At 39.2% G+C, this 115343-nt stretch carries 100 protein-coding genes, 5 tRNA genes, 1 rRNA gene, 1 pseudogene and 1 riboswitch (1 of these 108 running past the window's edge); of the genes and pseudogenes, 77 read left to right on the plus strand and 30 right to left on the minus strand.

Features of this window, described 5'->3' with window-relative positions:
* From ACQKMR_RS08725 to dnaA, 8 genes are all read right to left on the minus strand, one after another.
* A 16S ribosomal RNA gene (locus ACQKMR_RS08725) occupies positions 1-168 on the minus strand; the annotation flags it as partial.
* A gap of 563 nt (positions 169-731) precedes the next feature.
* Complete coding sequence (gene gyrA / locus ACQKMR_RS08730; protein ID WP_427696951.1) at positions 732-3296, minus strand: DNA gyrase subunit A; 2565 nt, start codon at positions 3294-3296, stop codon at positions 732-734.
* A 94-nt stretch (positions 3297-3390) separates the two neighbouring features.
* Positions 3391-5316 (minus strand): DNA gyrase subunit B, encoded by a 1926-nt coding sequence (gene gyrB, locus ACQKMR_RS08735; RefSeq protein ID WP_427697074.1) that lies wholly within the window; start codon positions 5314-5316, stop codon positions 3391-3393.
* A 77-nt stretch (positions 5317-5393) separates the two neighbouring features.
* A complete protein-coding gene (remB, locus tag ACQKMR_RS08740) occupies positions 5394-5657 on the minus strand; it encodes an extracellular matrix regulator RemB (RefSeq protein WP_053348303.1) in 264 nt (87 codons plus the stop codon).
* A 12-nt stretch (positions 5658-5669) separates the two neighbouring features.
* On the minus strand, positions 5670-6788 hold the full coding sequence (gene recF / locus ACQKMR_RS08745; RefSeq protein WP_053348304.1) for a DNA replication/repair protein RecF: 1119 nt from the start codon (positions 6786-6788) through the stop codon (positions 5670-5672).
* A gap of 21 nt (positions 6789-6809) precedes the next feature.
* The gene (gene yaaA / locus ACQKMR_RS08750) at positions 6810-7022 is read right to left on the minus strand and encodes a S4 domain-containing protein YaaA (protein ID WP_427696952.1); all 213 of its coding nucleotides are present in this window, start codon (positions 7020-7022) and stop codon (positions 6810-6812) included.
* A gap of 220 nt (positions 7023-7242) precedes the next feature.
* On the minus strand, positions 7243-8379 hold the full coding sequence (gene dnaN, locus ACQKMR_RS08755; protein ID WP_427696953.1) for a DNA polymerase III subunit beta: 1137 nt from the start codon (positions 8377-8379) through the stop codon (positions 7243-7245).
* A 193-nt stretch (positions 8380-8572) separates the two neighbouring features.
* Entirely contained in the window at positions 8573-9922 is a 1350-nt protein-coding gene (gene dnaA / locus ACQKMR_RS08760; protein WP_427696954.1) for a chromosomal replication initiator protein DnaA, read from the minus strand.
* A 970-nt stretch (positions 9923-10892) separates the two neighbouring features.
* Between dnaA and rpmH the strand changes: the two genes are divergently transcribed.
* The 11 genes from rpmH to ACQKMR_RS08815 all read left to right on the plus strand — a co-directional run bounded on the left by rpmH (position 10893) and on the right by ACQKMR_RS08815 (position 21377).
* Positions 10893-11027 carry a 50S ribosomal protein L34 gene (rpmH, locus tag ACQKMR_RS08765; RefSeq protein WP_034316183.1) on the plus strand — a complete coding sequence of 45 codons (135 nt, stop codon included), beginning with the start codon at positions 10893-10895 and terminating at the stop codon, positions 11025-11027.
* 80 nt (positions 11028-11107) lie between these two features.
* A complete protein-coding gene (gene rnpA / locus ACQKMR_RS08770) occupies positions 11108-11464 on the plus strand; it encodes a ribonuclease P protein component (protein WP_427696955.1) in 357 nt (118 codons plus the stop codon).
* Positions 11465-11642: 178 nt separating this feature from the next.
* Positions 11643-12431 carry a YidC family membrane integrase SpoIIIJ gene (gene spoIIIJ, locus ACQKMR_RS08775; RefSeq protein WP_427696956.1) on the plus strand — a complete coding sequence of 263 codons (789 nt, stop codon included), beginning with the start codon at positions 11643-11645 and terminating at the stop codon, positions 12429-12431.
* Positions 12428-13048, plus strand: a complete 621-nt coding sequence (gene jag / locus ACQKMR_RS08780; RefSeq protein WP_427696957.1) for an RNA-binding cell elongation regulator Jag/EloR — start codon at positions 12428-12430, stop codon at positions 13046-13048. Before spoIIIJ ends, jag begins: the two co-directional genes overlap by 4 nt.
* 377 nt (positions 13049-13425) lie before the next feature.
* Positions 13426-14811, plus strand: a complete 1386-nt coding sequence (gene mnmE / locus ACQKMR_RS08785) for a tRNA uridine-5-carboxymethylaminomethyl(34) synthesis GTPase MnmE (RefSeq protein WP_427696958.1) — start codon at positions 13426-13428, stop codon at positions 14809-14811.
* Positions 14812-14831: 20 nt separating this feature from the next.
* Complete coding sequence (gene mnmG, locus ACQKMR_RS08790) at positions 14832-16718, plus strand: tRNA uridine-5-carboxymethylaminomethyl(34) synthesis enzyme MnmG (protein ID WP_427696959.1); 1887 nt, start codon at positions 14832-14834, stop codon at positions 16716-16718.
* Positions 16719-16748: 30 nt separating this feature from the next.
* The gene (gene rsmG / locus ACQKMR_RS08795; RefSeq protein WP_427696960.1) at positions 16749-17465 is read left to right on the plus strand and encodes a 16S rRNA (guanine(527)-N(7))-methyltransferase RsmG; all 717 of its coding nucleotides are present in this window, start codon (positions 16749-16751) and stop codon (positions 17463-17465) included.
* A gap of 404 nt (positions 17466-17869) precedes the next feature.
* Positions 17870-18730 carry a nucleoid occlusion protein gene (gene noc / locus ACQKMR_RS08800; protein WP_427696961.1) on the plus strand — a complete coding sequence of 287 codons (861 nt, stop codon included), beginning with the start codon at positions 17870-17872 and terminating at the stop codon, positions 18728-18730.
* Positions 18731-18984: 254 nt separating this feature from the next.
* Positions 18985-19746 carry a ParA family protein gene (locus ACQKMR_RS08805; RefSeq protein ID WP_427696962.1) on the plus strand — a complete coding sequence of 254 codons (762 nt, stop codon included), beginning with the start codon at positions 18985-18987 and terminating at the stop codon, positions 19744-19746.
* Entirely contained in the window at positions 19739-20599 is an 861-nt protein-coding gene (locus ACQKMR_RS08810) for a ParB/RepB/Spo0J family partition protein (RefSeq protein WP_427696963.1), read from the plus strand. Before ACQKMR_RS08805 ends, ACQKMR_RS08810 begins: the two co-directional genes overlap by 8 nt.
* A 136-nt stretch (positions 20600-20735) precedes the next feature.
* Positions 20736-21377, plus strand: coding sequence for a DUF554 domain-containing protein (locus ACQKMR_RS08815; protein WP_427696964.1), 642 nt, complete (start codon positions 20736-20738; stop codon positions 21375-21377).
* A gap of 69 nt (positions 21378-21446) precedes the next feature.
* Here the strand turns inward: ACQKMR_RS08815 and yyaC are convergent, their stop codons facing one another.
* The gene (gene yyaC / locus ACQKMR_RS08820; protein WP_427696965.1) at positions 21447-22088 is read right to left on the minus strand and encodes a spore protease YyaC; all 642 of its coding nucleotides are present in this window, start codon (positions 22086-22088) and stop codon (positions 21447-21449) included.
* A 382-nt stretch (positions 22089-22470) separates the two neighbouring features.
* Here yyaC and ACQKMR_RS08825 point away from each other — a divergent pair, with 382 nt between their 5' ends.
* The 25 genes from ACQKMR_RS08825 to rlmN all read left to right on the plus strand — a co-directional run bounded on the left by ACQKMR_RS08825 (position 22471) and on the right by rlmN (position 45607).
* Positions 22471-23304: a mechanosensitive ion channel family protein gene (locus tag ACQKMR_RS08825; RefSeq protein WP_427696966.1), complete on the plus strand. Its 834-nt coding sequence runs from the start codon at positions 22471-22473 to the stop codon at positions 23302-23304.
* 20 nt (positions 23305-23324) lie between these two features.
* On the plus strand, positions 23325-23522 hold the full coding sequence (locus tag ACQKMR_RS08830) for a DUF951 domain-containing protein (protein WP_397327337.1): 198 nt from the start codon (positions 23325-23327) through the stop codon (positions 23520-23522).
* Positions 23523-23688: 166 nt separating this feature from the next.
* Positions 23689-24789 carry a redox-regulated ATPase YchF gene (gene ychF / locus ACQKMR_RS08835; protein WP_427696967.1) on the plus strand — a complete coding sequence of 367 codons (1101 nt, stop codon included), beginning with the start codon at positions 23689-23691 and terminating at the stop codon, positions 24787-24789.
* Between the two features lie 214 nt (positions 24790-25003).
* Complete coding sequence (gene rpsF, locus ACQKMR_RS08840; protein WP_034316153.1) at positions 25004-25288, plus strand: 30S ribosomal protein S6; 285 nt, start codon at positions 25004-25006, stop codon at positions 25286-25288.
* A 69-nt stretch (positions 25289-25357) separates the two neighbouring features.
* Positions 25358-25888, plus strand: coding sequence for a single-stranded DNA-binding protein (ssb, locus tag ACQKMR_RS08845; RefSeq protein WP_427588975.1), 531 nt, complete (start codon positions 25358-25360; stop codon positions 25886-25888).
* Positions 25889-25935: 47 nt separating this feature from the next.
* A complete protein-coding gene (rpsR, locus tag ACQKMR_RS08850) occupies positions 25936-26175 on the plus strand; it encodes a 30S ribosomal protein S18 (RefSeq protein WP_034316147.1) in 240 nt (79 codons plus the stop codon).
* Between the two features lie 268 nt (positions 26176-26443).
* Positions 26444-27385: a YybS family protein gene (locus tag ACQKMR_RS08855; protein WP_427696968.1), complete on the plus strand. Its 942-nt coding sequence runs from the start codon at positions 26444-26446 to the stop codon at positions 27383-27385.
* Between the two features lie 35 nt (positions 27386-27420).
* A complete protein-coding gene (locus ACQKMR_RS08860) occupies positions 27421-29391 on the plus strand; it encodes a DHH family phosphoesterase (RefSeq protein ID WP_427696969.1) in 1971 nt (656 codons plus the stop codon).
* Entirely contained in the window at positions 29388-29837 is a 450-nt protein-coding gene (rplI, locus tag ACQKMR_RS08865) for a 50S ribosomal protein L9 (protein WP_427696970.1), read from the plus strand. Before ACQKMR_RS08860 ends, rplI begins: the two co-directional genes overlap by 4 nt.
* 149 nt (positions 29838-29986) lie before the next feature.
* The gene (gene dnaB / locus ACQKMR_RS08870) at positions 29987-31351 is read left to right on the plus strand and encodes a replicative DNA helicase (protein ID WP_427696971.1); all 1365 of its coding nucleotides are present in this window, start codon (positions 29987-29989) and stop codon (positions 31349-31351) included.
* Positions 31352-31855: 504 nt separating this feature from the next.
* Complete coding sequence (locus ACQKMR_RS08875; protein ID WP_427696972.1) at positions 31856-33148, plus strand: adenylosuccinate synthase; 1293 nt, start codon at positions 31856-31858, stop codon at positions 33146-33148.
* Positions 33149-33479: 331 nt separating this feature from the next.
* Positions 33480-33555, plus strand: a tRNA-Lys gene (locus tag ACQKMR_RS08880).
* 9 nt (positions 33556-33564) lie between these two features.
* Positions 33565-33636: transfer RNA gene (locus ACQKMR_RS08885), tRNA-Glu, on the plus strand.
* A gap of 23 nt (positions 33637-33659) precedes the next feature.
* A tRNA-Asp gene (locus tag ACQKMR_RS08890) sits at positions 33660-33735 on the plus strand.
* Positions 33736-33778: 43 nt separating this feature from the next.
* Positions 33779-33851: transfer RNA gene (locus ACQKMR_RS08895), tRNA-Phe, on the plus strand.
* A 404-nt stretch (positions 33852-34255) separates the two neighbouring features.
* On the plus strand, positions 34256-35677 hold the full coding sequence (locus ACQKMR_RS08900; RefSeq protein WP_427696973.1) for a peptidoglycan DD-metalloendopeptidase family protein: 1422 nt from the start codon (positions 34256-34258) through the stop codon (positions 35675-35677).
* Between the two features lie 281 nt (positions 35678-35958).
* The gene (gene yycF / locus ACQKMR_RS08905; RefSeq protein WP_034316131.1) at positions 35959-36666 is read left to right on the plus strand and encodes a response regulator YycF; all 708 of its coding nucleotides are present in this window, start codon (positions 35959-35961) and stop codon (positions 36664-36666) included.
* 5 nt (positions 36667-36671) lie between these two features.
* Positions 36672-38504: a cell wall metabolism sensor histidine kinase WalK gene (walK, locus tag ACQKMR_RS08910; RefSeq protein ID WP_427696974.1), complete on the plus strand. Its 1833-nt coding sequence runs from the start codon at positions 36672-36674 to the stop codon at positions 38502-38504.
* Positions 38501-39832, plus strand: coding sequence for a YycH family regulatory protein (locus ACQKMR_RS08915; RefSeq protein WP_427696975.1), 1332 nt, complete (start codon positions 38501-38503; stop codon positions 39830-39832). The genes walK and ACQKMR_RS08915 overlap by 4 nt, the downstream gene beginning before the upstream one ends.
* Positions 39819-40619 carry a two-component system regulatory protein YycI gene (locus tag ACQKMR_RS08920; protein WP_427696976.1) on the plus strand — a complete coding sequence of 267 codons (801 nt, stop codon included), beginning with the start codon at positions 39819-39821 and terminating at the stop codon, positions 40617-40619. The genes ACQKMR_RS08915 and ACQKMR_RS08920 overlap by 14 nt, the downstream gene beginning before the upstream one ends.
* 6 nt (positions 40620-40625) lie before the next feature.
* The gene (locus ACQKMR_RS08925; RefSeq protein WP_427696977.1) at positions 40626-41420 is read left to right on the plus strand and encodes an MBL fold metallo-hydrolase; all 795 of its coding nucleotides are present in this window, start codon (positions 40626-40628) and stop codon (positions 41418-41420) included.
* 275 nt (positions 41421-41695) lie between these two features.
* The gene (locus ACQKMR_RS08930; RefSeq protein WP_427696978.1) at positions 41696-42919 is read left to right on the plus strand and encodes a S1C family serine protease; all 1224 of its coding nucleotides are present in this window, start codon (positions 41696-41698) and stop codon (positions 42917-42919) included.
* 176 nt (positions 42920-43095) lie between these two features.
* Positions 43096-43257, plus strand: a complete 162-nt coding sequence (locus ACQKMR_RS08935; protein WP_082527454.1) for a CxxH/CxxC protein — start codon at positions 43096-43098, stop codon at positions 43255-43257.
* Positions 43258-43978: 721 nt separating this feature from the next.
* Positions 43979-44458: a 23S rRNA (pseudouridine(1915)-N(3))-methyltransferase RlmH gene (gene rlmH, locus ACQKMR_RS08940; RefSeq protein WP_427696979.1), complete on the plus strand. Its 480-nt coding sequence runs from the start codon at positions 43979-43981 to the stop codon at positions 44456-44458.
* 81 nt (positions 44459-44539) lie between these two features.
* Positions 44540-45607 (plus strand): 23S rRNA (adenine(2503)-C(2))-methyltransferase RlmN, encoded by a 1068-nt coding sequence (rlmN, locus tag ACQKMR_RS08945; RefSeq protein ID WP_427696980.1) that lies wholly within the window; start codon positions 44540-44542, stop codon positions 45605-45607.
* A gap of 215 nt (positions 45608-45822) precedes the next feature.
* Here rlmN and ACQKMR_RS08950 read toward each other — a convergent pair whose 3' ends face one another.
* Positions 45823-46155: a heme oxygenase gene (locus tag ACQKMR_RS08950; protein WP_053348337.1), complete on the minus strand. Its 333-nt coding sequence runs from the start codon at positions 46153-46155 to the stop codon at positions 45823-45825.
* Positions 46156-46530: 375 nt separating this feature from the next.
* On the opposite strand from ACQKMR_RS08950, the gene ACQKMR_RS08955 reads away from it, so the two are divergent.
* On the plus strand, positions 46531-47979 hold the full coding sequence (locus tag ACQKMR_RS08955) for a DEAD/DEAH box helicase (RefSeq protein ID WP_427696981.1): 1449 nt from the start codon (positions 46531-46533) through the stop codon (positions 47977-47979).
* Positions 47980-48337: 358 nt separating this feature from the next.
* Positions 48338-48619 carry a LysR family transcriptional regulator gene (locus ACQKMR_RS08960; RefSeq protein WP_427696982.1) on the plus strand — a complete coding sequence of 94 codons (282 nt, stop codon included), beginning with the start codon at positions 48338-48340 and terminating at the stop codon, positions 48617-48619.
* Positions 48620-49247: 628 nt separating this feature from the next.
* Here the strand turns inward: ACQKMR_RS08960 and pepT are convergent.
* Both pepT and ACQKMR_RS08970 read right to left on the minus strand, forming a co-directional pair.
* On the minus strand, positions 49248-50492 hold the full coding sequence (gene pepT, locus ACQKMR_RS08965) for a peptidase T (protein WP_427696983.1): 1245 nt from the start codon (positions 50490-50492) through the stop codon (positions 49248-49250).
* A 215-nt stretch (positions 50493-50707) separates the two neighbouring features.
* On the minus strand, positions 50708-52165 hold the full coding sequence (locus ACQKMR_RS08970) for an alpha-amylase (RefSeq protein WP_427696984.1): 1458 nt from the start codon (positions 52163-52165) through the stop codon (positions 50708-50710).
* A gap of 920 nt (positions 52166-53085) precedes the next feature.
* Between ACQKMR_RS08970 and ACQKMR_RS08975 the strand changes: the two genes are divergently transcribed.
* The 12 genes from ACQKMR_RS08975 (at position 53086) to rbsB (ending at position 67350) form a co-directional block, all read left to right on the plus strand.
* Positions 53086-54438: an aspartate aminotransferase family protein gene (locus tag ACQKMR_RS08975; RefSeq protein ID WP_427696985.1), complete on the plus strand. Its 1353-nt coding sequence runs from the start codon at positions 53086-53088 to the stop codon at positions 54436-54438.
* Between the two features lie 7 nt (positions 54439-54445).
* Positions 54446-55954 (plus strand): pyridoxal phosphate-dependent decarboxylase family protein, encoded by a 1509-nt coding sequence (locus tag ACQKMR_RS08980; protein WP_427696986.1) that lies wholly within the window; start codon positions 54446-54448, stop codon positions 55952-55954.
* On the plus strand, positions 55954-57759 hold the full coding sequence (locus tag ACQKMR_RS08985) for an IucA/IucC family protein (RefSeq protein ID WP_427696987.1): 1806 nt from the start codon (positions 55954-55956) through the stop codon (positions 57757-57759). Before ACQKMR_RS08980 ends, ACQKMR_RS08985 begins: the two co-directional genes overlap by 1 nt.
* Positions 57749-58333 (plus strand): GNAT family N-acetyltransferase, encoded by a 585-nt coding sequence (locus ACQKMR_RS08990; protein WP_427696988.1) that lies wholly within the window; start codon positions 57749-57751, stop codon positions 58331-58333. Before ACQKMR_RS08985 ends, ACQKMR_RS08990 begins: the two co-directional genes overlap by 11 nt.
* Positions 58308-59636 (plus strand): lysine N(6)-hydroxylase/L-ornithine N(5)-oxygenase family protein, encoded by a 1329-nt coding sequence (locus tag ACQKMR_RS08995; RefSeq protein ID WP_427696989.1) that lies wholly within the window; start codon positions 58308-58310, stop codon positions 59634-59636. The genes ACQKMR_RS08990 and ACQKMR_RS08995 overlap by 26 nt, the downstream gene beginning before the upstream one ends.
* 22 nt (positions 59637-59658) lie before the next feature.
* Positions 59659-61470 (plus strand): IucA/IucC family protein, encoded by a 1812-nt coding sequence (locus ACQKMR_RS09000; protein WP_427696990.1) that lies wholly within the window; start codon positions 59659-59661, stop codon positions 61468-61470.
* Positions 61471-61711: 241 nt separating this feature from the next.
* Positions 61712-62698 (plus strand): LacI family DNA-binding transcriptional regulator, encoded by a 987-nt coding sequence (locus tag ACQKMR_RS09005; protein ID WP_427696991.1) that lies wholly within the window; start codon positions 61712-61714, stop codon positions 62696-62698.
* Complete coding sequence (rbsK, locus tag ACQKMR_RS09010; protein WP_427696992.1) at positions 62695-63579, plus strand: ribokinase; 885 nt, start codon at positions 62695-62697, stop codon at positions 63577-63579. Before ACQKMR_RS09005 ends, rbsK begins: the two co-directional genes overlap by 4 nt.
* Positions 63576-63968 carry a D-ribose pyranase gene (gene rbsD / locus ACQKMR_RS09015; RefSeq protein ID WP_427696993.1) on the plus strand — a complete coding sequence of 131 codons (393 nt, stop codon included), beginning with the start codon at positions 63576-63578 and terminating at the stop codon, positions 63966-63968. Before rbsK ends, rbsD begins: the two co-directional genes overlap by 4 nt.
* An 18-nt stretch (positions 63969-63986) precedes the next feature.
* A complete protein-coding gene (locus tag ACQKMR_RS09020) occupies positions 63987-65468 on the plus strand; it encodes a sugar ABC transporter ATP-binding protein (RefSeq protein WP_427696994.1) in 1482 nt (493 codons plus the stop codon).
* Between the two features lies 1 nt (position 65469).
* The gene (locus ACQKMR_RS09025) at positions 65470-66414 is read left to right on the plus strand and encodes an ABC transporter permease (protein WP_427696995.1); all 945 of its coding nucleotides are present in this window, start codon (positions 65470-65472) and stop codon (positions 66412-66414) included.
* Between the two features lie 15 nt (positions 66415-66429).
* Positions 66430-67350 (plus strand): ribose ABC transporter substrate-binding protein RbsB, encoded by a 921-nt coding sequence (gene rbsB, locus ACQKMR_RS09030; RefSeq protein ID WP_427696996.1) that lies wholly within the window; start codon positions 66430-66432, stop codon positions 67348-67350.
* Positions 67351-67703: 353 nt separating this feature from the next.
* On the opposite strand, the gene gdhA is transcribed toward rbsB, so the two are convergent.
* On the minus strand, positions 67704-69086 hold the full coding sequence (gdhA, locus tag ACQKMR_RS09035) for an NADP-specific glutamate dehydrogenase (protein WP_427696997.1): 1383 nt from the start codon (positions 69084-69086) through the stop codon (positions 67704-67706).
* A 161-nt stretch (positions 69087-69247) separates the two neighbouring features.
* Between gdhA and ACQKMR_RS09040 the strand changes: the two genes are divergently transcribed.
* From ACQKMR_RS09040 to ACQKMR_RS09050, 3 genes are all read left to right on the plus strand, one after another.
* A complete protein-coding gene (locus ACQKMR_RS09040; RefSeq protein ID WP_427696998.1) occupies positions 69248-70150 on the plus strand; it encodes a LysR family transcriptional regulator in 903 nt (300 codons plus the stop codon).
* Between the two features lie 608 nt (positions 70151-70758).
* Positions 70759-71751, plus strand: a complete 993-nt coding sequence (locus tag ACQKMR_RS09045; protein ID WP_053348846.1) for a PTS transporter subunit IIC — start codon at positions 70759-70761, stop codon at positions 71749-71751.
* A gap of 110 nt (positions 71752-71861) precedes the next feature.
* Positions 71862-73061, plus strand: a complete 1200-nt coding sequence (locus ACQKMR_RS09050; protein WP_427696999.1) for a class I SAM-dependent rRNA methyltransferase — start codon at positions 71862-71864, stop codon at positions 73059-73061.
* Positions 73062-73139: 78 nt separating this feature from the next.
* Here the strand turns inward: ACQKMR_RS09050 and ACQKMR_RS09055 are convergent, their stop codons facing one another.
* Both ACQKMR_RS09055 and ACQKMR_RS09060 read right to left on the minus strand, forming a co-directional pair.
* A complete protein-coding gene (locus tag ACQKMR_RS09055) occupies positions 73140-73820 on the minus strand; it encodes a lysoplasmalogenase (protein WP_427697000.1) in 681 nt (226 codons plus the stop codon).
* Positions 73821-73959: 139 nt separating this feature from the next.
* Positions 73960-75228, minus strand: a complete 1269-nt coding sequence (locus tag ACQKMR_RS09060) for a dicarboxylate/amino acid:cation symporter (protein ID WP_427697001.1) — start codon at positions 75226-75228, stop codon at positions 73960-73962.
* A 168-nt stretch (positions 75229-75396) separates the two neighbouring features.
* Between ACQKMR_RS09060 and ACQKMR_RS09065 the strand changes: the two genes are divergently transcribed.
* The 3 genes from ACQKMR_RS09065 to ACQKMR_RS09075 all read left to right on the plus strand — a co-directional run bounded on the left by ACQKMR_RS09065 (position 75397) and on the right by ACQKMR_RS09075 (position 77874).
* On the plus strand, positions 75397-76203 hold the full coding sequence (locus tag ACQKMR_RS09065) for an alpha/beta fold hydrolase (protein WP_427697002.1): 807 nt from the start codon (positions 75397-75399) through the stop codon (positions 76201-76203).
* A gap of 449 nt (positions 76204-76652) precedes the next feature.
* Positions 76653-77408 (plus strand): threonine/serine exporter family protein, encoded by a 756-nt coding sequence (locus tag ACQKMR_RS09070; RefSeq protein ID WP_427697003.1) that lies wholly within the window; start codon positions 76653-76655, stop codon positions 77406-77408.
* Positions 77409-77424: 16 nt separating this feature from the next.
* Positions 77425-77874 carry a threonine/serine exporter family protein gene (locus tag ACQKMR_RS09075; RefSeq protein ID WP_427697004.1) on the plus strand — a complete coding sequence of 150 codons (450 nt, stop codon included), beginning with the start codon at positions 77425-77427 and terminating at the stop codon, positions 77872-77874.
* A 224-nt stretch (positions 77875-78098) separates the two neighbouring features.
* On the opposite strand, the gene ACQKMR_RS09080 is transcribed toward ACQKMR_RS09075, so the two are convergent.
* Both ACQKMR_RS09080 and ACQKMR_RS09085 read right to left on the minus strand, forming a co-directional pair.
* On the minus strand, positions 78099-79637 hold the full coding sequence (locus ACQKMR_RS09080; protein WP_427697005.1) for a solute symporter family protein: 1539 nt from the start codon (positions 79635-79637) through the stop codon (positions 78099-78101).
* Positions 79638-79650: 13 nt separating this feature from the next.
* Entirely contained in the window at positions 79651-79926 is a 276-nt protein-coding gene (locus tag ACQKMR_RS09085) for a DUF485 domain-containing protein (RefSeq protein WP_427697075.1), read from the minus strand.
* A 332-nt stretch (positions 79927-80258) separates the two neighbouring features.
* Here ACQKMR_RS09085 and ACQKMR_RS09090 point away from each other — a divergent pair, with 332 nt between their 5' ends.
* The 8 genes from ACQKMR_RS09090 (at position 80259) to msrB (ending at position 88653) form a co-directional block, all read left to right on the plus strand.
* Complete coding sequence (locus ACQKMR_RS09090; RefSeq protein ID WP_427697006.1) at positions 80259-81230, plus strand: efflux RND transporter periplasmic adaptor subunit; 972 nt, start codon at positions 80259-80261, stop codon at positions 81228-81230.
* Between the two features lies 1 nt (position 81231).
* The gene (locus ACQKMR_RS09095) at positions 81232-81972 is read left to right on the plus strand and encodes an ABC transporter ATP-binding protein (protein ID WP_427697007.1); all 741 of its coding nucleotides are present in this window, start codon (positions 81232-81234) and stop codon (positions 81970-81972) included.
* Positions 81911-83089, plus strand: coding sequence for an ABC transporter permease (locus tag ACQKMR_RS09100; protein WP_427697076.1), 1179 nt, complete (start codon positions 81911-81913; stop codon positions 83087-83089). The genes ACQKMR_RS09095 and ACQKMR_RS09100 overlap by 62 nt, the downstream gene beginning before the upstream one ends.
* A 111-nt stretch (positions 83090-83200) precedes the next feature.
* On the plus strand, positions 83201-83872 hold the full coding sequence (locus ACQKMR_RS09105) for a response regulator transcription factor (protein ID WP_427697008.1): 672 nt from the start codon (positions 83201-83203) through the stop codon (positions 83870-83872).
* Between the two features lie 10 nt (positions 83873-83882).
* On the plus strand, positions 83883-85106 hold the full coding sequence (locus tag ACQKMR_RS09110; protein ID WP_427697009.1) for a sensor histidine kinase: 1224 nt from the start codon (positions 83883-83885) through the stop codon (positions 85104-85106).
* Between the two features lie 162 nt (positions 85107-85268).
* A complete protein-coding gene (locus ACQKMR_RS09115; RefSeq protein ID WP_427697010.1) occupies positions 85269-85682 on the plus strand; it encodes a hypothetical protein in 414 nt (137 codons plus the stop codon).
* 634 nt (positions 85683-86316) lie between these two features.
* Complete coding sequence (locus ACQKMR_RS09120) at positions 86317-87501, plus strand: NupC/NupG family nucleoside CNT transporter (RefSeq protein WP_427697011.1); 1185 nt, start codon at positions 86317-86319, stop codon at positions 87499-87501.
* 192 nt (positions 87502-87693) lie between these two features.
* Positions 87694-88653, plus strand: coding sequence for a peptide-methionine (R)-S-oxide reductase MsrB (gene msrB, locus ACQKMR_RS09125; RefSeq protein ID WP_427697012.1), 960 nt, complete (start codon positions 87694-87696; stop codon positions 88651-88653).
* A 457-nt stretch (positions 88654-89110) separates the two neighbouring features.
* On the opposite strand, the gene ACQKMR_RS09130 is transcribed toward msrB, so the two are convergent.
* From ACQKMR_RS09130 to ACQKMR_RS09145, 4 genes are all read right to left on the minus strand, one after another.
* Positions 89111-90766, minus strand: coding sequence for a glutamine--tRNA ligase/YqeY domain fusion protein (locus ACQKMR_RS09130; RefSeq protein ID WP_427697013.1), 1656 nt, complete (start codon positions 90764-90766; stop codon positions 89111-89113).
* A 310-nt stretch (positions 90767-91076) separates the two neighbouring features.
* Complete coding sequence (locus ACQKMR_RS09135; protein WP_427697014.1) at positions 91077-91817, minus strand: amino acid ABC transporter ATP-binding protein; 741 nt, start codon at positions 91815-91817, stop codon at positions 91077-91079.
* Between the two features lie 11 nt (positions 91818-91828).
* Positions 91829-92494 (minus strand): amino acid ABC transporter permease, encoded by a 666-nt coding sequence (locus tag ACQKMR_RS09140; RefSeq protein ID WP_427697015.1) that lies wholly within the window; start codon positions 92492-92494, stop codon positions 91829-91831.
* 26 nt (positions 92495-92520) lie between these two features.
* The gene (locus ACQKMR_RS09145) at positions 92521-93300 is read right to left on the minus strand and encodes a transporter substrate-binding domain-containing protein (protein WP_427697016.1); all 780 of its coding nucleotides are present in this window, start codon (positions 93298-93300) and stop codon (positions 92521-92523) included.
* A gap of 476 nt (positions 93301-93776) precedes the next feature.
* On the opposite strand from ACQKMR_RS09145, the gene purU reads away from it, so the two are divergent.
* Positions 93777-94676 (plus strand): formyltetrahydrofolate deformylase, encoded by a 900-nt coding sequence (gene purU, locus ACQKMR_RS09150; RefSeq protein WP_427697017.1) that lies wholly within the window; start codon positions 93777-93779, stop codon positions 94674-94676.
* A 65-nt stretch (positions 94677-94741) separates the two neighbouring features.
* On the opposite strand, the gene ACQKMR_RS09155 is transcribed toward purU, so the two are convergent.
* From ACQKMR_RS09155 to ACQKMR_RS09165, 3 genes are all read right to left on the minus strand, one after another.
* Positions 94742-95401, minus strand: coding sequence for an SIMPL domain-containing protein (locus ACQKMR_RS09155; RefSeq protein WP_427697018.1), 660 nt, complete (start codon positions 95399-95401; stop codon positions 94742-94744).
* A gap of 208 nt (positions 95402-95609) precedes the next feature.
* Positions 95610-95804: a YwbE family protein gene (locus ACQKMR_RS09160; protein WP_053348380.1), complete on the minus strand. Its 195-nt coding sequence runs from the start codon at positions 95802-95804 to the stop codon at positions 95610-95612.
* Between the two features lie 110 nt (positions 95805-95914).
* Complete coding sequence (locus ACQKMR_RS09165; protein ID WP_427697077.1) at positions 95915-97435, minus strand: FAD-dependent oxidoreductase; 1521 nt, start codon at positions 97433-97435, stop codon at positions 95915-95917.
* A 378-nt stretch (positions 97436-97813) separates the two neighbouring features.
* On the opposite strand from ACQKMR_RS09165, the pseudogene ACQKMR_RS09170 reads away from it, so the two are divergent.
* Positions 97814-98083: pseudogene (locus ACQKMR_RS09170) on the plus strand (ParM/StbA family protein); the annotation flags it as partial.
* Positions 98084-98220: 137 nt separating this feature from the next.
* Here the strand turns inward: ACQKMR_RS09170 and ACQKMR_RS09175 are convergent.
* Complete coding sequence (locus tag ACQKMR_RS09175) at positions 98221-98373, minus strand: FAD-dependent oxidoreductase (protein WP_427697078.1); 153 nt, start codon at positions 98371-98373, stop codon at positions 98221-98223.
* Positions 98374-98795: 422 nt separating this feature from the next.
* On the opposite strand from ACQKMR_RS09175, the gene ACQKMR_RS09180 reads away from it, so the two are divergent.
* Together ACQKMR_RS09180 and ACQKMR_RS09185 are read left to right on the plus strand one after the other, a co-directional pair.
* Positions 98796-99989: a ParM/StbA family protein gene (locus ACQKMR_RS09180; protein WP_427697019.1), complete on the plus strand. Its 1194-nt coding sequence runs from the start codon at positions 98796-98798 to the stop codon at positions 99987-99989.
* An 8-nt stretch (positions 99990-99997) separates the two neighbouring features.
* Complete coding sequence (locus ACQKMR_RS09185) at positions 99998-100540, plus strand: hypothetical protein (RefSeq protein WP_427697020.1); 543 nt, start codon at positions 99998-100000, stop codon at positions 100538-100540.
* A gap of 97 nt (positions 100541-100637) precedes the next feature.
* On the opposite strand, the gene ACQKMR_RS09190 is transcribed toward ACQKMR_RS09185, so the two are convergent.
* Positions 100638-101930, minus strand: coding sequence for an NCS2 family permease (locus ACQKMR_RS09190; protein WP_427697021.1), 1293 nt, complete (start codon positions 101928-101930; stop codon positions 100638-100640).
* 319 nt (positions 101931-102249) lie between these two features.
* Between ACQKMR_RS09190 and ACQKMR_RS09195 the strand changes: the two genes are divergently transcribed.
* The 3 genes from ACQKMR_RS09195 to ACQKMR_RS09205 are packed head-to-tail and all read left to right on the plus strand — an operon-like array spanning position 102250 to position 105951.
* The gene (locus ACQKMR_RS09195) at positions 102250-103800 is read left to right on the plus strand and encodes a DEAD/DEAH box helicase (protein WP_427697022.1); all 1551 of its coding nucleotides are present in this window, start codon (positions 102250-102252) and stop codon (positions 103798-103800) included.
* Between the two features lie 15 nt (positions 103801-103815).
* Positions 103816-104724: a phosphotransferase gene (locus ACQKMR_RS09200; RefSeq protein ID WP_427697023.1), complete on the plus strand. Its 909-nt coding sequence runs from the start codon at positions 103816-103818 to the stop codon at positions 104722-104724.
* A 33-nt stretch (positions 104725-104757) separates the two neighbouring features.
* Positions 104758-105951, plus strand: a complete 1194-nt coding sequence (locus tag ACQKMR_RS09205; protein WP_427697024.1) for a class I SAM-dependent methyltransferase — start codon at positions 104758-104760, stop codon at positions 105949-105951.
* 149 nt (positions 105952-106100) lie between these two features.
* Here the strand turns inward: ACQKMR_RS09205 and ACQKMR_RS09210 are convergent, their stop codons facing one another.
* Positions 106101-107651, minus strand: coding sequence for an ABC-F family ATP-binding cassette domain-containing protein (locus ACQKMR_RS09210; RefSeq protein ID WP_427697025.1), 1551 nt, complete (start codon positions 107649-107651; stop codon positions 106101-106103).
* A 359-nt stretch (positions 107652-108010) separates the two neighbouring features.
* Here ACQKMR_RS09210 and ACQKMR_RS09215 point away from each other — a divergent pair, with 359 nt between their 5' ends.
* Both ACQKMR_RS09215 and ACQKMR_RS09220 read left to right on the plus strand, forming a co-directional pair.
* Positions 108011-110203, plus strand: coding sequence for a DNA topoisomerase III (locus tag ACQKMR_RS09215; RefSeq protein ID WP_427697026.1), 2193 nt, complete (start codon positions 108011-108013; stop codon positions 110201-110203).
* A gap of 172 nt (positions 110204-110375) precedes the next feature.
* On the plus strand, positions 110376-111005 hold the full coding sequence (locus ACQKMR_RS09220) for a nitroreductase family protein (protein WP_427697027.1): 630 nt from the start codon (positions 110376-110378) through the stop codon (positions 111003-111005).
* 67 nt (positions 111006-111072) lie between these two features.
* Here ACQKMR_RS09220 and ACQKMR_RS09225 read toward each other — a convergent pair whose 3' ends face one another.
* The 3 genes from ACQKMR_RS09225 to ACQKMR_RS09235 form a co-directional block, all read right to left on the minus strand.
* Positions 111073-111234, minus strand: coding sequence for a hypothetical protein (locus tag ACQKMR_RS09225; protein ID WP_427697028.1), 162 nt, complete (start codon positions 111232-111234; stop codon positions 111073-111075).
* A gap of 338 nt (positions 111235-111572) precedes the next feature.
* Complete coding sequence (locus tag ACQKMR_RS09230; protein WP_427697029.1) at positions 111573-112049, minus strand: GNAT family N-acetyltransferase; 477 nt, start codon at positions 112047-112049, stop codon at positions 111573-111575.
* A 214-nt stretch (positions 112050-112263) separates the two neighbouring features.
* Positions 112264-112337, minus strand: a tRNA-Arg gene (locus ACQKMR_RS09235).
* Between the two features lie 71 nt (positions 112338-112408).
* On the opposite strand from ACQKMR_RS09235, the gene ACQKMR_RS09240 reads away from it, so the two are divergent.
* The 4 genes from ACQKMR_RS09240 to ACQKMR_RS09255 all read left to right on the plus strand — a co-directional run.
* Complete coding sequence (locus ACQKMR_RS09240) at positions 112409-112588, plus strand: hypothetical protein (protein WP_427697030.1); 180 nt, start codon at positions 112409-112411, stop codon at positions 112586-112588.
* Positions 112589-112693: 105 nt separating this feature from the next.
* Positions 112694-113584 carry a polysaccharide deacetylase family protein gene (locus ACQKMR_RS09245; RefSeq protein WP_427697031.1) on the plus strand — a complete coding sequence of 297 codons (891 nt, stop codon included), beginning with the start codon at positions 112694-112696 and terminating at the stop codon, positions 113582-113584.
* 86 nt (positions 113585-113670) lie between these two features.
* Positions 113671-113845: riboswitch (cobalamin riboswitch) on the plus strand.
* Positions 113846-114003: 158 nt separating this feature from the next.
* Positions 114004-114975, plus strand: a complete 972-nt coding sequence (locus tag ACQKMR_RS09250; RefSeq protein WP_427697079.1) for an ABC transporter substrate-binding protein — start codon at positions 114004-114006, stop codon at positions 114973-114975.
* Positions 114938-115343: the start of a FecCD family ABC transporter permease gene (locus ACQKMR_RS09255; RefSeq protein WP_427697032.1), read on the plus strand. It continues 650 nt past the right edge of the window; the window shows 406 of its 1056 coding nt (coding positions 1-406); the start codon lies at positions 114938-114940; its stop codon lies off the right edge, out of view. Before ACQKMR_RS09250 ends, ACQKMR_RS09255 begins: the two co-directional genes overlap by 38 nt.

A 115343-nucleotide genomic window follows, 5' to 3' on the forward strand; every position in this document is an offset into this window, starting at 1 on the left:
TAGCTCCGGTTTCCCGAAGTTATCCCAGTCTTATAGGCAGGTTGCCCACGTGTTACTCACCCGTCCGCCGCTAATCTCAGGGAGCAAGCTCCCATCGATTCGCTCGACTTGCATGTATTAGGCACGCCGCCAGCGTTCGTCCTGAGCCAGGATCAAACTCTCCGAAGAAATGTTTGACTTGCTCATTTTGCTTTTTTAATAGTGTGTGCTCACTTAAAAATTAACGTTGGCGCTTTGTTTTGTTCAGTTTTCAAAGAGCAATTTCGTTGTCGTTTATCTTAGAAACGACTTTAATAATATATCAATTATATCATTTCCTGTCAACAACTTTTTTTCTCTCGATGTCGACTTAGTTATTATATCTAGTATCACAAGTAATTGCAAGAGTTATTTTAAAATAAATAAAATACTTCGTTTGTAGTTACCCAATTCTTTGGTTGTCTCCTTTAATGATAGAAGTAGCTTACCTGATTAAATTAGTAAACTTCTTCTATGATTATAAGATTTCCTATATATATAACTCCCGATTTATCCCTAAATTAATGTTTGATTATTATCTACTATCTTAACCAGTAGCCTAATTTGAGAACTTGCATCAATAAAAACAATTTCAGCAGTAGCCCCCTTGTTACTTCCAATATAAAAATTAAAAAACTGCACCTCCAATTGTTAGATGTTGTCTAACAATTGGGGTGCAGTTCATAATTGGCTGGGTCTCTTTTATTAAACGATTATTCTTCCGTATCTTTTTCAGGTTCTTCGTTTTCGGCTACTTCGTTAGAATCTGGATCTGAATCTATATTTGTTGGATTCTGTTCTATTCCTTCTTCTTTTTCAACGAATTCTTCTTTTTCTTCTTCTTCTCTTCCAACGATGGCCACCGTTGAAACATATTCATTGTCTGCAGATTCGAGACGAATGAGCTTAACACCCTGTGTATTACGACCCGTTTTAGAAATACCTTCGACTTCCATTCGGATTAACACACCAGCTGCTGTAATCAGCATCAAGTCCTCATCTTCTCCTGTCACTGTTTTCACGGCAATAAGTTCACCATTTTTCTCTGTGACATTACATGTTTTTATTCCTTTACCACCACGGCTTTGAATACGGTATTCCTCAGCAGATGTCCGTTTTCCATATCCATTTTTCGTAACAATCAGGACTTCTTCATTTTCTTCAAGAATTTCCATACCGACTACTTCGTCATCATCCCTTAAGGAAATCCCTTTTACTCCAGCTGCGGTACGTCCCATTGTACGTACATCCGTTTCAGGGAAACGAATCATCATTCCAGCTTTTGTTCCGATAATAATCTGTTTCTCTCCATTCGTAAGACGTACAGAGATCAATTCATCATCTTCTCGCAGCCCTAAAGCAATTAAACCGTTATTGCGGATATTTGCAAAGGATGACAGTGGTGTACGCTTTGATATACCATGTCTGGTTGTGAAGAATAAATACCAATCATCGACAAATTCCTTCACCGGTATGATTGCATTGACCCACTCACCTTTATCAACTTCTAACAAATTGATAAGTGGCAGTCCTTTTGCAGTCCGGCCATATTCAGGAATTTCGTATCCTTTGGACCGATAGACTTTACCTTTATTAGTAAAGAATAATAGTGTGTCATGAGTCGAAGTTGTTAACAAATGACCTACAAAGTCATCTGCATTCGTACCCATTCCCTGTATACCTCGACCTCCGCGTTTTTGGCTGCGGTACGTGGTTGCAGGCAAACGTTTAATATAACCGTTATGAGTCAGTGTCACGATTATATTTTCCTCTGGAATCAAATCTTCATCTTCTAAGTTCTCAAAACCGACTAATGTAATTTCAGTTCTTCTTTTATCATTAAAGCGTTCTTTAATTTCAAGAAGCTCTTCACGAATAATTTCAAGAACCTTTTCCTCATCAGCAAGGATAGCTTTATATTCTGCGATTAATGCCATTAACGCTTGATATTCATCTTCAATTTTTTCCCGTTCCAAACCGGTCAAGCGTTGTAAACGCATATCTAAAATTGCTTGCGCCTGTTTTTCAGAAAGTGAAAATTGTGTCATTAACCCTTCTCGGGCAATTTCTGTAGTTTGGGAACCACGGATTAATGTAATGACTGCATCCAAATTATCAAGGGCAATTCGCAAACCTTCTAAAATATGAGCACGCGCTTCCGCTTTACGTAGTTCAAATTCAGTTCTGCGTCGTATAACTACCTGTTGATGCTCTAAGTAATAGTGCAGACATTGCTTTAAGTTCAATACTTTAGGCTGTCCATCCACCAGTGCAAGCAAGTTGATTCCGAAGGTCGTTTGCATTGCAGTATGCTTATACAAGTTGTTTAAAAGGACATTTGCATTTGCGTCCTTTCGTAGCTCCATAACTATACGCATGCCGGTACGATCTGATTCATCCCTTAAATCGGTAATGCCTTCAATTTTCTTATCACGAGCAAGTTCTGCAATTTTTTCAATCAACCTTGCTTTATTCACTTGATAAGGGATTTCTTTAACTAGAATAACCTGTTTTCCATTGGGCTTCTCTTCAATTTCAACTTTCGCCCTCTGAATGATTGACCCTTTTCCAGTTTCATAGGCTTTTCTAATTCCACTGCGCCCTAAAATTAACCCCGCAGTTGGAAAATCCGGGCCAGGGATAAATTCCATCAATTCTTGAATTGTTATATCAGGATTCTTACTTAAAGCCAATACACCGTCAATTACCTCACCTAATTGATGGGGCGGAATATTGGTAGCCATTCCGACTGCTATCCCTGACGAACCATTCACTAATAAGTTTGGGAAACGGGCTGGCATAACAGCTGGTTCTCTTTCTGAGCCATCATAGTTATCCTGAAAGTTAACCGTATCCTTATTCAAATCACGAATCAATTCCATCGAAATCTTTGACATTCTCGCTTCTGTGTACCTCATGGCGGCCGCTTGGTCACCATCGACCGAACCGAAATTTCCGTGTCCATCAACGAGCATATAGCGATAGTTAAATGGCTGAGCCATCCTGACCATCGTTTCATAAACAGCAGAGTCACCATGCGGGTGATATTTACCGATTACTTCTCCGACAATACGGGCTGATTTTTTAAATGGTTTATCCGACGTCATACCAAGATCATTCATCGCATATAGAATTCTTCTGTGTACCGGTTTCAAGCCGTCCCTTACATCAGGTAACGCCCGGGATACGATAACGCTCATCGCGTAATCCAAAAAAGATGTACGCATCTCGGTACTTATATTTATTTCTTTTACACCTGATCTTTCATTTTCTGACATGGAGCCAACCTCCTTTATAAAGCTTTTACTCTCATTTTTTAAACTGATCTTGCACTATGTAAAGAACAGGATGTAAATTCATCCTGTCAAAAAATCAGATGTCGAGGTTTTTAACATAAATCGCATTTTCCTCAATAAAGTTACGACGCGGCTCTACTTTATCTCCCATCAACATTTCGAAAGTTTCATCTGCTTCAATAGCATCTTTCAAACTAACTTGAAGTAACGTTCTCGTATCAGGGTTCATTGTTGTTTCCCATAGTTGCTCTGGGTTCATTTCCCCCAGCCCTTTATAACGCTGTAAGTTAGGCTTAGGAGTGCTTGGCAGACTTGCCATGATTTGTTCTAGTTCGCGGTCATTATAGGCATATTCCACTCTTTTACCCTGCTGAATTTTGAAAAGAGGTGGCTGGGCAATATAAATATAACCATACTCTATAATTTTCCGCATATAGCGATAGAAGAATGTCAACATTAAAGTTCTAATGTGAGCACCGTCTACATCCGCATCGGTCATGATAACAATTTTATGGTATCTAGCTTTTTCAATATTGAATTCATCACCAATACCTGTTCCTAGTGCAGTAATAATTGTACCAATTTCTATATTATGAAGGATTCTATCCAATCGCGCCTTTTCCACATTTAGGATTTTACCTCTTAGCGGCAGAATAGCTTGGAAATGGCGGTCGCGTCCTTGTTTAGCTGAGCCACCGGCCGAGTTTCCTTCTACAATGTACAATTCGCTGATAGAAGGGTCCTTAGACGAACAATCTGCTAGTTTCCCAGGTAGATTGGAGACTTCCAAAGCACTTTTTCTTCGAGTTAACTCACGTGCTTTCTTGGCCGCCAAACGAGCTCTTGCCGCCATTTGCCCTTTATCAACGATTTTTCTAGCCACTGAAGGATTTTCGTATAAAAAGGAATCCAACCTTTCCGAAAGAATGGAATCAGTAACCGTTCTTACTTCTGAGTTTCCAAGCTTTGTTTTGGTTTGCCCTTCAAACTGCGGTTCAGGATGCTTAATGGAAATAATTGCTGTTAGCCCTTCACGAACATCTTCACCAGAGAAATTGGAGTCTGCCTCTTTTAAGAGCCCGTTTTTCCGCGCATAATCATTGATAACCCTAGTCAACGCAGTCTTGAATCCTGATTCATGTGTACCGCCTTCATAGGTATGAATATTATTGGCAAAAGAAAAGACATTACTGATGTAGCTGTCATTATATTGCAGAGCTAATTCGACAGATATACCTTCTTTCTCGCCTTCCATGAAAATCGGTTCCTCATGAAGGACTTCTTTTGAACGGTTCAAATGCTCTACATAAGATTTGATACCGCCCTCATAGTGGTATTCCCTGATTTTCTCTTCTTCTCCGCGTTTATCTTCAATGATTAGCTTCAAGCCTTTATTCAAGAATGCAAGCTCACGGATACGTGTGGCTAATGTATCGAAATCATATTCTAAAGATTCCGTGAAGATTTCACCATCAGGAATGAAGTGTACCGTCGTACCGGTATGATCGGTTTCCCCGATAATTTTTAAATCTTCTTTTGGGACACCACGGTTAAATTGTTGATAGTGAATTTTCCCTTCACGATGAACAAAAACTTCTAAAACCGTGGATAAGGCATTAACTACTGAAGCTCCCACACCATGCAGACCACCGGAGACCTTATAACCCCCGCCACCAAATTTACCGCCCGCATGTAGGACCGTCATGATTACTTCTACTGCTGGCCGTCCCATTTTTTCATGGATACCTACTGGAATTCCCCGACCATTATCGACTACGGTTATGCTATTGTCTTCTTCTATCGTCACTTTGATTTCAGTACAGAAACCTGCTAGTGCCTCATCAATACTATTATCGACAATTTCCCAAACAAGATGGTGAAGTCCTTTTGCAGAGGTAGTACCGATATACATCCCTGGACGTTTACGAACTGCTTCTAAGCCTTCTAAAACCTGTATCTGATTCTCATCGTATGCCTGAGCTTGTACTTCTTTTTGTTCCATTGTCATACGTATCACCTACACTTTTCTTTTGGCATTTATCATTTTTTTAGGAGTAATTAAAACTTTATCGCTTAAATTCAAAGAGAGTCTATATCATCGATTAATAACGATGGCTGCAGTGAACGCTTTTTCAAAGTGGACGACGCAAGCGGTGAATAATAGACCTGTTTATCCGTCACTACAATCGATTTAACCGAGTTTTTTGCTAAATGGTAAGTAACATCAGACTTTTTCTCCAAAAACTCACTCATGATTGGAGAGGCCTGGAGCAACTTCTTATCTAAAATGGCAATGACATCGTCCGTTTTCACAAGAATGTCTTCACCAATATGGAGATACATACATTCACCTCATCATTTAACCTTTTTTATACTTCCTTGACTAACATAAAAGGTGGACGCTTCTCTTAGGGTTTGATGATCGATTCCATCAACGGAGGGTGTCGTCACAAATGTTTGCACTTTCCCTTGTATCGTATTCAGTAAATGAGATTGACGGAAATCGTCAAGTTCCGATAACACATCATCCAATAATAAAATGGGATACTCGCCGATTTCTTCATGGATCAGCTCAATTTCGGCAAGTTTCAAAGATAGGGCAGTTGTACGTTGTTGTCCTTGTGAACCATATGTCTGGACATCACGGTCATTCACAAAAAAAACCAGGTCGTCACGATGAGGACCTACCAGTGTTACACCCCGTTCAATTTCCCTTGTTTTTATTTTATCAAATTTTTCTGTGTATACTTCTATCATTTTCGTCAAATCCATAGATTCTGATACATCAAGCGACGGTTTATATTGGATTTTCAATACTTCTAGATTTCTGGAGATCCCCGAGTGAATCGGCTCTGCCCATTGCTGGAGCTTTAAAAGAAACTCGTATCTTCTTTCGACAATTTTCGCTGCATACTGAATAAATTGATCAGTTAGCACGTCAAGCATCGTCGTATCCGTTTGTTTCCGGGTCTGCAGAAGCTTTAAGTAATGATTTCTTTGTTGAAGTATTTTATGATATTGGCTCATATCATGAAGGTATACGGGAGAAACCTGGCCAATTTCCATATCTATAAAACGGCGTCTGACTAGAGGACTTCCTTTTACAAGGTTAAGATCCTCAGGCGCAAACATGACCACATTCATATTTCCGACATATTGACTTAATTTTCTTTGTTCAATATGGTTGCATTTCGCCTTTTTCCCTTTTTTTGAAATGGTCAGCTCAAGTGGTATTGAGGTATTTCTCTTTCTAACTCTTCCTTCTATTTTAGCATACTCTTCATCCCAGCGAATAAGTTCTTTATCATTTGAGGTCCGGTGAGATTTTGCCATTGCTAAAACAAAAATAGATTCCATGACATTTGTTTTTCCTTGAGCATTTTCCCCAAGGATTACATTGACCTTATTTTCAAAAGTCAGGTTCAATTCGGTATAGTTGCGGTAATTTCTCAAACTTATATTTTCAATATACATATTCCGCTCTTCCCTTATGTTTTAGCTTGTAATTGTGAAGACGCCAAATCCAGGAATCTCTATTTTATCACCTGATCTTAATTTTCTGCCTCTTCTCACGTCTAATTCACCGTTAATGAAAACTTCGTATTCACTTAAGAACCATTTCGACATTCCTCCGCTTTGGATCAAATCGGCTACTTTTAAGAATTGTCCTAGCGTAATATATTCTGTGCTTATTTTTATGGAGTCCATTTCATGCCTCACTCATTTCTAAGTAGTCTTTAATATTTCATTTTACTAAAAAAAACCCATTAAGACAAAGTATAGCTTTTTTAGCTCCTGTTTTTTATAGTTCTAGGTTTTATTCAGAATTAAAAACGCTGTAAAAAACCTTATGGGGCCTATATTTAAGTATAAAAAAATTAAAGGCCTGCTGAACAAGCCTTTAATTTTTTTAAAATATTATTTTAGCTTAGTAAGTTCTAACAGGCAGAATTAATTGAAGCATAGAATCATCATGAAGCGGACGAATTACAAATGGACGCATCGCACCTGTAAAGTTGATTTTAATTTCCGTTCCTTCTAAAACTTTTAAGGCATCCATAACAAATTTAGCACTGAAGGAGATTTTCAAATCCTCACCTTCAATGGCCTCTGCTTGAACTTCCTCAATTACTTTACCAATTTCAGGTGTATTAGAAGAGACTTCGATAATGCGGCCTTCTAAAGTTGTCAGTTTGACCACATTATTTCTGCCTTCTCTGGCCAATAAAGATGCTCGGTCAATTGCTTGCAGAAAATCTTTTGTGTGAACAGTCACATCCGTTTTGCTATCTGAAGGAATTAAGCGGGACGTATCCGGATAATTCCCCTCAAGTAGCCGTGAGAAGAATAATAAATTTTCTGCTTTGAATAAGACTTGATTATCTGTAATGACGATTTCTATTAGTTCGTTTGTATCATCAAGGATTTTACTTAATTCATTTAGACTTTTACCTGGAATCACAACGCTATAGGTCCCAGTAATTTTATTTTCGATTTTTGCTGTTCTCATTGCCAGCCTGTGACTATCTGTTGCAATACAGGTCAATTCGTCATCTTGAACCTTTAAGTTTACACCTGTTAAGATAGGGCGTGTTTCTGAGGTGGACACTGCAAAGCCAGTTTGACGAATAAGAGTTTTTAATAGGTCTGTTGGAAGCTTGAAAATATTTTCTTCCTCAATGACTGGAAGATGGGGGTATTCTTCAGGATCCAGTCCATTTAAGTTAAATTCAGCTTTACCTGAGCGAATAATTGTTTGAAAGTTGTTTTCGACTTCAATTTCTACAGTATCCATCGGTAATTTTTTGACAATTTCACTGAAAAAACGAGCATTAAGTACAATTCCACCGCTATTTTTCACTTCAACAATTTCATCACCGTCTACTTCAGCTGGAATAAATGATTGAATGGAAATATCTGAATCACTTCCTGTTAAAGTAACACCTTCAGTTGTAACACTTATTTTTATCCCCGTTAAAATTGGAATCGTTGTTCTTGATGTGACTGCTTTCATTACTTCTTGGACACTATGAACTAATCGATCTCTTTGAATTATAAATCTCATGTTTCATCCTCCAAATTTTTAATTGCCGAATAGGCATATTTATTAATATTTTTTATTAAAAAAGATAGTAGTAATAGTAGTAGGGCCTGTTGATATGTGGATAAGTCGACTCAACCTAAGGAAAAACAGTCTATCCACATGTGGACAGACTGTGTGTAAGTAGTCATCAGTTATACACATTATCCAGAATCATCTATACCTTCAACTGATCCTGGATTTCTTTGACCTGACGTTGAAGCTGGGTATCTGTTTGCATAAGTTTTGAAATTTTTTCATGCGCATGAATAACGGTCGTATGATCGCGACCACCAAATTCATCTCCTATCTTAGGCAGAGATGAATCCGTTAACTCTCTGGAAAGATACATGGCAATCTGCCTTGGAAAGGCCACGGATTTAGTCCGTTTTTTCGCTTTGAAATCCTCCAATTTCACACTATAATGCTCACCAACTGTTTTTTGGATTTCTAAGATGGTGATTATTTTAGGTTTCGAGCTTGGAATAATGTCTCTTAATGCTTCGGCTGCTAAATCAGCATTAATATCCTTATTAATTAACGAAGAATAAGCAACAACACGAATAAGTGCACCTTCAAGTTCACGAATATTCGAGTCAATTTGATTGGCAATATAAAGCATAACTTCATTTGGGATATCAAGACCTTCTGCTTTTGCCTTTTTACGTAAAATAGCAATTCGCGTTTCTAAATCAGGCGGTGTGATATCCGTAATTAAACCCCATTCAAAGCGGGAACGGAGGCGGTCTTCGAGTGTAGGGATCTCTTTTGGAGGACGGTCACTCGAGATGACAATCTGTTTGCTTTCTTCATGTAGTGCATTGAATGTATGGAAAAACTCTTCTTGAGTTTGTTCTTTTCCTGCTAGAAATTGAATATCATCAATTAATAAAACATCTACACTTCGGTATCTATCACGGAATTCCCCTGCTTTATTGTCTCGGATAGAATTGATAAATTCGTTCGTAAATTTTTCAGAAGATAAATAAACGACCTTTGCCTTCGGATTATGCTCAAGTACGTAATGCCCAATTGCGTGCATTAAATGGGTTTTACCTAGTCCTACGCCTCCATATATAAATAATGGGTTATAGGCTTTTGCAGGAGCTTCTGCGACAGCGAGAGACGCGGCATGGGCAAAACGATTGCCGGAGCCGATGACAAACGTATCAAAGGTATTTTTCGCATTTAACATATGCTGAGGAAATGCATTGTGTTCTTTATCCTGTTTTTTAATCTTTTTAGGCTGAACAGGAACAGTAAAATCACCATCTTCTTGATTGGGAGGAATGATGAATTTTGCTTCCAATTCCTCACCGGTAAGTTCAAACAATACATCAGAAATAAGATGTGAATAGCGTTCTTCAAGCCAGTCCCTGGCAAATTCATTGGGAGCGGTGACTGTTAACGTATCACCTTGTAGTAAATAAGCCTTGGTTGATTTAAGCCAAGTTTCAAAGCTTGGTTTACTGATCTTTTTTTCAATTTTTCCGAGCGCCTGGTTCCAGAGGCTATCGATGTTATCCAAACTTATCCCTCCTTTGCAAAATATTTTTAATAATATCTAAATGTATAGGCACAAATAAACTCATCGATTGCCGTCTTAATATAAATTTTGACAGCAAAGGTTCGGTGAGCTGTATAAGGGAGTGTTCTGTAATGTGATGTCCCTATTACTATATCTTGCGCTGTACAACCTTTGTACAGACTACATCTTGTAAGGTGATGTAGGTTTGGATGATTATTCATCAACAGGTATTTGGAGAAATATATAATAAAGAAGAAAAAAGGGTTTTCGACAATATCCACCGTTTGTGGACAGAGTAATATACACAGGTCGAATAAGCTATCCACATGTTATGCACAGTCTGTGGATAAACCTTACCTGTTGATAAAGTTATTCAGAGTGAAAACACAAATATAATATCAGAAATTCAGGCGTCTTGCAATGGGTTAGAAAACTTTATCCACAACTTTACGAGCCTGTGGGAAAAACTTTTCCACAGGCTATTGTTATGTGTAAAAGTCTATAAAACAGGTTGTGGATAGAAAAAATCATGTCGAATTTTATCCACAGACTGAAGTTTTGGCACGAAGTATTTAAATTTATTTCCCTGCTTCTTAAACGAATAGGACAGAAAAACATGTTGTAATAGCTTTCAATAAAACGTAAATATTAAAACCTTTTCCTGACAAACCCAATGGTTCACTTAAAAACAACCAGGCCTCCCTATGTTTTTGCTCAGTGGATCGTGTAAACTAAGGGATCTGCTTAAATGTGTTTAAGGGAAAATTCATGGAAATTTCCCTCTCACCAAAAATTTCTATATCAGTTCGAGGCAAAATCATTTACAATAGGCTAGGTAGTAAAAAAAGACCAACTGGACATTGAGCATAAAAAGAAATATTTTTTAGGATGAGGTTGACAAGTAGAAACCATCATCTATATAATTGTAAAGACTGTCTTTAACTGTTATTCCTCAGGGAGGTGTCATATAATGAAAAGAACTTATCAACCGAATAATCGTAAGCATAGTAAAGTTCACGGTTTCCGTGCACGTATGAGCACGAAAAACGGACGTAGAGTAATTGCTGCACGTCGCCGTAAGGGCAGAAAAGTATTATCTGCATAGACCACTGAAAAGTCTCAGTGGTCTTTTTTCGCAAAATAAGGGATTTACTGAGACTCAATTCATTTAATGAAGGTGTAAAGATGAAAAAAAAGTTAAGGATTAAGAAAGAGGACGAGTTTCAGCTTGTGTTTAAAAAGGGCGAATCCTCTGCTAATCGGCAATTCGTTGTCTATGTCCTTGAAAAGCCCGAGCAGGATTATTTTCGGATAGGCCTTTCTGTCAGTAAAAAAATCGGGAATGCTGTTGTTCGGAATCAGATTAAAAGATACATACGGCAAGCATTTTTGGAATTGAAAGATGATATAGAAGACGGTAAGGATTATATTGTGATTGCTCGAAAGCCAGCGGCGGAAATGGACTTTTTCCAAGTGAAAAGCAGCTTGATCCATGTCCTAAAACGTTCTAAATCACTAAACTTTAAAATGAAAAAACAATAACGTTCTCCTTTATATCGAAAACTAAGTACTCCTCAGTTAATGTCTTAAACATTGAGAAAAATAACATAGAAAATTCCTTATTGAGCTGTAAAAAAAGTGGATTACTTTTCCTTGAAGTCTGCTTGTAAACAGTTCATTGTTTCAAAAAAGATTGATTGCAGTTAGGAGGAAATTACGGTTGAAAAAACGAATATTACTCATTATTGGACTAGCTTCTATAATGATGTTGTTAGCAGGGTGTACGGAAATTAAAGAACCTATAACTGCAGAAAGTGAAGGGTTCTGGAATTCATACATTGTCTATCCATTATCATGGCTGATCATTCGGTTTTCTGAGGCATTTGGCGAGAACTATGGTTTGGGAATCATCGGTGTTACACTAATCATTCGCTTAGCATTACTTCCATTAATGATCAAGCAGGTGAAAAGCTCGAAAGCAATGCAGGCTATTCAGCCTGAGATGAAAGAACTTCAAGCAAAATACAGCTCAAAAGATGCTGCCACACAACAAAAACTACAGCAAGAAACGATGGCTTTATTTTCAAAATATAATGTGAATCCATTGGCGGGATGTTTACCGATATTGGTGCAAATGCCAATTTTGATCGGTTTTTACCATGCTATCAGCCGTACGGAAGAAATTGCTTTACATAGCTTTCTTTGGTTTGATTTAGGTTCTCCGGATCCGTATTATATTTTACCGGTTGTTGCTGGTATTACTACTTTTATTCAGCAAAAACTATCCATGATGGGAATGAACTCTAATCCACAAATGGCAGCACAAATGACGATGATGCTTTACATCATGCCAGTTATGATTGTTATTTTTGCAATTAAATTTCCCGCTGCTCTTTCACTTTACTGGGTAGTAGGTAACATTTTCGGTATCGTTCAAACGTATTTCATTAAAGGTCCAGATCTTAGAAAAGCAGCTGCGGAAAACGCGGGAGGAGCAAAGAAAAAGTGAAAAAAGTAACTGCTGCAGGACAATCTGTCGAAGAAGCAGTAAATTTAGCTTTAGCTCAACTTAACAGCACTAGGGATCGCGTGGAGATTGAAATTGAAGATGAAGGCAAAAAAGGATTTTTTGGTTTATTTGGTGCAAGGAAGGCAATTGTCCATGTGACATTGCCAGCTGACCCTATTGAAGAATCACTGAAATTTTTGAAGAATGTCAGTGGAAAAATGGGAGTTAATGCAGAAATTGATGTCCGTCGTCAAGGTAAGAATGTAACGTTTCTTTTATCAGGTGAAAAGATCGCTTTATTAATTGGAAAAAGGGGCCAAACACTAAATTCCCTTCAGTATTTAACGCAGCTGGTTGCAAATCGCTATTCGAAGCAGTTTTTGAATATAACTGTGGATGCAGAAGATTATCGAAATCGCCGCAATGATACTTTAATCCAATTGGCTGAAAGAATGGCAAATAAAGCAATAAAAACTGGTAAATCTGTTTCACTGGAGCCAATGCCATCCTTTGAACGGAAGGTCATTCATAATGCTCTCCTGCATTACCCAAAAATCAAAACAATTTCCAATGGTACAGAACCATATCGCCATTTGGTCATTACACCAATCAGATGAACCTTCTGCTATTAGCGGAGGTTCTTTTTTTGTTTTTAATAGGAATGGTTCGGCCCATGAGTGATTAAAGTATTGTAGTCTGTCGAATTCTTTAAAAAAAGAAAAATTCAGCAAAAATCGACATGTATCTATTTTGTCCTTTCGTAATTAGTAAAGAGTTAAGAAAAGAAGGAAAGCAGGCTATATTTGTTATTCACATGTGGATAAGTTAAAATAAGTGATACAGAATATGGGTTTTAATGCATGTGGATAACTCTGGAAAGGAAGGAGTATCTACTTTTTTTCATGAATATACTGTGGTATTGTAGTTATTTAGGGAATTCGACGATTTTATTATGGAAAAAATAAAGAAACATCAATATATAAGAGGTGAAAGCATGGAATTCGATACAATCACCGCTATCTCTACTCCCTTAGGGGAAGGGGCAATTGCCATCGTAAGAATCAGCGGTGATGAGGCCATAGAAATAGCCGATAAGATCTTTAAAGGACCAGGTGGGAAAAGTTTGCTTGAAGTGAAATCACATACGATTCATTACGGACACTTAACTCAACCGAAAACTGGTGAAATCATAGAAGAAGTTATGGTTTCTGTTATGAAAGGTCCAAAGACATTTACAAGAGAAGATGTAATCGAAATAAATTGTCATGGCGGGATCGTTTCGGTCAATCGGGTATTACAGCTTATCCTCTCACAGGGGGCACGTTTAGCAGAACCTGGTGAATTTACGAAACGAGCTTTTTTGAATGGAAGGATTGATCTTTCCCAAGCAGAAGCTGTTATGGATTTAATTCGGGCAAAAACGGATAAAGCGATGAATGTAGCCTTAGGGCAAATGGAAGGGCGGCTTTCGAAATTAATTCAAAAGTTGCGTCAGGAAATTTTACAGACCCTCGCACAAGTCGAGGTGAACATAGATTACCCGGAATATGATGATGTCGAAGAAATGACACATCGTTTATTTTTGGAAAAAGGCAGCTATGTGAAGACGGAAATAGAAAAACTCCTGCATACTGCCCAGCAAGGGAAAATTCTGCGGGATGGGCTGGCGACGGTTATCATTGGACGCCCGAATGTCGGAAAATCTTCTTTGCTTAACAGCTTAGTTCATGAAAATAAGGCCATTGTTACTGATATTCCAGGCACAACACGTGATGTAATCGAGGAATATGTCAATGTTCGCGGAGTCCCCCTTAAACTTGTCGATACAGCAGGGATTCGGGAAACAGAGGACATTGTTGAACGAATTGGGGTTGAACGTTCTCGTGCAGTATTAAAAGAGGCAGATTTAATTTTACTTGTCTTAAACTATTCCGATGACTTTACACCTGAAGATGAAAAACTATTCCAAGCTGTTAAAGGTATGGATGTTATCGTTATTATCAATAAAACTGATCTTCCACAAAAAATCAATTTGGATCAGGTTAAGGAAAAGTCGGCATCGCATAAAATTGTTTCTACGTCTTTACTTGAGGATCAAGGAGTCAATGAGTTGGAAGATGCGATTGCTTCTTTATTCTTTGAGGGTTCTTTAGAGTCAGGAGACTTAACCTATGTTTCAAATGCTCGTCATATAGCCTTGCTTGGTCAAGCATTACAGTCAATTGAGGATGCAATTGAAGCGATTGACATGGGGACGCCGATTGATTTAGTCCAAATTGATTTCACAAAGGCTTGGGAGCTCCTCGGCGAAATCATTGGTGAAAGTGTTCAGGATAATTTAATCAACCAATTGTTCTCGCAATTTTGTTTAGGAAAATAACAGTAAAAGGAGGAGAAAATATGCAATACGAAGCAGGAAGTTATGATGTCATTGTTATTGGAGCTGGACATGCTGGTAGTGAAGCAGGCCTTGCAGCTGCAAGAGTCGGAGCTAAAACGTTGATGGTTACCATTAATTTAGATATGGTCGCCTTTATGCCATGTAATCCGTCTGTTGGCGGACCAGCAAAAGGGATTGTTGTCAGGGAAATTGACGCTTTAGGCGGTGAAATGGGAAAAAATATTGATAAAACCCATATTCAAATGAGGATGTTGAATACAGCTAAAGGTCCGGCTGTACGTGCGTTGAGGGCACAGGCGGATAAATTTCTCTATCAGCAGGAAATGAAAAAGACGATAGAAGACCAAGAAAATTTGACATTAATTCAAGGAATGGTTGAGGAATTAATTGTTGAAAATGGTGTTTGTACGGGTGTCATTACTAAAACAGGTGCAGTGTATCGTGCGAAAACTGTCGTAATCACGACAGGAACATATTTACGTGGAGAAATTATTTTAGGGGAACTAAAATATTCAAGCGGTCCTAACAATCAGCAGCCTTCCATCAGACTTTCTGAACATTTGGAGCAATTAGGATTTGATTTAGTTCGTTTTAAAACAGGAACACCTCCGCGCGTCAATAGTTCATCCATTGATTACAGCAAAACGGAAATACAGCCTGGTGATGAAGTCCCACGCGCTTTTTCATATGAAACAACGAAATTCATCACTGAACAGTTGCCATGCTGGTTGACATACACGAATGAGGGAACCCACCAGCTCATCGATGAGAATTTACATCGTTCACCGATGTATTCTGGGATGATTAAGGGAACGGGACCACGCTATTGCCCATCAATAGAAGATAAGGTCGTACGTTTTAATGATAAACCGCGCCATCAAATTTTCCTTGAACCTGAAGGTCGTAATACAAAGGAAGTCTATGTGCAAGGGCTGTCAACCAGTCTACCTGAAGATGTACAAGTAAAAATCCTTCAAACGATTCCAGGGCTCGAGAAGGCGGAAATGATGCGTGCTGGATATGCAATTGAATATGATGCAATCGTTCCTACTCAGCTTTGGCCTACACTAGAAACGAAAAAAGTTAAAAACTTGTATACTGCAGGCCAAATTAATGGAACTTCCGGCTACGAAGAAGCGGCGGGGCAAGGGCTTATGGCTGGTATTAATGCAGGTTTGAAAGCAATAGGAAAAGAAGAACTGATCTTAAGCCGCTCGGATGCCTACATTGGCGTTTTAATTGATGATCTCGTTACGAAAGGCACGAATGAACCATACCGCTTGCTGACTTCACGTGCAGAATATCGTTTACTGCTGCGTCATGACAATGCTGATTTACGTTTAACGGAAATTGGGTCCAATATTGGAATGATCAAAGAAGACCGTTACAAACGTTTTCTTTTGAAAAAGGAAGCAGTTGAAGTGGAAAAAGAACGGCTAAAATCAACCTTCATTAAACCAACACAAGAAGTGCAAGACGTTATTATAACAAGTGGTGGCAGTGAATTGAAGGATGGAATTCGTGCCTCTGACTTATTGAAACGTCCTGAAATGGATTATTCTCATATTCAGAAGCTAGCTCCAAGTGACGTCGAACTAAGCAACGAAGTGACGGAACAAGTCGAAATTCAAATTAAATATGAAGGATATATTGAAAAATCCTTGCAACAGGTCGATCGCCTGAAAAAAATGGAGAATAAGAAAATTCCAGAGAATATCGACTATGATGCCATCTCCGGTCTTGCAACAGAAGCACGCCAAAAATTAAAACAGGTTCACCCGCTATCAGTAGCTCAGGCTTCACGAATTTCCGGTGTAAATCCTGCTGATGTCTCCATTTTGCTTGTTTATTTGGAACAAGGTAAGATTGCCAGAGTTTCTCAGTAACGGAAATACCCGAAAAGGATTGAAGAATTCATGAATATTGAACAATTTCAACAGGCACTACAGGAGAAGGGGATCGAGCTTTCTCCTCGTCAGCTTGAACAGTTTGACACCTATTATCGATTATTGGTGGAATGGAACGAAAAGATGAACCTAACCGCCATCACGAATAAAGAAGAAGTTTATTTAAAGCATTTTTATGATTCAATTAGTGCAGCATTCTATTTCGATTTTAACAAGCCTTATCAGATTTGCGATGTTGGAGCAGGAGCTGGGTTCCCGAGCATTCCTTTAAAAATTTGTTTCCCAAATATCCACGTATCTATCGTGGATTCTTTGAATAAGCGGATCTCCTTTTTGAATCATCTTGCTGATGAGTTACAATTAAAGGGCGTTTCCTTTTACCATGACCGGGCGGAAACCTTCGCTCAAAAACCAGAGCATCGTGAATCCTATGATATTGTTATGGCAAGAGCGGTAGCGAGGATGTCTGTCTTAAGTGAGCTTTGTTTGCCGTTAGTCAAACCGGATGGGACGTTCATTGCCATGAAAGCGGCAAGTGCACAAGATGAAATGGATACCGGTAAGAAGGCGATTTTTATGTTAGGCGGAAAAATTGAAGAAATTTATCCCTTCACATTGCCCGAAGAAAATAGTGAAAGAAACATCATTACGGTAAAAAAAGTAAAGAAGACTCCTAAAAAATACCCAAGAAAACCTGGTACACCAAATAAACAGCCCATTAAATAATCCTTTTACTATGAGGCTTACTATTCATTTTTGTGAAAGATAGATTTGGGCTAGCACTTGTTCTAATTTTCTTTTACTATAAATGTAGGGTTTTTTTATCCATTAAAAATGTATAAGTAAACATACCCGACACAGTGTTCTTTATAATCAGATGCATCGTTTTCCTAGAGAGCGAGAAAGTCGGCGTTTTATCTTTTTGAAAAATCAGGGAAATAATCTCGGGTAAGCTGGCAGATATCCATAATATCTGGACGTCTATGCCTCATTATTGCTTTAATGACGACAGTCGACATGTTTTTTACAACGCTGGACCATATGTATAACCATGTCGGGAAATGTATGCAGGACTTGTCCTTTCAATAGAGAATATGTTATTTGGGAGTTTTAAAAGGTGGTGTAGGAAGATGAAGCATCCTTTTTCGCGGTTCTTTGGGTTTGGCGAAAAAGAAGAACAGCAACTAGAGATGGAGACACCTAGCAATAATAACGAAGAAATAAGAAAAATTTCCATTTCTGATATTGTGCCTAATCGATTTCAACCAAGGACCGTTTTTAATGACGATAAAATTGCAGAATTGGCTCAAACGATTCATACACATGGGATCATTCAACCGATTGTAGTAAGGGCGTATGGACAGGGGAAATACGAAATCATTGCAGGCGAGCGTCGTTTTCGTGCTATGCAAAAGCTTGGTTGGGAATTGGCACCGGCTATTGTCAAGGATTTTACGGATACAGAAACGGCTTCAGTTGCGCTGATAGAAAACCTTCAGCGTGAAGAGCTAACACCGATTGAAGAAGCATTAGCTTATGGGAAACTATTAGAGCTTCATAGTTTAACTCAAGAGGCTCTGGCACAAAGACTCGGAATTGGCCAATCTACTGTGGCGAATAAGCTTCGGCTGCTTAAGCTACCGACGGAGGTCCAAGATGCACTTCTTCAAAAGCAAATTACGGAACGTCATGCCCGCTCGTTAATTCCATTAAAAAGTCCGGAAAAGCAGATCAAACTACTTTTGGAAATCATCGAAAAAGGCTTAAACGTTAAGCAGACAGAAGAGCGTGTCGTCAAGCTCCTCACCGGTACGGTACTTAAGCCGAAGCCAAAGCGAAAGGCGTTTAGTAAAGACATGAGGATTGCGGTCAATACCATCCGTCAATCCGTGAATATGGTAACAGACAATGGAATAAATTTGGATGCAGAGGAAGAGGAATTCGAGGAATATTATCAGTTTACGATTAAGATTCCTAAGAAGAAAACTTGATTCCCTTTTCCATAGCCCCGCTTGGTAGTCTTCGATTACCAAGCTTTTTTTATCCTCTAGTAATAATCGACCTGATACTTAATGGTTCCTTTTCAACAGTATCTTTTGGTCATTTTTAGGTAAATGCCAAATTTTAAGAGGAATTTCAGAAAACGATTTCTTCCAGGATTATTCATGATAAAATAGAAAGAAAGAAAATTACGGTAATTGCATTTCGATATAGAGTATAAAGATAGTTGAAAGCAGGTGAATTCGTGGGTAAGATTCTCGCCATTGCCAATCAAAAAGGCGGTGTTGGAAAAACGACAACTTCTGTCAGCCTTAGTGCTTGTCTTGCATACATAGGACAGAAAGTCTTATTGGTCGATATCGATCCGCAGGGAAATGCGACAAGCGGTGCAGGTATTGATAAATCAGAAGTAGAACAATGTATTTATGATGTATTGGTTGATGATGTCGAAGCCAGTACCGTTATCTTGGAAACAAAGGTCGAAAACTTATATGCTATACCTGCGACAATTCAACTTGCAGGTGCTGAAATAGAACTTGTTCCAACCATCTCTAGAGAAGTCCGTTTAAAAAGGGCGTTAGAAGAGGTGCAGAGTCAGTATGACTACATTGTAATTGATTGTCCACCGTCATTAGGACTGCTTACCCTAAATGCATTAACAGCGGCTGATGCTGTTTTAATCCCTGTACAATGTGAATATTATGCATTGGAGGGCTTAAGTCAGCTCTTAAATACGGTCCGTCTCGTGCAAAAGCATTTAAACCATGATTTGAAAATCGAAGGTGTCCTATTGACAATGTTGGATGCTAGAACAAATTTGGGTCTTCAAGTTATTGAGGAAGTCAAAAAATACTTTCAGGATAAAGTTTATCAAACCATCATTCCGCGGAATGTCCGATTGAGTGAAGCGCCGAGCCATGGAGAACCGATAATTATTTATGATCCAAAGTCACGAGGAGCGGAGGTCTATTTAGAACTGGCAAAGGAAGTGGTGTCAAATGGCTAAGGGACTTGGCAAAGGACTAAACGCACTATTCAACAATGGGGAAATCAGTAAAGATGAAATCGTGCGGGAAATCAAATTGAGGGAATTAAGGCCAAATCCTTATCAGCCCCGGAAAAGCTTTCGATCTGAAGCGATAGAAGAACTTAAGCAATCAATCATAGAGCATGGGATATTACAGCCGATTATTGCCCGGAAAAGTATTAAAGGCTATGAAATTGTGGCTGGTGAGAGACGTTATCGTGCCGCAAAAGAAGCTGGCTTAAAGACAGTTCCAGTTGTTGTGAGGGAATTGAATGAACAACAGATGATGGAACTGGCGATTTTGGAAAACCTTCAACGGGAAGATTTAAACCCGATTGAGGAAGCGGCGGCTTATCAAACCTTGCTTGAAAAATTAGAAATTACTCAGGAACAGTTGGCTATTCGCTTGGGGAAAAGTCGGCCGCATATTGCTAACTATGTTCGATTACTATCTTTGCCTGAAAAGATAAGGAGTTATATCTCTGAAGGTGAAATTTCTATGGGACATGGGCGTGCATTACTAGGATTGAAGAAAAAAGAGTTACTTCAGCCAGTTATAGACAAAATTCTCAAAGAAGGAATGAATGTCCGAAAGCTAGAGCAATATATTCATCAATTAAATGATACGGTTTCACGTGAAACTAAACCTGCGAAACAAGTGAAAAAAGATATATTTATAAAGCAGCGGGAGTCAAGTCTTCGTGAAAGACTAGGAACAAGCGTGACTATTAAACAAAGCAAGAAAAAAGGGAAGATAGAAATCGAATTCTTTTCAAAAGAAGATTTAGAGAGAATATTAGACTTGATTGATCAAGAAAACCTTTCCTCTTAGTCCCTTCTTTGTGAGACGATTTTTGAATGCAGACTTGCGACATGGGATCTTTACTGTAGAGAATTAGGTGAATAAGATGGTTTTATTGGGGACTTTGGTGAATGGGGCTTGTATTTTAATCGGGTCGATTTTGTGAATGTTTTTACAGCATATACCTGAGAAGATAAAAGAAACGGTCATGAGTGGTATCGGTTTGACCGTTATTGTCTTAGGATTGCAGATGGGGTTTAAAAGTGACAATTTTATTCTGGTCATAATATGTATTGTGGGAGGCGCTGTGCTTGGAGAATGGATGAATCTTGAAGCTAGGCTTAACTCTTTAGGCAATTGGATAGAACGTCGGATGAAAGCGAAAAAGGGAACTTCGATATCTCAGGGCTTCGTAACAGCCACGCTCATATTTTGCATTGGAGCGATGGCCATTATCGGTGCCCTGGATAGTGGGATCCGTAATGATCATGATGTTTTAATAACAAAATCGATTATCGATGGGTTTACTGCTCTAGTTCTGTCCAGTACCCTTGGCATTGGTGTACTTTTTTCAGCGTTCCCTATCATTCTTTATGAAGGTTTCATTGCCATTTTTTCAAGGCAAATTAATACTTTGATTCCAACTGCTTTAATGGATTCCTTCATTCTTGAAATGACAGCAACTGGAGGAGTCATGATTTTAGCGATTGGCTTGAATATTATCGGTGTCACCAAAATCAGGGTGGCTAACCTGCTTCCAGGAATAATGATTACAGCAATTCTAGTTACAATCATGTATTATGTATAAAAATAAAGGAAGGGGTTCGCCCCCTTCCTTTATTTTTATACTCGGCCAAATTTTTCAGGAACATAAGAATCAAAGTGTTTTTTCTTGCTTGAATGACCAGGTGAATGGAGTGGATGGAGTGAAAGATGGTTTTACTGGATATTGATTTTGTGCTTCATAAATGCCCTCTGCAATGGTTTTGGCCATTTTTAAGACTAGATTGAGACGAGTGTTTTGTAGGACCATAAACTCCATGAATCCACTGACATTCACGATTCCTGTAATATGGGCATTGCCAACAGAAGGTAGATCTTTATTGACTCCAGCGCCAGGTTTCACCGGCCCTTGACCAATTTGAACAATGCCGACGCTTTTCAATTTTCCTAAGCAAGCATCGATTCCGACGATAAAGGGATTGGTATGGATTTTGCTAATTTCATTTAGTTTTTCCTGTAAATTCATTGCATGTATAGGATTATCGAGAGTACCATAAATATGGAAGGAAGAGGTACCGTCTTCTGTTTTTTCATTAAGCAGGGTGCCGACAAGTGGACCGAGGGAATCACCAGTTGAACGGTCTGTGCCAATACAGACAATTACGATAGGTTGAAGCTTTCCAGTTGGAAGAAGGTTGATTAATTCTTGGGAAATTTGTTTAGATGCGTCCGTATCTTCATGTAGGATGCGACTCAATCTATTTTTATTATTAAATAGACTAGAATTCAGATTCATCGGCTCAACTCCTTTACTTAGTTTGGTATTACAGTATACGGATAAAAAAGGAAAAATATACGGTATTTAATGTAAAATTGGTGGGGATTTATTTGGTAAGAACCTTCAAACGGGGGAAGGGAAATAGTAGGATGCTTCTTCCTCTACCAATTCCCGTTATATATAAAAAATGATTCATTGAAATAGAAAAAACTTCTAATGATATTACCTATATACCCAGATTTTTTTTGTACAGAAACCCTTATTTATTGATAAAATAGAGAAAACTTTTCTTATTTAGGGTTATCTTTTGGCTTGAGAGGTAGAGGGGATACGTCCAAAATAGGGAAAGTCATAGGGAATATAAAAGTTTTGCAGATTTTGCAATAGGCAGGAGGAAAAGATGGATAGCATTGATAACGTTACAAAAGAAATATTGGATGAAAAAGTATGGCTACTGATGGGAGAGGGAATTATTAAAATCTTCCTTGTTCTGTTGTTATCGCGTATTGTTATTAGAATAGGAAAGACCGTTTTAAATAAGTTTTTCAAAGCTCGTTTAAGAAGTCCTATTCGAGTTTCAGAGCGTAGGGAAGCGACACTCATTAAGTTGCTGGAAAATATCATTACCTATGTTATTAATTTCATTGCCTTGATGATGATTCTTGAAATTTTTGGACTTGAAGTAATGCCATTACTCGCGGGTGCTGGTGTACTCGGTTTGGCGATTGGGTTTGGTGCCCAAAGTTTGGTCAAAGATATTATCACAGGGTTCTTTGTGATTTTTGAAGATCACTTCTCGGTTGGGGACTATATTAAAATTAATACATTTGAGGGTGAAGTTCTTGAAATTGGGCTTCGTACAACAAAAATTAAAAGCAGTGCAGGGGAATTGCACTTCATACCTAACGGCAGTATTATCCAAGTTACAAATTATTCTATCTTAAACAGTATGGCTGTTGTTGATGTGACCATACCTAATGATGGATCAGTCGAGCTTGCTGAAAAAGTACTGATCGATCTTTTAAGTAGTATGGAAGGTAAATATGAAGCCTTAATTAAAGCCCCTGAATTTGTGGGAATTGAAACAATAGGTCCTGATGAAATCGTCCTTCGAGTTACAGCTGAAACAAAGCCGATGTATCATGTCGAAATTAGTAGAATGTTAAGAAAAGAAATAAGTGCTGCTCTTGATTTAAGTGGAATTAAATCTACATATAGCGGCAGCGAGTCGTAGGAACTAGGGGGCTCATGGTTATGGATGAAAAAGAATTTGCATTGAAGGATATTGTCGAAATGAAAAAACCACATCCATGTGGGGTCAATAAGTGGAAAATTATCCGGCTAGGTATGGATATCCGGATAAAATGTGAAGGCTGCGGTCATAGCGTGATGTTGCCTCGACGTGAATTTGCAAAGAAAATGAAAAAAGTTCTACAAAAGCATGAGGAATGATCATGCTTTTTTCATGGAGAGAAAGCGGTCCTACTATCTCAATGATTTACTTGTCTTTTTAGGGAGTGAAATCTATAATTGGGAAAGGTTTAGGTAATTAGATTGTCTTTATAGAAGATTTATCTTTTTCCATATGTACGAATTATCTTGAAGGAGTGAAATATAAATGGCTTTAACAGCTGGTATAGTTGGTTTGCCTAACGTAGGTAAATCCACTTTATTTAATGCAATAACTCAGGCAGGTGCGGAATCTGCCAACTATCCTTTTTGTACAATTGATCCAAACGTTGGGATTGTAGAAGTGCCCGATCATCGTTTACAAAAATTGACTGAATTGGTGAAGCCGAAAAAGACAGTGCCGACAGCATTTGAATTCACGGATATTGCCGGTATAGTTAAAGGAGCAAGTAAAGGGGAAGGTCTTGGGAATAAATTCCTTTCCCATGTTCGTCAAGTTGATGCAATTTGTCAAGTCGTTCGTTGTTTCGCTGACGATAATATTACTCACGTTTCTGGAAAAGTAAATCCAATTGATGATATTGAAGTCATCAATCTTGAATTGATTCTAGCTGATTTGGAATCTGTTGATAAACGAATCGACCGCGTTGGAAAAATGGCCAAGCAAAAAGATAAAGGCGCAGTGGCTGAGCATGAAATCCTTGTCGCTTTGAAAGAGGCATTGGAAGAAGAAAAACCAGCTCGTTCGGTTGATTTTACTGAAGAACAGCAAAAAATCGTTAAGGGCATGCACTTGCTTACAGCGAAGCCGACTCTTTATGTGGCTAATGTAAGTGAGGATGAAGTGGCTAATGCTGATGATAATGAATATGTACAACAAGTTCGTGAATATGCTGCGAAAGAAAATGCAGAAGTTATCGTAATTTGTGCAAAAATTGAAGAGGAAATTGCGGAGCTTGAAGGTGAAGAAAAGGAAATGTTCTTATCTGAACTCGGCATCGAGGAGTCCGGTCTTGATCAATTAATCCGTGCTTCATACAACCTGCTAGGGTTGGCAACATACTTTACAGCTGGAGTTCAGGAAGTACGTGCTTGGACGTTCCGTAAAGGTATGAAAGCACCTCAATGTGCAGGTGTCATTCACACAGACTTCGAACGCGGTTTCATCCGTGCCGAAATCGTTTCGTATAATGACCTACTTGAAGCAGGAAGCCATAGTGCTGCAAAGGACGCGGGCAAAGTACGATTAGAAGGCAAAGAATATATCGTTAACGACGGCGATGTAATCCATTTCCGTTTTAACGTATAAGTCATAGAGAGACTCTACAGATCCAATCTGTAGAGTCTTTTTTTTCTCGGTATAGTTTATTTAAGTCTATAACATTTGATTTCAATAAATTGTAATAAGTTTAACCGTTCGTTGCAAAGTCCCTTTAACTATGCTATAATTTCTTCTTGTGAGTAATTATAAATAATTGCTCCTTGCCCAATTGGGCCGCTTAGACCAAAAGGAGGTGACAGTGATGAGAAAATACGAAATTATGTATATCATCCGTCCAAACATTGAGGAAGAAGCTAAAAAAGCTTTAGTTGAACGTTTCAACACAATCCTTTCTGATAATGGTGCGGAAGTAGAAGCAAAAGAATGGGGTAAACGCCGTCTTGCATACGAAATCAATGATTTCCGTGATGGTTACTACATGCTTCTTAAAGTTAACGCTGAAAGTGCTGCGATCCAAGAATTCGATCGTCTTGCTAAAATCAGTGAAGACATTATTCGCCACATGGCTACTAGAGAAGAAGTCTAATCCAATATTTAATATAAATTCTAATCTTGTTTCACGTGAAACAAGTTTGAAACTTAGGGGTTGATTCTGATGATGAATCGCGTAGTTTTGGTAGGACGCTTAACTAAAGATCCTGAATTACGATATACACCTAATGGAGTTCCTGTGGCTACCTTTACTTTGGCTGTGAACCGTGGTTTTACGAATCAGCAGGGTGAACGTGAAGCGGATTTCATTAACTGTGTAGTTTGGCGTAAACCGGCAGAAAATGTAGCTAACTTCTTGAAAAAAGGCAGTTTAGCTGGCGTGGATGGACGTGTCCAAACACGTAATTATGAAGGACAAGACGGCAAACGCGTATATGTGACGGAGATTCTGGCTGAGAGCGTTCAATTCCTTGAACCACGAAGCAGTTCAGCGGGTGAAAGAAATGAAGGCGGTTCTTACGGTGGAGGTCAAAGAAGTTATAACAACAATAATAACGGAAATGACAACAATTCGTATGGACAAAATCCTAATCAGAATCAACGGAGCAACAACAACTACACTCGTGTAGATGATGATCCATTTGCAAATGACGGTAAAACAATCGACATTTCAGATGACGATCTTCCGTTTTAAACATCCGTTTAAAATGAAATTTCAAAAAGCAGGGAGGGAAATTTATTATGGCAATGGGTGGACGTAAAGGACGCGGTAAGCGTAAAAAGGTTTGTTATTTCACATCTAACGGAATCACTAAAATTGATTACAAAGATGTAGATCTTCTTAAAAAATTCGTCTCAGAACGCGGTAAAATTTTACCACGTCGTGTAACTGGCACAAGCGCTAAATATCAACGTAAATTAACGATTGCTATTAAACGCTCACGTACTATGGCATTACTACCATACGTATCTGGTGAATAATAAATAGGCACATTGAGGAGCAGTCCTTAATGTGCTTTTTTTATTCTGATAGGAGTGACGTATAAAGCCCTTTTATTAAAAATCCGCTAAAATGCGGTTTTTTTTGTTTTTTGAAGAAATTTTTATAAACGAAAATAGTCTCTTTCCAAAGGAAAAATTCTATTTCATGAAAAAAGATTGTGATGTTTGAAATATCCTATGCTTAACGGATACAATATAAAGATGGAGACTGAGACATTATTTTTAGACAACTGGGGGTGAAAAATAAATGAATAGCGGCAGAAGAATTGCAGAGGGCGGAGCCCTCTTAGCACTATATTGTATATTATTGTTCATCACAGTTTATATCCCAATAGTGGGCATCATCACTCTTTTCTTTTTGCCCATTCCTTTCATTCTGGTGACAAATAAACAAAAGATATCATGGGCTTTGGGGTATTTATTTGTTGCTTCGCTATTGTCGATACTTATCGCGACGATATTATCCGTGCCGATGACCTTGCTTATGGGGGCAACGGGTATTACCATTGGTTATTTTTTGAAAAAAGATAAACCAATGGCACCTATGTTTATAAGCACTGTCCTTGTATTTCTAGGGGGGACGTTATTAATATATGCGGCATCGGTATTAGTATTCGATGTAAACTACATAGAAAAATCGATGGACATGTTTGAGGAGTCCATTGATTCATCTGTTGGGATCATGGAATCCTTTGATCAGGCATCGACAGAGCAAATCAAAAAGAGAATGTATGAAACAATAGATTTGCTGAACACGCTTATGCCAAGTTTGTTCGTTATCACTTCCGTCATCATGGTGTTACTGATTTTCTTTGCGGCCCATCCTATCTTGAAGAGGTTCAGCGATAAAAAGCTAAAGTGGCCCCATTTTCGAGATCTGCGACTTCCGAAAAGTCTTTTATGGTATTATTTAATTACGATGCTTCTGGCTCTTTTTGTGAATACGGACAAGGATAGTTTTGTATATATGGCCATAACAAACCTATTTTTTATCCTGCAGTTTTTCATTTTGATACAAGGATATTCACTGGTATTTTATATCGGTCATGTGAAGTCTTGGACTAAAGTTATACCTATTTTGATCGTGGTTATTTCGTTTTTACATCCAATTTTCTCAACCATCATTCGATTTTTAGGTATAATAGATTTAGGATTTCCTTTCAGGGAGACAATCAAGAAAAAGGAATAGTCCTTGTAAAACAGATGCTTTTAGGAGCTGAAACTATGCCATCTTATTTGAAAGAGTACTCGATTAAGTCCCCGTTATATGGGGTGCTGGCTGCAGGCTTGTTACTTTTGGGCGTACTGGCGTATTATAATTGGGTTGTTGCACTTGTTGGATTATTGATTCTTGCTGGTTTATTTTATTTAACTTTAAAAGTGGAAGAAAAAAAACAGCGTAAGACAGAAGAATATATAACAACGTTATCCTACCGTCTAAAGAAGGTCGGTGAGGAAGCGTTACTGGAAATGCCAATAGGGATTATGCTCTTTAATGACGATTTTTATATTGAATGGACCAATCCATTTCTTGCTTCATGTTTTAGTGAAGATTCATTAGCGGGAAGATCACTCTACGATGTCGCTGATTCAATTGTACCGTTAATTAAGCAAGAGATTGAGACAGAGACGCTTACACTCCATGACCGGAAATTCAAAGTGGTCCATAAGCGTGAGGAACGACTTCTTTACTTTTTTGATGTAACAGAGCAAGTTGAAATTGAAAAATTATATGAAGATGAGCGGACAGCAATCGCCATTATTCTGCTTGATAATTATGATGATTTGACACAGGGAATGGATGATCAGCGTAAAAGTAGCATAAACAGTTTGGTTACCTCACTTCTTGATAAATGGGCAAGGGATAATGGCGTTTTCTTTAAACGGGTTTCCTCGGAACGGTTTATCGCTGTTTTTAATGAACATATCCTTCATCAACTTGAAAAGGGTAAATTCACGATTTTAGATGAAATTAGGGAAACGACCGCCAAGCAAAATGTACCACTGACCTTGAGCATTGGGGTCGGCTCGGCTGTATCTTCCCTACCGGAACTAGGATCGCTTGCCCAGTCCAGCTTAGACCTAGCCTTGGGGCGGGGCGGAGATCAAGTTGCCATTAAGCAGGCAAACGGAAAAGTGAAATTTTATGGTGGTAAAACCAATCCAATGGAAAAACGCACGAGGGTCCGTGCACGCGTCATTTCTCATGCATTAAAGGATATAGTCTTGGATAGCGATAAAGTCATTGTCATGGGCCATAAAAATCCGGATATGGACGCAATAGGTTCAGCCATCGGTATTTTAAAAGTGGCTCAAATGAATGAACGTGACGGATATATTGTCATAAACACACAGCAACTTGATAGCAGTGTCCTTCGTTTAATGGAAGAAATTAAAAATAAAGAGGAGTTGTATGCACGGTTTATAACTCCCGAAGAAGCATTTGAAATGATTACAGATGAAACGTTGCTCGTTGTAGTTGATACACATAAACCTTCAATGGTGATTGAAGAGCGATTATTAAATAGGATTGATAAGGTAGTTGTCATTGACCACCATCGCCGAGGTGAGGAGTTTATCAAAAACTCATTGCTCGTTTATATGGAGCCATATGCATCCTCAACAGCTGAACTTGTGACTGAACTGCTTGAATATCAGCCAAAACGCAGCAAAATTGATATGCTTGAGTCTACGGCACTGCTTGCTGGGATTATTGTCGATACGAAAAGTTTTACTTTAAGAACCGGTTCACGAACATTCGATGCAGCCTCTTATTTAAGAGCTCATGGAGCAGACACGGTACTTGTTCAGAAATTCTTAAAGGAAGACGTGGACACCTATATTAAACGGTCGAAGCTGATTGAAGAGGTTATCTTCTATAAAAAGGGTATTGCAATTGCATCGGCAAAAACTGATCAGGTCCACAATCAGGTGCTCATTGCTCAGGCAGCAGACACGCTTTTGACCATGGACGGCGTTGTTGCGTCCTTTGTAATGGCTAGGCGATCTGATGATACAGTTGGCATAAGTGCACGTTCTCTCGGAGATATCAATGTCCAGGTGATCATGGAAATGTTGAATGGAGGCGGACATTTAACAAATGCCGCTACTCAACAGGCATGTTCTATTGAAGAAGCCGAAAGTCGATTAAAAGCAGCAATTGATGATTATTTAGAAGGGGGACAAAAAGAATGAGAGTTATATTTCTAAAAGATGTTAAAGGTAAAGGAAAAAAAGGGGAAGTCAAAAATGTGGCAGATGGTTATGCACATAATTTCCTGATTAAACAAGGATTAGCTGTTGAAGCAAATAATACAAATGTGAAAACTTTGGAAGCGCAGAAGAATAAAGAAGAGTCGCTTGCTGCCGAAGAACTACAACATGCTGAAGAACTGAAACAACAATTGGAGAAATTAACTGTTGAATTATCTGCTAAAGCCGGAGAAGGCGGGCGTTTATTCGGTTCTATCACGACTAAACAAATTGCATCAGAGCTTCAGAAAAAACATGGCATCAAGATTGATAAACGTAAAATGGAGCTTGGTGACGGAATTCGTTCTTTAGGACATACGAAGCTTCCTGTAAAGCTTCATCCTGAGGTTACCGCAACACTCACAGTGCAAGTGAAAGAAATTAACTAATTTTAGCTGTTTCATATCTGTGAAAAATTGATAAAATAGAGATAGACGAAAAAATGTGATTGGGCATGTTGTCCTTTCACTTTTTTCTTTTTAACTAGAAACATATAAATAAGCAAAAAGTATCCTCTTAGATTGGGAGGTTTTAAGATTTGATAGAACAATTTCAAGATAGAATTCCCCCTCAAAATATAGAAGCAGAACAAGCTGTGCTAGGGGCCATTTTTTTAGAGCCTTCTTCACTAACTGTTACATCGGAAGTTTTGATTCCAGAAGATTTCTATAGAAGCTCGCATCAAAAAATCTTTAATGTGATGATTAAGCTGAATGACGAAGGAAAAGCTGTCGATTTGATTACGGTGACCGAAGAACTAGCCGCTGCAAAGAACCTTGAAGAAGTGGGTGGGGTTTCATATTTAAGTGAATTGGCCGGGTCGGTACCTACCGCAGCTAATATTGAATATTATGCCCGCATTGTTGAAGAGAAGTCGTTACTACGTCGATTGATAAGGACGGCAACGAATATTGCTCAGGAAGGATACAGCCGCGAGGACGAGGTCGAGGAGCTGCTTGGGGAAGCAGAAAAAACGATCATGGAAGTAGCCCAGCGGAAAAATTCCGGGTCTTTTCAAAATATTAAGGATGTATTAGTACGGACTTACGATAACATCGAGGTATTGACCACCCGTAAAGGTGATGTCACAGGAATTCCGACCGGATTTGCTGAACTGGATCGAATGACAGCAGGTTTTCAACGCAATGACCTCATTATTGTGGGTGCTCGTCCCTCTGTCGGTAAGACCGCTTTTGCTTTGAACATCGCTCAAAATGTTGCTACGAAAACAGAGGAGAACGTTGCGATTTTTAGTCTTGAGATGGGTTCCGAACAGCTTGTTATGCGTATGCTTTGCGCGGAAGGAAATATTAACGCTCAGAATTTGCGGACAGGCTCCTTAACAGATGAGGACTGGCGCAAGCTAACAATGGCGATGGGAAGCTTGTCGAATGCCGGTATTTATATTGATGATACGCCAGGAGTCCGGATTGGGGAAATTCGTTCAAAATGCCGTCGTTTGAAGCAGGAACATGGACTTGGCATGATATTGATTGATTACCTGCAATTGATTCAAGGGGACGGCCGTTCAGGCGACAATCGTCAGCAAGAAGTATCGGAGATTTCTCGTTCACTCAAAGCGCTTGCTCGTGAACTAGAAGTGCCCGTTATTGCCCTTTCCCAGCTCTCCCGTGGAGTGGAGCAGCGCCAAGACAAGCGCCCTATGATGTCAGATATCCGGGAATCAGGGAGTATTGAGCAAGATGCTGATATCGTGGCATTCTTATATCGTGATGATTACTATGATAAAGAATCTGAGAATAAGAATATTATCGAAATCATTATTGCTAAACAGCGTAATGGTCCTGTTGGGACGGTTTCTCTTGCATTCGTTAAAGAATACAATAAATTCGTTAACCTAGAACGGCGCTTCGATGATGACTCGATGTCTCCTGGGGCTTAAATAGATTTAATGTTATTCATAGAAAACAGCCCGCCACTTTTGAAGTGACGGGCTGTTTTTATGAAGTAAATGATAAAAAAGAAAAATCCACAGTAAATAATAAAGGATTTCCATGGGTAAAATACATGATATTGAAATATTGAAGAGAAAATACAAATGAGAAATAAAAAGCCGCCATAAATGCTTAAAAGCGCTATTTTCATCTTAGGTGCTTCCTTCCCTTTCAATAAAAAGATAAGAAAAAACCCAATCGTTTTCATGTGATAATCTGTTTTGTTTTTCAAAATTAACCAGTATGCAAAAACGCTATAGAAGGTTAATACCTTATATTAACACTTTAAGAAAGTAGGTGAAATGCATATTTACGAACGAATTATTTTTTAAATTATATAATGTTCGGATTTTGTATTGACTTCCACTTTGAATTATTGATAAAATAGTTTTGTTTGATAAGAACCGGTTAATAACCGGTATTACGTGATCCTTTGGAGGTGCTTTATTCAGATGTCATCAGTTGTAGTAGTCGGTACACAATGGGGAGACGAAGGTAAAGGTAAAATAACAGATTTTCTATCCCAGAATGCGGAAGCCATTGCTCGTTATCAAGGTGGGAATAATGCAGGACATACGATTAAATTTAACGGTGTTACTTATAAACTGCATTTAATTCCGTCGGGGATTTTTTATAGTGATAAAATTTGTGTTATTGGAAATGGAATGGTAGTTGATCCGAAAGCGCTTGTAGAAGAGCTTGCATATTTACATAGTCACGGAGTGAGCACGGATAATCTTCGTATCTCTAATCGTGCACATGTCATTCTTCCTTACCATATCAAATTGGATGAAGTTGAAGAAGATCGTAAAGGTGCTAATAAAATCGGTACGACGAAAAAAGGAATCGGCCCTGCTTATATGGACAAAGCTGCTCGTAACGGCATCCGTATGGCAGATCTTTTGGACCGTGAAATTTTTGAAGAAAAATTGTCTCAAAACCTTGTCGAAAAAAACCGCATGTTTGAACGTTTTTATGAAACAGAAGGTTTTAAAATCGAAGATATCTTAGAAGAATACTATGAGTACGGACAACAAGTGCAGAAATATGTTTGTGATACATCCGTTGTATTGAATGACGCACTTGATGAAGGAAAACGCGTATTATTTGAAGGCGCTCAAGGGGTTATGCTTGATATAGATCAAGGAACATACCCATTTGTTACCTCATCTAACCCAGTTGCAGGCGGCGTAACGATTGGTTCAGGTGTTGGACCTACGAAAATTAACCATGTGGTTGGAGTATGTAAAGCATATACAAGCCGTGTGGGTGATGGTCCTTTCCCTACAGAATTACATGATGAAGTCGGTAATCAAATCCGTGAAGTAGGCCGTGAATATGGTACCACTACAGGCAGACCGCGCCGTGTCGGCTGGTTTGACGCTGTTGTCGTTCGCCATGCACGCCGTGTCAGTGGCATTACCGATTTATCTTTAAACTCCATTGACGTGTTATCAGGTCTTGATACGGTCAAAATTTGTGTGGCTTATGAATACAAAGGCGAAATCATTCATGAGGTTCCAGCGACTTTGAAAGCGATTGGCGAATGTACACCAGTCTATGAAGAGCTGCCAGGCTGGTCAGAAGACATCACGGGATGCAAATCATTGGATGAACTACCAGAGAACGCTCGTCACTATGTAGAGCGCGTATCTCAATTAGTAGGCATTCCTTTGACTACTTTCTCTGTCGGTCCTGACCGTAACCAAACAAACATCGTGAGAAGCCCTTGGCGTCTAGCGTAATTCATGAAAAAAGAGCCGGCTTTTTTGCCGGCTTTTTTTATTTAAATTAAACTCCTTGTTGGTGTAAGGTTTGCAATTGGTTAGCATGTTACTTTTGTTTAAAACAGTAGTGAAAAGGAAAAAAAATAAAAAAAATTTTTTTATTTTAAAAAACTATTGCATAAACAATAAAAACTATGATATTATCAAAAGCGTCGTCACAATAGAACAAGCCATTAACACGGTAGAGCAACAAGTGAAGCTTCCAAGAGTAGCGTCGAGTTACGGAGTTTACATATTGCAAGATGTAAACAGAACATCCGAAAATTATATGGCAAAAATTTATTAGAACGAGCCATTAGCTCAGTTGGTAGAGCATCTGACTTTTAATCAGAGGGTCGAAGGTTCGAATCCTTCATGGCTCACCATTTTTTTTCGGCCCATTGGTCAAGCGGTTAAGACACCGCCCTTTCACGGCGGTAACACGGGTTCGAATCCCGTATGGGTCACTTCTTTATATTATTTATTTGCTGGTCCCGTGGTGTAGCGGTTAACATGCCTGCCTGTCACGCAGGAGATCGCGGGTTCGATTCCCGTCGGGACCGCCATTTTATTTTTTATATGAATTTTTCATTTTGAAATAGAATATTTGGCTCAGTAGCTCAGTCGGTAGAGCAAAGGACTGAAAATCCTTGTGTCGGCGGTTCGATTCCGTCCTGAGCCATCCTTTTGAAAAGCGCCTTTCATGGCGCTTTTTTTGTTATATATTAATTTACAAACGGGTTAAATCCTGTTAATAGATTGTTATCAATTTGTAACAATCCAATTTTGACCATTTATATAAATGGTTCGCTATTCCTTATCAGGCTTACGTCTACCTCCATTTTTATTTAGAAAGATATCTTTTCTGAAAAAATATTTATTGGTACTTGTTGTCACCATTTATACAGTTCTATTACATTATGAAGTCTATTTCTTGATTTTTTTATTATTATGATAGAGTTATGAGTGGAAAAATGGTTATAGAAATTAGTCATGTACGCGTGAATATTGAAATTGAACTAATATATCTCATATAAATTGATTAGTTTCTTAATTGGTGACTGGGCCGTTTAAGGAGGACAATATATGTTTATCTCAAAAAATAAAGGAATCTTGCTGTTTATGATATCCATAATATTATTGCTTTCAGGAAATCGAGCAACAGCTGCAGGGGTTTCGGAAACTACAACCATTCAGCATGTTTATCTTAACAATGAATTCGTGGGAAGTGTAACGGATGAAGCGGAAATAGAAAAGATTGTAGCGGATAAAGTTGCAGAAGCAGAGGCGGATTATCCTGACTATACATTTGATAGTGATACGCAGTTAGCATTTGTGGGGGAAGAAGTATTTAGTGAAGAAGTAAAAGAGGACCAAGTCTTAAAGGAAATTGACGATCAGTTGGATGTAAAGGCAGACGCGTATGAGATTAACATTGATAATCAGGTGGTCGCTTATGTTCCTTCTAAGGAAGATGCTGAGGAAGTTGTGGAAAAAATCACCTTATTATATGTAGATGAGGAAGAATACGCTGAATATGAATCCAGCAAGAAAGAAAGTGAATCGGATACGGTTGAAACGTTAAAAGAACCAGGAAGCAGAATTCTAAATATCGAATTTTCGCTTCCAATTACGTTTAATGAAACTGCAGTTGATCCTGATGAGATTATGACGGTTAACAAGACCCTTTCCATGATAGAAGAAGGAAAAGAAGAACAGGCTATCTATGAGGTTAAGGAAGATGAGGAACTTGAAGAGGTTGCTAATAAGCATGATATGGACCTAATTCAACTGTTGAAGCTAAACCCGGGCCTTGATAAGGATATTGGGCTTAAAGCAGGAGAGAGCGTCTATGTGACCCAAACTACACCCTATGTGAACGTAATGGTAGAAAGAGAAGTTTTGAAAGAAGAGGGGATTCCTTTTGAAAAGAAAGTAAAAAAGGATGATGATCTTCTGAAGGATGAGCTCGTTATTGAACAAGAGGGTAACGATGGCATTCAGGCTTTCACCTATACAGTTGAAGAAACAAATGGTAAAAAAATCAGTGAAACTATCGTAAAAAAAGAAGTTACGGAAAAAGCGATCACAGAGATCACTAGAAAAGGAACAAAGGTCATTCCATCAAACGGAAGCGGCACCTATGCGTGGCCTGCAGATGGGGGCTATATTTCTAGTAAGCAGGGTCAGCGCTGGGGGAAACTACATAAAGGAATAGATATAGCCCGACCAACAACTAGGACCATCACGGCAGCCGATCATGGAATAGTCGAATTCGCAGGAGACTCCGGAGGTTATGGTAATAAGGTAATAATCAATCATAATAATGGGTTTAAAACGTTGTATGCCCATTTAGATTCAATAGATATAAAAGCAGGACAAAAGGTTGGAAAAGGAATGAAAATTGGGATGATGGGCTCAACAGGCCATTCCACTGGTGTCCACCTTCATTTTGAAGTATATAAAAACGGGTCTCTTGCAAATCCGCTAAATTATATAAGTCAGTAATTGATGGAAGTCTTCGAAAAATATTCGAAGACTTCTTCTGCTACATACAAAGATGAGAATAATAGGAAAAAGGTGATTTAATGCCTGTAAAATGATAAAGTATAATAGATACAATTTGCTTACGTTTAGGTGTTTAGACCTTTTTATAGGGTATATATAGAGAACTTTGTTGGACTAAGATGATAGGTCGGTGTAATCAGTAGGAGAATATGAAAAAAGGTCCCGGATAAGGACAAGGTTTTTAATAGATTTAGTTTAGTTATTAAAAAGGAGATAAGTACATGGATAAGAAAATTTTGGTAGTGGATGATGAAAAGCCAATCGCGGATATTTTACAATTCAATTTAAAAAAAGAAGGTTATGAGGTTTTTTGTGCTTATGATGGCAACGAAGCTCTTAAAATGGTAGAAGAACGGCAGCCAGATTTGATTTTGCTTGATATCATGCTACCACAGCGTGATGGGATGGAAGTTTGTAGAGAAGTAAGAAAGAAATATGAAACGCCAATCATCATGTTAACGGCTAAGGATTCTGAGATAGATAAAGTATTAGGGTTAGAGCTTGGTGCAGATGACTATGTGACAAAGCCATTTAGTACCCGGGAAATAATCGCCCGTGTTAAGGCGAATTTAAGACGCCAGCAAGCTGTCCCGGTTCCGGATCAAGAAAATGAACCGAAGGAAATTACAATAGGCACTCTTACTATCCATCCTGATGCCTATGTGGTTTCTAAGCGTGGCGACACGATTGAATTGACTCATCGCGAATTTGAATTGCTTCATTATTTAGCAAAGCATATCGGCCAGGTTATGACAAGGGAGCACTTATTACAAACCGTTTGGGGATATGATTACTTTGGAGATGTACGGACAGTCGATGTAACGGTTAGACGTCTTCGTGAGAAGATTGAAGATAATCCAAGTCATCCGGGTTGGATTGTAACTAGAAGAGGGGTCGGTTATTACTTGCGTAACCCTGAACAGGAGTAGTTCTTATGAAAAAGGTTGGTTTTTTTCGTTCAATTCATTTTAAATTTGTTCTGATTTATGTGTTGCTTATTTTCGTAGCTATGCAAATAATCGGGGTTTATTTTGTTGGGGAATTGGAAGAAAATCTTGTCGGGAACTTTACGAAATCGATAAAAGGCCACGTTAACTTGCTTACCTACAGTATTGGTGAAGAAATGGAAAAAGAGAGGGGTGAGGAAGACCCAACCCTCGAAGAAGCGATTAATACGATACTGAAGGATCGCGATAATTCATCGAATGATATTTCGGAAGTACGTGTTATCGACACCCGCAGCAGACGCGTGATCGGAACTTCAGCCCCAAGTAACCAGGATATTGTAGGGAAGAAGACAACAGAGGTCCTTATTAAGAATACGCTCATTTATGGAAAAGAAGATAGTGATGTATTTCGGGATCAGAAAACAGGCAGACGGGTCTGGGTTCTTTCGACACCTATTGAAGCAAATGATGAGGTCATTGGTGCTGTCTATGTCATAGCTGAGATGGAGAACGTCTTTGAACAGATGGATGAAATCAATAGTATCTTTATGACGGGTACGGCTATTGCACTGGTCATTACGGCTATCTTAGGAATCCTGCTGGCACGGACTATCACTCGGCCCATGTCGGATATGAGAAAACAGGCATTGGTGATGGCGAAAGGGAATTTCTCTAGAAAAGTTAGAGTATATGGCGATGACGAAATAGGTCAACTTGCTGTCACTTTCAATAATTTGACTAAAAAACTTCAAGAGTCGCAATCTAGCACAGAGGGAGAACGACGTAAACTTTCATCTGTCCTCACCAATATGACAGACGGTGTTATTTCAACTGATAGACGCGGTAGAGTGAACTTGATTAATGAACCGGCTGCACGATTACTGAATGTCTCACATGAAACCGTCATGAACCAACCTATCATTGAGGTTTTGGGCCTTGAAGAAGAATATAAATTTGAGGATTTACTAGAAGAACGAGAGTCCGTAATCCTTGATTACAGCAAAAAGGATCGGCCGTTCATTTTGAGAGGTAACTTTTCAGTTATTCAAAAGGAAACGGGATTCGTTAATGGATTGATCACTGTTTTGCATGATATCACAGAACAAGAGAAAATTGAGGGTGAACGTAGGGAATTTGTTGCCAACGTGTCGCATGAGCTAAGAACACCGCTTACAACAATGAGGAGCTACCTGGAGGCATTGGCGGATGGGGCTTGGAAGGAAGAGGAGATCGCTCCTGCCTTTTTAAGTGTCACGCAAAATGAAACAGAGCGAATGATCAGGCTTGTAAATGACCTGTTACAGCTTTCAAAAATGGACAGTAAAGACTATCGGCTTAAAACGGGCTGGGTGAATTTCAATAAATTCTATGACCATATTATCGATCGATTTGAAATGACGAAAAATGATGATATCACGTTTAAGCGTGATCTGCTTAAGGATGCTTATTTTGTAGATATTGATGAAGATAAAATCACCCAGGTTCTCTATAATGTAATCTCCAACTCATTAAAGTACTCTCCTGAAGGTGGTCAAGTGACCTTCCGTGTCAGGGCAGCTGAAAGTTTTATCGTTGTCAGTATTACTGATCAAGGAGTGGGAATTCCGAAAAATGTCATTGATAAAATATTTGACCGATTTTACCGTGTGGATAAAGCAAGGTCACGAAACCTTGGTGGGACTGGACTTGGTTTAGCGATTGCGAAAGAAATGGTCGTGGCGCATGGCGGGAAAATTTGGGCGGAAAGTGTGGATGGAAAAGGAACTACGGTGTTCTTTACACTTCCTTACGAACAGGAAGAAGAGGATGATTGGTCATGAATTTGGAACGTGCGAAAAGTATAATACTGATTATTTTAGTTGGGACTAGTATTTTTTTGACTTGGAGTATTTGGACGTACGAGCCTGAATATGATCAGTTTGACCAATCAGGGGATGATCTTATAAGGATTAAAAGTGATGTGCAGATTGTCAGTGATGTCATTAAACCGGTTAGTATCATTTTTCACAGCAATGGTCAACATTTCCAGACATCCGATCCTGTAGAAATAGATAAAATGGAGAAAGAATTTTCTCAATGGCGTTTTACCGGCGTAAAAGAGTTATCCATGAAAAGGCTTCAAAGGAAATTTGATGATTTTGTTCATGAAGAGGGATCGGTGGAAATCGAATTTTCCGATGATGTTCCAATCTCCCTCTATAAAACGGTATTGGATATTGCGGATAAGGAATTGCCTGGCTTTTCTTTTGATCGCATCATCATTAAACAAAAAGATATCAGTGGTAATAAATCTGCGGTTTATTTTGTCTCTTACGAACAAGAGAAAATCTACCAAAGTATGGTTGATACTAAAAGACTTAAAGATTTCATGGATGATTTCTATAATGATTCACATATAAAATATCCTGAATACACAGCTCAAACTATAAACGGTAAAAGGACACTGTTTGTTCCGGAAAATTCTATGAAGATTAACAGATTTCAATATTATATTGACACCTTTGATATTGGAAACCTGAAAGATGCGTTATTTAGTTATCCTAAGTATGTACGCCAGGAATCAGTTTCTGCCGGTGAGGAATACACGGATGGTACAAGACTGATGACGATCAATAAAGAGAATTATATAATTTCTTATATTAATCCGGCACAAAAGAGCAAGAGTTCTAGTGACCTTCTGGGAAAAAGCATTGATTTTATTAATGATCATGCCGGCTGGGAAGATAGCAATTACCGCTATGCTTATATGTCGGAGAATGAGCAACGTGTGGTATTCCGCTTATTCGTAAATGGATATCCGGCCTTCAATGAATATGGAATGACTGAAATCGAACAAATTTGGGGAAAAGAAGAAATTTATAGCTACGAGCGTCCCTACTTTTCACTTGCTTCTGTCCTTCCTTCAGAAGAATCGGTAGCCACTTTACCAAGTGGCAGGGAAGTTCTGAATCAGTTGAAATCTAAGGAAAATATTGATTTCAAGAGTGTGGAGGACATCTCGGTTGGTTATAAGCTAAATAAGTCGTTAGATTCCAAGCTTGTCACTCTTGTTACACTTGAGCCCACTTGGTATTATCGTATCGGCGATAAATGGTTTATTGTGCCTTTTGATGAAGACTCGGGAGGCGATCAAAGTGGATTGGAATAATACAAAGTCAATTTTCATTATGGTTTTCTTCATTTTGAACATTTTCTTGCTTTATCAACTTTTGGAAAAAATAAATGATTACACATACGAAAATATTATCACGGAGTCCTCAACGGAAGACCTTTTAAAAGAAGATGAGATTACAATAGACGTTCCACTTCCGAAACAAAAGGTGAAGGATCAATTCTTGATTGCTAAAAGTAAAAATTTCGAGAAGAAAGACTTACAGTACCTGAAAAATCAAAAAGCGAAAATTATAGATGATATGAACCTTGTCGGTACATTTAAAACGCCGGTTAGTATGAATGAAGAAATTCATGCTGCAGATGTTGAGATATTCTTGAAGGAGTATATCTTGAATGGTAATGATTATCGTTTTTGGAGTTATGACCAGATCAACCAGACCATTATCTGCTATCAAGTATCAGACAAAAAGATGTTTTATAATAATAGTAAGGGTAAGGTCACTTTATATCTGAACAAGAAGGGGGAAGTTGTCTCCTATGAACAGATGTATTTGGAGGGAATAGAGAAGTTCAACAAACCCAAAGAGTTGGAATCTGCCCTAAATGCTATTGGAGCTTTATATAAACATGGTGATATTGCTCCTAAAAGCAAAGTGACTAATGTACAACTAGGTTTTTATAATTCCCTGCAGACGACATCTGTGTCACATTTACTTGTGCCAACATGGTGGGTGGTCTTGGATGACGAAACAGATCTATTTGTAAATGCTTTCGATGGAGAGGTCATTGAATTAAATACAGAAGAAAAAATACTGGAGTGAGTAAAGATGACTATGCATTTTAGTGTTCTCGCAAGCGGGAGTACAGGAAATGCCTTTTTCGTGGAAACGGAGGATCAATCTTTTCTTGTCGACGCTGGTTTAAGTGGTAAGGCCTTGGAAGCGTTGTTTCAAGATATAGGCCGTGATATGTCGAAGCTATCCGGTATCCTTGTTACCCATGAACACAGCGACCATATAAAAGGTCTTGGCGTGGTTGCTAGGAAGCATAAACTCCCGATATACGCGAATGCAAAGACATGGAATGCCATGGAGCGTACAATCGGTGAAATTTCTGTCGAACAAAAATTCACATTTGAAATGGAACAAGTCAAAACGTTCGGCAGTCTTAATATAGAATCCTTTGGTGTATCGCATGATGCTGCAGAACCGATGTTTTACGTGTTTCATCATGAAGGTAAGAAGCTTGTGGTTATTACTGATACAGGATACGTAAGTGATCGGATGAAAGGTATTATCTCGAATGCTGATGCCTATGTATTTGAAAGTAATCATGATGTATCTATGTTGAGAATGGGGAAATATCCGTGGAGCATTAAGCGCAGAATTTTAAGTGATGTTGGTCATGTTTGTAATGAAGACGCCGCTCTTGCAATGAGTGAAGTGGCCGGAGATAAGACAAAGCGGATTTACCTGGCCCACTTGAGTCTAGATAACAATATGAAAGACCTAGCAAGAATGTCAGTAGAACAAACTTTAAAGACAAAGGGTATCATCGTCGGTGAACAATTTTCTCTTTATGATACGGATCCGAAAAAACCTACAGAGCTTGTTACGTTATAAATAAAAGGAATGGATGAGGGAAACCTTGTTCATTCCTTTTTATTTATAAAATATAAGCTTAGATAGTTAATAACCGGATTAAAAGGGGTACCGTTTGGTTAGAACTGTATAGGAAAATAGAAAAGTTGCTACATATTATTCAATTTTAAGCTTACCCAGTAAATAATGGCGTACATTTTTTTAGAAAAACTCAGTTAAATGAGTATAATTAAGGGAGGATACCAAACAATAGTAATTGCTATAATTCATTCCTAAAATGAGAGGGTGGAGCTGTCTTGGGTTATTATGATCAGAATGATGAGAACCAAAACAAAAAGAGAAAAGGGAGCCATACGAGCTATTTTCTTTCAGGCTTAGGAGGCGCCATCATTGGGGCATTACTTATTTTATTAGCTTTTCCGGGAAGTGGACTGTTGAATAACGAAAGCAACGGAAATACAACGGAAAAATCAACTGGTAGTGAATCGATGAAGCAGACGCAACAAAGCCTGTCTGTAGATGTGACAAGTGCCGTTACTAATGCTGTTGATAAGGCTAGCGACGCGGTAGTCGGCATCACAAATATTCAGGAAACGACCTTCTGGGGCCAGCAGGGAAGAAACGAGAGCAGTTCTACTGAAGCGGGTACTGGTTCTGGTGTCGTTTATAAGAAAGATGGCGGTAAAGCCTATATTGTTACAAACAATCACGTCATTGAAGACGCAAATGAATTGGAAGTCACGTTAAGTGATGGAACTAAATTGCCAGCTGAACTACAAGGTAGCGACCCATGGACAGACCTTGCCGTCATTGTAGTAGATGGAGATAAAATTAAGACCATTGCCGAGTTCGGGAAATCTGGAAAATTGAAACCTGGGGAGCCTGTCATTGCAATTGGTAACCCGCTAGGTCTTCAATTCTCTGGATCCATTACACAAGGGATCATTTCCGGTTTGGAACGTACAATTGAAGTGGATATCAATGAAGACGGACAGGTGGATTGGAATGCAGAGGTTATTCAAACCGATGCGGCGATTAACCCAGGAAACAGTGGAGGGGCACTTGTTAATATGGCCGGGCAGGTCATCGGAATCAATTCGATGAAGATAGCAGAAAATGCAGTGGAAGGAATCGGACTTTCCATTCCAATTGATTCGGTTATTCCAATTATTAATGATATCGAGGAATTTGGTGAAGTTAAACGTGCTTTCTTAGGTGTGAATTTAGCATCTGTAGAAGAAATTTCGCAATATCATCAACAAAATACATTGAAATTGCCTAAGAAAGTTACTGCAGGTGTGGCAATAACGGGTGTTCAAAGTAACTCTCCAGCAGATAAAGCAGGTCTAGCAGAATTTGACGTCATCGTTGGAATGGATAATGAAGAAATCCATGACGTAGTAGAATTAAGAAAGTATCTTTACAATGATAAGAAAATCGGTGATAAGGTTAAAATTACCTATTACCGTGATGGAAAGAAAAAAACCACGGAAGTCACGCTTTCCAACAGCGAAATCTAGAGTAGTAAAAGGACAGGGAGCCGATACTTCCTGTCTTTTACTTTTGCTTGCGATTTTCTTATTTTTTGATACGATTACTTGTGGATATTTGATAAAAGATAAAGATACCAATCAAATTGTGGATAAATAGGTGCAGCATTATTAGTAACAATGAATAAGGAAGAGGAGGATGTATGATGGAATTATATTGCTGTCAGGAACACGTGGATATGGCGTTGGATGAAGTGGTATATGAGTGTGAAACGTACCCTGTTTTAACATTCATTTCTGAAGAAAAACAGTTATCAACAACCTGTGAATATTGTCGAAACGTGGCAATATATCTAGTAGGGAACTAATATTCTCATACAAGATGTGGATAGAAATTGTGGATATGTGGATAACTTTTGTGGATAACGTGTTTGTAACCTGTTCTTAACATGTTCTTAACATTTTACAAATTAGAAACTAGAGCATTGAATTGTCGTACATTTAAGCCGTTGATTCTCTATATGAGATAAAAGGACACTAGAACAAAAAAAGAGTATTAAGGCCGCAGAATAAAGACAGGGAAGCGAATTCCTATAAAAATAATCAGCTCTGCCTATCGAAGGCAACTTTAGTTTCATCCGAAATTTGTCGATAAAATGTATATCCAAAGGAATTTTATAGTTTATCAGTTACAAATATAAAGCGTCAATAATAATCATTATTGAAATAATGATTACTGGATTATTGTTATATTTGCGTTCTAGTTCAATAGGTTTGGGTTTTTATTTTCATTTCTTGTTGGTTCTACTTTTGGTTACATTACTCTTGAGTTATCCTTGGAAAGAAACAAATGTACATTATTCACTTATGAATGAAGCCGTTGCCACTTTTTTTAAGGAGGAAGCGGCTTTTTAATATAAAGATGATAGTTGAATCATTATTTATAGTGGTTTTAAATGTAATAGACTTATCACTAAGCAAAACTGGAAAGGATATGCTTGTTTTGTTTATAGGCCCCTCTAAGGTATGATAATAGGTAGGCAAATCCAACAACTGATACTAAAACATAATGAAAGTTAGAGGATATATATGAAAATAACGATTATTACTGTTGGCAAGCTAAAAGAAAAATACTTAAAGCAAGGAATTGCTGAATATACAAAACGTTTAAGTGCCTATGCTAATATAGAACTTATTGAAGTACCAGATGAAAAAGCCCCGGAAAACCTGAGTGCAGCGGATATGGACATTGTAAAACAAAAGGAAGGTGAGCGAATCTTAGCTAAAATCAGCCAAGACACCTACGTTATTACGCTTGAAATCAATGGCAAACAGCTAACCTCAGAGCAGCTAGCATCTCATATTGACCATCTAGCTACTTATGGAAAAAGCAAAATTGCCTTTATTATTGGCGGTTCACTGGGGCTTAGCTCAGAAGTGATTTCAAGAAGTGATTATGCACTTTCCTTTTCTAAAATGACCTTTCCACATCAGCTAATGAAGTTGGTTCTGTTGGAGCAAATATATCGAGCGTTTCGGATAAATAGAAATGAACCGTATCATAAATAAATTTGCCAATTCAGAGGAATTGCTTGTTAGGTTTTTTGAGTTGTAGAATTAAATTTTAATGTTATGAAAAGAGGGTAACGTATGAATAAAGAGTCCATTTATGGTTTAACATTCGATCAATTGACAGCGTGGCTTTTGGAACATGGTCATAAAAAGTTTAGAGCTTCACAAGTCTGGGAGTGGCTTTATAGGACGCGTGTAACAGATTTCTCTGAAATGACAGATGTAAATAAAGAGTGCATTCAATTACTGAAAGATAACTTTTTCATCCAAACTTTAACTGAGCATGTTAAGCAAGAGTCAGCGGATGGAACGATTAAGTTCTTGTTTAGATTACAGGATGGGAACCTAATCGAAACGGTTATGATGAGGCATAAATATGGGATTTCAGTTTGTGTCACCACACAGGTAGGCTGTAATATTGGCTGCAGTTTCTGTGCAAGTGGTCTTTTAGCCAAAAGTCGCGATTTATCTAGTGGGGAAATTGTAGAACAGATTATGAACGTTCAACTGCATCTAGACAAATTGGAACAAGAAGACATTGTTAGTCATGTAGTTGTAATGGGGATTGGCGAGCCGTTTGACAACTTTGAAAATATGATAGATTTCTTAAAGGTAATTATGGACCATAAAGGGCTTGCTATCGCTGCAAGGCGTATCACTGTATCGACTAGTGGACTAGCCAATAAGATTTATGAATTCACAGATACTCAATTACAGGTAAACCTGGCAATATCATTGCATGCACCGAATAATGATCTTAGAACCCGGATTATGAAAATAAACCGAGGTATTCCAATAGAAAAATTAATGAAATCGCTTGATTATTATTTAGAAAAAACAAACAGAAGAATTACTATTGAGTATATCCTATTGAAAGATGTAAATGATCATAAAGAAGAAGCCGAGCAACTTGCCAATCTTCTTGATGACAAAAAACATCGGCTTTATGTTAACTTAATTCCATATAACCCTGTAGATGAACATAGTCAATACCAAAGAAGTGAGAAAGAGTCTGTTCTCACGTTTTATGATACGTTAAAAAAGAGAGGCGTAAATTGTAAAATCCGCCAAGAACATGGAACGGATATTGATGCGGCATGCGGACAGTTAAGAAGTAAACAAATAAAAAAGGCTGAAGTTCAATGATTTTGAGAGGTAACTTATAGAATTGTATAAAGTATCCAACAGAAAAAACAGTATGTTATTGAATACATACTGTTTTTTCTGATTTATGAAATGGTGAAGGTCGATTTAATTGTAACGAAGGACGAATAATCTCTCTGAAGGTCGGATTGCTCCTGGCTACGGTCGAAATAATACCTCCAACGGACGAATTTCGTTTAAAACTCTTTTGAAGTTTCTTATTTAGCTATTTCTTTTACGGAGGCAACTTCATAAGTAGTAAGTTCACTGCCTAGAATAGGTGATTCTTTTTTTGCTTCATCGGAACTAGGTTCAGGTCGTTTATGTGCAGCTTTAAACGCATCACTATTTCTCCAAGCAGTAAAGTTATCAAGGTTTTCCCAGTACATATTTACGTTTAGTTCATCATGATCTGTTAAGTTTTGTGTTAATAATACTTCTACTTTTACGAAGCCTTCTGTTGTATCAAGTGGGCCTGGTGCAGTAAATCCAGGGGCCATAACTGCACCCATCCCTTTTTTAACTCTAATTCTATTCGTTACGATTATCATAAATCAACGCTCCTTTTAGAAAGAATTTAATGGGTTTTCCCTTTTTTTAACTCTCTTGTATCATACATATTTTAGCATATTAGCAGGAATATAATCTATTTTGAATAATCAAAGCAAGGTTAAAGAAGTTTGAAAGACATAAATTTTTCGGAAAGCAACCTTTCACTAAAAAATAGGTAAAGGTGCCACATTTTATTAATTTTTTTAAGACATGTTTTACACAAATCAAAGAATAGATCACATGAAAAAAGGGTCTAGTAGTTTGGTTATTACGAGGTTTATCGCTTCATATCGCGTATAATAGAAATCAGTATAAGGAAATAACGATTATGGAAACAATAAAGTAAGATACTAAACAACAAAAGAGGCTATTATATGACTGAATTACGTTTTACTGATTATACATTAAGTGATGAAATTGTAAGGGCATTGGAGAGTCTGGGGTATCAGCAACCAACGGAAGTTCAACGTGAAGTGATTCCTGTGGCATTGAAAAGAAAGGATCTTGTCGTGAAGTCGCAAACAGGGAGTGGTAAGACGGCTGCATTTGGCATACCGATCTGCGATATGGTTGATTGGCAGGAGAATAAGCCACAGGCACTTATTTTAACACCTACGCGCGAGCTTGCTGTGCAGGTGAAAGAGGATATTACGAATATAGGTAGATTTAAACGAATTAAAGCAACAGCGGTTTATGGAAAATCTCCATTTGCTCTACAAAAAGCAGAACTTAAACAAAAAAGTCATGTAGTTGTGGGAACGCCAGGACGTGTACTCGATCATATTGAAAAAGGTACGTTTGCTTTGGAGCGTTTAACACATTTGGTTATTGATGAAGCGGATGAAATGTTAAATATGGGGTTCATCGAACAAGTGGAAGCCATCATTAAAGAGCTTCCAAAAAACCGAGTGACCATGTTGTTTTCTGCTACTTTACCAGAGAGCATAAAGAAACTTTGTCAAAAATATATGAACGATCCTTTAGATATTGAGATTAAGGCAACGGGCATAACGACTGAGAAAATTGAACATGCCCTTATCGAAGTGAAGGAAGATGATAAGTTTTCCCTGCTTAAAGACGTTACAATCACTGAGAATCCTGATAGCTGCATCATTTTCTGTCGGACGAAAGACCGGGTGGACGAAGTATGTGAAAAGTTAATGGATTTAGATTATCCTTGCGATATGATTCATGGAGGTATGCTTCAAGAAGATCGTCTTGCTGTGATGAACGAGTACAGAAGAGGCGAATTCCGCTATTTAGTTGCTACAGATGTAGCAGCAAGGGGAATAGACATTGATAATATTACTCATGTTATTAATTATGATTTTCCTCTAGAAAAAGAAAGCTATGTACATCGAACTGGAAGAACAGGTCGAGCTGGTAAAAAAGGGAAAGCCATTACTTTCGTGACACCGTACGAAGACAAGTTCCTTACAGAGATTCAAAGCTATATCGGATTTGACATCCCTAAAATCTCCGCTCCATCAGAAGAAGATGTCTCGAATAAGATGAATGATTTTGAAGCGAAACTAGAGGCTCGTCCCAAAATAAAAAAAGATAAAAGTGAACAATTGAATAAACAAATCATGAAGCTATATTTTAATGGCGGTAAGAAAAAGAAAATCAGGGCCGTTGATTTCGTGGGTACAATTGCGAAGATTGATGGTGTTAAAGCCGAAGATATCGGAATTATTACCATTCAGGACAATGTTTCCTATGTGGAAATATTGAATGAAAAGGGACCTCTTGTCTTGAAAGTGATGAAAAATACAAAAATCAAGGGCAAGCTTTTGAAGGTTTCAGAGGCCTTTAAGAAATAAGGGAAGCCATTTATACAAAGAAGCGGCAGAGACGTTCATTGTCTTTGCCGCTTCTTTATTTTTGTTATTAATTATTTATGAGAAATTTTTACTCCGTTATATAGCGGTGTTAGAGCAATCATATGCTAGAAAAGTAACTTCAAAGAAGAGATGTCTAACATCTTTTCATTATACAAAGGCTATAGTGGCAGGGGTATAAAGAACTACATAGAAAATTTAAGTTGAATTTTAAGGAACAGCCTATGAAAGAGATAGTATTGATGCATTTTTGACATGGACAGGATGAGCATGTCCTGTTAATATATAAATGATAATGATTATCATTTTCACAAAAAAGTCTTGGGGGAACTAACCACACATGAATACACTGGAGAAAATGGAGACGTTTATCGTACTTGCTGAGTGTCGCTCTTTCACAGAGGCTGCCCGCCGACTTTATTGCTCACAACCTACTATTAGTCATCATATTAATTACTTAGAACAAGACTTTGATTCAAGACTTTTTCATCGTTCTGGTAGGAAAGTAGAGTTAACGAAGCAAGGGGAAGTTCTCTTGACTTACGCAAAACAGATTCTGAGTCTTGTGGATGAGGCTTCAGAAACGATAAAAAAAGTAGACTACTTTGAACAGACGCTCTAGGTATTAGTCAGCAATTATATCGCGGATTACTTTTTTGCGGATCTTCTCCATCAATACAAGGAGATTTCACCAAAGAAATGCATTGAAATCAATAGTTTTTGTTACGATGATCTAAAGAGAAGCCTTCAAGATAAACTGACCAATTTTGCAATCATGCCAATCTATCCGGAAGACTACTATATAATGGACCACTATGACACGTCAGTATTATTTGAGGATGAACTATCCCTGATTTTCCCATACAATTATTTATGGGATACAAGAAAAACGCTTTACTGCCGTGATTTACATAACCAAACCGTACTTTTGCCAAAGAGTCATTTACGTAGTCAGCAAGTTAAGGAGAGGTATTTACAAAATTAAGAAAATGAATAGTGCCATTCGTAAATATTACAAAGGGTAACGGAGATCAACATGTCCTCCGTTACCTTTTCTCATTAGGGACAGTTCGATGGAGTCCTATTCGGGAAAGAGCATGTTTCTATAGTTTTATACCAAGAAGTAGGTGGATCTACAAGAATGATTAAATGGACTGCACTCCGATTGTGTAGCAAGTACTGCGCTTGCTACTGTAAAGTTTCCCCACACCATTTTGTCCCAAAAATTTATAGTAATCGTCCTTTGAATTCTACTTGGGTATTCTCGCTTTTTTTTCAAAAAGCGAGGCAATTCCAACAATAACGTTAGCTGCTTTCACCATATTATCGACGGAAATGAATTCGTATTTGCCATGAAAGTTCTCGCCGCCTGTAAAAATATTTGGTGTTGGTAGTCCCATATACGATAGTTGAGAACCGTCCGTACCACCGCGGATTGGTGAGATTTTTGGTTTGATTCCAAGTTTCTCCATTGCTTCATAGGCAATGTCAACGATTTCTTTGACAGGCTCGATTTTTTCCTTCATATTGTAGTATTGATCATTCAATTCAAGAAGGATTTGATTTTGACCATATTTTTCTCTTAATTCTTCGACGATTTTCGCTATATAGTTCTTACGGTTGTTAAATTGTTGGCGGTCAAAATCCCGAATGATGTAGGAAAGCTTGGTTTCCTCAACATCTCCATGAAATGAAAGGAGATGATAAAATCCTTCGTAGCCTTCAGTAAATTCCGGTGCTTCTTCCAGAGGGAGCTTGATGTGGAGCTCCATGGCAATCTTAGCTGAGTTAATCATTTTCCCTTTTGCAGTACCAGGGTGTATATTGGTCCCTTTGACAGTGATCTTGGCTGATGCCGCATTAAAGCTCTCATATTCAAGTTCACCAAGTGGACCGCCATCTACTGTATAGGCAAATTGAGCATCAAAAGCAGCCACATCAAACTTATGTGGTCCTCTGCCGATTTCTTCATCGGGAGTAAAGGCCACGCGGACTTTTCCATGCTTAATTTCTGGATGATGAATTAAATAATCCATAGCTGTCATAATTTCGGCAATGCCAGCCTTATTATCTGCGCCGAGTAGGGTTGTTCCATCCGTCGTTATTAAGGTATGCCCTTTATAGTCGTTGAGCGAAGGAAAATCATTAGGTGATAGTATGACATTCAATTTTTCATGTAAAGTAAGATCACTACCATCATAATTTTCAACAATTTGCGGTTTTACATCTTTCCCAGTAAAATCCGTAGCCGTATCAATATGAGCCAAAAATCCGATAGTCGGTACATTCTTTTCTGAATTGGCAGGCAAAGTCGCCATAACATAGCCATTTTTATCAATTGTCACTTCTGTCATCCCGATTGCTTGTAATTCCTCTACCAATGTATTTGCCAGAGTTAACTGTCCGGTTGTAGAAGGACATGTGGGATTTTCCTCATTGGATTGCGTATCCACCTTTACATACGAAGTAAATCTTTTAATGATTTCATTTTTCATTTTTCCCTCAGCTCCTTTTTCCCTTATCTTACCATGTTTGATTAAGATGAAAAAATCATCTTTGTTCTAGTGGAGGAACATTTCGTCCTTCTATCGTTTTTAGGGTGTGAACTTTAAAATATGATTTTGTAAAACAGCAAAGAACAGCATGTTATTACCCCACATGCTCTTCTTGCTATTGTTTTTTGAAAGGGTGGCTCTAAGAGCATGTATTTTTACTCATTCAACGCCCAAACAGATACACTTTTACCATGAACAGGAAAGGTTGCGAAACCATCTTTTTCAATGGTGATATGATCATCTCTATGAAAGGTCAGGTCAATCCAGATTTCACCAGATCGATGTTCACCGACGTACATCCTTTTTTCACTGTTGTGATCTCCATTGGATACAATGACGGCACATCCAGATCCTTCTAGTTCTTCTACTCCAAGCCGGACCCAGCCTATCGTGTTTGGATCATCGAAATAGTCTTCTTGATCCCCATAGGCTTTTTCATACCGAGCATATAAGAGGCGATCTAGAATATCCTTTTTCCCAGGAACTGGAGAAGGCCCGCCGATTCCGTAATAGTCTCCGTAAAAGACACAGGGGTAACCGCAAAGTCTCAGCAAGATAAGAGCATATGCCGATGGTTTAAACCAGTCCTTTACCCAGGATTCTAGTGATTCATGTGGCTGGGAGTCATGGTTGTCGACAAAAGTAACGGCCTGTGCCGGATTGGTTTTAACGAGGGTATGATCAAAGATGGTTGAGAGATCGAAGTTAGAGCCTTCTTTTGAGGCCTCATGAAATTTATAATGAAGGGAAACATCGAACAGGCTGAGGTCATGATTTGTTTGTTCTAAGTAAGTTTGACAGGCTTTCACATCAGCTTTCCAAAATTCTCCGACCATAAAGAAATGTTCCTTTGTATAAGGGAGGAGTTCCTGTAAAAAATCATTGATGAAGTCGTAATCAATATGTTTTACAGCATCTAATCGAAAACCATCGCATTTTAACGTGTCGACCATCCATTTTCCCCAGCTAATCATCTCCTGGCGAATTTCTGGCTGACTGTAATCGATGTTGGCAAACATTAAGTAATCGTAGTTACCAAATTCATCAATAACATGCTTATTCCAATGTTTATTTTCCCCTGTTATCCGGTACACACCCATTTTGTCGTTTCCGGCATCATAGTCCGTTCCATTAAAATGAGTATGGTTCCACTTAAAATCAGAGTATTGATTATTACGGCTTGGAAAATCGAATGTTGTCCAACCTTCAATTTCAAATGGTTTTGAGATGTCTTCCATCCGGTTGTTCGGGTTGACTTCAATGACTTCAAAGTTTTCAGTTCCATCAGCTCCAGCCTTATGGTTCATAACTAGATCGATATACACGCAAAGTCCATAGTTATGACATGTATCTATGGCTTGAAGCAGTTCCTCTTTTGTTCCGTATTTGGTTCGAACGGATCCTTTTTGGTCGAATTCACCCAAATCGTATCCGTCATAAATCCCATAGCCGTTATCCCCTACGGATTGCCCTTTTGTAACTGGCGGAAGCCAAACACAGTCAATTCCTATATCTTTCAACTTGGAAGCCGCATACTTCAGTCTGTCCCAATGAGAGCCATCTGCTTCAAGATGCCACTCGAAAAATTGCATCATCGTATGATTTCTTTTCATTCGTTCCCCCCCTGACACCGACACGTTTTGACAAGATTGATAATGGATAATCGGAAAATTAATGATTGAAATCTTTACCCTGTATTTAAAAATAATAAACAAGTAAACAGTCTCTCTGAATAGAGGTTCAGCTCTTTCTCTATTTTACTATTTTATACCAAATAAGGGTAATTATAAGTTTGAAAATAATCGATGTGAGCAGTTTGTTAAGTCAGGAAGAGGGGGGAATAAGCACAAGAAAGTGTTATGAAAAGGCTTGGAACGAGGTTAATCATATTAGTAGGAAAACAAGGTATTTATTTTTTATGAACCTCTTAATTAAATTATTTTTTGGTATCACATAATTCCCTATATGAATTCGTTCATATTCATCAGGAGAGAGTTTACATTTCTGTTTATAGGCTAGATTATCCCGCTTCCTCTTTTTTTCGAGGTTAATAAAGTTGGAATTATAATCATAGAGTCTAGATCTGAATTTATCTCTATGATAGAAGCCCTATGTTTTTTGCCTTAGAAGTTATCGAAATAGACACTGCGAATTAAATACTTTCCTTCATGAAGTTCTGTAATTATTTCTTAATAGATAACAATCTGCTTTGGTAATTGCATGTTTGAGTTCACGCCTGCCTTTCAAACCATTCATTTTTGTTCCTCCCTTTCTGTGTTTTTATCCAGGGCAAGCTTATTAATATAATCTTAATTAAACCTTAAGAAAAATTTTCGGGTCATAAAATGAACAGAACATCCTAGTTACAAGTATGTAAATACCAATTTTAACCTTTGTTTAATATTATTGGAATTTATTAGAAGAAAAATGAGCGGATTTACTCATTGAGAATAATTATCATTATCATTAGAATGAATTGTGTGATAATGATAATTATTCTCAATTAATTAATTAATATATAGGGAGGCTCATTATGGGAACTACCACACTTACCAAAAATGATCAATTACTGGAACAACAAAACACAAGGGAATCAAATGCTCGATCTTATCCTAGAAGATTACCTATGGCCATCGATCAAGCGGAGGGAATTTACCTAACAGACATGGATGGAAAGAAATATATTGATTTTCTTGCTGGTGCTGGAACATTAGCGCTCGGACACAATCACCCGGCTGTGCTAGAAGTAATGGAAAATGTTCTAAAAGCTAAACGACCTTTACATACATTGGACTTTACTACGCCGATCAAAGAGCAGTTCGTTGATGAAATTTTTGAATGTCTGCCTGAAGAATTCAGAAAAAATGCAAAAATTCAATTCTGTGGTCCTACTGGCGGAGATGCTATTGAGGCAGCGCTTAAATTAGTTAAAACAGCTACAGGCAACCGTAGCATTTTATCTTTCCAAGGTGCTTATCATGGGGCAACACATGCGACAATGTCAATCAGCGGTAATACAAAACCAAAGGAAAAAATTCAAGGATTAATGCCAGACGTACATTTCCTACCATATCCATACCAGTATCGCTGCCCATTTGGAATTGGCGGAGAGGAAAGTCACAAAATTAGTAGCCAGTATATCGAAAACCTGTTGAACGATCCTGAGTCTGGATTATTAGCACCTGCAGGAATGATTTTAGAGGCAGTACAGGGTGAGGGGGGTTCCATTCCAGCACCAATTCCGTGGCTTAAGGAGATTAGGAGAATTACAAAAGAGAGAGGCATTCCATTAATTATCGACGAAGTTCAATCGGGTATCGGCCGAACAGGTAAAATGTTTGCCTTTGAGCATGCAGGAATCATTCCAGATGTTCTTGTACTATCAAAAGCAATAGGTGGTAGCCTTCCATTATCCGTCGTGATCTATAACAAAGATCTGGATCTATGGTCTCCGGGTGCTCATATTGGTACGTTCCGCGGAAATCAATTGGCAATGGCAGCAGGAACAGCAACTTTAAAGTTCATGAAAGAAACAAATCTTGTGGAGCATGCAGCTAAAATGGGAGAAATCTTAAAGAATATTCTTAAAGATTTGCAAAAGGATATCCAACAAATTGGGGATGTTAGAGGCCGGGGATTGATGGTCGGTGTTGAACTGGTTAACCATTTAGAACCACAAAACTCGAATGGAAGCTATCCGGCTAATTCTGAACTTGCCAGCACCATTCAACAGGAATGTTTCCAAAGAGGATTAATCTTAGAAGTTGGTGGCAGACATGGTAGCGTAGTGAGGTTTTTGCCTCCATTAATCGTAATGGAATCACAGCTTCGAGAAGCTACTGCAATTTTTGAAGAAGCTGTTCGTGCAGCTGTTGCAAGAGGGTGAAGAATAAATGATTGAAATGATAAATAAAACTAATTTTGCTTATTCTCCATTTTTCTTAAATAACGAGGCCGGTTTCAATAATTACACCGCTTCTTTAAAAATCATCGAAAAAAGACTTACCGACTTTTTAAAAGGGAATAATCAGCCGTATTCCGGAAAAAAACCGCATGAAATTGAAGCGAGATTAAATGGGCTATCCCTTGGTTCGATAAAAGGGGAGACATTGGAAGGTGTCGCTACTGAACTAGCTGAGTTTGTTATTAATGACAGCATCAATGTACACAGCCCTACTTGTATCGGACATTTGCATTGCCCGACACTCATACCTGCAGTGGCTGCCGAAATGATTATCAGTACTCTAAATCAATCCATGGATTCCTGGGATCAAAGCTCGACCGCAACCTTTATTGAAGAGCGTTTAATAGATTGGTTGTGCACTCAGGTAGGGTTTTCTGATAAAGCGGACGGGATCTTCACAAGCGGTGGAACCCAATCTAATTATATGGGACTGTTATTGGCGAGAGACGCCTATTGTAAGCGTGTTTGGGATATAGATGTACAGCAACATGGTCTGCCAACCGAAGCAAAAAAACTGCGGATTTTATGCTCGGAGGCTGCCCACTTTACGGTTCGTAAATCCGCGGCACAGCTGGGGCTTGGTGAACAGGCGGTAGTAACGGTTAAAACGGATTCTAATCACCGTCTTTCTATAGATGAACTGAATCGTCAGCTTATGATTTTAGAGGAGCAGGATTTACTTCCATTTGCGATTGTTGCTACATGTGGAACAACGGATTTTGGTTCTATAGATCCATTACATGAATTGTCTGCAGCTGCAACGGAAAACGGGTTATGGCTGCATGTGGATGCCGCTTATGGCGGAGCGATGATTTTAAGTAGGGATTTCAAAGAATTAATCAATGGAATTGAACTGGCTGACTCGATTACGGTTGATTTTCACAAATTATTCTATCAACCAATCAGTTGCGGTGCCTTTCTTGTCTCCGACCGCAATTCGTTTCAATTTATCCAGCATCACGCAGATTACTTGAATCCACAGGAAGATGAAGAGGAGGGTATGGTCCACTTAGTCAATAAATCGATTCAAACGACGAGAAGATTCGACGCGCTAAAACTTTGGATGTCATTAAAGGTTGTTGGACTCGATACATTTGCTGAAATGATTGACTATACTTGTCATCTTGCACGCGAAGTGGCTGCGGAGATCAATAAAGCAGAAGGATTCAGCGTATTAAATAAAAATCCCGAATTGAATGCAGTTGTATTTCGTTATAATCCCGAAGGAAAAAGTGATCAATTAGTAAATCTTCTAAATAAACAGATTCAGCAAGAATTACTAAAGAGCGGACGTGCATTTTTGGCAAAAACTCGTTTTGATGGACAGGTTTATTTAAAGATGACTCTATTGAATCCAATGACAAAGCTTGAACACATAGAGGAAATCATAGATGAGATTCGGGTATTAGGTGAAATGTTCAAGATGATGGAGGAATGATGATGAATAGTAAGCAAATAGCTGAACGGGCGACGATGCAAAGCTTTCTGAATTGTTATTTCCGAGAAACTGGGAATTGCAGTCTAGAAGAAACAAAGAACTGGCCTGAACTGGAGGGTACTGTACCGACTTCTTTATTAGTCAGTAATCTTGCATCCCAAGATATTGCATTGCTTGTTCCACTTAAGTATTGGTCGGAAACGGGGCGTCATATTATATCCTTCCCGGTTTACTACCAAACGGCGTCCAAACAAGTGCGTGAATTAGACTACGTGACAATGGTTTCAGTCGTGTCTAAAGAATTATTAAATGAACAGGGCCGAACAGATAGTGAAGATGAATTGATGTTGCGTGTCATCCTAAGTAGCCAAAATATTCAACGCTATGTGGAAGCCCGGAGAGAAGACTTTGATGCACTTCAAAGTCCTGACTTTACATACATCGAAGCAGAACAGTCCCTTCTATTTGGTCACTTGTTCCATCCAACACCGAAAAGTAAGCAGGGAATATCAGATAGGGATGAATGGAACTATTCGCCAGAATTAAAAGGGGAGTTCCAGCTTCATTACTTCCTAGCCGATTCATCGATTGTCATCCAAGACTCTAGTGAAGTCACATCTGCAAGTGAGATCATTAAACAGGAATTAGCCGGCGATTTGGAGATTTCCAGTGGGTTCCGTGACACGTATTGCAAAAAAGAAAGCCCATATATCATTATTCCAGGGCACCCGCTTCAGGCAAAAGAACTAGTCGAAAAAGAAGAAGTCAAGAAGTTAATTGAGCTAGGACTACTAATCTATGCAGGCCCGCTTGGGAAAAAATTCACGGCCACTTCTTCATTCAGAACAGTCTATAGTGCTACATCGAAATATATGTATAAGTTTTCCGTTCCGGTTAAAATCACAAACTCGTTACGTGCAAATCTGCAAAAAGAACTCGATCGTGGTGTTGAAATCGCAAAATTAATAGATTCCAAAGTGGGCGATGATTTAAGAAAGCAGCACCCGTCCTTCCGCGTCATAAAGGACCCTGCTTATCTAACAATCAAAACAACTGAACAAGATTCAGGTTTTGATGTTGATATTCGGGAAAATCCTTTCTATGAAAACAATAAACAAGCAAGCCTGATTGCAGGTCTATGTCAGGACAATGCCTATGGTGCACCATCAAGGCTTGGAGCGATCATCCGAAAATTAGCAGAAGAAGAAAACCGTAGTACTGAAGAAGTAAGTAAGGATTGGTTTAATACGTATCTTTCAATGACACTAAAACCGATGCTTTGGCTGTTTGAAGAGTATGGAATTGTTCTAGAAGCCCATCAACAAAATTCAATTATCCAGCTTCAAAATGGGTACCCATCCACTTTTTATTATCGAGATAATCAAGGGTATTACTATTGTGAATCAAAAGTAGACCGGCTGTTGAGCATCCTGCCTGAACTAAGTGAAAAAAGTTTCACAATTTGTTCGGATGAAGTTGCTGAAGAAAGACTTCAATACTATTTCTTCTTTAATCATTTATTAGGCATAATCAACAATTTTGGTACGGATGGATTAGCATCAGAGCAGAAATTATTACAGCTCGTTCAGGAACAACTAGAATCTAGTGGTAAGGAAAGCAAAGATGAAGGATTGAACCGGGTTGTCTCGAGGTTGCTTTATGAACAAGAACTACCTTGTAAAGCCAATTTACTGACGCGTTTTCATGATATGGACGAGCTTGTTGGTTCACTTGAGACACAGTCTGTTTATACGACCATTGAAAATCCGTTTGCGCAGGGGGTTTTAGTCACCCATGAAAAATAGTTATGAAGAAAAGCTGAAAGACAGTAATCAGCAGCTTTCTTTTGTCAAAGTGGAATTTGAGCGGGATTTTGATACTCTGCATAGTTGGATGCACGAAGATCATGTGATACCCTACTGGAACTTGAATTTTACAAAAGAAAAATTTGCTGTTCATTTGCAGAAAGCGATGGCAGATACACACCAAACACTATACTTGGGTTGCCTGGACGAGATCCCAATGAGCTATTGGGAGTCGTATTGGGTAAAAGGCGATATCATTGAAAAATATTATGATGCTGAGGAGGGCGACCAGGGTATTCATTTACTCATTGGTGATCCCGAGTATCTTGGAAAAGGACTGGCTTTGCCATTTTTACGTGCAATGGTGAAATTCCAATTACTGACTTCTACTACAAACAAAGTGATGGCAGAACCGGATATCCGGAATGCAAAGATGATTCATTTATTTGAAAAATGCGGCTTTACCCCAATTAAAGAGATTGAACTCCCTGACAAAACAGGATTACTTATGTCATGTACGCGGGAGAATTTCGAGAGGAAGTGGAAGTATGGAGAAGCAACAATCTATCTATGATGTGGTTGGAATCGGGATAGGTCCCTTTAACCTTGGACTTGCAGCCCTTTTAGAGAAAACCCCGGAGTTAAATGCCATCTTTTTTGAGAAAAAGCAGGAATTTAATTGGCATGAAGGGATGTTGCTTGAAGGGACGACACTGCAGGTACCATTCTTTGCTGATCTAGTTAGCATGGCAGATGTGACAAGCCCATATAGTTACTTGAATTATTTACAGCAACATGACCGGCTTTATCATTTCTACTTCCTTGAAAAATTCTTGATTCCGCGAAAAGAATATAACGAATATTGCCGCTGGACTGCGAATCAACTTGATAGCTGCTGTTTTGGAAAAGCGGTTGAGGCGCTGGAGTATATTAAGGATCAAGAGGAACCTTTCTATCAGATCAGTGTGAGAGATGAAAAAACTCAACAGATCGAAGTCTATTATAGCCGTCATATAGTCATGGGAATTGGCAGTGCTCCAGCTGTACCGTCTGCATTTAATCCATATATGGGAGAGAGCATCCTGCATTCGGCCGATTATTTACGGAATAAAGAAAATGTCCTAAAGAAAAAATCCATAACAGTTGTTGGATCCGGACAGAGTGCGGCCGAGGTATTTGAAGACCTACTGAATGAGCAGGAGAAGTATGGTTACCAGCTAAACTGGTACACAAGATCCAAAGGTTTTTTTCCTATGGAATATTCAAAACTGGGGTTGGAATACTTCACTCCAGATTACCTGGATTTCTTTTATCGGCTGCCTCAGGAAAAGAAAGATGACATTCTGCCAAAACAGGATCTGTTGTATAAAGGAATCAGTGCGAAGACAATTGCTGCGATCTTTGACAAAATGTATGAAAAGTCTATTGGAAATGCAGAACTTGCCATTGAACTTAGGGCTATGACAGAAGTTGCAGCCGTAAAGCCAACTGAAAATGGCTGGACCTTGAAATGTCGACAGTGGTTGGAAGATAGCGAATTTGATGTGAACACAGAGGCGGTCGTTTTTGGTACCGGCTATAAATCAACCGTGCCGGCATTCCTTGACAGTATGGAAGACCTCATAGTCCGCGATGAGTTTGGCCGACTTGAAATTACGAAAGACTATCGGGTTGGTACTACCGTATCTACCCCAAATCATCTTTATATTCAGAATGGCGAGTTACATACGCACGGCGTGGGCGCTCCTGATTTAGGATTAGGGGCATTCCGGAACTCCATTATTATTAATCAATTAGCAGGAAAAGAGATTTATCCATCCGAACCAAAAGGAGCTTTTCAATCATTCCGTGTAAAATCACCAGTCATGGCCTATTAATAGAAAGAAAGGGAGTCAATGTATGCAGTTCATAAATGAAGTGGAAAAGGCGGTTACAGAAAAAAATTGGTCGATAGTAAACCAAAACCTGCTCGCTAAAATGATTTCCGAGTATATGTATGAAGATATAATCCATCCAGCTGTCTTGAACGAAGATGTAGCAGGATACTTATATGAGTTAAAGATAAATGAGGAAAAATCTTATCAATTTTTAGCCTTGCCTCGTCTTTTTGACAGTTATGATGTACAGGCTGGATCGATTAAAGTAGTTGAAGCAGAACAAACCAGACAAGCAAATGATGCCATTCAATTCATTTTGGATCTTCAGCCATTAATCGGGATGACTGCAGAAACAACGGGCCATTTAATCAAAGAGTTCCATCATACGTTGCTTGCCGACCTGCAATTACTATCTAAACCGGAACAAAAGGCGGATGATTTAGTCGAACTGGACTATGCGCTACTTGAAGGTGAAATGAGCGGTCACCCCTGGATTGCCTATAACAAGGGAAGAATTGGATTCGGTTATGATGATTACTTGAAATTCGCTCCAGAAAATCAAGAGAAAATTCAGCTATCGTGGATTGCTGTTCATAAAACAAGGGGTGCGTTCAATTCCATACAAACGTTATCTTATAAGCAATTGATGGAAAATGAACTAGATGATGAAACCCGAAAAGTATTTGCAAACAGATTGGCAGAGAAAGGGTTAAAGGTAGAAGACTATTTTTACCTCCCAATACATGAATGGCAATGGAAGAATGTCATCATTCAGAATTTTACCGATGATTTGGCTAAAGGTCTGATTGTAGCTTTAGGAAACGGCCCTGATGAGTATCTTCCACAGCAATCGATTCGGACGTTTGTTAATGTTTCGAATAAGAACAAACATCACGTCAAGTTACCAATGAGCATTTTAAATACGCTGGTCTACCGTGGATTACCAGCAGAGCGTACAGTCATTGCACCAAAAATCACAGAGTATATTAAGAACATTTATAATAATGATTCGTTCTTAAAGGAGGTATGTAGAGTAGTACTTCCTGGTGAGGTGGCCAGTTTAAATGTGGATCACCCATATTTTTCTAAGCTAAAGAACGTACCATATCAATATTTAGAGATGCTAGGCGGTATTTGGAGAGAGAGTATATACAGTTATATGGAAGAAGGCGAGAAGCCTATTACACTTGCATCCCTTTTGCATGTGGACCACGAAGGTAAGCCGTATGTGGAAAGCCTGATTGAAAAATCTGGATTAACTACGGAGGCATGGACAGACCAATTATTCGACGTCATTCTTTCACCATTGTTACATTTTATCTATCAGTATGGGGTTGTCTTCTCACCGCATGGCCAAAATACAATTTTAGTATTGAAAGATTATAAACCGCACCGGTTGGCAATCAAGGATTTTGTAGATGATGTAAATATCAGTGATCAACCGCTTCCTGAATTAAGTATGCTTCCTGATAATCTAAAAAAGGTACTAAGAAGCGAAGCGCCGGAGGGCCTGGTTCAATTCATTTTCACGGGACTATTTATCTGTCATTTCCGTTACTTGTCCACACTTCTTATGAGAATGAACCTATTGAATGAGAATGTCTTTTGGGAAGGTGTCGCTCGAGCAATCCTTACACATCAGCAAAAATTCCCACAATTGCAGGACCGCTTCGAGACATTCAATTTCTTTGCACCTAAATTAACCAAACTCTGTCTTAACAGAAACCGTATGCTTCAATACGGATATAGTGATGGCGAAGATCGTCCACATGCATCTGAGTTTGGGCATGTAAATAATGCTCTTTACGAAAAGTTACCTGCAAATACACTTTAATTTTAAAGCTGGCTCAGATCTTTGAGCCAGTTTTTTCGAATTTCAAGCTTTTCATAACTAGAGATGTGAAGGGAACCTTTGTGTTCATTATTCATCAAATGTATACCTAAGATAGGATTGTGTTATGCTTTTTGGTCTAAATTACCTAATAAATATCGACGGAATAGGACTTGCCGTCCATATGAATTGGTGATAAGCTAAATGTGTAAACGGTTACACATATTATATTGGGGTGGATATATTGGCAACTATTCGGGATGTTGCAAAGGAAGCGGGGGTTTCCGTAGCAACTGTTTCAAGAGTGATAAATGACAGCGGATATGCACATGAAGACACAAAAAAGGTGGTCATGGCTGCTGTTGAAAAGTTAAATTATAAACCGAATGAAGTGGCAAGATCCCTCTATAAACGTAAATCTAAATTGATTGGCTTGATTTTACCTGACATTACTAATCCCTTCTTTCCAGAAATGGCAAGGGGCGTTGAGGACTATCTGCAGAAATTTGGATATCGATTAATATTTGGGAATAGCGATGAAAAGCGAGATAAGGAAATAGAATATATTGACACCTTTCTACAGAATAATGTAGTAGGCATGATTGCATCAACAAGTGAAGAAGCAAATGAAAATTTTGATAATCTGGAAATTCCTGTTGTCCTTCTTGATCGTACAGCAGAGGAGTTACCAGCCGTCTATTCGGACCAAAAAACAGGCGGTAAATTGGCTGCTCGTGTATTGCTCGATCGAGGTAGCACAAACATCGTCCTTATCAGGGGACCAGTTGAAATAAAACCTGTATATGAACGGTACATTGCAGCATTGGAAGAATTGGAGCAAGCGGAAGTGAATGTTCAAGTCATGGATTCATCTCTTACCCTTCAAGGTGGACAAATTTGTGCGAGACAGTTGTTTGAACAGTATCCGGAGACAGATGGAATCATTGCCTGTAATGATATTGTTGCAGCAGCCGCCCTACAAGAAATCTTGAAAAGGGGAATAAGAATTCCTGACGATATTCAATTGATCGGCTATGATGATATCGCATTCACAGCGTTATTACATCCTCCGCTATCGACAATTCGCCAGCCCGCCTATGAGATGGGGGCACAAGCAGCAAAATTGTTAATTAAAAAGATCAATCAGGAAAAGATGGAAGAAACGCACAAAAAGCTCCCAGTTTCTTTTGTGGAAAGACAAACAACGAGAAGGAAGGCGGAGAAGCCATGATAAAAATTGCAGTAGTAGGAAGTTCTTCAATGGACTTAGTGGTAACATCAGCAAAGCGTCCTATAGCAGGGGAAACGGTTCTAGGAGATTCTTTTATAACAGTTCCTGGAGGAAAAGGGGCCAATCAGGCCGTGGCTGCAGCTCGCCTTGGTGCGGAGGTAACAATGATTGGATGTGTAGGAGATGATATTTATGGAGAAATCATCTTAGAAAACCTGAAAAAAAATCATATAAACACGAGCTATGTGGAACCGGTTACAGGTGCTATGTCCGGTACAGCTCACATTATCCTTTCTGAAGGTGATAACAGTATTATTGTCGTAAAAGGGGCTAATGATTCCATCACCCCTGAATATGTACAAAAAGCGAAAAAAATCATCGAGGAATCAGATATCGTCATGGTTCAGCAGGAGATACCAGAGGAAACTGTTTTATACCTTGCTGAATTATGTGAAAAACTCCAAAAGAGATTACTTTTAAACCCAGCACCTGCACGTAAGATAAGCGAGTCTGTTATTAAACATTCATCATTCATTACACCAAATGAACATGAATTCGAAATACTATTCGATGGAAGAGACCGGACAGAAGTTTTAACTGAGTATCCAAATAAATTATTTATTACAGAAGGCAAAAATGGCGTCCGTTATTTTGACGGGCACGAAGAGAAGGTTGTCCCAAGCTTTGTGGTTGAAGCTGTAGATACAACAGGTGCAGGAGATACATTTAATGCAGCACTCGCGGTTGCTGTTGCAGAAGGAAAAAGTTTTGACGACTGTCTGTTATTCGCAAACCGGGCTGCCTCTATTTCTGTGACGAAGTTAGGAGCTCAAGGAGGCATGCCGACAAGGGAAGAAGTCGAAAGGAGCTTTGAAGAATGAAACGTCATGGAATCATCAATAGTTCAATAGCCAAAGTTCTTGTTGACCTTGGGCATACGGATTATATTGTCATAGGTGATTGCGGCCTCCCGGTCCCTTCAGGAGTGCTTAAAATAGATTTAGCCTTAACGCCTGGAACGCCTTCATTTCAAGAGGTTGTTCGTGCCGTTCATGAAGATATGGTAGTCGAGAAAGCGATTGCTGCCACTGAGGTGAAAGAGAACAATTCAAAGCAGCATCAATATATGGAACAGCAATTTGGAAATGCGATTGAATATGTTTCCCATGAGGATTTTAAAAGGCTGACAAGTAAAGCAAAGGCAGTAATCCGTACAGGAGAAACGACACCGTATTCAAACTGTATTTTGCAGTCTGGAGTATTTTTTTAAAGAAAAGAGGTGAAGAGCATGCAAATTGAAATGAACAATATTTATAAAGCATTTGGTCAAAACAAGGTATTGGAAGGCGTTCAGTTTTCTTTAGAGGCTGGAGAAGTCCACGCACTTATGGGGGAAAATGGAGCCGGGAAATCCACCTTGATGAACATTTTGACGGGGCTGCATAAGCATGATCAAGGGACTATTGAGATTAATGGTAAAGAAACCTCATTTAAGGATTCAAAGGAAGCGGAAGAAGCGGGAATGGCCTTTATCCGTCAGGAATTGAACATTTGGCCGGAAATGACGGTGTTAGAGAATTTATTTATCGGCAAGGAAATGGTAAATGCCTTCGGTGTCCTAAGAAACAAACAAATGAAAGCGCGAGCAAATGAGATCTTTAAAACGCTTAATATTTCCCTTCCTTTTGATAAGGAAGCAGGGCTTTGTTCCGTTGGGGAACAGCAGATGATTGAAATTGCTAAAGCGCTTATGACGGATGCCGAGGTCATCATCATGGACGAACCAACAGCAGCCTTAACCGATAGAGAAATCGAGAAGCTCTTTGAAGTAATGAAGGACCTTACCAAAAAAGGCGTGTCTCTTGTTTACATCTCTCACCGAATGGAAGAAATATTTGCCATTTGTGACAGAATCACCGTGATGCGTGATGGAAAAACTGTCGATACGAAAAGAATTGAAGATACAAATTTCGATGAAGTTGTTCAAAAGATGGTTGGCCGGGAGCTAGAGGATCGTTTCCCTCATCGTGAAGCCCATCTCGGCGAAGTAGTCATTGATGTAAAAGGACTAACTAAAAAGGGGCTTTTTGAAGATATCCACTTCGCTGTCCGAAAAGGTGAGATTGTGGGCGTGGCCGGATTAATGGGAGCGGGTAGAACAGAAATAATGCGTGCCCTTTTCGGGGTTGATCAAATAGACAGCGGTGAGATTACTGTTGAAGGTAAGAAAGTTTCTATACGAAAACCAACGGATGCAGTTCGCTATGGTTTAGCTTTCATCACGGAAAACCGTAAAGAAGAGGGCTTGATCCTGGACTTTTCAGTACGGGAAAATATCGGCCTGCCGAATTTAAAAAGCTTTGCCCCTAGTGGACTCGTAAAAACGGAAGATGAGAAAAAATTTACAGAGATGATGATCAAGCGTCTTCATGTGAAAACATCTTCTACAGAAACGATCATCGGTAATTTATCCGGTGGGAATCAACAAAAGGTGGTTATTGCCAAATGGATTGGCACGTCACCTAAAGTATTGATTATGGATGAGCCAACTCGAGGAATTGATGTTGGAGCTAAACGTGAAATTTATGAATTGATGAATGAATTAACAGAGCGCGGTATCGCTATTATTATGGTTTCGTCAGAGCTTCCCGAAATCGTTGGGATGAGTGATCGAATCCTTGTTGTTCATGAAGGTAAAATTGCCGGGGAACTGAAAAAGCAGGAAGCAACACAAGAAAAAATTATGTCATTGGCGACAGGAGGGAACTAGGATGAAACTTGAGGCTACAGGGAAAAGCGGGATTTGGCAGAAATTTGGTCCGTTACTCGCCTTGATTTTATTATTTATCGTAATAACTGTGTTAAATCCATCATTTATGGAACCAAATAATATTTTGAATTTATTGCGTCAAACCTCTATTAATGCGCTTATTGCATTTGGGATGACCTTTATCATTTTAACAGGCGGAATTGATTTGTCCGTTGGTTCCATACTGGCTCTATCCAGCGCACTTATGGCTGGAATGATGGTCTCAGGATTAGATCCAATTTTAGCAATATTAGTAGGAGTTCTACTAGGTACAATAATGGGTGTAATCAATGGAATTCTTGTTTCAAAAGGGAAAATGGCACCTTTCATTGTAACGCTGGCTACGATGACAATTTTCCGTGGATTAACGCTCGTTTATACAGATGGAAAGCCAATTACAGGAATTGGTGATTCAGAATTGTTCCAAATGCTCGGGAGAGGATACTTCCTTGGGCTACCGGTTCCAGCGGTTGTGATGATTATTGCTTTCTTTATCCTATGGTTCCTACTTCATAAAACATCATTTGGACGTAAAACGTATGCAATTGGTGGAAATGAAAAGGCTTCCCGTATATCAGGGATTAAAGTAGATCGAGTAAAAGTAGCCATTTACGGGCTGGCGGGTACCATGGCAGCGATTGCTGGTGCCATTTTAACATCCCGTTTGAATTCTGCACAACCAACGGCTGGTCAATCCTATGAGATGGATGCCATTGCTGCGGTAGTGCTTGGCGGAACAAGCCTTTCAGGCGGTAAGGGCCGGTTGTTCGGTACGCTAGTCGGTGTCCTGATTATCGGTACTTTGAATAACGGTATGAATTTACTGGGTGTATCTTCTTTCTACCAGCAAGTGGTAAAAGGTGCAGTTATATTAATTGCGGTGTTACTTGACCGTAAAAAATCATAAGTAGAGGTGTAATAAATGAAAAAAATAGTATCGTTGTTTATGGTTCTTTCTTTAATGGTATTAGCTGCCTGTTCAATGGATTCGGGTCAAAAAGATGATAAAAAAGAAACCAAAGACTCTATGGAAGACGTGAAAGTCGGAGTCAGTATTTCAACGTTAAACAATCCATTCTTCGTTTCTTTAAAAGATGGTATTGAAAAAGAGGCAAAAGAAAAAGGCATGAAAGTTACAGTTGTTGATGCACAGGACGATACAGCTAAACAAATTAGCGGGATTGAAGATTTAATTCTTCAAAAAGTAGATATCCTTCTTGTTAATCCAACAGATTCAGCGGCAATTTCTTCTGCTGTTCAATCAGCAAACGAAGCGGGCATACCTGTTATTACAATTGATCGCTCTTCTGACGAAGGGGATATCGAAACATTCATCGCTTCCGATAACGTGGCAGGTGGAGAATTAGCTGCGGAATACCTAGTTAAAGAGCTTGGCGAAAAAGCAAAAGTAGTGGAGCTAGAAGGTGTTTCAGGTGCATCTGCAACTCGGGAACGTGGGAAAGGGTTCCACAATATTGCTGACAAGCAATTAGAAGTCCTGACAAGTCAGACGGCAGAATTTGACCGCACAAAAGGTCTTAACGTTATGGAAAATATCCTACAAGGTAAAAAGGACATTCAAGCGGTATTCGCTCATAATGACGAAATGGCTCTAGGAGCTATTGAAGCAATCAAAGCAGCAGGTAAAGACATCATTGTTGTTGGTTTTGATGGAAACGATGATGCTTTAAAGGCTGTTGAAAACGGTGACCTAAAAGCAACAATCGCTCAACAACCGGCTCTTATTGGTAAAGAAGCGGTTAATGCCTCAGAAAAAGTATTAAAAGGTGAAAAGATAGACGAAAAAATATCTGTTCCATTGAAATTAGTTACTAAAGAATAACAGTTTTGCAACCAGTGAGAGTGTCGGAATTTTTCCGACACTCCTCTTTTTGTTTGGTTTGATGCCAATGTGGCGGCTAACTATGCAAAAATCCTATTAACCAGTTGAATAAGCAGAATATCAATCTAACCTATGAAATCAGGCTATAGGTGGATAATAATAATATATTGAACGGTTATAATTTAACGTTCACTCCTATAAAGATGTGAACTTTTTACGTGTAGGGACTTAAGTAGGTGTAAAGAGGATTTTTCGGATTGATATGAATAATTACCTGTAAAAAGATGTGATCACTCTTTTACCAAAAATAAGGCGGCCCATGTTGGGACCGCCTCCTGATATTTAACTTATTATTAGAGTATGCCTTGAGTCAGCATAGCATCTGCTACTTTAAGGAATCCGGCAATGTTGGCTCCGATAACTAAGTTGCCAGGTTCACCGTATGCTTCGGCTGCTTCTACACTGTTTTTATAAATATTTTTCATGATACCGTGTAGTTTCGTATCGACTTCTTCAAATGTCCAAGGCATTCTTGCACTGTTTTGGGCCATTTCAAGTGCAGAAACGGCAACACCACCTGCGTTAGCGGCTTTGGCTGGTCCGAAAAGGATACCATTATTAAGGAATACGTCAATGGCCTCAAGAGTTGATGGCATGTTAGCACCTTCGCCGATTGCTTTCACGTTGTTTTTAACAAGCAATTTTGCTGCTTCTTCATCAATTTCATTTTGTGTTGCACAAGGAAGGGCGATATCGCATGGTACAGACCAAATTCCATAGCTTCCTTCATTGTATTCAGCTTCGGGATGAGCATCGACATACTCGCTCAAACGTTTTCTTTCTATTTCTTTTAAACGTTTAACTGTATCTAGGTTCAGACCATTTTTGTCATATATATAGCCATTAGAGTCGCTGCATGCAACAACTTTAGCACCCAGCTGTGTAGCTTTTTCAATGGCATAAATGGATACATTACCTGATCCGGAAATAACAACTGTGCTACCATGGAATTGTAATCCTTTGTCTTTTAGCATTTCTTCGACAAAGTAAACCGTCCCGTATCCAGTCGCTTCTGTACGGGCTAAGCTTCCGCCGTAACTTATGCCTTTACCAGTTAAAACACCCGCATGGTAGCTGCCTTGAATTTTTTTATACTGACCGAATAGATAACCGATTTCTCTAGCTCCTACTCCGATATCCCCAGCCGGTACGTCTGTATCTGGACCGATATAGCGAGCTAGTTCTGACATGAAGCTTTGGCAAAAACGCATGATTTCAGCGTCTGATTTTCCTTTTGGATCGAAGTCAGATCCACCTTTTCCTCCGCCAATTGGCTGTCCTGTAAGAGAATTTTTAAAGATTTGCTCGAAACCAAGGAATTTGATGATACTTGAGTTTACTGTCGGGTGAAAACGTAGACCGCCTTTAAATGGTCCAATAGCACTGTTGAATTGCACGCGGAAACCACGGTTAACTTGCACATTTCCTAGGTCATCAACCCAAGAGACACGGAAGGTAATCATTCTTTCTGGCTCAACCATTCTTTCTAAAATCCCACTATTCATATAAATAGGGTGTTTTGAAAATACTGGTACTAATGAAAGGAATATTTCTTTTACAGCTTGATGGAATTCACTTTCGTGAGGGTTACGCTCCTTTACCTGTACGTATAATTGACTTACAAACTCTTTTGCAATTTGTAATTCCTCTTGCTCAACTTCATGTGACGTTGTCATTAATTTTTCTCCCCTTTTTTGGTAATAAAGTCATGAAAATATTTTTGAATATATATATACGTTTTTATGTGATACTTTCATGATATAATTTAAATTTGAAAGAAACAATCTGAATATTAGATAAATAACATGCTGTTTTGATATGAAAGAAGGAGCTTACATTGGAATTAAGACAAATCGAATATTTCATTGAAGTGGCAAAGCGTGAACATATGACGGAAGCAGCAGTGGCTTTGCATGTTGCCCAGTCTGCAGTCAGTCGTCAAATTTATAATTTAGAAGAAGAATTAGGTGTGCCTTTATTTATCCGCGAAGGCCGGAAAATTAAGCTGACACCTATAGGACATACATTTTTAGCGAATATGGAACAAGCTATGGATATAATTGATCGTTCAAAGCGTGAGCTGGCTGAGAGCTTAAATCCGGAAAAAGGGACAATTCGTATTGGCTTTCCAAGTAGTTTAGCTTCCTATATATTGCCAAAGGTTATTTCTGATTTCAGAGAGATTTACCCGCAAGCGAAGTTCACCTTGAAACAAGGCTCATATCGCTACTTGATCGATTCTGTTATAAAAGGAAATATTAACATGGCCTTAATTGGACCTCTACCGGCGAACGAAAAGAAAATTCACGGAGAAACTCTATTTATTGAGAACTTAGTTGCTCTTTTGTCAGAAAGTCATCCTTTGGCCTTGAAGAAGTCATTAAACTTAAATGAACTTCAAGGAAATCCGTTCATCGTATATCCTAAGGGGTATGTTTTACGTGATATTGTTATGAAGGCATGTAAACTGCACGGTTTCGAGCCAGAAGTTGCATTTGAAGGAAAAGATACTGATGCTATTAAAGGTCTAGTGGCAGCAGGACTTGGCGTAACCTTAATACCAGAAATCTCTCTGATTGACAGCTTGCCTCGTTTTACAGTTAGACTGCCGTTGGATGAACCATCTGTAACTAGGGCTGTAGGTGTTATTATTCCAACTGAAAGGGAGTTAATGCCAACGGAGAAACTATTTTATCAATTCCTTAGAGACACTTTTGCAACTTTGGAAGGTTTTCAATAGAAGAAAAGTTAAAAGCTTGGTGTAAGGGAATTCTAATTAGCCTTTATGAAAGATCACATTTATATCATAAATATAGAAGAGAATCCAATTTAAATGGGTTCTCTTTTTTTTATAAAAAGAGGAATGATTATAGTGTAAATACCGGAAAGTTATATTGAAATAATGTATTGGATATTCCGGCTTAAAACCAGATATTTTAGAGGTTTTTGGTAATAAAAGGATTAATTTATATTAAAATAATACAAGATTAGATTTAATTGTATAAAAAGTAATATATACTCCGTTTTTGTAAGCGTTTTTATTTTACTAGAATAAAAATATCGCTTACATTATCAGAAAATTCATGTTATTATACGAACAGATATTATCGGAGGCGGAGAAATAGATGAGTAGTTATTCAAATGGTTACTTCGTATTATTATTCTCTTATTATGTTAGTGGAATTGTTTGAGCCTTGCTTGTGAACTTAATAACAAGACGCGTAAGTAAAAACAACTGGTGTACCCTTCCAAATAACAGGGATTTTTTTTCGTTTATAAAATTGAATATTCTGATAATTAATAAGGAGTGGAAATAAAGTGAGCAGGAAAGAATACATCAATGATCGAATGTACAAGGCATCAACAGGGATAGCTAATGCAGTTTTGGTTACGTTAGGGATCGGGTTATTGTTTGAATCCATAGGGGGATATTTAGATTGGGAGGTCCTCCTGGCAATAGGTGGAGCCGCAAAGGTCTTACTAGCCCCAGCTTTAGGAGCAGGTATCGCCTATCAGCTAGGAGGAAATTCATTAATTATTTTTAGTGCTATGGCTTCAAGTGCAGTAGGAGGCGCAGCCATTAACAGAACTGCTGAGGGTGTCTTCACGATTGTTACGGGTCAGCCACTAAGTGCTGTTTTGGCAGCATTAATCGCAACTTATGTAGGTAAGCGTCTGATCGGTAAAACGAAATTGGATATTATGGCCATTCCATTGGCTGCAGTACTTGTCGGTGGGGTTTCTGGATATGGTCTAGCACTTGTTACGACACCGTTCCTGACATGGTTAAGCAGTCAAATTACAGCGCAGGTTGAAGGTTCTCCATTAATTGGTTCCATGGTCATTGCATTAGTATGGAGCATATTATTGATGACACCAGCTTCTTCCGCTGCTCTAGCGATAGCCCTACAGTTAGATCCTGTTTCTAGTGCGGCAGCTTTAATCGGATGTACCGTTCAATTTGTTGGATTCACTGTCATGTCTTATAAAGATAATGATATGGGTGGGTTCCTTGCACAGATGGTTGTTACGCCGAAAGTTCAATTTCCTAACTTAATCAAAAAACCATTATATGTCGTCCCGCCATTTGTAGCGGCAATCATTTGTGCTCCTATCGCTACGTTGGCATTCGATTTCCAAGTACCGTATGAGCTTGGAGGAATGGGCTTAAGTTCATTGATTGCCCCGATTGCTATCATTACGGGTCAAGGGTTGTACACGTTCCTGGTTTATGTGGCGGTGGGTATGGTCTTGCCAGCTGTGATCACCCTTGCCTTACATCGAGTATTGAAGATGATGGGAAAAGTAAAACCGGGAGATCTTCATTTAGAAGTATCATAATCAAAGATTTTGGAGAAACCAGCTTGGTGAAGGAACCAGGCTGGTTTTTATTTATAAAGGGATTAGGGTAAAATGGGGAGGAAAGCAATTGCATAGATAGGATGATATATATGGGAAAAGAAATAGATATAAAAGTGAAAGCTAAGTTTGTAAATAAAATCGCCAAAGGATTTCCCTTGATTGCCAAAGAGTCAATAGGCAATCTCAATGACCTTCAAGATGAGGGATCTTTAGTGCGTTTGGTTGACGAGAACAATCGTTTTTTAGCGAAGGGGTATTATGGGAAACAGAATAAAGGTTATGGCTGGATATTGACTCAAAAGGAGAATGATAAAATTGATCAATCATTTTTCGATGAAAAAATCAGTAATGCGTATAATTACCGAAAGCCATTTTTTGAAGATACTGAGACTACTGCTTTCCGCTTTTTCAATGGAGAAGGAGATGGGATTGGCGGATTAATTATTGATCATTACGATGGTCACTATGTTATCAGCTGGTACAGCAAAGGGATTTATTCGTTTAAAGACTATATCATTAAGGCACTGCAGAATACGGTCGAGGTCAAGTCGATTTATCAGAAGAAACGATTTGATACGAAGGGGCAATATGTAGAAGAAGACGATTTTGTCATGGGGGAACAGCCGGAATTTCCGCTTCTTGTCAAGGAGAATGGGGTCCATTTCGCTGTCTATTTGAATGATGGGGCCATGGTAGGTGTCTTCCTTGATCAGCGTGAAGTAAGAAGGACGATTCGAGATAAATATGCAAAAGGGAAGTCCGTGCTGAATATGTTCTCTTACACTGGAGCATTTTCTGTATTTGCCGCTTTAGGCGGTTCCGTTAAAACGACTAGTGTGGACCTGGCGAATCGCAGCCTACCAAAAACGATTGAACAGTTCAATGTGAACGGAATAGATCCTGAAATGCAGAATATCGTTGTGATGGACGTATTTAAGTATTTTAAATATGCAGTTAAGAAGGCTCTGAAATTTGATATGGTCATTCTTGATCCACCCAGCTTTGCCAAGTCAAAGAAGTTCACCTTCAGTGCCGGAAAAGACTATACGAATCTATTGAAGGATGCTATTTCCATTACAGAAGACAATGGGGTCATTATAGCGTCAACCAACTGCAGTACTTTTGACATGAAAAAATTTAAAAGCTTTATTGAGGCAGCCTTTAGAGAAATGAATGGAAAATATGAACTCATGGAAGAGTTTTCATTGCCGGCAGATTTTAAAACAAGTTCGGATTATAAGGAAGGTAACTATTTAAAAGTAGTTTTCATTAAGAAAATTAATGGATAAAAAAAGGCATTCACAGTTTAACTAGAACTGTGAATGCCTTTTATTCGTGGGAAATTGTTTCATGTGGAACGGCTTAGCTCAGAATTTTCTGGAGATAGCTCGCCCATTTTTCCAGTTGCTCGATGAAGAGTAAGCAGGTTTCGAGCTGATGCTGTTTGCGATGAAAAACTGAGCTGTATAGTAGGTTAACATAATCAGTGGGCCAGCAAAGGTAATATCTTCAACGAATTTGTTCCAGGATAAAATGGAGTCAGAAATGACGAACAGCAGTCCCCCGATAATCGCGGCTACATTTCCGGTCATAAATGCTGCCCATCCCATGAGAGAAATTACCGTGACATAGCAGATGACAGGAATGATTAGGGTGTTTTCACCTTTTTCAATCAAAGAAAGTACAATTTCATGGCCGATCCAAGTGGAATAACCAGCAATAGGAAGAATGGTTGCAAATCGGAGCCATGAAAAGCTCCATGTGTTGAGGAATGCGGCAATATAAAAAAGATGACCGATTAAGAAGGCGGAAAGACCAATGACAAACCAGATCAACAAGCCGTCACCAAGCATGCAAAAGAGTAAACCAAGAAGAATTAAAGATTGATATCGAGTTTGTTTCCCCTCATTTTTCGTGTAGGCATAAAGCAAAATCAATAACATAGGAATAATCTTGAAAAGAATTTTTAGTGCTAAAGGCTCTTCAGGTATAAAGAAAATATATAGTAGTCCCGTGAAAAGGATTACAGCAGGTAACCATTTTAACATTAAATCCCTCCTTACTATTTAATTCTATGTAAGGGTACAGAACTCCTTGCAGATTAAAAAACTGCTAGAAAGACATTCATTGAAAAAGTAAAAAAAACTGACTCAAGAATGTCTTGGAGTCAGTTTCGATATCATATAATCACACCACAGAATCTTCTTTAACAAATGCTTGTTTTAACCAGTTTTTCCCCTCAACCAGTCGTGTGACAAGCATGGTGCAAACGGTGTTTCCTGTTGAGTTAAGTAGTGTAGCAGGTGCATCGATAATCGTGGAGATAACAGCAATAATTGGCAGAACTTCAATAGGAAAGCCGAATACACTTAGAATCAACATTTCCCCTATCATGCCACCTCCAGGAATGGCTCCCATAACAGCGCCGACCAAAAAGGCAACAGCCAGTATACTTAAAATACTGGAGATGCTTGTCATATCTTTGCCAAATAAGCTGAATAGGAAAACAATTTTCAACACCCCGCCGAATACAGAACCATCTTTGTGAGTGTTGGCTCCAAGCGGGATGACCGTCTCTGCGATATCTTTTGGCACACCCATTTTTCTGACGGCTTCCAAATTGACCGGAATGCACGCGGCACTTGAACAGGTAGCGATGGCTGTAATAGATGGTGTGAAGGCATTTTTCCAAAATAGTTTAACTCCCTCTTTCCCACCGGCAATAAAGGCATAGAGGGTGAAAAAGCCGAAGTAATAAATTAAAGCTAAAACTAGATAAAGAATGAAGGTACGTGCATAGCCTTCTAAAATCTGCGGTCCAAGCTGTCCGATAATAGCCGCAAAATAAGCTCCAAGTCCGATTGGTGCATAGTACATAACAATTTTTACGACTTTCATCATCACAGCTGTACCCGCTGTTAAAAACTCAGTAATCGGTTTCGCTTTCTCGCCGACCAGTGCGGTGGATAATCCAATTAATACAGAGAAAACGATAAGTTGAAGCATATTGCTTCTAGAAAACAGTTCTGGAAAATCGGACACGGTTACAGTATTAACCAGTTGACTAAGGAAAGAAACTTCTTCAATGGTTTCTTCAGAGGAACTGCTTTCCATCAGTTCTTTAATAGCTGTCGTATCGGTGCCTTCCAATGGATTGATAATAGTTGTCCCAATAAAACCAATTACGGCAGCTAAAGCGGCTGTAGTCAGGAAAACGAAAACAATACTGCCCATGATTTTCCCGAGACGTTTCATCCCGCTCATATTAGCAATAGCAGAAGCAATGCTGAAAAATACCAATGGAACGATAATTGTGAACATTAGATTTAGAAATAAGTCCCCTAGCGGCTGTATGACTGAGGTTTTCTCACCGAAAACAACGCCTGCTATCCCACCAATAATAATCGCAGTGAGTAATACTAAAGAGGATCGATAGTTTTTAAAAAAGCCCTTCATGAAAAATTCCGTCCTTTCAGGATGAAGATGTATATAAATACAAACTTCATTATCAGCTTTAGAATGAAGTTTTACAATATTTTTTTAAATGAAGGAATGTTAAAAGATGAAACACAATAAATAATAAGAAGCAATTTAATTGTGAAAATATTGTGAAGGAGGGATACGATGGCATTTATAGAGGTTGAAAAGGACGTTCAGCTATTCTATGAAGAAAAGGGGCAAGGGAGGCCGATTATTTTTATCCATGGAGTGTGGATGAGTAGTCGTTTCTTTACAAGACAGCTTCCGTACTTTTCAGAGAAGTACAGAACTTTCTTACTTGATTTAAGAAGCCATGGTCAATCAACCCACGTTCATCACGGAAATACGGTCTCCGTTTACGCAAAAGATCTTCATATGTTCATTGATAAACAGGGGTTAAAGGATGTCATACTTGTAGGCTGGTCCATGGGGGCTTTCGTCGTATGGGATTATCTCAAGCAATTTGGCGAGGATAATGTCCATTCAACTGTGATTGTAGATGAATTGGCATCTGATTTTAAATGGCCCGATTTTGATATTGGGGCTTTTGATATCGGCACATTGATTGCGTTCATGACTGAGATTCAAACGAATCGTTCCCCCTTTTTACAAGGCTTTCTTACTTCTATGTTTAAAGATGAATTATCTGCAGAGGATGCAAACTGGATGCTTGAGGAAGTAACGAAAATGCCGGCATCCATTGCCAGTGCCATCCTGTTTGATCAATCAATTGTTGACTATCGTGAATTCTTGCCTGAAATTACCGTTCCTACGCTTCTCTGCTTTGGTAGACATGAAAAGGTCATTCCTGTTGCTGCAGGGGAGCATTTGCAGAAGAACATTCCGAATTCTGAACTTGTTATTTTTGAAGATAGTTGTCATTGCCCATTTATAGAAGAAAGTGATTTGTTTAATAAAACAGTAGATGCGTTTATTCATAAAGTAATATAGAGGTACAGAGGATTCTGGGGTCTTAAATTCAGTGCAACTACCTATATTGTAGTGCATGGCACTAAGTTCAAAGGAGAAACTAAAAGGACACTCAAACTCGGTGAAATTAACAAAATATAAAAGGGTGAGCAATAACTAACAATAAACAGGGATGCAGGTTTTATGCCGCATTCCTTTTTTATTGTAGTAATTGTTGTTGATCTATTCCTCTCCTAGTGAACAATAGAGAACTACCGAATAATTCAATATATAAGCGGTTTTAGCATTGAATAAAGGGAATACTGGAACTATTAAAGTCAGAACTACATAAGTGGAAATAATTAATTAAATAAGGAAATATTTTTATATCCTTTTCATGAAAATTGGGCTATTATGAGGTGGATTTAAACTGGTAAGATCGTTATCTGTTAATGAGAGAAACTCACGCAGAAAGTGATGGAGAGGATAAAATGGATGATCAGTTACGATACAATGAAATTATAGATGTATGCTTACTTGCGGGAAAAATCATGCTACAGAACGGAGCCGAAACTTCGCGGGTTGAAGATACGATGGTTAGAATTGCTGCAGCGTTTGGATGCGGGGACTCACACAGCTTTTCAACGCCGACAGGGATTATTTTTTCTCTGGATGGTATGCACCCAGCCTCAAAATTAATTCGAGTCTCCCAACGATCTACTGATTTACACAAAGTAACGCTTGTTAACAGTATATCCCGAAGCATTTCCAGCAAGGAAATGACACTAGAGGAGGCTTTTTTACGGTTAAAACAAATCGAAAAGGCTGGGATGGGGTATCCCATGTGGGGTCAGGTCTTTGCTGCATTTATAGCGAGCGGCTGTTTTTTAATCATGTTTCAAGGACAGTGGAATGATTTCATCTGGTCCTGTATAGCTGGAGGAATGGGATTCTCTTGCCTGCTTTATTTGCACTGGTTACTGGAAGTTCGTTTTTTTGCTGAATTTATAGCTTCTTTAGTTGTAGGATTAGTGGCTATGTTCTTTGTCCATATTGGGGTTGGAAGTCATTTGGACACGATAATCATTGGAGCGGTGATGCCGCTTGTGCCAGGGCTGTTAATTACTAATGCAGCCAGGGATTTAATTGCAGGGCATTTAGTTTCGGGTCTATCCAAGGGTGCGGATGCAGGTTTGACTGCTTTAGCCATTGGGGCAGGAATATCGGCTGCGTTTGTTTTCTTATGATGTTAGAGGAGGAAGAATGATGTTTGCACAGCTTATTACAAGTTTCATTGCCTCAGCCGCCTTTGGAGTGATCTTCAATGTACCGAAAAAGTCATTGTTTCAATGTGGTTTAGTAGGGATGCTAGGGTGGGTCTTATACTTCTTTTTGGTTAAAAATGAGATAAACAGCATCATGGCAACATTAGCGGCTGCATTTATCGTTGCGGTTATCAGCCAATATTTTGCTAAAAGGTATAAAACGCCGATCACGATTTTCAATGTATCGGGAATCATCCCCCTCGTGCCAGGAGGTTTGTCATATGATGCGATGAAGCATTTTGTCGTAAATGATTTTAATGTCGCCGTTCAATTGGCCGCCAAGGCCTTCATGCTGGCTGGTGCGATAGCAATGGGGCTGATCTTTGCAGAAGTTATAAATCAGTTGATAACTAAATATAATAGAAGAAAATTGAGAATGAGAAACTAGAGGGAATGAAGAGATATATCTTTATTCCTCTTTTTTTGCTTTAAGAATTAAAACTGAAGGTTTTTCAATCTTCGAGAAACAGGTAAAGAACATATTTTTTTATTTGAGATGCAAAAAAAAGAGAGGCAGATAGGAATAGCTGCCTCTCCTTTTTAAATATTAGGAAGATAAAAGGATTATACTTCTTATAATTACACTATAAAATTTTAATAGGTCAGAATACTTTAAATAGGATCTTTCATTCCGGTGTTAGCTGTAACCACGATTTCGTCATATTTTTTGGCATCAGCTTTTTTGCTGGATAACAATGTACCGGCAATTGCTGCGATAAAACCAATTGGGATGGAGACAATGCCAGGGTTAGCAAGTGGGAATAGTGGTTCCCCAACAAATATTGCCACTCCCTCTACCGGAGACCAGACATTAGGGCTTAGAAACACAAGTACTAAAGAACTAATCAGCCCCACGAGCATACCTGTGACAGCTCCGGCTGTGTTAAAGCGCTTCCAAAATACCGTGAAGATAATAATTGGTAGATTGGCGCTGGCAGCGACGGCAAAGGCAAGTGACACAAGGAAGGCTACATTCATGTTTTGAGCAAATAAAGCAAGGATGATGGAGAGAATGGATACTCCAATCGATGCCCAACGAGCAGCAACCACTTGTTCTTTATCAGTGGCTTTACCTTTACGAATAATATGGCCATAAAAGTCATGGGCAAAAGCAGAGGCTGCAGATAGAACGAGACCTGCTACAACCGCTAAAATGGTAGCGAAAGCAACGGCTGACACAAAGGCGAATAAGAAGTCACCGCCTATAGCTTCGGCAAGCAGTGGAGCGGCCATATTTCCAGCAGCATTAGCAGCAATGATTTTGTCGTATCCAACGAAAGCTGCTGCTCCAAAGCCAAGGAAAATGGTCATGATATAAAAGATCCCAATGATCCAAGTTGCATATACAACAGACTTTCGAGCTGTGATAGCGTCTTTTACAGTAAAGAAACGAATGAGGATATGAGGTAATCCAGCTGTCCCGAGTACAAGTGCTAAATTGAGTGATAAGGTATCCAATGGATCCTTAAATTTGTTACCAGGGTTGAGGAAATCGCCGGCTAGAGGGGTTGCTGTTTTCATCTGCCTGAACATTTCCATCACGCTAAAGTCGAATTTCGCCAGTACAATAACCGAGATAATGAATGTCCCAGCCATCAATAAAACAGCTTTTACGATTTGTACCCAACTGGTAGCAGTCATACCTCCAAAGACGACGTAGACGGTCATTAAAATACCTACAATGATAACGGAGTATAAATAATCGATTCCAAGCAATAGCTTTATAAGGGCACCTGCACCGACAAGCTGTGCAATCATATAAAAGGTTGAAATGGAAATGGTATTCAGGGCAGCGACACCGCGCACCTTCTTTTCATTAAAACGTGCAGCAATCATGTCTGCTAGTGTGTACTTACCAAGGTTACGAAGCGGCTCAGCCACGATATAAAGAACGACCAGGTAAGCGACTAGGAAACCGATGCTGTAGAAAAAACCATCAAATCCAGCGAGTGCAACCATTCCAGCTATTCCTAAAAATGAAGCGGCGGACATATAATCACCGGCAATAGCCCAGCCATTTTGCCATCCAGTAAGGCTGCTGTCTGCCGTATAAAAGTCAGCCGTTGTTTTAGTGCGACGTGAAGCAAAGTAGGTAATGACTAATGTTAAACCAACAATGATTAAAAATAAAATAAAAGCAAGTGTATTCATTGTATATTCACCTTTACCCTTTCGCTTCTTTCACGATTTTTTCAACTAATTGGTCAAAAGTCGCAGCCTTCTTGGAGTAGAGAATGCATAGGGTCCATGTCATGATAAATTGCGCGAAGGCAAAAACCCAAGCCCAGCTGATTGCTCCAAAGGCATAAGAGTTAAGAACTTTAGAATAGGAAGTTAAGATAGGTAAGGTGAAATAAAAGACCATGAAAAAGATGGAAAGTGGGACGATGAAATTGCGTTTTTTTCTAAGGAGTTCTTGAAATGATGGTGATTGGACAATCTGGGTGTAATCCGTGGAGGCGCTTACTTGAGATTCCGTTGCTCCTGAATCGTTTAATGCCAATGTGGTTCCCCCTTTGAATATGAATGTGGTTTTCATTAACCGGTGTATCTGATAACAGTTTTAGTATATATTTTTTAGAATATATTGTAAATTTAAAATTTTCAAATAAATGTTTTTTCATTCGACGTAGTGTTAATTATTTAAGAGGTAATGAAAAGGGAAGCGATAGCTTAACACAATCTATCATGAAAATTAACAATCCTTAAGGGAAAATTAAGCTTCTTTCGCGATACTGATTTCAATGAAGGAAATCTGAAAGGAGCAAAATGATGAAAAAGTGGTTAACGATTGGGGCAATTTTAGTGCTAGCTATAGGGGGATGCATTTGGTTCTTTATGAAGGACAATGGTCAGCCCGTTATTGCTAAGGATATGACAACTACAGTTGAAAAAGGGGACCTTGAAGTTCAAATCAGTGGTTCCGGTTCGGTTGCTGCGATAAATAGCGAGGACATCACATCCTCCGTAACGGATGAAATCGACGAAGTCCTTGTAGAGAAAAATGAAATAGTTGAAAAAGGCGATGAACTTATTACCTTCACGAATGGAAGTGACCCAATAACTGCCCCATTTGATGGAACAGTAACTACATTGGATGTAGAAGAAGGAGATCGTGTTTCAAGCAGTGAAGTGGTTGCCCATGTAACGGATTATAAAAAATTAAAAACAACAATCAGTGTTGATGAATTAGATGTTTCAAGTGTTAAAAAAGGACAAACAGTTGAAATTACTGCTAGTGCTTTTGAAAATGAAACATTTACAGGGAAAGTAACGAGTGTAGCAAAGGAAGGTACATATGAGAACGGTGTTTCTTCTTTCGATGTAACGATAAAAATTGACAAACCAGGCGATATAAAAATTGGGATGTCGACAGAAGTGAGTATTTTGACGAATAGTGTAAAAGATGTTCTATATGTTCCTATTGAAGCAGTCCAAATCAACGGCGATGAGAAATATGTCAATATCCAACAATCTGCTTCAACAAAAGATGCAACAACTAATACTACAAAGACAGTGGTTGAGACGGGTATTAGTAATGATAAGTATATCGAAATAACATCTGGACTTGAAGAGGGCCAGTATGTTTCCTTACCTATTACCATTTCCAATGAAAGCACTACAGGCGGAGGTAGAATGGGAGGAGGCCAAGGCGGTGGAATGCCGAGCGATGGCGGAATGCCGGGTGGCTTTGAAATGCCAAGCGGTGGTGGAATGCCAAGTGGCGGCAGGGGAGGTCAGTAACATGACGACACCCATCATTGAAATTAAAAACATGTCCAAATCGTATGAATTGGGCGGTGAAACCGTCAAGGTGCTGCAGGAAATATGTCTAACAATCAATAAAGGGGATTTCGTTTCTATCATCGGACCCTCTGGCTCAGGAAAATCTACGTTTATGAATATGATTGGCTGTCTCGACAAGCCTGACACAGGCGAATATCTCTTGGATGGAAAAGAAGTAGAAAAGATGAAAGATAATGAGCTAGCCGCCATTCGTAACATAAAAATTGGCTTTATCTTTCAAAATTTTAACCTGCTAGCGAAATTGACTGCGCTGGAAAATGTTGAACTTCCCCTTGTTTACCGGGGGGTAAGTGTAAAGGAAAGAAAAGAAGTTGCCAACGCTTGTCTGGAAATGGTCGGCCTCAATGACCGGATGAAGCACTTACCAACCCAACTTTCAGGCGGACAGCAGCAAAGGGTTGCGATTGCCCGTGCCCTTGCAGGCAACCCTCCTGTTTTATTGGCAGATGAGCCTACAGGAGCTCTTGATAGTAAAACAAGTAAGGAAGTACTGCAAATGCTGAAAAATCTTAATCAAAAGGGACAAACAATCATTTTGATTACCCATGACTTGGAAGTTGCAAAAGAGGCAACACGAGTCGTTCGGATAAATGATGGTCAGTTGTTTGAAAACGGAGGTGATTGGATTGAATCTGAGCGAATCAATGAAGATGGCTATACGCAGTATCAAGACCAATAAAGTCCGTGCATTTTTAACCATGCTTGGGATTATTATTGGAGTGGCCTCCGTGATTGTGCTTGTTTCGATCGGACAGGGATCTTCACAGTCCGTTCAGGACGAGATCAATAGCTTAGGGACTAATCTGTTAACGGTCAGTGTCACAGATACAGATTCTGTAGAGCTGACGGATGACACAATTGAACAGTTTAAAGACCTGAGCGGAATATCAGAAGTTGCACCCGTGGTCACAGGTCGTGTTTATGCTAAAAACGGTGAAACTTCAACACAGGTTTCAATGACCGGTACGACTTCCTCCTATATATCAGTGAGGGATTTAGAGCTTAGCCAAGGACGTTTTTTAACGGATATGGAAACAGAGTTACGCTCTAAGGTGGTTGTCTTAGGATCAGATACAGCAAACACACTTTTTGAAAATCAAACAGCGGTGAATCAAAACGTTCTTATCGGAGGTGTTTCCTATCGAGTAATCGGCGTTTTGAAATCGGTAGGTACCTCTATGGGATCGAATGGTGATGATGTAATCATTGCACCGATCACAACTGCAAAGCGGGCTACGAGTAGTACGACCATTGGAACGGTGTATTTAAAAGCAGAGAATGAGAATATTATTGAGCGGGCGATGTATCAAGTACAAGGTACGATGACGACATTATTCCCGGGTCAAAGTGATAACTATTCCGTGACCAATCAAGAGGATTTAATGGATACAATGAGCTCGGTGTCGGATACGTTTACGCTCATGCTTGGTGGTATTGCAAGTATTTCCTTACTTGTAGGCGGAATTGGAATTATGAATATAATGCTGGTATCCGTTTCAGAGCGGACGAAAGAAATTGGAATCAGAAAGGCTATTGGGGCGAACCGGAAATCCATTCTACTTCAGTTTTTAATTGAAGCGGTTGTCTTGAGTTGTTTAGGTGGATTATTAGGAGTAGGAATTGGGCTTGGAATCGCTAAATTGGTTTCTGTTGTTTCAAGCTTAACAATCAGTTATTCCTGGTCGGTGACAATGATGGCCTTCCTATTCTCTATATTTATCGGTGTTGTCTTTGGTGTATTTCCTGCCAATAAGGCATCTAAATTAAACCCAATCCAGGCACTACGCCATGAATAAGAATAAACAGTTTGGAGAAAGCAGGCTATGGTTAGCTGCTTTCTTTTGTAAATAAAAAAAGATAAGATTAAAATATATCGCAATGGATGCGTGTTCAGGAGGGAACCTCGGATGAAGGTTTTAGTGGTAGAAGATAATGTTTCATTATTAGAATCGATTCGGCAGATCCTAACGGATGAATATGAAGTGGATACAGCTGATAATGGAGAAGATGGGCTATTTATGGCACTGCAAAGCATATACGATATTATCTTATTGGATGTTATGCTCCCGGGGATGGATGGATTTGAAATCGTTCGGAAAATCAGGGAAGCAAAAATAGATACAAGCGTATTATTTTTAACGGCAAAAGATGCTCTTGAGGATCGTGTTAAGGGCTTGGAAATGGGTGGCGACGATTATTTAGTCAAACCATTTCAAGCACCTGAACTAAAGGCAAGGATTCGCGCCCTTCTTCGCAGGAGCGGTATTTTGTCGCTGGAACACAATGCGAAATACCGTGGAATTGAATTATTGGAGAAAGAAAAAGATATATTGATTGGTGGAAAGGCCATTAAATTGACCTTGAAACAATATGAATTACTTGAATATTTAATCCAAAACACTGGGAAAATTTTAACTCGTGAACAGATTTTTGACCGTATTTGGGGATTTGATTCCGATACAACGATTGCTATAGTTGAAGTGTTTATTCATCATCTAAGGAAAAAGCTAGAACCCTTTCATTACCATAAGGATATTCAAACCGTTCGTGGTATTGGCTATATGCTAAAACAACCATAAGGGGATTATTATGTTTCAAAAAACGAGGCTTCAACTAACATTATTGAATTCTATCGTCTTTATTGTGTTAATAGCCATTTTAAGCAGAACAATTTATTTCTATACCGAAAATCAAATCTATAAGGAAGTTAATGAGTCTCTGGAGCAAAGGAATGTAGGCATGCCAGGCGGGCGCCCGCAAGGTGAATTTCTCTTAGGACCGGGACCGAGTGTTATCGTTTGGGGACCAGATGATACCATCATTGAACCAAGATTGAGAGAGGACAGTTTCTTTAAGGTCAACGAATCGAAATTTTTTCCAAAAACTTTTGATAAGATTGAAGAAATATCAGTAAATGGGGCGACGTATCGGGCTCTTTCCACCCAGGGCTATACGGATTATGGAGAGATGACCGTTCAATTCATTCGTAATGTAGATTCAGAAAAAGATATGCTCAATCGTTTGTTGCTCATATTAATTGTTGGTGGAGGAATTGGAAGTCTAGTGGCGGTAGGCGCAGGCTATCTTCTGGCAGGACGGGCCCTGATCCCGGTCAAGAAATCCTGGGATCAGCAGCAACAGTTTGTCTCGGATGCCTCACATGAAATTCGAACTCCGCTTGCAGTCATACAATCGAGAGCCGATTTGCTGTTTCAATCGCCATCTTCGACAATTGAGGAAAAAGCGGTTGATATATCGATTATTTCTAAAGAAGTCAGGAGGTTGAATAAGCTGGTAAATGGTCTTTTAACCTTGACTCGGACGGATTCGAATCAAATGGAGGTCAAAAAGGCAAATTTTTTCCTGGATGACTTACTTATGGATATAGTGGAACAGTATACTGATATAGCTTCTTTTCAAGAAAAATCAATCATTAGCCATGCTCCCGAACAGGTGGTGTTTCATGGGGATAAAGAGAGAATTCATCAGTTACTGGTGATATTAGTGGATAATGCCATGAAGTTCACGGAGGAAGGCGGGGAGATTTCCCTTTCCTGCATCAAGAATGCTTCATCCATCAATCTTTCTGTAGAGGATAATGGAAAAGGCATCCCACAGGAAGAACTTCCCTTGATTTTTAACCGTTTTTATCAAGTGGAGCAATCCCGTTCAGCAAATGAAGGCTCCGGTTTAGGTCTATCCATTGCCAAATGGATTGTCAACACTCACCAAGGGACCATCAAAGTGACTAGTGAACCGAATACTAGCACTCGTTTTGAAATAATTTTTCCGAGAAACCAAAGAAATAAATAATGGTCTTATAAGAATTTGTAACAGAAATTGATTTTAAATACTTTTAAATAAAGAAATAAAAAAGACTCTTATTTTTCCCAGTTAATTAAGGGAAAATTAAGGGTCTTTTTAGATAATCTCCTCATAAGAAATAATACATTTTGTTACGGAGGAGAATTGCATATGGTGAAATTCGGTAAGTTACACTTTTTGATTGGGATAGCAGCTTCAGTCCTTTTAGTTGTTCAAGCAGTTGTCGGCATAATGATGTATGTGAATGGCGGTGACACACAGGAGGAGATGGCCGGACAAAGGATGATGGGCCAGCCTACTAACTCGACAACAGAAGATTCAACTACCTCTACAACACCTAATGGAGGACAGGGTAGTATGGGGACACCTCCTCAGGGGGGGCCTAACGGATCTGGCACAGGTGAGATGTCGAGCGGTGGAGGCTTCCAAGGCGGAGACTCTTTAGCGGGTAAGGTGATCAACTTTTATCAAGGGGTGGGAGGCTTGGCCACTTCTATTATCGTCCTTGTCATAGGAGGAGCTGGATTAGTCACGTCAGTGATGTCCAGAAAATTTGCAGCTTAAAAGAATTTTATTATATTTACATATAGATTAGAGTAAAATGCATGTTTTATGAATAGATGATGGGTGATCGCTGTTGCCTGATTGTTTGCAGCAAGTAGAAGTTTTTATAAGAATATTTCTGCAAAAACTATATGCTTTAGTTTTTGATTGATAGGATTCAAAGCATGTGAAGAGAGGGTTCCTTTTATAAGGAGTCTACAGTTTTTTTATGGCTTGTACAATTTGAACGTTGATTGGAACGTAGGGCACTCGCTTTCCGCGGGCGGTCCGGGAGCCTCCTCGGCTTTCGCCTGCGGAGTCTCCTCTAGACGCGCTTTTCCCGCAGGAGTCTCGCACCTTCCGCTCCAATCATCTTTGTTATAAAATTTAGATAGAACCTCTTTTGTCTACAAACTGAGGGTTTCTTTTATAAAGGAGTCTTTTCTTTATGTTTGGAGAGTTAACATCCCCTTAAATTTCCATTTCAAAAAGAGAGAAAATAATTGCACTTGAAATAATATTAGTATAATATATAAAATTGGAGATGTCCGTACAAGTAATATGGATTAAATAGAAAACGTTTGCATAAAATTTTTGAGGGTATCCTACTATTAATGCATAATCATTAAAATTCACCTTAGTGGAGGCAGAATACATGAAATTTCTGATAGCAATTTTAGGGTTGCTTGTTGTTTTTGGACTAGCTATTTTAGTGAGTAGTGACCGGAAGAAAGTTAAGATTAAACCGATCATACTGATGGTGATCATTCAGCTTATTTTAACTTATTTATTATTAAATACGAAGTTCGGTTTAGTGATCATCAATTCGATTGCCGATGGTTTCGGAAAACTTTTGGAATGGGCAAATGAAGGGATCACCTTTGTATTTGGCGGGATTGTAAACGAAGGAGCATCGCCCTTCTTTTTAAATGTCCTTCTACCTATCGTATTCATCTCAGCATTAATCGGGATTTTACAGCACTTCAAGATCCTTCCCTTCATCATGAAGTGGATTGGATTCCTGCTGAGTAAGGTGAATGGAATGGGTAAATTGGAATCTTATAATGCCGTTGCTTCAGCAATAGTCGGCCAATCCGAGGTTTTCATCACCTTGAAAAAACAACTCGGTGCCATTCCTCCATCACGCATGTATACGCTTTGTGCGTCAGCCATGTCAACCGTATCGATGTCGATAGTCGGTGCTTATATGACCATGATTGAACCAAAGTATGTTGTGACGGCTATTGTTATTAACATGTTTGGTGGATTTATCATTGCATCCATTATTAACCCTTATACGGTAACGGATGAAGATGATATTCTCCCAGTTGAAGAAGGCGCAGAGAAGCAGTCTTTCTTCGAAATGCTTGGGGAATATATCATGGATGGATTTAAGGTTGCTATCACTGTTGCAGCGATGTTAATTGGTTTCGTTGCATTAATTGCAGGAATCAACAGCTTATTCGATATGATCCTCGGCATCAGTTTCCAAGGCATCCTGGGCTATATCTTTGCACCATTTGCCTTTATCATGGGTGTACCGCTTTCAGAAACCGTGACTGCAGGCGGAATCATGGCGACGAAGCTAGTGACGAATGAATTCGTTGCCATGCTGAGCTTAGGGGAAGCATCATCGGCATTGAGCGATAGGACGATAGGGATCGTTTCGGTTTTCTTGGTTTCATTCGCTAATTTTTCATCTATTGGAATCATTGCTGGTGCGGTCAAAGGCCTGCATGAAAAACAAGGGAATGTTGTGGCGCGTTTTGGGTTGAAGTTGCTATATGGTGCGACTCTTGTCAGCATTCTATCAGCAATCATCGTCAGCGTGATTCTTTAAATCACAGGATTAGACAGCTCATCAATTTACTGACTAACATAAAAGGCACTTGGATATATCCTTATATCCCAAGTGCCTTTTACTATTCGGCGTATGGGGAAGCTCCTATTTCTTGATGGGAATTGAAGGGGATTATCGTGCTGGTATATAATACATAAACAGCATAGCTAACCATAAAAAAGGGAGTGGAGGATGACAATGAATAAGAGTGAAACGGCTATCTTTGCAGGAGGTTGTTTTTGGTGCATGGTTGCTCCCTTTGATAATATGGATGGGGTTATTAAAGTAACATCGGGTTATACAGGTGGTAAGATAGTCAAACCTAGTTACAAACAAGTGATTTCAGGTACGACTGATCATGTAGAAGCGGTTCAAGTGGTATTTGATCCATCAATCATTTCCTATAAAGAACTATTAGAGATATTTTGGCAGCAAATTGATCCGACAGATGATGGTGGACAGTTCTCGGATAGAGGTAAGCAATACAAGGCAATAATTTACTATCTAAATGATCAGCAAAAAATGGAGGCGGAGCAATCAAAGGAAAATTTAGTGGTGAGCGAGCGGTTTAAAAAGCCCATTATTACGGGTATTTTACCCTCAGGGGAATTTTATGAGGCCGAGGAATACCATCAGGAATTCTATCGAAAAAATCAATTTCGTTATGCATTGTATCGTAAAAGTTCAGGACGCCAAGCTTTCATAAAAGAAAATTGGCCTAAGGATAATGCTCATCTCAGAAAAACTTTAACCGAGAGTCAGTTTCATGTCACCCAAGAAAATGGGACAGAGCCACCTTTCGATAATGTATATTGGAATCACTTTGAAGAAGGCATTTATGTGGATGTCGTTTCAGGGGAGCCCCTTTTCAGTTCACGGAATAAGTATGATAGCGGATGTGGGTGGCCAAGCTTTACGAAGCCAATTATGTCGGCAAGCGTCAATGAAAAAATGGATCTCAGCCATCGGATGACCCGGACGGAGGTACGCAGCAGGGAAGCTGACTCACATCTTGGTCACGTTTTTCCGGATGGTCCTGGTCCTAAGGGCACGCGCTATTGCATCAATTCTTCCGCCCTTCGATTCATTCCTAGAAATGAAATGGAGCGGGAAGGTTATGGAGATTTATTGTTGCTTTTTCGAATGAAATAATTAGTTGAGATAGGGGAACACAAATGGATATAAAAGATGAATTGTTATATTGATACATCCTTGATCACTCTTCATAATTACGGAAAACTGGCTGGCCTGACGAGAAAAACAGGATGGATCCATTTATTCAGTTGATACCCATGAAGTAGTTGAGGAGCTTATTAGGAAACAGAATACGTTGACCATCAGGAAAGTGACAAGTATCTTACTTGAGGATCTACCAATTGATAAGCACCCTAAATTTATTAGGCATTCAATCTACAATTTCCGGAATTCGTCCTGAAGTAGCGCAGACGTCCATTTTGCTAGGACTGGATTTTAGTCACGTTTCGACTCATAGTACTCTTAAGCAGGCACTTTCCAAGCAAGGGATCAAACTAGAGAGAAAATGACACAAAGGTGTATAGAGTGAAAAAGAACCAGATCCCAATAAGGGATTTGGTTCTTTTTAGTGATTTTATAACTTGAATGAACTTTTCAATCCAACAATTTGGTTGAAGACCAAGTGATCTACTGCAGTGAGTTTTGAATCAACATTGTAATAGCCATGTCTGAAGAATTGGAATTTATCCTGAGGCTTAACATCTTTCATGTTGGGCTCAACAAACCCTTGTAAAATTTCTATTGATTCAGGGTTTACCCGCTCCAAGAATGATTTTTCTTCTTCTTCTTCTTCACTTTCCTTATCCAAAATTAAAGGCTGGTAGTTACGGAATTCTGCCGAAACAGCTTGTGTAGCCTCAACCCAGTGCAGTGTGCCTTTCACTTTACGACCAGTGAAACCAGATCCGCTTTTTGTTTCAATATCGTAAGTGCAGCGAAGTTCAATGACGTTTCCGGCTTCGTCTTTTATCACTTCTTCACATTTAATGAAATAAGCGTGTTTTAAACGGACTTCATTGCCCGGGAAAAGACGGAAATACTTTTTCGGGGGATTTTCCATGAAATCGTCTTGCTCAATATATATTTCACGTGAGAATGGAATTTGTCGCGTACCCATCTCAGGAACTTCTGGATTGACCTCAGCATCCAGCCATTCAACTTCATCTTCTGGATAGTTAGTGATGACGACTTTAAGAGGCTTTAGAATAGCCATGGTCCGTGGTGCCTTCAGTTTTAGATCTTCTCTAACGAAATGATCGAGCATTTGAGAGTCTACGACACCGCTAGTTTTCGCAACCCCTATTTCAAGGCAGAATGCACGAATAGCTTCGGGTGTATAACCGCGTCTTCGTAATCCGGATACCGTAGGCATACGTGGGTCGTCCCAGCCGTCCACAAAGGCTTCATCGACAAGTTGCTTCAGTTTCCGCTTACTCATTACGGTATTTGTCAGGTTAAGACGGCCAAATTCATATTGCTGCGGCTTACTTTCCATTTCGCAGTTTTCAACAATCCAGTCATAAAGCGGGCGTTGATCTTCAAACTCTAGCGTACAAATGGAGTGTGTGACTCCTTCAATTGCATCTTCAATAGGGTGGGCAAAGGCGTACATTGGGTAGATGCACCATTTGTCGCCGGTATTATGGTGTTCTGTATGGGAGATTCGGTAAATAACGGGATCGCGCAGATTAATGTTAGGTGAGCTCATATCGATTTTTGCTCGCAGTACTTTTGTACCGTTCTCGAATTCCCCGCTACGCATCTTTTCAAATAACTCAAGGTTTTCCTCGACTGTTCTATTGCGGTAGGGGCTATCTTTTCCCGGCTCTGTTAACGTTCCACGATATTCGCGGATTTGGTCGGCATTCAGGTCATCGACGTATGCCATCCCTTTATTAATGAGCAGTACAGCTCTTTTGTACATTTCATCAAAATAATCAGACGCGAAGAAAAGGTTATCCCAATCGTAACCGAGCCATTTCACATCTTCCTTGATAGAATTGACATACTCAATATCTTCTTTCAAAGGATTGGTATCATCAAATCGAAGGTTGGTTTTACCATTAAATTCATCAGCCACTCCAAAATTCAATATAATTGATTTGGCGTGCCCAATATGTAAATATCCGTTTGGCTCAGGAGGGAAGCGGGTGATAATATGATCATGTTTTCCGGACTCTAGATCATCTTTTATAATATTTTTAATAAAATTCGAAGAGTTATTTTCCAACTGAATTCGACCTCTTTCATTTATATACTTCTTTTAATTTTACCTGTATATATACCATAAATACAGATATTTTTCCATGTTCGAGCCGGAATCAGGGTTTTAGAATACGTTCTTAAACAATTCATCTATTATTTAGTTTGCACAATTAGATCGGAAATATCCCTAAACTTTAATCATTTAAGTGAGGAAACTATCTAACTAGTATTTAATAAACGAAAAACAAAACCTATTGTCGGGTTTTATCAAATCACTTTTATAAAAAATAAGCAATACAGGAATCAAGCCTGCATTGCTTATTAATGGATTATAGTTAAAACACCGTTGTTTGTAAAAATTCCTTCGTCCGCTCTTCTTTTGGATTGGAGAAAAATTCTTTTGGTGGGCCACTTTCTACAACCCGTCCATTATGCATGAAGACAATCCAATCCCCAACTTCACGGGCAAAGCTCATTTCATGTGTAACGACTACCATTGTCATCCCCTCTAAGGCAAGTTCCTTCATCGTAGCTAGTACCTCACCGACAAGTTCAGGGTCGAGAGCAGATGTAGGCTCATCAAAGAGTAGGATATCGGGCTTCATGGCGAGAGCCCGAGCGATCGCAACTCGTTGTTTTTGGCCACCGGAGAGCTTGCTTGGATAGACATCTGCTTTATCTGATAACCCAACTTTAGCAAGTAGCGCTTTTGCTTCTTTGATGGCTTGGGCTTTAGGAATTTTTTTGACGTGAGTAGGTGCTTCAATAACATTTTCGAGTACGGTCATGTGCGGGAAGAGATAGAAATGCTGAAAAACCATTCCAACTTTCTCACGAATTTTATTAATATCATGGGTACCCGGCTTGACTTCTGTTCCTTCGATAAGGATTTGTCCGCTGTCTTTCTTCTCCAAGTAATTCAAGCAACGGAGCAGGGTACTTTTTCCGGAACCGCTTGGCCCAATCAGACAGACAACGTCGCTATCTAATACCTTCATATCAATATCTTTAAGCACGTGAAGGTCCCCATAAGATTTATTTAAATTTCTAATGCGAATCATTTCCTTTTGTTCCATTTCAATTCCCCCTATCGATCACTAATGGACAGTTTCTTTTCAAATGTATTGACGATAATGGTCAGGAATGCCACAAGAATTAAATAGTAGACCGCTACAATCAATAAATATGTCATTTCATCAAAATTATTTGAACCTAACGTAGTGGCTACGTTAAACAACTCATTCATGGATATGAAGGCGGCTAGTGATGAATCCTTCAGTCCAATGATGAATTGGTTGCCTAGTGGCGGCAATGCGCGTCGGAAGGCTTGTGGTAGGATGATTCTTCTTAATGCGAGTGAATTGCTCATACCAAGGGAACGTCCAGCTTCCATTTGGCCTTTGTCAATAGATTGAATTGTACCGCGTAATATTTCAGAGATATAAGCCCCGTTATGGAAGGCTAGGGCAAGTGACGCTGCCCAGAAGTCTGGTAGTAGAAAGAGATTGCTGATTCCAAAATAGAGAATGAATATCTGTACGATAAGCGGCGTTCCTCGTACCAGGAATACGTATGTATCTGAAATCCATGTAAGAATTTTAATATTAGAAATTTTTAAAAGTGCGAAAAGCAACCCGATGATAATCCCTACTAATATGGAAACCACCGTAAGCTCCAATGTGAGGAGCATGGCACGGATAAACACATCCGATGAGCTAAATAATGTATCAAAAAAATGAGAAAAGCTTGGCAATGTAATAACTCCCTTTCTATCAATCTTTATTCAGGTTGAGTAGTGATATCTTCCCCAAAGTACTTTTTGCTGATTTCTGCAAGTGTTCCATCTTCTCGGAGGTTTTCAAGTGCTTCATTGATGCGTACCAGCAGCTGGGGGTTATCGTTCGGCAGAACTATGGCCTGCTCACTGCGTTCTATCAATTGACGACCTATGATGTCGAATCCTTCTTTGGCCGCTTCTTTACCAGTAACAAAGTCGGTAATAACGGCATCATGACGACCTCCGCTCAATGCTTTAAGGGCGGTGATATCACTGTCATAGGTTTTTACATTGGTTGTATACTTTTCTGCTGTGGTTGCGTAAGTGGAGCCTTTAGAAGCGGCAACTTCTTTTCCCTTTAAATCTTCGGCCGTTTTGATATCACTATCAGATCGGACGAAAATTTGTGGACCTGAGTAGTAATAAGGGGTGGAAAAAGCAACATGTTTACTTCGTTGTTCATTAATTGTATGGCTGGCAACCGCGGCATCTGCCCGACCGGTTTTGACACCCTCAACGATACCCTTAAATTTAATCCGCTTAGGGACCGGTTCTAGACCAAGTTCCTTGGCGATTGCTTCCCCGACTTCAATATCAAAGCCTGTTACGGTCATGTCATCATTGACGTAACTGAATGGCTTGAATTCACCCGAGGCAGCGAATACAAACTGGTCCTTATTGATTAGCTTACTACCATCCTCTAGCTGGTCTTTTTCAGCACAGCCGGACAGAAGACCAAGAATAATCAGTAAAGATAGAATGAATGTAACTGATGATTTCATGATAATTTCATTTCCCCCTTTGAAAAAAACTAATAGAATGGTCTATACCCTAATGAGTTCGTGAATAACCTCATTCACTAGGGAAAATAACCTGAAATAAAAAGATGTGGCCATGAACAGGCAGACTTTTCCTTCATGAGTCCCCTTTACTGTGCACTCCATAAAGGTTCTCGTCCTTTGTATTCATTTCCTTCAAATTTCTAGTAATTTCTTGAAAGGTGATATTTAAATAGAGGGAGAAATTTAAGGATATATTTTCATACCTAGGTCACTTTATTTGGAAAATTTGGGGATGCTTTAGCTTGGAAAAGATATATGGGAATAGTATCTAGTAAAATAGAAGATAAAACTGTGAGGGATTTCATTCATGGTTCATTTTGACTGTCAGCAAATCCATAATTAATTGACTGACTTTAACTTTGCCTATGTATTGAAGTATAATATAGCAAAATAGAAGAAGGGCAGTTGGAAAAATAGTGAGCAATTTTGTGCAGGAACAGTTACAGGAATTTCGTGAAAAAAATGAAGATAGAGGCCGTTTAATTATTAAATGTCCGGACCAACCAGGAATTGTTGCGACGGTTACGGCATTCCTTAAAGAACATGGAGCTAATATTGTTGAATTGAGCCAGTATTCCATGAACCCAGAGGGCGGCACCTTTTTTACCAGGATTGAATTCGATTGCCCTGGCTTAAAGGAAAAGGCATTGGATATGGAAGTAGCCTTTCAAGAAATTTCAACAAAATTTTCGATGCAATGGACATTTAACTATGTGAGTGATTTAAAGAGAACGGCAATCTTCGTTTCTAAGGAGCCACATTGCCTTCTGGAATTGCTATGGGAGTGGCAAAGCGGGGATTTATTGGCTGATATTGCGCTTGTCATCAGTAATCATGAAGATACGAGGCAAATCGTCGAATCCATGAATATTCCTTTTTATTATATTCCTGCAAATAGGGATATACGTAGGGAAGTGGAAGCACAACAGCTTAAACTTCTGGAAGAATTCAATGTCGACCTAATTGTACTAGCTAGATATATGCAGATATTGACGCCTGATTTTGTGGCTGCACATCCGAATAGAATCATCAATATCCACCATTCATTTTTACCTGCATTCATCGGGGCCCGGCCTTATGAAAGAGCTTATAATCGAGGTGTTAAGCTGATTGGGGCGACTTCCCATTATGTAACAAACGATTTGGATGAGGGTCCAATAATCGAGCAAGATATTGAACGTGTCGATCACCGTGATTCTGCAGAAGATATGAAGAAAGTCGGTCGTTCAGCTGAACGCAGAGTGCTTGCCCGTGCTGTTAAATGGCATTTGGAAGACCGTGTACTTGTTCATGAAAATAAAACAGTAGTCTTTTAAAAAGGAATCCCCCATTTGGCATTGAAATTTGCCAAATGGGGGATTTTGTTTGGAATAAGTAATGATTAATACGTATATTCTACCCTTACTGAGGCCGTGATGTTTAGTTCTCCAGGCTGAATAGGGGTTGAGGCCATTTTTGTATAGGAACTCGTTTGGAAAAGGATAGGTGGTGAAGTTTCTGAGAGTTCCTCAACCTGATTAGGAACTGGGTTCAATGAGATTCCTAACGTTCGAGCCATGGATAGGGCCTTTTCATATGCATTTTTTAAAGCGAGCGAAAGTGCCTGGTTATAGTAAGCTTCTGGATTGGATAAGGAAAAGCGAATGCTTGTAATTGAATTGGCACCATTTCTGACTGCTGTGTCGATTATGCTGCCTATTTTTTCAATGTCAGTCGTTTTGGCTTGGATAATGTGCTGGACCTTATAGTTTTTAAATAATTCTTTTCCTTCAATATAATCATATTGTGGATCAATTCTGTAATCACTCGTTTTTAATTGCTCTTCTGGAATGCCAATGGATCTAAGAGATGCAATGACTTTCGCTATGGCTTGGGAATTGGCCTGCTGAGCTACCTGTGGGTCCACATCCTCGGATATAACTCCAAGGGTGATTACGGCTTGGTCAGGAGCAGCCTGAAGCGTTCCTGAGCCGGAAACTTTCAAAGTATGATTCCTACTATGTTGATAATCCCGGTCGGGAACAATTAATTCTTGATTCATTTTGACACCAACCTTTTTAAAGAGATAATCTCAACCCTATTGTACGAAGTATGAAAGGGAAAAATGATTGAAATATGAAATATCCCGGTTGTTATTAATCCCTTCGGCCAGATTTATAGAAAAAAGGAATGTCTAACAGAGTCTCTTTTAACCTGTTTTAGCTTAAAAAAAGATACAAAAAAACACTCGGCCTAGAACCGAGTGCGTATTATTTGTGAATGACTTGAACCCTTCCAACCTGGCCATCTGTCAATCTTACTTTAATTCCATGCGGGTGGCTACTGGAGTTGGTTAAAATATCTTTTACAGTTCCACGTGTTAGTTTTCCGCTGCGTTGATCTGCTTTAAGCACGATGTCCACGGAGGTACCTGGAGTAATATCTTTTCGATTTTGCCCGTTCATGTTTAATTCAATCCTTTTTAGAGTTATTTGCAACCATTGATAGTGCAGTAACTTCAGTATAAGGAAAACAGCAGTCCTAGTCGACTTTTAGATAACAATCACGCAAGACTCTATTGAATCTTTTTAAGTGGCTCGACAGCAGGGCCATTTAATACCTCACCAGTGATAGAGTAACGTGAAGCATGACATGGACAGTCCCAGGTACGATCGCCGCTGTTCCACGCCACCTCACAACCCATATGAGTGCATGTAGAATCTACAATATGAAGCTGGCCATCATGATCACGGTAACACCCAGCCTTGTCGCCATTAACCTTCACGATTGCTCCTTCATCAATGCCTAAGTCTTCTGGCGTTTTATAAATGGTGGCTAATTTGCCTTTTATCAAATGTTTCGCTACATCAGCATTAACTTGGACCATATTCTTCAAGCCCTTTAAACGGGAAGGGTCATACAATTCCGCATACCGGTTATCCCTTTGCAAAATATGGTCAGTCAAGATTTTAGCGGCAATCGATCCGTTCGTCATACCCCATTTTGCATAACCGGTTGCAATTAGAACGTTTTGATGATTGGATGTCACTGGACCGACGAAGGGGATATTATCCGGTGACATAATATCTTGTGCCGACCAGCGATACGGAATATCCTTCACATCGAAGTATTGGGAACTGAAGTCCTGTAAGGCTTCATAATGTTCGATAGTTGAGATTCCCTGGCCAGTTTTATGGCCTTCCCCGCCGACAAGTATAAGCTTTTCCCCATTGTCCAATTCCGTATAGCGAAGGGAACGGGTAGGGGTGTCTGCACTGTAATACATCCCACCTGGATATTCCTGTTCAGTCTTAATTCCAAGTACATAGGACCTTTTTACATGAACACGGGCAAAGTATACGCCCGTTTCATCATTGAAAGGGAAGTGGGAGGCAACAATTACCTGATTGCTTTTGATTGTATGTCCAGTATCGGTTAGAACAGTCGGTGGGTCGCCGTCTTCAATCTTCATGGCCGTTGTCCGTTCATATATTGTGCCTCCAGCTTCAAGAATCGTGGAGATGAGGGCAGTTAAATATTTTAACGGATGAAACTGAGCTTGATCTTTCATTATCACAGTAGCTTTACATGGAATAGAGAAAGGAATTTTTTCTGCATAATCCCCCCGAATGCCAAGTTTTTGATAGGCCTTTAGTTCATTTTGGATTTTACTTTTATATTCATCGGTATTTGCGTATACATAAGCATCTTGTACATTCAAATTACATTCAATAGAATGTTCTTCTATCAATCCTTTGATAAGCTCCATTCCTTCAGTATTGGCTTCATAGTATAGTCTGGCCTTTTCCTCACCGTGATCAGTAATCAACTGGTCGTAAATCAAGCCGTGCTGGGCCGTGATTTTTGCGGTTGTATGTCCAGTTGTTCCATTAAGTATCTCGCCTGCATCAATGAGTGTGACTTTCACACCTTGCTTTGCTAATAGATAAGCTGAAGTGATGCCCGTAATTCCGCCACCAACAATTAAGACATCAGTTGTTATATCTGTTTCTAGCTTAGAAAACGAAGGAAAGGATAAAGTACTGCGCCAATATGGCTCCGGATATTGAGGGAGTTCTGTATTTTTTTCGGTCATTCGAATACCTCCATACGTTTCATTAGTGGTTTGTCCATTTATTACCATGCCCAAATTCTCCTTTTTTACGCTTGCTTTTATAAGAAGGAGACTATTAAAAAGTTAGTTTTTTTGTTTGTTTACAATATTGTATACATGCAAACAAAAATAGGTGGTTTGTACACAAAAAAGTAAACATGTTTACAAATGAGTACACATGGCTACATATATGGTGTGTACATATTTGTTCCTAATGTAAACAAAAATGAATACAATTCGACAAATAAAGCGATAACTTATGAAGCATTAACTATTATAGAAACCATTTCTAATAGAAGTGCTCCAACTAAATTTTTTATGAAAAAGAATTTGTGATGAGTCCACGTAGGAAATGATGCAATTAAAGCCATTTTTGGAAAACTAGAGTATGAACTATATATACCAAATGTCATTGCAAAAGACAGTGAAGACCGTCCGGTCATAGGAATCGAAGAACTCGATGAAAAAACCATTGGAAGGGATACATATTAGAGTCCATTCACCAGCCCTGAAAGACAATAATGCCATTTATCGTGGGGGAAATTTAGCGACAAAAAGTGATAACCCAACAGAACTAATATGGGGAGCAGTAAATCAGAGGAAGACCAAACATTAGTATTTGCGTATACATAAGCATCTTGTACATTCAAATTACATTCAATAGAATGTTCTTCTATCAATCCTTTGATAAGCTCCATTCCTTCAGCATTAAGCTTCATATAGTCTGGCCTTTTCTTCACCGTGATCAGTAATCAACTGGTCGTAAATCAAGCCGTGATTTTTGCGGTTGTATGGCCAGTTGTTCCATTAAGTATCTCGCCTGCCTGAATGAGTGTGGCTAGCACAACTTGCTTGGCTAATAGATAAGCTGAAGTAATGCCCGTAATTCCGCCACCAACAATTAAGACATCAGATGTTATATCTGTTTCTAGCTTAGAAAACGAAGGAAAGGATAAAGTACTGTGCCAATATGGCTCCGGTTATTTGATTACCTCCATACGTTAGTAATTAGTCCATTTATTAACATGCCCAAAATCTCCTTTTATACGCTTGCTTTTATAAGAAAAAGATTTTTAAAAGTTAGTTTTTCTATTTGATTACACTTTTGTATACAAGTAGACAAAAGTAGACGGTTTGTACACAAAGAAGTAAACGTGTTTACAAATGAGTACACATGGCTATATATAATGTGTGTACATATTTGTTCCTAATGTACACGAAAATGAATACAATTCGACAAATAAAGCTACAACTTATGATGGATTGACTATTATAGAAACCTTTTCTATGCTTAATAGAGTGTTCCACCTAAATTTTTTTTAAAAAGGGGATGTTTTTTTAGATGAGTTCTAGAATCGCAGCAGTAGACGTAGGAAATGATGCAATTAAAGCTATTTTTGGAAAGCTAGAGTCTGAATTATATATACCAAATGTCATTGCAAAAGACATTGAAGATCGGCCGGTCATAGGAATCGAAGAACTCGATGAAAAAAACCCATTGGAAGGGATACATATTAGAGTCCATTCACCAGCCCTGCAAGACAATAATGCCATTTATCGTGTCGGAAATTTAGCGACAAAAAGTGATAACCCAACAGAATTAGATTTGGGGAGCAGTAAATCAGAGGAAGACCAAACATTAGTAATGCTTTTTGCGGCTCTTGCATTGGATGCTGCCAAGCAAGGGAACAATGATAAGTTCAAAAAAGTAAATAACGTTGTCGAAGCGAATTATACGCTGGGCACGGGTCTTCCTCTTCGGGAAGTTAAGGAAGGGAAAGATGTTGGATACCGTTCGAAGTTACTGGGTTCCGTTCACCAAGTAGAATTTTTAATTACACCCAAATACCAAGGTATGAAGGTTAATCTTAAATTTGATGAAGTGAAAGTCTATCCAGAGGGCTTCGCCGCATATATTAATTTAGTCATGGATAATGATTTGAATATCATTAACCGTGAATTAATAGATAGAAGAATTCTCATTCAAGATATTGGAGGACTATCGACAGATATCGCGGTCATTAAAAACCGTAAAGTTGACGATGATAAGGCGCAAGGATTCAATCTTGGAGTAGCTGAGGCTCTTGAATCTATTCGTGAAGAAATCAGAAAAAAACACGGTGTCGAGTTGGATAGCAGACGTGATGTCGTTGAAATCATCACGAAGAAAAACGACCGTAATCATATTATGGTTCGTGGGAGCCGGACAAGCGTCCATGATATCATCGACCGGATTTTAGGAGAACTAGCGAAAAAGCAATACCGTCACCTACGTAACGTATGGCAGAAAAACTCGCAAACGGAAATCTGCTATTTTGTCGGCGGAGGATCGATTGTCTTGAAAGATTATCTGAAAACGCTAAATCAAAATTTTGATGGCTACAATATAGACTTTTTTGAAGATGAACGGGAAAGCGTTTGGATGATGGCCAACGCCTATTATAAATTGATTTCGGATTTTAATCGCCGGAATTCAAAGGAACAACATCAATCCCAGCAAAAGAAGAAAGAACAAAGATCAGGTGCTGTTAAATAGGTGAGAGAATGAAAAAAACAGCTTCTTCTGAAATCAAAAGAGGACAAGCCATCACTTTTCGTATCCCTTCAGATGTATCAGATTATACGTTAAGACAGCTGCAGAAATTGAAGGAAACAGAAAGAAGGAATTTTTCCAGTAAAATTGCCGAGTATGTTCTCGATGGAATCGGACAATCCACTCATCAGGAACGGGAAATGATTGCTCTACCCATGCCGAACAAGCTTAGCAAATCTCAGCGTGACTGGCTCAAGCATTCCCACTCAGAAGCTATGCTTGGAACGATTATGTACCATCTTTTATCCGATCCTTTACGCGCGACAGCCTTGCTAGCCTCATTGAACAGTAATGTAATTAATGAGGAGATTTATTTGCAGGATGAGCCCAAAGAACAGGATACTGAAGTGGTGCAGGAGGAAATATCTAAGAAAGATTTGGATGACTTTGATTGGAGTTTGAATGAAACCACACAACAAGTGGAGGAACCAGAACCTGAAGAGGAAAACCTTGATGATCTTCTTGGTGATTTTCTTGATCAAATGAATCAATAAATATGTAGAAGGGTATCTGACAACAAGTTGGATACCCTTCTTTTTTATTAACGGGGAATTTCAAAAAAGAGTGACCTTAGGGCCCCTCTTGAATGAATTAAGCTAGGAAAATTAATTGATAGAGGAATAGAATTGCAAACATGTACACTAACGGGTGCACTTCCCGGAACTTTCCTCTAGCAATTTTTAAAATTGGATAAGCGATGAATCCAAGTGCTATCCCATTGGCGATACTTGATGTTAACGGCATTGCGACAATGACCAAAAAAGCTGGGAAAGATTCATCAAAATGCGTCCAGTCAATTTCGTTAATGCTTTTAATCATCATGCTTCCTACAATAATTAGGCTTGGTGCCGTGATTGCCGCTACATTTGAGACAGCTCCGATAAGGGGGCTGAAAAAAGCGGTTATTAAGAAAAGAATGGCAACGACAAGAGCTGTTAATCCTGTTTTACCGCCAGCACCTACGCCAGCAGAAGACTCAACTGAGGCCGCGGTAGGGCTTGTACCGAACATGGCACCAACAGTTGTACCAATGGAGTCTGCAAAGAAGGCACTCCCGGATTTCTCAAGCTTCCCATTTTTCAGCAATCCAGCTTGACGTACAATACCAAGTAACGCTCCGGTTGTATCAAATAGCATGACAAGTAAGATTGAGAAGACAACTCCATATAGCCCGTAGTTAATGACATCTGCAATGGATGTGATTGGATTGGCGACGATTATTCCCTCAGGTAATGACGGTGTCGAAACAAAGCCATCAATTTTTAACTGTCCGGTAAAGAAGGCGATAATGGCTGTGACGATCATTCCGATGAATATTGCTCCCTGCACATTACGTACAATTAACACAATCGTTATTACCAAACCAACTAATGTAAGTGCCACACTAGGGTCTCTAAAGCTTCCGAGAGTAACTAAATTGGATTCATGACTTGTAACAACGCCTGACAAACGAAGTCCAATAAAGGTAATGAATAGTCCGATTCCAGCACTGATTGCATGCTTCAAATTATTGGGGATGGCTTCGATCAATTTTGAACGGAAAGAGGTAAGTGATAAAAGGATAAAGATAATCCCTGTAACAAAGACTGCCGAAAAGGCAACTGTGTATGAGATATTATGGGTGCCTAGCACTGAGTACGCAAAATAGGCATTCAGTCCCATCGCTGGTGCTATGACAATTGGATAATTGGCTAAAAGAGCCATGCAAAGAGTACCTACTATGATTGCAATGATGGTTGCTGTGAAGGCCTGGTCAAAAGGGACCCCAGCATCAGAAAGAATCATTGGGTTTACAACTATGATATAAGCTAATGTTAAAAAGGTTGTAAGCCCCGCAAGTACTTCCGTCTTAATATTTGAATTCCGTTCTTTTAATTTAAACATGCGGTTACTCCTTTTTTATATACAAAAAATCCTTGTACTAATCATTACAAGGAGGAGGTGCTTACCCTTTTTTCAAGTAAGTAGCTCGGTAGTATAATTTATTTGATAATAAAATCTAATAAATTATATTAGAAAAACAACTAAAGTACAATAGCATGAAAAATTTACAGTGACAGGTTTTCTCGAAATTAGATAATGATATACTAACAAATAGCTTAGATTAAGGAATTTCCCCTTAAAGCAACGTTCCTAAAGGTGACTTACGAGTTTTTTAATGGAAAAAACAGGGGAATAACAAATTTAGAGAGTAGGTTTATATATGACAAATTTCATCGACTTGGGCGTTAGCCCGGCGATTAACACGATATTAAAACAAATAGGAATTTCTAACCCGACACCTATCCAGGAGAAATCCATACCAGATATTCTTGCGGGAAGGGACGTCATCGCGAAGGCACAAACAGGGACTGGGAAGACCTTGGCGTTTTTGTTGCCGATTTTAGAAAAAGTCGATCCGGCTGCACCCCACATCCAATCGCTAATTGTTACCCCAACTAGAGAATTAGCTTTGCAAATCACAGCGGAACTGAAAAAGTTTGCTAATGAAATTGAGGAGCTGCAGGTACTTGCTGTATATGGTGGACAGGATGTAGAACAGCAAATGAAAAAGTTGACACGAAATATTTCTGTCGTGGTTGCCACGCCAGGCCGGCTTTTAGATCATTTACGCAGAGGTACCATTGATTTATCGCAAACACAGACACTCGTTCTGGATGAAGCTGATCAGATGCTTCATATTGGCTTTTTACCGGAAGTAGAAGAGATTATGGGGCAGCTTCCAGAGGAACGGCAGACATTGCTCTTTTCCGCCACAATGCCTGAACAAGTTCATCAGCTGGCTAAACGCTACATGAATAAACCATTAACTGCGGCAGTAAAGGCTGAGCAAGTTACAGTCGAACAAATCCGCCAACTTGTTATTGAGACGACAGATCGTGCCAAACAGTCTTCGCTAATTACCATCATAAAAGAAGAACAGCCTTATCTGGCCATTATTTTTTGCCGCACAAAACGCCGTGTTTCAGTCTTGAATGATGCACTAAAGTCCGCTGGCTTTAATTCTGAGGAACTTCATGGGGACCTTTCACAGGCAAAAAGAGAACGTGTTATGAAAAACTTCAGGGATGCAAAGCTCCAATATTTAGTGGCAACGGACGTTGCTGCACGGGGGCTGGATGTAGAAGGAGTGACCCATGTATTTAACTATGATGTCCCAGAGGATGCGGAAAGCTATATTCACCGAATTGGTCGTACAGGACGAGCGGGTGAGAATGGTTTAGCCGTAACCTTTATTGCCACTAAGGACTTGCAGCTGTTAAGTGATATCGAAAAAGGAATTTCCATGAAAATTGAACGAAGAACAATTGAAGGCGTCAAAATGTTCCAACCTGATGAGGTGGGTCATAAAAAGAAGCGTTATGAAGGTTCTTCAGAAGAGGGAACGCGTCGCCCACGTACAGGAGGAGGTCGACGCCATAGAGAGCGTATAGATACAAGAGGGCCTAATCGAGGAAGTCACCGTTCTGCTAATCAAGCAGATAACCGTGAAATAGAGCTAGAGAAACCACGCGGAGGTCGTATGGAAAATAGTCGTGGACTGAAACGTGAGAATCCACGCGGTGGACGTACGGAAAACAGTCGCGGCCCAAAACGTGAGAATCCAAGGGGAGGACGTCCAGAAGACAGCCGTGGACCGAAGCGCGATAATACCCGTGGAGAACGCCAGGGAGCAAAAGGGGGAAATACCCAAGGGCCAAGTAATAGGAGAGGCGGATCTGGGAGCTCTTCTAATAGAGGAAGAAACAGGTAAAAGGAGGCGGTGGAAGTGGAAAAGCCTTGGTTGGCAGAATATCCAGTTTCCTTAGAGTTAGCAGAGAAATTAATCAGGTTGCAGTTTCCAGAGATTGAGTTGAAAGAGATAAACCAACTTGGCGAGGGGTTTGATAACACGGTCATTCAACTTAATGAGCAATATGTATTCCGTTTCCCTCGACGCCCCATTGCAGTCACGTTAATCCAAGTGGAAAATCAACTTCTGCCCTCGATAGCAAGTAACTTTCCGCTTGCTATCCCTGAACCGATTTTTTTTGGTAAACCAAGTAGCATTTATCCATATCCCTTTACAGGTTATAAAATGGTAAAGGGATACTTGCCTGTGAAAGAATCAGATGAAAATAAGATTATATCAGCAAAAAGATTCGCCCATTTTTTAAAAGAACTTCATAGCTTTCCTGTGGAAAAAGCGAAGCAACTAGGCGTGAAGCCTGATGAAATGATGAGGCTAGATATATCCTTTCGACAGAAAATCCTAATGGAAAATGTCTCAACTCTATTAAAACTAGGTTACTCTGAGCAGGCATATGTGGTTAAGGCTTTTTTTGAAAATCTCAAACCATTGAATGTACATCATCCAATCTCACTCGTTCATGGAGACATTCATATCCGGAACGTTTTACTCGATAAAAAAGGTGTTCTCGCTGGGATTATTGATTGGGGAGATGTTCATATCGGAAATCCAGCCATTGATTTTTCCTTTTTATACAGCTATTTTCCAAAAGAAGCACGCCAAGTATTTTTTGAGATTTATGGTGACATCGATAAGGAAATGGAGAGCTTGGCCCGGTTCAGGGCAATATATATGCTTGTTACTTTACTCGTCTATGGCATTGATCGTCAGGATGAACAGCTGATAACTATAACGAGCACTGGTTTGAAATTGGCTATAGAAGAATAATTGTTACTTTCTTTTAATGATTAGGAGGTTAATATGAAAGCAAGTTATTTTCATACAATTACGTTAATAGGGAAAATGTTGAATAAATCTAACATTCCTTACCAATACACAGGTCAATCTGCTCTGTTTGTGCAAGGAGTGGAGGTTGATGAGGACGGGTACAAGAACATCACCATTGATGTGCAATGGGATGTCTTTAATGAGGCTTTTGAGCTTTTTTCTGAATTCGTCCTTACGCAGCCAGAAAAAAATCCGGAGTCTTCCTCTTTTCTAATGGAGGTTGATGGGGTTTCAGTCACAGTTCGCTGTTTGTTTAACATGACTATTAAAACAGATCCTTATCGATTGTCTATAAAGATTGGAGAAATGGAGATTTGGTGCCGGTCGTTGTACAGTTATTTATACGACGAGGAGATGAAGAAGTACAGCGCTGAAATTCATGCCTTCTTATCTGCCAAGCAGCAGGGGTTCACAGCTGAAAATGAACAGGCATGGAACCAGAATAATTATTTAGCGCTTGTCAATCGTTACGGAAAACCCGAGGAACTGGCATCTAAAATCAGACAAAATCCCAAATGGAGACTGCATCCATTTTATAAATATATGGGAGATGTAACGGGTAAAAAAATCACTCATTTAATGGGGTCAAATGGCGTTAAAGCTGTTGCCCTGGCCATTATAGGGGCCAATGTCAAGGTAGTTGATTTTTCTCAGGAAAACGCGACTTTTGCAAAGGAATTGGCAAAAGAGGCGGATGTTTCCATAGAGTATATCATCTCGGATGTGCTGTCATTATCATCTGAACATGTATCTGAGAATCAGGATTTGGTTTTAATGGAGCTGGGTGTGCTTCACTACCTAATTGATCTTCAACCATTACTAGAGAAAATAAAAATGATTTTAAAGCCAGGTGGACGATTCGTTTTACATGAATTCCACCCTATTTCAACAAAACTCATTACCTCTAATGGTAAAAAACATAAGGTGGCAGGCAACTATTTTGCTCCAGCAATTGAAAACAACGAGGTCGCTTTTTCCAAGCATATGCCGGATGAAGAAAAAGAGAGCCTTTCAAAAGTTGTTCAGCGTAAATGGACAATAGGAGAACTTATAACGGCAGTAGGTCAATCAGGGCTTGTTATCAAAGTACTTGAGGAAGAACCAAACCATAAGATCCACGATATCGGTCTTCCAAAAACATATACCTTGGTAGCGGAACGAGTGTAAAATTGTAGATAAACAGTAAATTAAAAAGCTGACTGAAGGGGGAATTAAGGAACCTCGTTCAGTCAGCTTTTTTAGATTTAAGATGCCCCTTATATGAAAATTCCCATAATAAAGAGGGCGCCGCATTAAGCGGACACCCTCTAAAAAATTTAATTTTGGTTCGACCATTCTTCTACATCCCATACTTTTGTAATCCAATCTTCATAGAAATCAGGTTCATGACAGACGAGGACAATCGTACCTTTATACTCTTTTAACGCACGTTTTAGTTCTTCTTTCGCGACAACATCCAAATGGTTGGTCGGTTCATCAAAAAGCAGCCAGTTACTTTCTGTAAGCATGAGCTTACACAAGCGTACCTTCGATTGTTCACCACCACTTAAGTGGCTCATTGGACGTGTAATGTGCTCGTTTTTCAAGCCAACTCGAGCAAGGATGGCGCGTACCTGCGGTTGATCGAGATGTGGGAATGCATTCCACACTTCATCGATTGGTGTCGTGTTGCCTGCTTTCACTTCTTGCTCAAAATAAGAAGAGAAAAGGAAATCGCCAAGGGATCTTTTTCCGCTTAGAGGATCAATTTTACCAAGAATCGTTTTTAACAGCGTAGATTTCCCTACTCCGTTACAGCCAACTACGGCAATTTTTTCCCCTCGTTCGATGGTCATCGATAGCTTTGGAAGCAATGGACGGTCGTAGCCAATTTCCAAATCCTCTCCTTCAAATACATAACGGCTGCTTGCACGTGATTCTTTGAAGTCAAAAGTCGGTTTCATTGCAGTCTCCGGACGATCGATGCGTTCCATGCGGTTCAATTGCTTTTGACGACTCTTTGCCCGACCGGTCGTTGAGTAGCGGGCTTTATTTTTAGCAATGAAATCTTCCTGCTTTTTAATGAATTCACGTTGTTTTTCATATGCATTGATGTGCTGATTTTTATTCAATTCAGCAAGCTCCAGGAATTTTTCATAAGTTGCCGTGTAACGGGTCAATTTTGAAAATTCAAGATGGAAAATGACGTCGACGACCCCGTTCATGAACTCGGTATCATGCGAAATTAATAAGAATGCATTAGGATATTCCTTTAAATAGCTGCTCAACCAGCGGATATGCTCTACATCCAAGTAGTTCGTCGGTTCATCAAGGAGAAGTACTTCAGGTTGTTCTAAAAGTAACTTGGCTAGTAAAACTTTTGTCCGTTGTCCACCGCTTAGGGCAGAAACGTCACGGTCCAATCCGATTGCATCTAATCCCAAACCGCGTGCTGCCTCTTCAATTTTAATATCTAGGTTGTAAAAACCACCAGCTTCAAGCTTGTCCTGGATTTCACCCATTTGTTCTAAAAGTTCTTCAAGTTCTTCAGGAGTAGCTGTCCCCATTTTCTCTGTTACTTCATTCAATGCTTTTTCTTGCTCAAATAATGGTAAGTACGCATCCCTTAAGACGTCGCGAATCGATTTACCTTTTGAAAGAATCGTATGTTGATCAAGATAGCCATATTCGACACCAGGTGTCCACTCAACACGTCCTTCATCGTGAATCAGTTGTCCTGTAATGATATTCATCATTGTTGACTTCCCAACACCATTTGCCCCAACTAGACCTACATGCTCGCCAGCCATTAGACGGAAGGAAACATCCTTGAATAAGGTACGATCGCCAAAGCTGTGCGCTAATTTATCTATAGAAAGTAAGCTCATTTATATTGAACCTCCCAATTAATTTGAAAAAATCTCTACGTTTCATCATACTAAAATCTGTACTAGATTGCTATCTAATCTTATTTACATATGAGCCCTCTATTAAACGGAATTAGTGGGAGGATCATGTTCGAAACTTTTAAAGATTGGCTTATAACTACTGACTCTTGACCAATCGAATAATGGGTTACACATCTTCAGGCAAACAGTGATTGAGGAATTATTATTTTTTAATTATGAACATGAAATCCAGCATTGAGAATCATGTTTTTTGCGTGTTATGTCTTTGTACTTTATCGCTCCTGCATAAATTATATGAGATAATGAGCGAAGCAGTTTAAATGGGAAAGGATGTTATTATGAGTAAAACAGTCGTACTGGCCGAGAAACCATCGGTCGGAAGAGATATAGCAAAAGTGCTGAATTGCGGAAGAAAGGGTAATGGTTTTTTTGAAGGCGATCAGTATATCGTTACTTGGGCACTCGGTCATTTGGTGACCCATGCCGATCCGGAAACTTATGATGAAAAATATAAAACGTGGCGTCTTGAGGACCTGCCTATGCTGCCTCCTTCCTTAAAATTAGTGGTGATCAAACAATCAGGCAAACAATTTCAATCGGTTAAAACGCAATTGAACCGGAATGATGTCAAGGATGTCATCATTGCAACTGATGCAGGTCGTGAAGGAGAGCTCGTAGCGCGTTGGATTCTGGAAAAAGCGAATGTGAAGAAGCCCATCAAGCGGCTTTGGATCTCCTCTGTAACGGATAAAGCTATTAAAGATGGCTTTAAAAAGCTGAAAGAGGGAAAAGAGTATGAAAACCTATTTGCCTCTGCGGTAGCTCGAGCGGAAGCAGATTGGATAGTCGGTATGAATGCAACACGGGCGCTCACAACCAAGCACAATGCCCAGCTATCCTGCGGTCGGGTTCAAACACCGACACTCGCGATGATTGCCAAAAGAGAAGAGGAAATCAAACAATTCCAGCCAAAGAAATATTATGGTATTTCAGCAACAGCAGAGTCCAAGTTGCGACTTGTCTGGCAGGATGCGCAATCAAAAGATATCCGCACATTTGATAAAGCGAAGGCAGAAAAGGTTCTTGCTGATGTGAAAGACAAAAAGGCGGAAGTGGTGGAAGTGAACAAAGCCCATAAGAAAAGCTTTGCTCCTTCTTTATATGATTTAACAGAACTTCAGCGAGATGCGAATAAGAAATTCGGTTATTCGGCGAAAGAAACGTTATCGATCATGCAGCGCTTATATGAAAGCCATAAGGTCCTGACTTACCCAAGGACGGATTCACGCTTCTTATCAACGGATTTGGTGGATACGCTAAAAGAAAGATTACAGGCTGTCAGCATCAAACCATATGCCCCGTATGCATCTAAAATATTACGTGGTCCAATTAAAGCAAATAAATCGTTTGTGGACGATAGCAAGGTTTCAGATCATCATGCAATCATTCCGACTGAGCAAACCCCACTTCCAGGAAAACTGAGCGACAAAGAATCAAAAATATATGACTTGGTTGTCAAAAGATTCCTGGCTGTATTAATGCCGCCGTTTGAATATGAACAAACGACCATCAATGCAAAAATAGGGCAAGAAACGTTTATAGCTAAAGGAAAGGTCGTCTTGAAATCAGGCTGGAAGGAAGTCTATGATCATTCCTTTGATGAGGAAGAGGCTAAGGATGGCCTTGCTGAGCAACTGCTTCCGACCGTTCAAAAAGGTGACAATTTAGTTATTTCGACGGTGAAACAAACGGATGGAGAAACAAAACCACCTGAACCATTCAATGAAGGATCCCTACTTTCAGCAATGGAAAATCCTGCTCGGTTCATGGCTGGGGAAAGTAAAGAACTCATCAGGACTTTAGGGGAAACAGGCGGGATTGGTACCGTTGCGACTCGGGCTGATGTTATTGAAAAATTGTTCAACAGTTTCCTGATTGAAAAGAGAGGGAAGGGTCTTCATGTTACTTCGAAAGGGAAACAACTCCTCGAGTTGGCTCCTGAGGACCTACGCTCTCCGGCATTAACAGCACAATGGGAACAAAAGCTAACGGCCATCGCAAAAGGAAAGCTGCCAAAACAAGCTTTCATCGGCGATATGCGTACCTATGCCAAAAATATCGTTCAAGAAATCAAAAATAGTAACCAAAAATTCAAGCATGATAATGTGTCTGGTACCAAATGTCCGGATTGCGGCAAGCTGATGCTCGAAGTAAATAGTAAAAAGGGGAAAATGCTTGTCTGTCAAGACCGCGAATGTGGCTACAAAAAAGGCGTTTCACGTGTAACAAATGCCAGATGTCCACAGTGTCACAAAAAGATGGAAATGCGCGGTCAAGGAGAGGCGCAGACATTCACCTGTAAATGTGGTTTTCACGAAAAACTTTCTTCTTACAATAAACGAAGAGGGCAAAACAAGAATCAAAAAGTATCAAAAAATGAAGTCTCCAATTATATGAAAAAGCAAAATAAAGAAGAGCCGATAAATACTGCCTTGGCGGACGCTTTGGCCAAACTGAAATTTGATAAATAAAAGAAAGGAGCCCTTCAACTGTTTGCCATAGGCATATAGTTGAGGGGCTCTTAATTTTTTGACAGAAAGTTTCGGACAATTATTTCGCAGGCAATATTCTTGATGTTTTTGCTTACTAATTGTAATTTATACTAATTAAGTAAGTTAGTTTCTAACCTAAGGAGGCACCACTGTGAATTTACCAACCGATCAAAACTTATCCACGATTATAAAAGAACGTCATTCTGTAAGAAAATATGATCCAACATATAAAATTTCAAAAAAAGAAATTGAAAATATATTAGATGAAGCTACCCAAGCTCCTTCTTCAAGTAATCTCCAAGCTTGGCGCTTTATCGTTATCGAGGATCAGAATACAAAAAAGGAATTACGCCAGATAGCCAATAATCAAGAATCTGTTGAAACATCCTCTGCTGTCATTGCCGTATTAGGGGATACTGAAATGTATAAAAACGTAGACAAAATTTATGGCATGAATGTGGCAGCTGGATTTATGGATCAGGCAACACGTGAGCGTATGGTTAGTAATACAATGAACACGTACCCTCATGCTCCTAAGGAAACTCGAGAAAGCATTGCTAACTTTGATGCAGGGCTCGTTTCGATGCAGCTTATGTTGATTGCTAAGTCCAAGGGCTATGACACCGTTACAATGGGTGGATTTAACAAGCAGCAGTTCATTGAAAAGTTCGATGTGCCTGAACGTTATGTTCCTATTGTCTTAATAGCGATAGGAAAGTCGGCAGGACCTTCTTTCCAGACAACAAGATTGCCGTTGAATGAAGTCGCAAAATTTATTTGAATGAACAAATAAATGCAGAAAAGGATGGGGCGAATGCTCCATCCTTTTCATTATGCCGCTACTTCAATTAAATCTCATTCAGTACGGTGCCGTGTATATCATATTCAAGTGTTTTGTCTGTTGTGTGTTTATCCGAATCTAATGGTGTAAGCCTACTGAATGGCTTATGATCACCCGGACTGAAAATTGCTTCATCATTCTCTGGATTCCATAGGCTGTAAATACTCATAATTAGTATCCTCCTTGGGTGAGAAGACTTGTAATTCCCTTCTTGATTATCAACTAATTTTTCAATTAACTCTAACGCTGATCACCTGGACTAAACACCGCTCCATCATTCTCTTTGTTCCATGGGCTTCTGATTGTACTCAACGTGCACATCATCTCCTTTGGTGAGAATGTCTTACAGTATTTGTATACCCGGATAGGACAGGTTAAAACATTTATTTTCAAAAAAGGCATAAATATATACTGGCTGTAACGGATATCCATTACTTTTCTGCAGATATATATCGAAAAAAGTAATTAATCAAAATTTCTCTTTACCATCAAACAGATAAATATGAATTAAATGGTCATTTTCATAATGTATTGTTCGCCAATCATTCCGGCCCTTCTCATACCAGTATCTTGAAATCCAACCTTTACATATAGTTTTTGTGCGGGGATGTTCTTATGATTAACAGCTAATACAATTTCATCACAATTAGGAAATTCTGATTTAACAAACTCGGCCAGTAGGAGCATACCTTGTTTTGCATAGCCCTTTCCCTGCTTAGCATGATCAACTGATAATGCAGTCAGCAACATGGCATTCGGATTAGTCGAATATTCATTTACGCGATCTGTTGAATGCAGTAAAAAGAAACCCACAGGTTCATCATCACTTAAAATGACGATACGATGCTGTCCTTTTGTTACTTCAGTAAAATTGTTGGGCAAGGCAGTAAATAGGCCTTGTTCTTCAGGGAGTTCAAAATGATTTAGTTTTTCTGAATATTCATCTGAAAAATGCTTTAATTCAATGAAATTTACCATTTCCATAAAATGATTCCCCTAACCTTTTTACTTTACATTACCATAAAATAGTCGATTTTTTGCATACCTTTGATAATTTCAAAAAGGAAGATCACTTGAAATGTAAAACCATGAGAAGCTGCATGATCAATATCTAAATTTTGGATAGAGCCATACCAGCCAGAAAAAACCCTGCTACAACACGGAGGAACCGTAGTATAACAGGGTTTATAAACTTTAGCGTCCCAGATAGGAATCGAACCTACGACCTACAGCTTAGGAGGCTGTCGCTCTATCCTACTGAGCTACTGGGACATATAAAAATTCGACGACTTATTCATTATATTTCTTATAGGCAAACTTTTCAAGTTAATAGCATTATACTTATGAAAATATTCATTTGTAGCCTAGAAGTCATGACAGAAGCCCGGATGAATGAATACTTTGGAATTGAAATGAAGAAGATTATTTATGAAGAAGATGATAACTTTTTGATTGAAACGATGGTGCCGAAAGATTTAGGCATTCCGCGTGATCAAAGTACTTGTCGATTTAATAGTTTTTAATCAAGAAAAAAAGGGTAGCTATACATCTGCCCTTTTTTTCGTTAAATGGAATACTTTATTATTTCCTGGTTTTCTGGTACTATTATGCTAGAAAAAATTAGGAGAATGATAGTGGGGAAATATAGAGGTTTATGGATGGTGACGCTGCTGGGGATTTTAATTTTACCAGCATGCTCACAAGGGATTTTAGAAGGTATAGGCACAAAGACGGCTGCGCCGATTACTGAAGATAACATTGAATTGGTTTCTGCAGCGGAGGAAGGCGGGCAGGATTCGGAGGACGAATTATATCCTGAACGAATCGATACGAGAAACTGGATAATAGCAGAGTCCGCAGTACAGCTGCCAATTTTGATGTATCATAGCATTTCTGAAGGCAATGACCTTCGGGTACCAAAAGAGGAATTCCGATTACAAATGGCCTGGCTTCGGGAAAATGGTTACTATACATTATCCCCTGAAGAAGCATTTCTCGTTTTAACCGAAAATCGGATACCAAGTGAAAAGTGTGTCTGGCTTACTTTTGATGATGGCTATACTGATAACTACACGGACGCTTTCCCTATATTAAAAGAATATGATATGAAAGCGACTGTCTTCATGATCGGGAAGTCCATCGATAAAGGTCATCACCTTACTGAAAATCAAATGGTGGAGATGAGCGGGAAAGGGATTTCCATCGAAAGTCATACGATTAACCATCTTGAGCTGAACCGCATGACGGCAGAGCAGCAAGAAGCGGAAATGGTCCAGTCAAAGGATCTGTTCGATCGTATCCTCCAACAGGAAACGACAGTGCTTTCCTACCCAGTTGGTCGTTATAATGAAGAGAGTCTTAGGCTTTCAGAAGAGGCTGGATACAAGATGGCAGTCACTACTGAACCTGGAGGAGCTTCAAGGGACCAAGGGATGTATTCCCTGCATCGAGTTCGGATTTCACCTGGATTATCAGTCGGTGGGTTCGCGTCGCTGATAGAAAATGCTTCAAATCATTGAAGATGGACGGTGCATTTCAAACTTGTTCAGAAAAATCATATAATAATCGATTCTTACATGGTGTATAATGAAGGCAGTGAAAATTATATACATATGAACGATTTGGTGTCTTAATGACTTAAAAGGGAAGTTGGTGAAATGCCAGCGCGGTCCCGCCACTGTATATGGGAGCTAACGGCTGTGTACCACTGTATGGGATATGGGAAGGTGCCGTTGACGATGACCATGAGCCAGGAGACCTGCCAAGATTCGTACACCTGTAACCTACGCGGATGGGAAGGTGTGTGGCAGACCCTAAGAGTCCGTAATTATATTGTTGCCATACAAGCATCTTCCGTTTAACGGGAGGTGCTTTTTGTTTTGGGGGCATCTTCCGAGATTATTAGGTGGGAAGAAATTAAATGAAAAGATTGTGGGGAATGAAAATGAAGAAGATTTTTGGTCTGATATTGTTGATGTTGCTTACTGCAGGCATGATGGTTGGCTGCAGTGACGCTACTGATGAAGGAAAAGAAAAGCAGCAAACGAATCATGCTCAACACGAAGCTTTCCCGGTTACGATTAAAGATGCAACTGGGGAAAAAGTAACGATAGAACAAAAACCGAAGAAAATCGTTTCATTGATACCAAGTAATACGGAAGTGGTCTTTGCACTTGGTTTGGGTAAAAAGGTCATTGGTGTTTCCGACAATGATAATTACCCGGAAGAAACGAAAGAAATTGAAAAAGTTGGCGGAATGGAAATGAACACGGAGCTGATTGTCTCATTGAAGCCTGATCTTGTTCTTGCCCATGCATCCAGTGCCCATAATTCGAATGAGGGTTTAAAGCAGCTTAAGGATGCTGGAATAGATGTCCTTGTAGTCAATGATGCACAAAGTTTTGACGAAGTCTATGAGTCTATTGATATGATTGGACAGGCAACGGGAGAACATGATAAGGCAAAAGAAATCGTTACGGATCTGAAAACGAAGCTCAAGGATATCCAGGAAAAAGCCAAATCCGTAAAGGAAGAGGAGAGGAAGACCGTTTTAGTGGAAGTTTCGCCTTCACCGGAAATATACACACCTGGAAAAAATACTTTCATGAATGAGATGCTTAATATTATTTCAGCGGAAAATGCAGCGGCTGAATTGGACGGTTGGGCAAAAATTGATGAAGAATCGATGATTGCTGCAAATCCGGATGTCATCATTACAACGTATGGTTATTATACAAAAGATCCAGTAAGTGAAGTGACGGGCCGAAAAGGATGGCAAGACGTAAATGCTGTTAAGAATGGCCAAGTCTTTGATGTCTCTTCTGACTTGGTGACCCGTTCCGGTCCACGCTTAATAGAGGGAGTAGAGGAACTTGCCAAATCAGTCTATCCGAACCTATTTGACAACTAAATGGACGTTTGCTTATTTAATTGCGTTATTATTTTTGCTTTTCGCAATGACGATAGGCATTTCCTTTGGTTCGGTGCCAGTACCGATTCCCGTACTTATACAAATAATCGGCAAGGAGATCTTTCATTTACCGATTTCAGTTGATCCGGATGTAATGCTTACGAATATCGTGATGAACATCCGCTTGCCGCGTGTGTTGCTTGCGGGTTTAGTTGGGGCATCACTCGCGATTGCCGGGGCAGCCTTTCAGGGACTGCTTCGGAACCCGCTTGCTGACCCCTACACATTAGGGATTTCATCAGGAGCATCGGTAGGTGCTGTATTGACATTGTTTTTGAATATATCATTGCCATTTATCGGTTTATATA

The sequence above is a fragment of the Peribacillus sp. NPDC096540 genome (assembly GCF_050278525.1).
Classification (GTDB): domain Bacteria; phylum Bacillota; class Bacilli; order Bacillales; family DSM-1321; genus Peribacillus.

What these genes read in the sequence shown, in the direction of transcription:
- ACQKMR_RS09190 (WP_427697021.1), bottom strand. Translation starts at nt 101,930, where the DNA reads ATGTTTAAATTAAAAGAACGGAATTCAAATATTAAGACGGAAGTACTT.
- ACQKMR_RS09230 (WP_427697029.1), bottom strand. Translation starts at nt 112,049, where the DNA reads ATGGAAATGGTAAATTTCATTGAATTAAAGCATTTTTCAGATGAATAT.
- mnmE (WP_427696958.1), top strand. Translation starts at nt 13,426, where the DNA reads ATGGAATTCGATACAATCACCGCTATCTCTACTCCCTTAGGGGAAGGG.
- remB (WP_053348303.1), bottom strand. Translation starts at nt 5,657, where the DNA reads ATGTATCTCCATATTGGTGAAGACATTCTTGTGAAAACGGACGATGTC.
- ACQKMR_RS09245 (WP_427697031.1), top strand. Translation starts at nt 112,694, where the DNA reads ATGATAGTGGGGAAATATAGAGGTTTATGGATGGTGACGCTGCTGGGG.
- ACQKMR_RS08815 (WP_427696964.1), top strand. Translation starts at nt 20,736, where the DNA reads ATGTTTTTACAGCATATACCTGAGAAGATAAAAGAAACGGTCATGAGT.
- ssb (WP_427588975.1), top strand. Translation starts at nt 25,358, where the DNA reads ATGATGAATCGCGTAGTTTTGGTAGGACGCTTAACTAAAGATCCTGAA.
- ACQKMR_RS09090 (WP_427697006.1), top strand. Translation starts at nt 80,259, where the DNA reads ATGAAAAAGTGGTTAACGATTGGGGCAATTTTAGTGCTAGCTATAGGG.
- ACQKMR_RS08855 (WP_427696968.1), top strand. Translation starts at nt 26,444, where the DNA reads ATGAATAGCGGCAGAAGAATTGCAGAGGGCGGAGCCCTCTTAGCACTA.
- ACQKMR_RS08860 (WP_427696969.1), top strand. Translation starts at nt 27,421, where the DNA reads ATGCCATCTTATTTGAAAGAGTACTCGATTAAGTCCCCGTTATATGGG.
- ACQKMR_RS09115 (WP_427697010.1), top strand. Translation starts at nt 85,269, where the DNA reads ATGGTGAAATTCGGTAAGTTACACTTTTTGATTGGGATAGCAGCTTCA.
- rplI (WP_427696970.1), top strand. Translation starts at nt 29,388, where the DNA reads ATGAGAGTTATATTTCTAAAAGATGTTAAAGGTAAAGGAAAAAAAGGG.
- ACQKMR_RS09060 (WP_427697001.1), bottom strand. Translation starts at nt 75,228, where the DNA reads ATGAAGGGCTTTTTTAAAAACTATCGATCCTCTTTAGTATTACTCACT.
- ACQKMR_RS09135 (WP_427697014.1), bottom strand. Translation starts at nt 91,817, where the DNA reads ATGGAACAAAAGGAAATGATTCGCATTAGAAATTTAAATAAATCTTAT.
- noc (WP_427696961.1), top strand. Translation starts at nt 17,870, where the DNA reads ATGAAGCATCCTTTTTCGCGGTTCTTTGGGTTTGGCGAAAAAGAAGAA.
- ACQKMR_RS09160 (WP_053348380.1), bottom strand. Translation starts at nt 95,804, where the DNA reads ATGAACGGGCAAAATCGAAAAGATATTACTCCAGGTACCTCCGTGGAC.
- pepT (WP_427696983.1), bottom strand. Translation starts at nt 50,492, where the DNA reads ATGAAAAATGAAATCATTAAAAGATTTACTTCGTATGTAAAGGTGGAT.
- ACQKMR_RS08955 (WP_427696981.1), top strand. Translation starts at nt 46,531, where the DNA reads ATGACTGAATTACGTTTTACTGATTATACATTAAGTGATGAAATTGTA.
- rbsB (WP_427696996.1), top strand. Translation starts at nt 66,430, where the DNA reads ATGAAAAAAATAGTATCGTTGTTTATGGTTCTTTCTTTAATGGTATTA.
- ACQKMR_RS08975 (WP_427696985.1), top strand. Translation starts at nt 53,086, where the DNA reads ATGGGAACTACCACACTTACCAAAAATGATCAATTACTGGAACAACAA.
- ACQKMR_RS09145 (WP_427697016.1), bottom strand. Translation starts at nt 93,300, where the DNA reads ATGAAATCATCAGTTACATTCATTCTATCTTTACTGATTATTCTTGGT.
- dnaN (WP_427696953.1), bottom strand. Translation starts at nt 8,379, where the DNA reads ATGAGATTTATAATTCAAAGAGATCGATTAGTTCATAGTGTCCAAGAA.
- ACQKMR_RS08875 (WP_427696972.1), top strand. Translation starts at nt 31,856, where the DNA reads ATGTCATCAGTTGTAGTAGTCGGTACACAATGGGGAGACGAAGGTAAA.
- ACQKMR_RS09045 (WP_053348846.1), top strand. Translation starts at nt 70,759, where the DNA reads ATGTACAAGGCATCAACAGGGATAGCTAATGCAGTTTTGGTTACGTTA.
- gyrB (WP_427697074.1), bottom strand. Translation starts at nt 5,316, where the DNA reads ATGGAACAAAAAGAAGTACAAGCTCAGGCATACGATGAGAATCAGATA.
- yyaC (WP_427696965.1), bottom strand. Translation starts at nt 22,088, where the DNA reads ATGAATCTGAATTCTAGTCTATTTAATAATAAAAATAGATTGAGTCGC.
- ACQKMR_RS08825 (WP_427696966.1), top strand. Translation starts at nt 22,471, where the DNA reads ATGGATAGCATTGATAACGTTACAAAAGAAATATTGGATGAAAAAGTA.
- ACQKMR_RS08950 (WP_053348337.1), bottom strand. Translation starts at nt 46,155, where the DNA reads ATGATAATCGTAACGAATAGAATTAGAGTTAAAAAAGGGATGGGTGCA.
- ACQKMR_RS09240 (WP_427697030.1), top strand. Translation starts at nt 112,409, where the DNA reads ATGAAAATATTCATTTGTAGCCTAGAAGTCATGACAGAAGCCCGGATG.
- ACQKMR_RS09000 (WP_427696990.1), top strand. Translation starts at nt 59,659, where the DNA reads ATGCAGTTCATAAATGAAGTGGAAAAGGCGGTTACAGAAAAAAATTGG.
- ACQKMR_RS09195 (WP_427697022.1), top strand. Translation starts at nt 102,250, where the DNA reads ATGACAAATTTCATCGACTTGGGCGTTAGCCCGGCGATTAACACGATA.
- rpsF (WP_034316153.1), top strand. Translation starts at nt 25,004, where the DNA reads ATGAGAAAATACGAAATTATGTATATCATCCGTCCAAACATTGAGGAA.
- ACQKMR_RS08980 (WP_427696986.1), top strand. Translation starts at nt 54,446, where the DNA reads ATGATTGAAATGATAAATAAAACTAATTTTGCTTATTCTCCATTTTTC.
- ACQKMR_RS08990 (WP_427696988.1), top strand. Translation starts at nt 57,749, where the DNA reads ATGAAAAATAGTTATGAAGAAAAGCTGAAAGACAGTAATCAGCAGCTT.
- ACQKMR_RS08995 (WP_427696989.1), top strand. Translation starts at nt 58,308, where the DNA reads ATGGAGAAGCAACAATCTATCTATGATGTGGTTGGAATCGGGATAGGT.
- ACQKMR_RS09165 (WP_427697077.1), bottom strand. Translation starts at nt 97,435, where the DNA reads ATGACCGAAAAAAATACAGAACTCCCTCAATATCCGGAGCCATATTGG.
- ACQKMR_RS08915 (WP_427696975.1), top strand. Translation starts at nt 38,501, where the DNA reads ATGAATTTGGAACGTGCGAAAAGTATAATACTGATTATTTTAGTTGGG.
- mnmG (WP_427696959.1), top strand. Translation starts at nt 14,832, where the DNA reads ATGCAATACGAAGCAGGAAGTTATGATGTCATTGTTATTGGAGCTGGA.
- ACQKMR_RS09080 (WP_427697005.1), bottom strand. Translation starts at nt 79,637, where the DNA reads ATGAATACACTTGCTTTTATTTTATTTTTAATCATTGTTGGTTTAACA.
- msrB (WP_427697012.1), top strand. Translation starts at nt 87,694, where the DNA reads ATGACAATGAATAAGAGTGAAACGGCTATCTTTGCAGGAGGTTGTTTT.
- ACQKMR_RS09070 (WP_427697003.1), top strand. Translation starts at nt 76,653, where the DNA reads ATGGATGATCAGTTACGATACAATGAAATTATAGATGTATGCTTACTT.
- gdhA (WP_427696997.1), bottom strand. Translation starts at nt 69,086, where the DNA reads ATGACAACGTCACATGAAGTTGAGCAAGAGGAATTACAAATTGCAAAA.
- ychF (WP_427696967.1), top strand. Translation starts at nt 23,689, where the DNA reads ATGGCTTTAACAGCTGGTATAGTTGGTTTGCCTAACGTAGGTAAATCC.
- rlmH (WP_427696979.1), top strand. Translation starts at nt 43,979, where the DNA reads ATGAAAATAACGATTATTACTGTTGGCAAGCTAAAAGAAAAATACTTA.
- ACQKMR_RS09055 (WP_427697000.1), bottom strand. Translation starts at nt 73,820, where the DNA reads ATGTTAAAATGGTTACCTGCTGTAATCCTTTTCACGGGACTACTATAT.
- ACQKMR_RS09215 (WP_427697026.1), top strand. Translation starts at nt 108,011, where the DNA reads ATGAGTAAAACAGTCGTACTGGCCGAGAAACCATCGGTCGGAAGAGAT.
- ACQKMR_RS09205 (WP_427697024.1), top strand. Translation starts at nt 104,758, where the DNA reads ATGAAAGCAAGTTATTTTCATACAATTACGTTAATAGGGAAAATGTTG.
- rlmN (WP_427696980.1), top strand. Translation starts at nt 44,540, where the DNA reads ATGAATAAAGAGTCCATTTATGGTTTAACATTCGATCAATTGACAGCG.
- recF (WP_053348304.1), bottom strand. Translation starts at nt 6,788, where the DNA reads ATGTATATTGAAAATATAAGTTTGAGAAATTACCGCAACTATACCGAA.
- ACQKMR_RS08900 (WP_427696973.1), top strand. Translation starts at nt 34,256, where the DNA reads ATGTTTATCTCAAAAAATAAAGGAATCTTGCTGTTTATGATATCCATA.
- yycF (WP_034316131.1), top strand. Translation starts at nt 35,959, where the DNA reads ATGGATAAGAAAATTTTGGTAGTGGATGATGAAAAGCCAATCGCGGAT.
- rpsR (WP_034316147.1), top strand. Translation starts at nt 25,936, where the DNA reads ATGGCAATGGGTGGACGTAAAGGACGCGGTAAGCGTAAAAAGGTTTGT.
- ACQKMR_RS09025 (WP_427696995.1), top strand. Translation starts at nt 65,470, where the DNA reads ATGAAACTTGAGGCTACAGGGAAAAGCGGGATTTGGCAGAAATTTGGT.
- rsmG (WP_427696960.1), top strand. Translation starts at nt 16,749, where the DNA reads ATGAATATTGAACAATTTCAACAGGCACTACAGGAGAAGGGGATCGAG.
- rbsK (WP_427696992.1), top strand. Translation starts at nt 62,695, where the DNA reads ATGATAAAAATTGCAGTAGTAGGAAGTTCTTCAATGGACTTAGTGGTA.
- ACQKMR_RS09095 (WP_427697007.1), top strand. Translation starts at nt 81,232, where the DNA reads ATGACGACACCCATCATTGAAATTAAAAACATGTCCAAATCGTATGAA.
- ACQKMR_RS09105 (WP_427697008.1), top strand. Translation starts at nt 83,201, where the DNA reads ATGAAGGTTTTAGTGGTAGAAGATAATGTTTCATTATTAGAATCGATT.
- ACQKMR_RS09110 (WP_427697009.1), top strand. Translation starts at nt 83,883, where the DNA reads ATGTTTCAAAAAACGAGGCTTCAACTAACATTATTGAATTCTATCGTC.
- ACQKMR_RS09185 (WP_427697020.1), top strand. Translation starts at nt 99,998, where the DNA reads ATGAAAAAAACAGCTTCTTCTGAAATCAAAAGAGGACAAGCCATCACT.
- rbsD (WP_427696993.1), top strand. Translation starts at nt 63,576, where the DNA reads ATGAAACGTCATGGAATCATCAATAGTTCAATAGCCAAAGTTCTTGTT.
- ACQKMR_RS09075 (WP_427697004.1), top strand. Translation starts at nt 77,425, where the DNA reads ATGATGTTTGCACAGCTTATTACAAGTTTCATTGCCTCAGCCGCCTTT.
- ACQKMR_RS09020 (WP_427696994.1), top strand. Translation starts at nt 63,987, where the DNA reads ATGCAAATTGAAATGAACAATATTTATAAAGCATTTGGTCAAAACAAG.
- walK (WP_427696974.1), top strand. Translation starts at nt 36,672, where the DNA reads ATGAAAAAGGTTGGTTTTTTTCGTTCAATTCATTTTAAATTTGTTCTG.
- ACQKMR_RS08960 (WP_427696982.1), top strand. Translation starts at nt 48,338, where the DNA reads ATGAATACACTGGAGAAAATGGAGACGTTTATCGTACTTGCTGAGTGT.
- rnpA (WP_427696955.1), top strand. Translation starts at nt 11,108, where the DNA reads ATGAAAAAAAAGTTAAGGATTAAGAAAGAGGACGAGTTTCAGCTTGTG.
- rpmH (WP_034316183.1), top strand. Translation starts at nt 10,893, where the DNA reads ATGAAAAGAACTTATCAACCGAATAATCGTAAGCATAGTAAAGTTCAC.
- ACQKMR_RS09065 (WP_427697002.1), top strand. Translation starts at nt 75,397, where the DNA reads ATGGCATTTATAGAGGTTGAAAAGGACGTTCAGCTATTCTATGAAGAA.
- gyrA (WP_427696951.1), bottom strand. Translation starts at nt 3,296, where the DNA reads ATGTCAGAAAATGAAAGATCAGGTGTAAAAGAAATAAATATAAGTACC.
- ACQKMR_RS09050 (WP_427696999.1), top strand. Translation starts at nt 71,862, where the DNA reads ATGGGAAAAGAAATAGATATAAAAGTGAAAGCTAAGTTTGTAAATAAA.
- ACQKMR_RS08985 (WP_427696987.1), top strand. Translation starts at nt 55,954, where the DNA reads ATGATGAATAGTAAGCAAATAGCTGAACGGGCGACGATGCAAAGCTTT.
- yaaA (WP_427696952.1), bottom strand. Translation starts at nt 7,022, where the DNA reads ATGGACTCCATAAAAATAAGCACAGAATATATTACGCTAGGACAATTC.
- ACQKMR_RS09120 (WP_427697011.1), top strand. Translation starts at nt 86,317, where the DNA reads ATGAAATTTCTGATAGCAATTTTAGGGTTGCTTGTTGTTTTTGGACTA.
- ACQKMR_RS08970 (WP_427696984.1), bottom strand. Translation starts at nt 52,165, where the DNA reads ATGAAAAGAAATCATACGATGATGCAATTTTTCGAGTGGCATCTTGAA.
- ACQKMR_RS08925 (WP_427696977.1), top strand. Translation starts at nt 40,626, where the DNA reads ATGACTATGCATTTTAGTGTTCTCGCAAGCGGGAGTACAGGAAATGCC.
- ACQKMR_RS08810 (WP_427696963.1), top strand. Translation starts at nt 19,739, where the DNA reads ATGGCTAAGGGACTTGGCAAAGGACTAAACGCACTATTCAACAATGGG.
- ACQKMR_RS08830 (WP_397327337.1), top strand. Translation starts at nt 23,325, where the DNA reads ATGGATGAAAAAGAATTTGCATTGAAGGATATTGTCGAAATGAAAAAA.
- ACQKMR_RS09225 (WP_427697028.1), bottom strand. Translation starts at nt 111,234, where the DNA reads ATGAGTATTTACAGCCTATGGAATCCAGAGAATGATGAAGCAATTTTC.
- ACQKMR_RS09155 (WP_427697018.1), bottom strand. Translation starts at nt 95,401, where the DNA reads ATGAATCAAGAATTAATTGTTCCCGACCGGGATTATCAACATAGTAGG.
- ACQKMR_RS09210 (WP_427697025.1), bottom strand. Translation starts at nt 107,651, where the DNA reads ATGAGCTTACTTTCTATAGATAAATTAGCGCACAGCTTTGGCGATCGT.
- ACQKMR_RS08935 (WP_082527454.1), top strand. Translation starts at nt 43,096, where the DNA reads ATGGAATTATATTGCTGTCAGGAACACGTGGATATGGCGTTGGATGAA.
- ACQKMR_RS09180 (WP_427697019.1), top strand. Translation starts at nt 98,796, where the DNA reads ATGAGTTCTAGAATCGCAGCAGTAGACGTAGGAAATGATGCAATTAAA.
- ACQKMR_RS09250 (WP_427697079.1), top strand. Translation starts at nt 114,004, where the DNA reads ATGAAAATGAAGAAGATTTTTGGTCTGATATTGTTGATGTTGCTTACT.